The following is a 113,304-nucleotide window of genomic DNA, read 5'->3' as shown; positions in this document are numbered from 1 at the left end:
CGGTCTTGCCGCCGATCTGCATGCGGCAGGAGTTTTGTAAATGACCCGTCCCCCCCGACGTCGTAGTGCCAGTCGTCAAGCCGGTCCGCCTTCGCCTCCGGCTCCCGAAACGGCCGCGAAGGCCGCACCGGTAGAGGCACCAGCTGCGCCGGCGGCAGAAGCGGCCCCCGCCGCAGCCGCCCCGCCCAAGAAGGCCGCAGCAACCAAATCCGCAGCGACGAAGTCTGCAGCGACCAAGTCCGCTGCCACCAAATCTGCTGCACCCAAGAAGTCGACCGAAGACAGGTCGCCGCGCAAGTCTTCCGGCGGCAACCGTCCGGCAGCGTCGAAGGCGGGCAACGGGCGCGGAAACAAGCGCCCCGAGAACCGTCCGGCCGTCGATCCCACGGGTCGACTCGGAACACCCCCGAAGGCGCCGGCATCAGGTCTGCGCATCGTCGCTCTCGGCGGCATCGGTGAAATCGGTCGCAACATGACGGTGTTCGAGCACCGCGGCAAGCTGCTGATCGTCGACTGCGGTGTGCTGTTTCCCGAGGACCAGCAGCCTGGCGTCGACCTGATCCTCCCGGACTTCCGCTACATCGAAGACCGTATGGACGACGTCGAAGCCGTCATCTTGACTCACGGACACGAGGACCACATCGGTGCTCTGCCGTTCTTGCTGCGCCTGCGCGCGGACATTCCGGTCATCGGCGCGAAGTTCACTCTCGCCCTCGTTGCCGCCAAGTGCCGCGAGCATCGCCTGCGACCGAACCTCGTCGAGGTCGTCGAAGGAAACACCACCACCCACGGCCCGTTCGACTGCGAGTACTTCGCCGTCAACCACTCGATTCCCGACGCGCTCGCGATCGCGATTCGCACCGACGCCGGCGTCGTACTGCACACCGGTGACATCAAGCTCGATCAGCTGCCTCTCGACGGCCGCCTGACCGACCTCGCCGGTTTCTCCCGCCTGGGCGATGAGGGTGTCGACCTGTTCCTCGTGGACTCGACCAACGCCGAGGTCCCGGGATTCGTCACGCCCGAGCGTGAAATCGGGGGAGTGCTCGACAACGTCATCGGCAAGGCGAAGCAGCGCGTCATCGTGGCTTCGTTCGCCAGCCACGTGCACCGCATCCAGCAAGTCGTCGACGTTGCCGCACGGTACAACCGCCGCATCGTCTTCGTCGGCCGCTCGATGGTCCGCAACATGCAGATTGCACAGGATCTCGGCTACCTCACGGTGCCCGACGGCCTGGTCGTCGACATCGACACCGCCGCGACACTTCCCGACGATCGTCTGGTTCTGATCTCCACGGGTTCGCAGGGCGAGCCGTTGGCAGCGCTCTCGCGGATGGCACGAGGCGAACACCGCCAGATCAACATTCGCGCCAACGACCTGGTCGTTCTCGCGTCCTCGCTGATCCCGGGCAACGAGAACTCCGTTTTCGCCGTGGTCAACGGTTTGGCCAAGCGCGGTGCCACCGTCGTGACGCAGCAGAGCGCCAAGGTTCACGTCTCGGGCCACGCGTCCGCCGGTGAGTTGCTCTACCTCTACAATGCGGTTCGGCCCACCAATGCCATGCCTGTTCACGGTGAATGGCGCCACCTGCGTGCCAACGCCGCACTTGCCAAGGCCACCGGCGTTCCGGAAGAGCGCATCGTATTGGCCGAGGACGGCGTCGTGGTCGACATGGTCGACGGACTCGCCGAGATCGTCGGACGGGTACCGGTCGGACACGTCTACGTCGACGGTCTGTCCGTCGGTGACGTCGGTGAGCCGACGCTTTCCGATCGCCTGGTGCTCGGTGAGGGCGGCTTCATCGCCATCACCATCGTCATCAACGAGTCGACGGGTCGCGCGGTCAGCACTCCCGAGGTGTCCGGTCGCGGTTTCTCCGACGATCCGACAGCCCTCAAGGCCGCCGCGGATCTCGTGGAATCTGACCTGGCACGGTTGGCGAGCGAAGGCGTCATCGACGCTCATCGCATCGCACAGTCCGTGCGCCGCGTCGTCGGACGTTGGGTCGCGGACAAGTACCGCCGCCGTCCGATGATCATTCCGACGGTCATCGCGGTTCCGTAGATTCGGCAGCAGTAGATTCGGCACAGCAGGTCGCTTGCGCTCGAACCCGGTCCGGTTCGAGTACTTTGGCGAAGGTGACCTTCGCTCATGACGAACGACTCGCCCTGGTGGACAGCATGGTCGAATTCGGCCCCGATGCTCCGACGCTGTGTGGGGAGTGGACCAATCGTGACCTGGCAGCACATCTGATCGTCCGGGAGCGGCGTCTCGACGCCGCTCCCGGAATCATGTTCAGCCCTCTGGCCGGTCACACCGAGAGCGTGCGAAAGGCCGCAGCGGCGCGTCCGTGGGAGGACATCCTCGACGACGTTCGCAGCGGGCCGCCTCGGTGGTCGCCGATGTACTGGCTCGACGCGCAGGTCAACACCACGGAAATGTTCGTCCACCACGAAGATGTACGACGCGCACACCTGAACTGGGCGCCGCGACCGCTGTCGGAGGGTCGGCAGGCTCAACTGTGGAAGTACGCGCGGCAAATCGGCAAGATGGGCTACCGCAAAGCCGCTGTCGAGGTGATTTTCGAACTTCCGTCCGGGGAGAGCGCGGTCGTCCACAAATCCGGCTCTCGCAGTGTTGTCCTGCAGGGTGAACCTGCCGAGTTGCTGCTTCATGCTTTCGGTCGCAACGAAGTGCAGATCGAAGCAAAAGGCGAACTCGGCGACGTTCAATCGGTGATGGCGCTCGATCGCAGTTTCTGATGGCCTTCTTCTACCGGAGTAGAACTCGACAGACGGGTTGTGAAGATCACGTTTCGCACTCGCGACCTGTGTTGCTGGTGTTGCGGATGGTCCAGATGGGGTCGCACAGACTAGCCTGAACTCCATGGCAGGTAAGTCGAGCGCCCGGGGATCCAGTACAAGCACGTCCACGTCCAGGGCATCGACCAGGTCGTCAGCGTCTGCGCCGAGCGCGCGGGCGACAGCAAAACCCCGCACATCGCGCACCACGCGGACCGTCTCGACTCCTCGAAATGTCACGACGTCGGCCAAAGCCGGTGGCCGCCCCGCTTCGGGGAAAGGCTCCAAGCCGGCGCCGAAAAAGTCGTCCGGTACGTCTTCGGCTTCGCGCCGACCCGTATCGAAAACGTCTCAGCGGGCCAGCCCGTTGGCGGCGGTCGGCAAGGGGATCGGCGCCGGGTGGTCCCTGGCTGCCCGCGGTGTCGGCGCCACCACGCGCACGGTCAGCAAGGTCGGCGAGATCGAAGCCGGCCATCGCCGCGACGGAATAGCGCTCGGCCTGATCGCATTCAGCGTCGTCATCGCCGGCGGAGTCTGGTTCAAGGCCGGAGGTCCGATCGGCGGTGGCATCGACACTCTCGTGCGGGCGATCTTCGGCGCGGCTTCGGCTGTGCTCCCCATCGTCGGCGTCGGCCTCGCGATCCTGTTGATGCGTACAGAACCCAAACCTGAGATCCGACCTCGACTGATCATGGGATCGCTGCTGGTCGGTCTTCCTGCACTCGGCCTGTGGCACATCATCTCCGGATCGCCGACAGACGCAGCCGGCCGCTCCAACGGCGCAGGCTTTGTCGGATACGTCGTGGGAGGCCCGCTGACCAACGGCCTCACCGTCTGGCTGTCGGCGCCGCTGTTGGTCATCGCCGCCGGATTCGGAATCCTGCTTCTGACCGGAACGACTCTGCGTGAGGTTCCGAGCAAGTTCCAGTCCTTCTTCGGTGCCTCGTATCGCTCGGACGAATACGGCGACTACGGATCCGAATTCGACGAGGACGGCGAGCACCACTACGGCGAATCTGCTTACGATCCTTCGCTGTTCGACGCTGACGGCTACCCGGTCGACACCTACGCCGAGCCGCCGCTCAAGCCCGCCAAGCGGACCAGCCGGCGCGCGCCGATCGACAACTACCCGACGGACGAGTTCGAATCCGGAGACAAGAAGACCGAAGTGCTCGGTCTGTGGAACGCCGACGAAACCGCAGAGCCTGACGAGCCCGTCGTGGCTGCGGCAGCGCCCGTCGTGGAGACGCCGGCGCCGCGCCCCAAGGTGCCGGCACGTTCGGTCCCCATCGCCAAGCCCGTGCCGAAACCCGAACCGGAGCCGGAGGAGAAGGAACACTTCGTCACCGATCGGGTCACCGACGGCGACTACAACCTCCCACCGACGACGTTGCTGATCGAGGGCGATCCGCCCAAGCTCCGCAGTTCTGCGAACGACGCGATGATCGAAGCGATCAGCGAGGTCCTCGAACAGTTCAAGATCGACGCCGCCGTTACCGGATTCACCCGCGGACCGACAGTGACGCGCTACGAGGTCGAACTCGGACCCGGCGTGAAGGTCGAGAAGATCACTGCGCTCGCCCGCAACATCGCCTACGCGGTGGCAACCGACAACGTCCGCCTCCTCGCCCCCATCCCGGGTAAGTCCGCGGTGGGTATCGAGGTACCGAACTCCGACCGTGAAATGGTTCGCCTCGCCGACGTGCTGAACGCGCCGAGCACCCGACGCGATCACCATCCACTGGTGATCGGTCTGGGTAAGGACATCGAAGGTGACTTCGTCAGTGCGAACCTCGCGAAGATGCCCCACTTGCTGGTGGCAGGTTCGACCGGCTCGGGTAAGTCGAGCTTCGTGAACTCGATGCTCGTGTCACTGCTGACCCGGGCGACGCCGGAAGAAGTTCGGATGATCCTCATCGACCCGAAGATGGTCGAGCTCACGCCGTACGAAGGCATCCCGCACCTGATCACGCCGATCATCACGCAGCCCAAGAAGGCGGCGGCCGCGCTGGCCTGGTTGGTCGAGGAGATGGAACAGCGCTACCAGGACATGCAGGCCAACCGCGTGCGTCACATCGACGACTTCAACTCAAAGGTCAAGTCCGGGGAAATCACCGCGCCGCTGGGCAGCGAGCGCGTCTACCGCCCGTACCCGTACATCCTGGCGATCGTGGACGAGTTGGCGGACCTCATGATGACCGCTCCGCGCGACGTCGAAGAAGCAATCGTCCGCATCACCCAGAAAGCCCGTGCGGCCGGTATCCACTTGGTGTTGGCAACGCAGCGCCCGTCCGTCGACGTCGTCACCGGCCTGATCAAGACCAACGTGCCTTCGCGTCTGGCGTTCGCGACGTCCTCGCTCACGGACTCGCGAGTCATCCTCGATCAGCCCGGCGCCGAGAAGCTCATCGGTATGGGTGACGGGTTGTTCCTGCCCATGGGCGCCGGCAAGCCGACCCGTATGCAGGGCGCGTTCATCACCGACGAGGAAATCTCAGCGGTTGTCGACTTCGCGAAGAACCAGGCCGAGCCCGAGTACACCGAAGGTGTCACCGCACAGAAGGCCGGGGAGAAGAAGGACGTCGACCCCGACATCGGCGACGACATGGACGTCCTCTTGCAGGCCGTGGAATTGGTCATCACGAGTCAATTCGGTTCGACGTCGATGTTGCAGCGCAAGCTGCGCGTCGGGTTCGCCAAGGCCGGCCGACTCATGGATCTCATGGAAAATCGTGGCGTCGTCGGCCCCAGCGAGGGCTCGAAGGCACGCGAGGTTTTGATGAAGCCTGAGGAACTCGACGGTCTGCTGTGGTCGATTCGCGGTGGCGACCCGGACGAGGCACCCGCAGACGAGTAGCGACACCTCGGCGGACAAGCCGTCGACAGACGACCGGAGGAACCCGTGCATGTGACGCCGTTGGCTTGGGGAATCACGATCGTGGTGATCCTCGGCCTGTTCGTCTTCGACTTCTTCGCCCACGTCCGCACGCCACATGCGCCCACGTTTCGGGAGTCGGCATTCTGGTCGACGGTCTACATTTCGATAGCCATCGTCTTCGGCCTGGTCGTGATGTGGATCTGGGGTACGACGTACGGCGGTGAGTACTTCGCCGGCTACGTCACGGAAAAGGCGCTCTCGGTAGACAATCTGTTCGTCTTCGTGATCATCATGTCGACGTTCGCCGTCCCGCGAGAGTTCCAGCAGAAAGTCCTGCTGATCGGCATCGTCCTCGCGCTGGTGATGCGCGGAATCTTCATCGGAGTCGGCGCGGCCGCCATCAATGCGTACAGCTGGGTGTTCTACCTTTTCGGTGCATTTCTGATCTACACCGCGTACACCCTGATCCGCGATCACGGCCACGAGAAGGAAGCGGAGGAGAAGCGCGACAGTCGCATCATCTCGCTCGTGAAGCGGGTGCTGCCCACCACCGAGGAATACGACGGCGACAAACTGATCACCCGGATCGACGGCAAGCGCGTCGTGACGCCGTTGTTGTTGGCGCTCATCGCAATCGGGTTTGCCGACGTGCTCTTCGCGCTCGATTCGATTCCGGCGATCTACGGTCTGACGCAGGAACCGTACCTGGTGTTCACCGCCAACGCTTTCGCGCTGATGGGCCTACGGCAGCTGTACTTCCTGATCGGCGGGTTGCTCGAACGACTGGTCTACCTCTCGTACGGGCTCTCGATAATTCTGGCGTTCATCGGCGTGAAACTGGTCCTGCACGCGTTGCACGAGAACACGCTCTCGTTCGTCAACGGCGGTGAACACGTCTCGGTGCCGGAAATCTCGACGGCACTCTCACTCGGAGTGATCATCGGAGTGCTGGCGGTGACAACGGTCGCGAGCCTGTTGAAGACTCGCGACCGGGCCGGGGAGTAAAGCCGGGGCCTGTGTCCGTCAGGCGCTGAACTGGCCCAGAACCGGCACCCACTCGGTGATCCGGACGTTTTCGATCAGGTCGGCGATCGCGAACGGATCGTGGGTGAAGAGAAGCGAAACGGTATCGGTGTCAGCGGCGTCGACGATGATCAGCGCGCCGTTTCCATCTGCAAACGGACCTGAAGACAACACGATCGAGCGGGAAACCAGATCGGCGAGCCACGCGCGGTGATCGCTGCGGAGTTCGTCGCGCTGAGGATTCTTCTCGGGCGCATAGGTGTATTCGACGAGGAACAACGACATCGTGAACCGCTTTCGGGACGGGGATCGAGACAGGGTTGTGTGAAGAGTCTGAACGGTTCAGAGAGTCAGGAGCATGCGAGTATTGCCGAGTGTGTTGGGTTTCACATAGCTCAGATCGAGGAACTCGGCGACGCCGGCGTCGTAGGAACGACACATTTCGGCATAGACCTCAGCGGTGACGGGAGTGCCGTCGATCTCCGCGAATCCGTGACGGTGGAAGAACTCGGTCTCGAACGTCAAAACGAACAGTCGTTCCAACTCCAATTCCTTGGCGACCTCGATGAGTTTGTCGACGACGTGGAAACCCGCACCCTGCCCCTTGGCCGTCGGATCGACTGCGACGGTGCGGATCTCACCCAGGTCTGCCCACAGCACATGCAGTGCGCCGCAAGCGATTACCTGGTCACCCCGCTCAGCGACCCAGAACTCCTGGACAGCCTCGTACAGCGTCACGAGATTCTTCTCGAGCAGGATCTTGCCGGCGTAGATGTCGATCAGGCGCTTGATTTCGGGGATGTCCGACGTTCGCGCGCGACGCACGATCAACTGGCTCTCGGTATAGGTCGGCGCGGTCGAAGTCATGTGGTGCACATTAGTCAATGGCCCTACCGATATTCTAAGTCGCGTGCCTGTCCGCCCCACGCAATTCCCGCGCCGCTCGGCTGTATCCCGGGTTCGGCTCACCGCCCGTGCGGTGATCCGATGAGTACCCCGCGCGATCAGACCGACGCCCATCGCGCCGCCGTCGGTCCGTCCGACGGCACACCTGTCGCGGACAACCCGGTTCCGTTGCTGAACATCGCGAACATTCTCACGATGGTGCGAATGGTTCTCGTTCCGGTGTTTCTCGTTGTTCTGTTCGTCGACGGCGGACACTCGACGTGGTGGCGTCTCGGAGCGATGGGCGTGTTCATCGTCGCCGCGATCACGGATCGGATCGACGGCCAATTGGCTCGGAAGTACGGTCTGGTCACCGATTTCGGGAAACTCATGGACCCGATCGCGGACAAAGCCTTGATCGGAGCCGCGCTCATCGGGCTCTCGGTTCTCGGCGATCTGTCGTGGTGGGTGACCGGAGTGATCATCGCCCGAGAACTCGGAATCACGCTGTTGCGGTTCGCGGTCCTGCGGCACGCGGTCATCCCGGCAGGCAAGGGTGGCAAGCTCAAGACACTCGTACAGGCCGTCGCGATCGGTTTCTACCTCTGCCCGCTGCCGAGCAGTTGGGACATCGTCAGCGGACTGCTGATGGCTGCTGCCGTCGTACTGACGGTGGCGACGGGAATCGAATACATCGTGCAGGCGATCAGGCTTCGCGCCGGAGTTCGCGCAGTCGAGTCATGACCGACCCGCTGCTCGGACTCGGAGTGGTCGAACTCGTCGACGCCCTCGCCGCCGCGAGGCAGACTGTCGCCGCCGCTGAATCTTTGACGGCCGGATTGTTCACGGCTGCGATCGCGTCGGTGCCAGGGTCGAGCGCGGTGCTGCGTGGGGGCCTGGTCGTGTATGCGACCGACCTGAAAGCAACGCTGGCGGGCGTGGATCCTGAGCGCCTGGCGTCGGACGGCCCCGTGTCCGAGAGCACCGCCGTGGCCTTGGCGCTCGGCGCCCGGACGAGGTGCAGTGCCGACTGGGGTATCGGACTGACCGGAGTTGCCGGTCCGAGCGAGCAGGACGGACACCCGGTCGGAACGGTGTTTCTCGGGATCGCCGGCCCGGACGGAACCGAATGCGTACCGCTCGCGCTCGGCGGCGAACGGTGGGAGATTCGGACAACGGCAGTCGCGACTGCCGTGTCGCGGTTGCGTGATCGTGTCGTAGAGCGTGCGGCACGATAGGCTCGGGAACCAATCGGATGTGTTCGGACGTTGACGATTGTGAAGACGTACGACCATGCACGATGAGGTCACGGATGAAGGAGGAGCGAGATGGCGCTGCTATTGCGTGAGGCAATCGGTGACAGTCTCCGGCGTACGCGCGTTTCGCAGAGCCGCACGCTACGTGAGGTGTCGAACAGCGCGCGTGTGAGCTTGGGCTATCTGTCCGAAGTGGAACGTGGACGTAAGGAAGCATCGAGCGAACTGTTGGCAGCGATCTGTGATGCGCTCGCAGTCCCGCTGTCCGACGTGCTGGTCGATGTGAGCGAGACCTTGGCCACCAAGAAGAGCTCTCCGGTAGCTGGTCGACAGGTCACCGAACCTGCCGTGTCGGCATCCGGCACTGTCTCGGCTTCCGGTTCGCCGACTATCGCACGCGATACCCGCGTCGTGATTCCGGCACCGAACGCTCGAAGGTTGGCGGCGGCGTAGCCACTACCGGCCGTAACCGATAGATTTTGTACGTAACCGCCGGTTTCCAGCAGGTGGGGTCAGAGCAGATAGGGCGCAGCCCTTGTTTCGGTGCGCGACGGTCGCGCTCCGGGTCGCGTTCGGCGCGGCGCATCAGATGGAGGCAGGATCAAACCAATGGCTAATCCTTTCGTCAAGGGCTGGAAGTACCTGATGGCGCTCTTCAATTCGAAGATCGATGAGAAGGCAGATCCAAAGGTTCAGATTCAGCAGGCGATCGAGGACGCACAGCGCCAGCATCAGGCGTTGTCCCAGCAGGCTGCGTCGGTGATCGGTAATCAGCGTCAACTCGAGATGAAGCTCAGCCGTCAGCTCGACGAGGTCGAGAAGCTCAACGCCAACGCGCGCCAAGCCGTCAATCTTGCCGATCAGGCTGCTGCTGCCGGCGACAACGACAAGGCGATCCAGTACACCAACGCCGCCGAGGCTTTTGCGGCTCAGTTGGTGACGGCCGAGCAGGGCGTCGAGGATCTGAAGGCACTGCACGACCAGTCCTTGCAGGCAGCCGCTCAGGCCAAGAAGGCCGTCGAGCAGAACGCGATGACCCTGCAGGCAAAGGTTGCCGAGCGTACCAAGCTGCTCAGCCAGCTCGAGCAGGCCAAGATGCAGGAGCGCGTGAGCGAGTCGCTTCGTTCCATGGACAGCACGCTGTCGGCTCCCGGCAACACACCCAGCCTCGATGCTGTGCGCGACAAGATCGAGCGCCGCTACGCTGACGCACTCGGCTCGGCCGAGCTCGCCCAGAACTCCGTCCAGGGCCGCATGATGGAGGTCCAGCAGGCCTCGGTTCAGATGGCGGGGCACAGCCGCCTCGAGCAGATTCGTGCGTCCATGAAGGGCGAGGCACTGCCTTCCGGCGGTGCAGCAGCCACTCCCGCGACTCCGTCCGTCGAGAAGCAGCCCCCGGCTGCCGGTCAGACCGGGCAGTAGCCGAATCCTCGATGTCGGCAGTGATGCTCTGATGTTTTCTTCGCGAGACGGTCGATCTGGGCGTGAGCCCCGGTCGGCCGTTCCCGTTTCCGTATCCGGCGCTTTCGGAGCGTTGGGACGCACTGCGGACACATTGCGTGAGGTCGGTCTGTCTGCGGCGGATGCTGCTCGGCGGTGGCAGGATCCGCGCGCCAAGTTCGAGCGCAAGCGTGCCCGTGCGCGTCGGCGCGCGCAGCGTTGGGGTTTCATGTCCGGCGGATCAGTGGTCGGCACGGCAGGCCTCGCGGTTGCGTCGGCCCCCGAGTGGTCGGTGGTCGTGGCAGGCGGGGGAGCGGCACTGTTCGCGGTTCCCGCCGTCATCGCGGTCGGTCGTTACCGTTCGATGAGCTCCGGTCCACCGCCGTCGGCGCCGATTCGCCGACGATTGCCACCGTCGTCGTCTCGCGCCTTCATTCCGATGTCGCGCCTCATCGGTGCCGAGACGTCGCTGTTCGAGATTCTGAGTGTTCTCAGACGCGCCGACACCATCGACCCCGGTGAGCTGGACGAAATCACCGCTACCGCCGATTCGGCACTCAGAGCGATGTTTGCGGTGTCTTCGGATGTCGTCGCGATGGAACGCGCCGTGGCTGCTACACCCAAAGTGACTGAGCCTCTGGATCCCACAATCGACAGCGCAGTTCGTGAGTTGCAGTCGGGGCTGGATCAGTACGAGGATCTGGTGACCTCGGCCGCCGCTCTGTCTGCGCCTCACAGTCCTTCGGCGCTCGTGGGATTCAACCGAGAGCTCTCGGCGCTGCACGCGGCCGCCGAGCGACTTTCGGCGCTTGCCGACGCCATCGGCGAGGTGGACGACATCACCCGCAAGTACAACTGACAGCCCTGGTCTGATCGGCGCTCAGTCGTCGGCGCCGCGGGCTGCCAATGCTTCACCCATCGCATCTGCGGTCATCAGGGTGCCGACGATGACCGGCACTGCGAAGGAACGCAGCGAGAAGCCGAGCCCTCGTGCCTTGCGTGCTTCGGATACCTGTGTGATGACCTCGAACATCAGCGGAATGCACCGGATCGTCATTGCCAGGAGCAAGGCGATCCGGTCGGGATTGACGCCGAAGCGTCGCAAGGGTGTCAGGAATCTGGTGATCGCGTCGAGCATCTCCGAGATCCGCGTGGTCAGACCCATGATCGCCGCGAAGGCGATCGAGATGATCAGGACGCCGCACACGACGGCCGCTCGTTGCCACCCCGCGACCACCAGCTGGAACGCGCCGATGAACAGCAACATCCACAGTGCGGGTCGCAGCTGCCGGATCGCCGTCATCGGCGGGATGCGCGCAATGACGTACAGGGCGACGACGACGATCGCGGGAGCTGCCAGTTGCCACGGCTCACGTACGAAGATCGAGACGGCGAGGATCGCCACGACCAATCCGAGGAGCTTGATCCCCGTCGGCATCCGATGCAGGAGTGACGAGCCCGGGCGATAGACGCCGAGTGTGGTCACGAGACCAACGACCGGTAATGGCCGATCGAGTCGGCGGGGGAGCCGTCGGCGACGACACGGCCTTGGTCGACAACCAACACCCGTTCGAAGGATTCGAGGATATCGAGTTGGTGGGTCACGACGATCAGCTGCTGATCGAGTGACTCGAACACCGAGCTGATGAGTCGCGAGTTGCGAAGATCGAGGAGCGTGGTGGGCTCGTCAGCGACGAGTATGTTCGGCTCTGTCACCATGATGGCCGCGAGCGCGAGTAGCTGCTTCTGCCCACCGGAAAGCTGGTGGGTGGGATGGTCGGCGTGCCCGGCGAGACCGTAGCGCTGCAGGACCGAGCTGACCTTCGCGGCGCGCTCGGTTTTACCCAAACCGCTACGGCGGAGCGAGAATTCGATGTCCTCGGCCACCGTCGGCATCACGATCTGATGGTTGGGATCGGTGAAGACGAACCCGACCTGCTTGCGTACGTCGCGGCCCTTCTTCGCGGTATCCAGGCCGTTCACCTGGACGCGCCCTTCGGTTGGAACGACCAGGCCGTTGATCATGCGAGCGAGGGTCGACTTGCCGCTTCCGTTCGCACCCACGATCCCGATTCGCTGCTCGCTCAGTCGCAGATTTATCTGCTGCAGGACTGTTCGTTCACCGAAGCTGTGGCCGACGTTCTCGAAGACGATCTCACTCATCGGAGATTAATTCGCCACCACGGTCTTGGTGGACGAGATCACCGAATCACGCAGGAGCGCCGGATATGCGCGATGGACCTGGGACGCGACGAGCGCGGTGACCACGGCCTTTGCTGCGTCGAGAGGAATGAAGGCAGCGTTGGCCGACCAGGCGGCCACGAAGCTCATGTGTCCGCGGACCATCATTCCGACGATGCCGAAGGCGTAGAGGATGACAACCCCGCCGAGAAGATTGATGCCGATGCCCGCGATGATCCGGTACTTGGGCAGCATCTTGGCAGTCAGCCACCCGATGACGAATGCCGTCGGGATCCAACCGATGAGGAATCCGGCTGTCGGGCTCGAAAGAGACACGAGTGCGGTGCGACCGCCGGCAAGGACCGGTAGCCCCACCAGTCCCAGGGCGATGACCGTCAGGACGGCGAGAACACCCTTGCGCGGTCCGAGCAGAGCGCCGGCCATCATGACGCCCATGGACTGAAGTGTGATCGGTACGCCGGAAATGCCGATGTTGATCGACCCGGGTAGGCCCAGCGCGATGATGAGTGCGGCGAAGACGGCTACATGCGCGAGATCGCGAGCGGGGAAACGGGTCGTAGACACTGCGGACGTGCTCCTTCGGCGTACGGGATGGAACTTCGCGAGTTTACGCCAGTCGCACGCTGCAGTGGGTTGGACACCTGACCTGCGTGAGGGGCGGTCTCGGGGTGAACCCTGATCTTTACCTGAACTTGCCGCTGAGCTGCTGCTTTGTCGCGCCAGACCTGTCAGGCTAGTTCTACGGACGACGCAGCACCTGTCCGATTCGACTGATTATTCAATGGCCCATTGGAGGCAAGCATGTTTTGGAAGATCGTTTTGGCCGTCGTACTGGTGTGGGTTGCACTCGCGGTGGTCGGCGCCCTGATCAAAGGGCTTTTCTGGGTTCTGGTGGTCGGCGCGGTCGGCTTCGGAATCTACTTCCTGGTGAAGGCGATGTCGGGAAGTGACGACAATTCGCCCGCTTCGCGGTTCTGACAGGCAAGATCGGCCCTATGGAAAACTTCCCCGAGGACTGGCAGCGCGCGATTGTCATCGTTGCGCATCCCGACGACATCGAATACGGCGCAGCCGCAGCGGTGGCGCAGTGGACGGATCGCGGCAAGGACGTCCGATACGTGCTGGCCACGCGAGGTGAGGCCGGAATCGCTGGTCTGTCGCCCGAGGAGTCCGGCCCGGTCCGTGAGGAAGAAGAGCGCCGCTCGGCCGCGATCGTCGGTGTCACTGAGGTGGAGTTCCTCGGACTACCCGACGGCCGTCTCGTGGAAGGCCTGGAGTTGCGCTCGACTCTTGCCGCTGCAATTCGTCGCCACCGTCCGGAGTTGGTGGTCACGATGAACTTCTCGCACACCTGGGGGCCCGGCTACCTCAACAGTGCGGATCACCGCGCGCTCGGGATCAGCGTCCTGGATGCAACTGCCGACGCAGCAAACGAATGGATCTTTCCGTCATTGACGGCTGAGGGGTTGGCGCCGTGGTCCGGCGTTCGGTGGGTCGCGGTGAACACGATGACTCCCACACACTGCATCGACGTGACGTCGACGGTCGATCGCGCCGTGGATTCGCTCGCGGAACACGCACGCTATCTGGCGGCATTGAGTTCCGTGCCGATCCGGGAACAGGCCCGCGCACAGATAGATATGGTCAGCGGACCGAAGCCTGGGTTTGATGCCGAGCGCGCAGTTGGTTTCGAGTTGTACTATTTCTGATGAGCTTTGAGCGAGAAAAGTCGCAAGTCCCGACGGGATTGCCGGTGACTTGTCCGGTATCGTGTTACACACGATGGTAATCCGTAACGCAGATGACCCAATTGCCCCTCGCAAGGCCGACGGTCAGCGCATCCCCAGCCGCGAGATCGACGACGTGATTCTCGACGCCGCAAGATCGTGTGTCCTCGATTTCGGAATGCAGCGAACCACACTTGCCGAGATCTCGCGTCGAGCCGGCGTCAGCCGACCGACGGTCTACCGGCGATGGCCGGACACGCGAGCTGTCGTCGCGGACCTGCTCACCCGGGAGATCCGATCGGTGCTGCCCGAGGTGACCTTCAACGGGTCTGCCGGCACGTTGCTCGTGGAGGCGATCGGTGACGTCGTCGGTCAGATCCGCGACCATCCGCTCTTCGTGAAAATTCGGCAAGCCGATCAAGAATTGCTGACGACCTACATCGTGGACCGGCTCGGCGCGAGCCAGAAGTCGATTCTCGAGCTGATCACCTCCGTCGTCGCGGCCGGCCAACAGGACGGTTCGATTCGTGAGGGAAGCGTCACCGAGATCGCGGCGATGGTTCTACTGATGGCACAGTCCGTTGTCATCTCCGCACCGACTCTCGAGGCTGAGCTTTCTTCCGACGCGTCTGTCGAACAACTTCGATATGCGGTCGCTGCGTACCTGGCACCTGTCAAGAATTCGGGAGAATAGCTGTGAGCCCCCTAGGTTCAGCAAGCGGTGATTCAGCGCTCAATGCACAGCGGCGTACTCGTGAGCTCGAGCAGTTGGCGAACGGCGATTCGGTCGACGTCCTGGTTATCGGTGGCGGAATCACGGGCGTCGGTGTTGCTCTCGATGCCGTGACTCGTGGGCTGAGTGTTGCGCTGGTCGAAAAGCACGACCTCGCGTTCGGCACCAGCCGTTGGAGTTCGAAACTGGCGCACGGCGGCCTTCGGTACCTTGCTTCCGGCAATGTCGGCATCGCCCGTGAAAGTGCGGTCGAGCGCGGAATTCTCATGACGCGCACCGCGCCGCACCTGGTTCGCGCCATGCCTCAACTCGTACCGCTGTTGCCGGAGACGTCGTTCTTCGGAAAGGCCCTGGTGCGTACCGGTTTCCTGGCCGGTGACGCTCTGCGCATGTCGGCGCGAACCCCGGCGTCGGTACTACCCAGATCACGGACGGTCAGTGCTGCTCGCGCTCGCGAATTGGCCCCTGCGGTCAAGCAAGAGAATCTACGCGGCGCCTTGACTGCGTTCGACGGGCAGCTCATCGACGACGCCCGTCTTGTCGTCGGCATCGCGCGAACCGCGGCGTCCCACGGCGCGCGAATCCTGACCAGGGTCGGTGCGTACGACGTATCCGGAACATCGGCCACCTTGCGCGACGAGTTGACCGGGTCCGAGTTCTTGATGCGTGCCCGCGTCGTGATCAATGCGACCGGGGTATGGGCTGATCAGGTCGACTCCAGCATCACTCTTCGCCCCAGCCGCGGAACGCACCTGGTGCTCGACGCGGCGCGATTGGGGAACCCCACTGCAGCACTGACGGTGCCGATTCCCGGCGAGACCAACCGTTTCGTCTTCGCCCTGCCCGCGCAGCTCGGCCGGATCTACCTCGGGTTGACCGACGAAGCAGCGCCGGGACCGGTGCCCGACGTACCGACGGCGTCCGAGGACGAGATCGACTTCCTGCTCGACACCGTGAACACGGCGTTGGAAGTTCCGCTGACCCGTGGGGACGTCTTGGGGACCTTCGCGGGTCTGCGTCCGCTGCTGGACACCGGTGAAGGCTCGACTGCCGACCTCTCCCGCAATCACGCTGTTGTTCGTTCGGCTTCGGGCTTGGTCACGGTGGTGGGCGGCAAGCTCACGACGTACCGCAAGATGGCCGAAGACGCCGTCGACGCTGCGATCGAGGCCGGCTCGCTGAATGCCGGTGCGTGTCGGACACGCTCGTTGCCGCTGGTAGGTGCTGCATTGGCAGCGGATTTGAAAAAGATCAAGGCTCCCGCCTCCCTAGTGGCGCGATACGGCACCGAAGCGGAGTTCGTTGCCTCCGCGAGCAGTGATCGTCTTCGGCCGGTTGCGGACTTGGAGATATGCGGCGCCGAGTTCGATTTCGCCGTATCGCACGAAGGTGCCCTCGATGTCGACGACGTCCTTGATCGCAGGACCAGAATCGGATTGGTGGCTTCGGATCGCGAACGCGCACTGGGTGCGGCGGAACAGGCGTTTCACTCGGTGTGACACTCTGATCCGGTGCGTGTAGCCGTCGTTGCCGGGCCGGACCCGGGTCATGCTTTTCCCGCAATAGCGTTGTCGCTGGCGTTGATCCAGGCCGGCGACGACCCCATCCTCTACACCGGGACCCGGTGGGTGGAGGCAGCGCGAGCAGCGGGCGTGGAAGCGGAGCCTCTCAAGGGCTTGGCTCCGCGACCGGGAGACGACGATCTCGACGCAGGCGCTCGGATTCATTCGCGCGCCGCCTATATTTCCACCGAACTGCTTCCCGACCTGAAATCCGTCTCCCCGGATCTTGTCGTCTCCGACATCCTTACTGCCGGAAGTGGATTGGCCGCGGAACGGCTCGGCATCCCGTGGGTGGAGCTCTCGCCTCACCCGTTGTACTCACCCTCGCGCGGTCTGCCGCCGATCGGCAGTGGGCTCGCGCCCGGAGTCGGAATTCGCGGTCGACTCCGCGACACCCTGATGCGCGCAGCGACGGGACGTTCGATCAAGCAAGGGTTGGCCCAGCGCTCGCAAGCCCGTGTCGGTGTCGGACTGCCCGCTCTCGATCCCGGCCCTCATGCGCGGCTGATCGCAACGCTTCCGGCACTGGAAGTGCCTCGCCCCGACTGGCCGGAGCACGCACACGTCGTCGGACCGCTTCTCTGGGAGCCGACCGAGGTCATTCTGGATCCACCGCCAGGTGACGAACCGCTGGTCATGGTGGCGCCGTCCACGGCACACACCGGCGCAGTGGGAATGTTCGAGGGCACGGTCGAAGGACTCAACGGCGCCGGTGTCAGGCTGATCGCATCGATACTCGAGGGAGCAGAAGGCGAACAACCTGATTGGGTTCGTGCAGGTCTCGGACGCCAGGACGCGATGCTGCGTGACGCGGCGGTATTGGTGTGCGGCGGCGGGCATGGCATGTTGGCGAAGGCCTTGCTGGCCGGCGTGCCGACGGTCGTCGTTCCCGGGGGCGGGGACCAGTGGGAGTTGGCCAATCGCGCTGCGCGGGCAGGGACGTCGGTGATCGTGCGGCCTGCGGATGCGCAGTCGATTCGCGATGCAGTACTACAGGTTCTTTCCGATGAGCGATTCACGGAAGCGGCGAGGGCGGCTGCCGCTACTGCGTCGCAGGTCGTCGATCCGGTCGTGGTGTGCCGACAGGTAGTCAACGGTGGTGTGTCGGCGTGAGCCGACTGTGCCTGAGTGCAGATACATCACCCTGTGGACTACGGTGGCGGCTGTGCGGTTGACCGAATTTCATGAAATGGTGCGCGAAGAGTTCGGGCAGGTACGAGGTGACTCGATGCTGATCGACCATGTACTCCAGAGTCTCGACGGAATGACTGCCGCGGAGGCCGTCGAAGCAGGTTGGGAGCCTCGCGAAGTGTGGCGTGCGCTCTGTGTGGAGTTCGACGTACCGCCCGCCCGCCGCTGAATTTTCGGCGTGTCGAACGTCTCCCATCTTCTGTTCGAACACGTGTTCGTCTATGCTGGAGCTGTTCGGTGGTGACGCTCCTTTCGTAACTGCGAACTTTCGGTTATCGACAAATGCAGTGATCGACAAGCGCGAAAGCAAGATCGAAAAGTCTGTCGGTGGCCGGATCTACTCTGATCGCAACACACCAACAGGGTCGGCTCAGGCAGGCGCTGAAGAGACGGAGTCTGCTCAGGCAGGCACTGAAGACTGAAACAAGGATGGGGATCACGATGGCACCACAGGCACCTGATCGGGACAAGGCACTCGACCTCGCGTTGGCGCAGATCGACAAGAACTTCGGCAAGGGTTCGGTGATGCGCCTGGGTGAGGGTGTCCGCCAGCCCATCGCCGTCATTCCCACCGGTTCCATCGCGCTCGACGTCGCGCTGGGCATCGGCGGACTGCCGCGTGGCCGCGTCATCGAGATCTACGGCCCGGAATCCTCGGGTAAGACCACCGTGGCACTGCACGCAGTTGCCAACGCTCAGGCCAACGGCGGCATCGCGGCCTTCATCGACGCGGAGCACGCGCTTGATCCTGACTATGCAGCCAAGTTGGGTGTCGACACCGACGCGCTTCTGGTCTCGCAGCCCGATACGGGTGAGCAGGCTCTCGAGATCACCGACATGCTGATTCGTTCGGGCGCCCTCGACATCGTCGTGATCGACTCCGTGGCCGCTCTTGTTCCTCGCGCCGAGATCGAAGGCGAGATGGGTGACAGTCACGTCGGCCTGCAGGCTCGACTGATGAGCCAGGCGCTGCGCAAGATCACCGGTGCCATGAACAACTCGGGCACCACCGTCATCTTCATCAACCAGCTTCGCGAGAAGATCGGCGTGATGTTCGGTTCTCCCGAAACCACCACCGGTGGTAAGGCACTGAAGTTCTACGCTTCGGTTCGCCTCGACATCCGTCGCATCGAGACTCTCAAGGACGGTACCGACGCAGTCGGTAACCGCACTCGCGTCAAGGTCGTCAAGAACAAGGTCGCTCCGCCGTTCAAGCAGGCCGAGTTCGACATTCTCTACGGTCAGGGCATCAGCAAGGAAGGCTCGCTCATCGATATGGGTGTCGAGCACGGGTTCATCCGCAAGTCCGGCTCCTGGTACACCTACGAAGGTGACCAGTTGGGTCAGGGCAAGGAAAATGCTCGTAAGTTCTTGCTGGAGAACACCGATATCCGCGACGAGATCGAGAAGAAGATCAAGGAAAAGCTAGGTATCGGTGCTGACGTCACTGCAACCGACGAAGCTCCCGCCGACTTCTGAGTTCAGTCATGAGCTTCGACGACGGTGACAACGGCGAGAATGCTCGTGAAGAGTACGGCGCGCCTCGGCGTCGATCCCGTCAACGATCCGAGAAGCCGTCGCAACGCACAGAAGGTGGGACGGAGGCGCAGGCCAAAGATGCTTGCCTACGCCTCCTGACCGACCGGGCGCGCAGCCGTTCCGAACTGGAAACAAAGCTGAGCGGGCGTGGTTTCGAACCCGAGATCATCACGAGCGTTCTCGATCGGCTCCAGGAAATCGGCTTGATCGACGACGCAGACTTCGCGAACCAGTGGGTTCATTCGCGGCACACGTACTCGGGCAAGGGAAAGCGCGCCCTGGCAGTCGAACTGCGGCTCAAAGGTATCGACCAGGATGTGGCTTCCGAAGCGCTCTCACAGATCGATCCGGAAGACGAGCGCGAGCGAGCAGCGGAGCTGGTTCGGCGGAAGCTGAAGAACAAGCCCGTCGACGATCGTGACAAGGTCACGCGCCGACTGGTCTCGATGCTTGCTCGCAAGGGATATTCAGCGGGGATGTCGTACGAGGTGGTCAAGGCCGAGATGGCTGCCGCAGAGTCGTAGGCAACCAATGCCGTAGGCAATCAATACCAGGAGCGGGGTGTGTCACCGAATTCGGTGACACACCCCGCTCCTCGTGTCAGTGGAACAGCTGGTCGATCAGCTCACGGCTTGGTCAGGTCCATGCCCGGAACCGAAACGGCTGGGTCGGCTGACGGCGCCGCGATGGGGCCCTTGCCCTTTCGCTTTCCCGAACGCAGGCGCTTCTCCACCTTGGTTGCCAGGAAGGTCAGAGCCGAGTTGAGAGCGATCATGATCGCTGCGACCACGATGAGCGCCGGCAAGAAGTTTCCGTAGAAGGTGCCGAGCTGTTGGGCCTGACGCACCAACTCGACATACCCGATCAGGTAACCGAGGGCGGAGTCCTTCAGCGCCACGACCATCTGCGAGATCAGTGCCGGGAGCATGGCGGTAACCGCTTGGGGGAGCAGGATTGTCACCATGATCTGCGTCTTGCGCATGCCTAGTGCCTTGGCGGCCTCACTTTGCCCTCGTGGGAGTGAGTTGATTCCGGCGCGGACGATCTCGGCGATCACGGAACCGTTGTACAGGGTCAAGCCCACCACCACTGCGGCGAGTGCGAGGTACTTCGACTTGAAGACTTCGTATTCGGCAAACACCTGATACGAGAAGATCATCAGAATCAGCACCGGTACCGCGCGGAACAATTCGACGATGACGCCGCAGATCTTCCGAATGATGTTGTGCTCGGAGAGCCGGCCGATACCCAGGGCAGAACCGAGGATGAGCGCGAAGACGATGGACATCGCAGCCGCGATCAACGTCCCTCGGATACCGGGTATCAGATACGTTGTCCACGAGGTGGATTCGAGGAACGGATCCCACTTCGCTGCTGTCAGCTGGCCCTTTTCGTCGAGCGCGCGGTAGACGACGTACCCGATTGCCACCATGAGTGCGGCGACGACAAGGGACGCGAATCGGTAGAGATTTCGCGCTCTCGGACCGGGCGCGTCGTAGAGAACTGTTGCGCGGTTGCTCATCGTGAAACCTCGAATCGCTTGCTCAGCTTGCCGAAGATCAAGCCCATGGGAAGTGTCAGGATCACGAAACCGACAGCGAAGATTCCACCGACGACGAAGATCGCGGCTTCGTTCTCGATCATCTTCTTCATCAGCGCTGACGCTTCGGAAACGCCGATCACCGCGGCGATGGTCGAGTTCTTGGTCAGTGCGATCAGCACGCTACCCAGCGGTGCTGTGACCGCGCGAAATGCCTGAGGCAGGACGATCAGCCGAAGATTTTGTGCAAACGACAGACCGAGTGATCGGCCCGCTTCGGCCTGGCCGACCGGAACGGTATTGATTCCCGATCGAAGTGACTCACACACGAACGCGGCGGTGTAGACACTGAGGCCGAGTACGGCGAGTCGGAAGTTGTTGTCCACCAAAAAAGTCGGCGAATCCGACTTGGCGAGGTTGACTCCGAGCGTCTGCGAAAGACCGAACAGACAGAACAGCAGAATCAGTGTCAGGGGGGTATTGCGGAACACGGTCACGTACGCGGCGCCCAGGAATCGGGCGACCGGGACCGGTGACACGCGCATGGCCGCGATCAGCACACCGATGATGACGGCGCCGATCGCGGAGAAGAATGTCAGCTGGATCGTGGTCCAGAAGGCTTCCAGAAGCTGGTCGCCGTACTTGCTCAGAAGGTTCACTTGCCGTCTCCCCAGATCACGGGATCTCCGTTGGTGGCGTCACGCGCTGCGGCTCCCGAAGTGGGAGCCGCAGCGAGATTGACGGTGAAAAAAGCAGGTCAGTAACGATCAACGGTGGGCGGTGCCGGGATGGGGTAACCCGAAGCGCCAACGGTGTTGTTGAAGGCTTCTTCCCACGCGCCGGTGGAGATCATCTTCTCGATGGCGTCGTTGATCTTGCCGCGGGTCTCGGAATCGTCCTTGGCCAGACCAACGCCGTAGTTTTCCGTCGTAAACGGCTCTCCGACGACCTTCAACTGGCCGGGGTACTGTGCCGCAAAACCAGCGAGGATGATGTCGTCGGTGGTGACTGCGTCGACAGCGCCGTTACGCAGCGCCTCGACACAGGCGGAGTAGGTGTCGAACTCCTGGAGTTGGACGTCAGGTACGGAGTCCTTGACCTTCTGAGCCGGAGTGGAGCCAGTCACCGAGCACAGCTTCTTGCCGCCGCTGAGGGAATCGCGACCGGTGATGTCGGTGTTGTCGGAGCGAACGAGCAGCGACTGGCCCGCGATGAAGTATGGACCGGCAAAGCCGACCTTCTCCTTGCGCGTGTCGGTGATCGAGTAGGTGGCGACGATGTAGTCGACCTCGCCGTTCTGGATCAACGTCTCGCGTTGGGCAGAAGGTGATTCCTTGAAAGTGATGCCTTCGGGCTTCACGCCGAGTTCGTTGGCGATGTACCGGGCTACCTCGACGTCGAAACCGGAGAAGGTGCCGTCCGGATTGCGCTGACCGAGGCCGGGCTGATCGAACTTGATGCCGACGGTGAGCGTTCCGTCGGCAGCACTCTGCGATGCGCTCTTTTCTTCTCCTCCGCCACAGGCGGTGGCAGCGAACGCGATAGCCATGATTCCGATTCCGAAACGGACGGAACGATTGATCTTCATGAAGATCCTCTCGGTTGTCGACATGCAAACGGTGCAGTCGAGATGAAAAGTGCAGTCGAGCGAGTTGTCTTGTGGACGAGAGCAGGACTGTGTCGGAGGGGGAACTGTGTCGGAGGGGGACTGTGATCAGTGAGTGAGGATCTTGCCGAGGAAGTCCTTGGCCCGATCCGACTTGGGATGAGTGAAGAACTCTTCGGGTGTTGTGTCTTCGACGACCTGACCGTCAGCCATGAACAGCACACGATCGCCGGCCTTGCGCGCGAAGCCCATCTCGTGCGTGACCACGAGCATGGTCATGCCTTCCTTGGCGAGGGAGGTCATGACGTCGAGGACCTCGTTGACCATCTCGGGGTCGAGAGCGGAGGTGGGCTCGTCGAAAAGCATCACCTTGGGCTGCATCGCAAGAGCGCGAGCGATCGCGACACGCTGTTGCTGGCCACCGGAGAGCTGTGCCGGGTACTTGTCAGCCTGATTGGCGATACCGACGCGCTCGAGCAACGCCTGCGCCGTCTTCTTCGCGTCGTCCTTCTTCGCCTTGCGGACCTTCATCGGTGCGAGCATGACGTTCTCGAGGATCGTCTTGTGTGCGAACAGGTTGAAGGACTGAAAGACCATCCCGACGTCGGCACGAAGTGCAGCAAGTGCTTTGCCCTCCTCGGGGAGCGTCTTGCCGTCGACGGCGATGGTGCCCGAGTCGATGGGTTCGAGGCGATTGATGGTGCGGCACAGAGTCGACTTACCGGAGCCCGACGGACCCAGGACGATCACCACTTGGCCCTTGGGTACCTCGAGATTGACCTCTTGCAGGACGTGAAGTTCCCCGAAGTGTTTGTTCACCGAGGTCATCGAAATCATGGATGTGGAATCGCCGGAGGTGGTCGGCGTCGTCGCATCGTCGGCTTGGGTCATAAACGAGAACCTTAGGCGTAGTTTGCGTCGACGCCCGTGATTTCGCCATGGTTCTTGCCATATGTAATGGAAATTTTACTGTGACGACGTTTATGTCGCGTTTCGGCTGTTTATCAGGGCGTTATTACACGTCGTAGTGGACGTGAGCTAGGCTGAAGCGTGTCACTGATCGACGAAATGTCCCCTGCACTTCCGGAGCCGACTGCAGTTCCGGAGCCGACTGCGAAGTCTGTTCGCACCTACGAGGTGCGGACGTACGGCTGTCAGATGAACGTCCACGATTCCGAGCGACTGTCCGGTCTGCTCGAGGACGCCGGGTACTCGAAGGCGGAGACCGGAACCGATCCTGACCTTGTCGTCTTCAATACGTGTGCGGTTCGTGAGAACGCGGACAACAAGTTGTACGGCAACCTCAGCCAGCTCGCCCCGAACAAGGAGGCGAACCCCGACATGCAGATCGCAGTCGGTGGGTGCCTGGCTCAGAAGGATCGTGACACCGTCGTCAAGAAGGCACCGTTCGTCGATGTCGTCTTCGGCACCCACAACATCGGCTCGCTGCCCGCACTGCTCGATCGTGCGCGTCACAACCAGCGTGCCGAAGTCGAAATCCTCGACGCACTGGAGGCCTTTCCGTCGACACTGCCAGCCAAACGCGAATCCGCCTACGCGGGATGGGTTTCCATCTCGGTGGGTTGTAACAACACGTGCACGTTCTGCATCGTTCCGGCCCTGCGTGGCAAGGAAGTGGATCGACGTCCCGGCGACATTCTGGCCGAGGTGCAGGCACTCGTCGACGAGGGTGTCTCGGAAGTGACCCTGCTCGGGCAGAACGTCAACGCCTACGGCGTGTCGTTCGCCGATCCGGAACAACCGCGCGATCGCGGAGCCTTCGCCTCCCTCTTGAAGGCATGTGGACACATCGACGGCCTCGAACGGGTCAGGTTCACATCGCCGCACCCGGCAGAGTTCACCGATGACGTCATCGAAGCTATGGCAACCACTCCCAACGTCTGCCCGCAACTGCACATGCCGCTGCAGTCCGGCTCGGACAAGGTTCTCAAGGCGATGAAGCGCTCGTACCGCAAGTCGAAGTACCTCGGGATCATCGAGAAGGTGCGCGCCGCAATGCCGCACGCCGCCATCACCACGGACATCATCGTCGGGTTCCCGGGGGAGACGGAAGAAGATTTCGAGGAGACGCTGGACGTCGTGCGCAAGGCGCGATTCTCCAATGCCTACACCTTCCAGTACTCCAAGCGCCCGGGTACGCCGGCGGCCGAGATGGCCGATCAACTTCCCAAAGAGGTTGTCCAGGAACGCTACATGCGATTGCTCGCGGTTCAGGAAGAAGTGAACATCGAGGAAAATCGCAAACTCGTCGGCACCGAGGTAGAACTGCTGGTGGCAGCGGGGGAGGGCCGCAAGAACGCAGCAACTCACCGTCTCAGTGGTCGCGCGCGAGACGGCCGCCTGGTGCATTTCCGACCCGAAGGAAACCTCGACGGCACAATCCGACCCGGCGACGTGGTGACGGTCGTCGTCACCCACGGAGCCCCCCATCACCTCGTGGCCGATGACGGCGTGCTCACACACCGTCGGACCCGCGCCGGTGATTCGTTCGAAAAGGGCATCACACCCAAGACCCCGCCCATCGGCGTAGGTCTCGGACTACCGAAGATCGGTGCCCCAGCCCCACAACCCGTCCAGATGGGATGCAACGCATGACCTCGCAACACGAGAACAAGACACCTCAGCCGGGCGACGACGCCTTCGAGGGCTACCGCAAGGACCTCGACGACGCGGAGCGCAAGGTCGCGGGAGAAATCGATCCGGGTGCGCGCGCCATGGTTGTCGCGGTTGCGGTGCTCGTGCTGGTCGGCACCCTTGCACTGCCCCATGCGGGAGTTGCGAACGGCTGGGATGTGCTCGCGTACAACCGGGACGCGGAAAGTGAACGGATTGCACTGTTCTCACGCTTGTTCGTGTGGTTCGTTGTCATCTTCGGCATCGGATTCTCGATGCTCGCACTCGTGACGCGGCGCTGGAGTCTGGCGTGGGTCGCGCTGGCCGGTAGTGCCGTGGCGAGTGCGCTGGGAATGATGGCCGTCTGGTCACGTCAGACCATTCCCGCCGGATTCAACGTGGCAGGACCGTCGATCGGGCTGGTCATCGGATGGTTTGCCGTCGTGTTCTTGACGTTCCATTGGCTCAAGGTGGTCTGGACGCGAACCAACATTCAGCTCGCCGCCGAGGAGCAACGCCGGATCGCTGCGGCTGAAGCCGAGAAGCATCAGGAATGGAACGTCGGCTGACGCAGCAGACTGACTGTCCAACGCGCACTACAACGCCGGCTGACTCCTTTCGGAGTCAGCCGGCGTTGTAGTCGTACTCGTTTGTCGTCTGCTACTCGCTGACAGCGCTCTCGGCTGCTTCGGCCCACTCACGCCACTGCTTTGCCTGAGCGAGAGCCTTCTCCGCGTCCTTCGTCTTGCCGGCAGCCTGAGCCTTGGCGGCCTGCTCCTCGAACTGGCTCACCCGCTCCTTGAACTGCGCGACGCGGGCCAGCGCTTCCGGATCGGTGCGACGCCACTCGGCGTCGACTGCGTCGCGCACCTTGGTTTCGATGGCCCGGAGCTTCGCTTCGAGTTCCTGCATTCGTTCGCGCGGCACCTTGCCGATCGCGTCCCACTTCTCCTGCAGGTCTCGCAGCGCTGCACGAGCGTTCTCGAGTCCGTGTGCCGGATCGATGTTCGCGTTCGCAGCGAGCAGCTCTTCCTTCGCGACTGCGTTCTGCTCGAATTCGGCGTCGCGCTCGGATGCGGCAGCGTTGCGGGCGGCGAAGAACACGTCCTGAGCGCCCTTGAATCGCTTCCACAGGTTGTCGTCGGCTTCGCGCGGCGCACGGCCGGCGGCTTTCCACTCGCTGAGTAGATCGCGGAATTCTCCAGCTGTCTGTCCCCATTCGGTGGAGGTCGACAGCTTCTCGGCGCGCTCGACCAGTTCTTCCTTCGTCGAACGGGCGCTCGCACGATCGCGATCGAGTTCCGCGAAGTGGGCTCCACGTCGTCGGTTGAAAGACTCACGAGCCTTCGAGTACCGCTTCCACAGTGCGTCGTCGACCTTGCGGTCGATTCCGCGAATCGTCTTCCACTCGTCGAGAATCTCGCGCAGTCGATCACCCGCGGTCTTCCACTGGGTCGACTCCGAACCGATCTGTTCGGCCTCGACTGCGAGCGCCTCCTTGCGGGCGGTGCTCGCCGCGCGAGACTGTTCCTTCTCTTCCTTCGCGTGCGCCGCGGCCTCGTCGGATCCGGCGATGATCACGTCGAGTCGGCGGGCCAAAGCGTCGAGGTCACCGATCACGGCGGCGGTCGAGAGGGATTCGGACAGAGCGATGGCGGCAGCCTTGGTCTTCTTTGCGTCTCCGGCGCCCGACGTCAGTCGCGCCTCGAGCAGCGAGACCTCGGTCGCGAGATCGTCGTAGCGACGACCGAAATGGGCGAGGCCCTCGGTGGCGTCGCCGGCCTGCCACGAACCGATCTGACGTTCACCGTCAGCGGTCTTCACCCAGGCGGTGCCGTCTTCCTCGACGCGGCCGAATTTGCTCGGATCGCTGGTTGGTGCAGCGGTGACGGCATGCGAGGCCGCCGGACCGGGGCGAGGTGCTCCGGGGCGGGGCGCACCGGGGCGTGGTCCACCAGGTTTGGGTGCTCCGGGTTTGGGAGCAGCCGGGCTCGGGCTGGCCGAACTGCTGTCGGCGCCGGTGGTGGGTTCACTGTTCTCGGTCATCGGTCCTCGTCTCTGCCGCGCGTCACGGCTGCCTGATCGCATTCCTGGTTCCATTGAACCCGGTACTCACGTTCTCCGACTATTGAATCAGGTAAGAGGGTGTGAGGTCGCCACCTCGGGGTCGACTAGCGTGGCAACTGTGTTGACTTCCGCTGTTCTCGTCCCCTCGGCGCCGTTGCTCGTGCCGGAATTGTCCGGTGATTCGGCCGAGTCCGCCCAGGTGCGCGCTGCGGCATCGGCCGCCGTGCGCCGGCTGTCTCACGAGGCAGTTCAATGGGTAGGCGTCGGTGTCGACTCCGAGAAAGCAGCTGACGAACTCTGGCGAACTGGCGTCGGACGTGGACAGATCGGGACTTTCGCCGGATTCGGCGCCGATGTCCGGACGTCTCTGGACGCAGATGCGGCAGGCGAACCGGTGCCATCACTCGAACTCTGCGCCCTCGTGGCCGGCTGGCTGCGTGCCCAGACGGACGTGGAGTCCACCGTCGACATGCACGTTGTCAGCCCGGAGGCGTCTGCGAGTGAGTGCCGTGAATTCGGGTATCAACTCCGCAAGCAACTCGACAGCGACGATCGACCGCAGGGACTTCTGATCGTGGCCGACGGTGCATCCACATTGACGGCAAAGGCGCCGGGAAGCTTCGACGAGCGTGCGGCGGGTGTGCAATCGATCATCGACGATGCCCTGGCTGCCGGTGACCCGGAGGCACTTCTTGCTCTCGATCCGCAGCTTTGCCGCAGTGTCGGAGTTCAGGGGCGTGCGGCATGGCAGGTCCTGTCTGGTGTCTTCACGGACTCGCCCGGGTCAGCTCGTCCTCGTTCGACGGTCGATTACAGCGGTGCGCCGTTCGGTGTCGGCTACCACGTCGGGACGTGGCGGCCGTGAACGTCCCTGAAGAACTTCGCCCGATTGCAGTTGTCGGTCCGACGGCGTCGGGAAAGTCCGATCTCGCATTGGCGTTGGCCGAGGAGTTCGGCGGCGAGATCATCAACATCGACGCGATGCAGCTCTATCGCGGTATGGATATCGGGACGGCGAAACTGACGCTCGCCGAGCGCCGCGGGATTCTCCATCACCTGCTCGACGTTCTCGACGTGACAGAGACCGCCACCGTCGCGCGTTATCAAAGCGACGCGATCGCGGTCGCCGAGAACCTGATCGCGGCAGGCAAGGTTCCGGTGATCGTCGGCGGCTCCATGATGTACGTCCAGTCTTTGCTCGACGAATGGTCTTTTCCGGCAACGGATCCCGACGTTCGTGCAAAGTGGGAAGCGGTGTTGGCCGAGGGTGGGGTCGATGCGGTGCACGCGGCGCTCGTTGCTGCCGATCCAGTCGCGGCGGCGTCGATACTGCCGACGGACGGTCGGCGGATGGTTCGGGCGCTCGAAGTCGTCGAACTGACAGGTCAGCCCTTCGCGGCCTCGGCGCCTCAGATCGGTGACCCTCGTTGGGGGACCCGCATTCTCGGCGTGGATCGTGACACCGAAGAACTCGACGCCCGGATTCGCTTGCGAACGGAGCTGATGTTCTCAGGCGGACTTGTCGACGAGGTTTCCGCACTTGTCGACCAAGGATTGCGTGAGGGCGTCACAGCGCCGCGAGCGATCGGCTACGCGCAGGTGCTCGCATATTTCGACGGCGAATACGATCTGGCCGAAGCGCTCGAACGGACGTTCATCGGGACGCGGCGCTACGTTCGCCGCCAACGATCGTGGTTCCGTCGTGACACCCGCGTGCAGTGGCTCGACGGTGCCGATCCGGAGCTGGCCAACTCCGCCTTCGCGGCCCTCGCAGATCGCGGTCTGTAACACGGTCGAGCCAATCAGCTATCTTACAGTTAGCTGTTCGCGATCGGGCCGTTTCGCGATAGACGGAGTGAAGGGCAACGAACATGGCGCAGACCGGGACACACGCGCGTCCAAGACGTCGACGCGCGGGCGGGTTGCCGCTGGTTCTTCTGCTCGTCACATTTCTTGCTGTCGGCGGGGTGTTGATCTACTTTGCGGTGAGTGCGGCCGGGAAACCCATCAGCGCGCCTGTTCCCGAAGCGCCGTTCGACGTAGGAGCCCCAACCGATCCGGGGGCAACGTGGGCGCCCGCACCCACAGATCTGCCGCCGAACACCTTGGCGATTCCCGACCTGGATGTGCGTGCCGACATCGTGACCAGTGGGTTCGGTGCGAACCGCGGAATGATCCTTCCTCATCCTGACAAGGTCTCGCACTTCACCAACGGTGTGCAGTTCGGATCTTCGGAGGGTACGAATCTTGTTGCCGGTCACGTCGACGACGGTGATCGCACACACGGCGCTTTGTGGGCGCTGCACCAGATCGAACCGGGAACACCGATCTACGTGAGCGACGGGGCCGGAACGATGTTCACCTATCACGCAGCGAGCCTGAAACTGTACGAAAAGGTGGCTTTGCCTGCGGAGTTCTTCTCCGAAACTGGTGCGCCCAGGCTGGTCCTCGTGACCTGCGGGGGCGAGACGGTGCCCGACCCCTCGTTGCCGTCCGGATTCACGTATGAACAGAACGTGGTGGTCACCGCGTTACCCGCGTAGGTCGGTCGGTACGTCCGGATAGGATGGCGACCATGGATTTCAGTAAGGGCCACGGCACGCAGAACGACTTCGTCGTTCTCCCTGACCTCGACGTTCGGATCGATCTCGAACCGGCGCGGGTTTCCGCGTTGTGTGATCGTCAGCGTGGTCTCGGCGCCGACGGCATCCTTCGTGTCGCGCGGGCGGGTGCACTCACGGACGCGGGCGTGCTCACCGCGCTTCCGGACGGCGTCGCTGCCGAAGACTGGTTCATGGATTACCGCAACGGCGACGGATCGACCGCGGAGATGTGCGGAAACGGCGTTCGCGTGTTTGCGCACTATCTCAAGGCCTCCGGCCTGGAGAGCAGGGACGAGTTCGTGGTCGGCAGCCGCGCGGGAGCGCGTCCGGTCGTGGTGCACAGCTACGACGCCACACGCGGCGACGTGACCGTGGCGATGGGCCCGATCAAGGACCTCGGCACCAGTTCGGCAACAATCGACGGCCGCGTCTTCTCCGGCGCCGGCATCGACGTCGGCAATCCGCATCTGGCGTGTGTCGACGAGCATGTGACGGCCGAGGTTTTGAGTGCACTCGATTTAACTGTCTCTCCGGGCTTCGACCCCGGGTTCTTCCCGCACGGGGTCAACATCGAGATCGTGACACCGATCCACGACGGTGGGGTCCACATGCGCGTTCACGAGCGCGGTGTGGGTGAGACTCGTTCCTGCGGAACCGGAACGGTCGCGGCTGCGGCTGCGGCGCTGAAGTACGACGGCCGCGAGGAGGGTTCGGTCCTGGTGCGCGTCCTCGGCGGCGAAGTGCAGGTCACCGTCGAAAGCGGCGAAGGGTCCTTGCGAGGGCCCTCGGTTCTGGTGGCGAGCGGAACGATCAGCGACGCCTGGTGGCAATCGCTTGTGTGATAACGCCCGCGTGAAATACGCCTGCAGGAAATACGGATGCATCGTGTCAGGGTTTCGTGGGACCATGGATCTTGTATGACGAACACACAGGAAAACGAAGAGTCCACCGCTCGCGAGCAGTCCGAGTACGCGCAGGCCCAATACACGGCAGCGTCCGCATCGGACAACCCGTCGACCGGTGAGATGCAACTCGCAGATCGCGGCGCCCTACGCCGCGTGGCCGGTCTGTCGACCGAGCTCGAGGACGTCACCGAAGTCGAGTACCGCCAGCTTCGACTCGAAAGAGTTGTCCTGGTCGGCGTCTGGACGCAGGGAACAGCCGAGCAGGCTCAGGCGAGCATGACCGAGTTGGCCGCACTTGCCGAGACGGCCGGTTCCGAGGTCCTCGAAGGACTGGTCCAGCGGCGCGACAAACCCGACGCCGCCACGTACATCGGTTCCGGCAAGGCGCAGGAACTGCGCGAAGTCGTGTTGGCGACCGGTGCCGACACCGTCGTCTGCGACGGTGAACTGACGCCGGCCCAGCTCACCGCGCTGGAGAAGATCGTCAAGGTCAAGGTCATCGACCGAACGGCTTTGATTCTCGACATCTTCGCCCAACACGCCACTTCCCGTGAGGGCAAGGCGCAGGTCGCTTTTGCTCAGATGGAGTACATGCTCCCGCGTCTGCGTGGTTGGGGCGAGTCGATGTCTCGTCAGGCCGGTGGCCGCGCCGGAAGCAACGGCGGCGTGGGTCTACGTGGTCCGGGTGAAACCAAGATCGAGACGGACCGTCGCCGTATCCGTGAGCGCATGGCAAAACTGCGCCGCGAGATCAAGGGCATGAAGGCCGCTCGCGACACCAAGCGCACACGTCGACTGCAGAGCGACATCCCGTCGATCGCCATCGTCGGATACACGAATGCGGGCAAGTCGAGTCTGCTCAACTCGCTCACCGGATCCGGTGTGCTCGTGGAGAACGCGTTGTTCGCCACGTTGGACCCGACAACCCGACGCGCTGCGCTCGACGACGGCCGTGAGTACGTACTGACCGATACGGTCGGTTTCGTGCGGCACCTTCCGACTCAGCTGGTCGAGGCATTTCGCTCGACCCTCGAGGAAGTGACCGACGCGGATCTGCTGCTACACGTCGTCGACGGCTCGGATCCGTTGCCGACCGAGCAGATCAAGGCTGTGCGGGAAGTTGTGACCGACGTTCTGCGCGAGACGGATTCGAAGGCTCCGCCGGAGTTGATCGTGGTCAACAAGATCGACGCGGCAGATCCGGTTACCTTGACGCAACTGCGTGGTCTGCTGCCGGGCGCTGTGTTCGTCTCGGCGCGGACCGGCGAGGGAATCGCCGAACTGCGAGCACATCTCAGCGAGGTTCTGGTTCGGCCGGAGGTCGAGGTCGACGTGCTGGTGCCGTATACGCGCGGTGATCTGATGGCTCGAATCCACTCGGACGGAACGATCTTGGAATCGACTCACGAAGAGGCGGGGACGCGGGTGCACGCACGCGTGCCGCAGATGTTGGCCTCGGCTTTGGTGGAGTACGCACCTAGTGCGTAGTTTCGGCGCAGTGGTCTCGGCGCTTGCTGTGACCACTGCGACTGTGCTGCTTCCCGGAGCGCTTGCACAGGCGTCGTCGTTCGAACCGAGCGAGTTCGCCCCGCTCTGTACACCTACTGATCCTACGCTCCAGGAGTTGTCGGGGATGGTCGTCGTCGACGATCGGATCTACGCGATGGGCGACGGCGGCAGTGACGACTACGTGTTCGAGATGGATCTGAACTGTGTTGTCCAGAAACAGATTCCGGTCCCGATCGATCCCTACGACGTCGAAGATCTTGCGGTCAGTGGTCGGACGCTCGTTCTGTCGGACACCGGAGACAACCTCCGGACCCGCGAAACGGTGGCGTTCATCACGATGGACCTCGATTCAGGCGACGGTGCGTTGCACCGCCTTACGTACCCGGACGGTGCGCACGACACCGAGTCGATTCTGCTCGACCCCGACGGCCATGTCTTTGTCGTGACCAAGGAATTGTTCGGCGAAAGCAGTGTCTACACACCGGTCGGGGATCAGAAACTGAGTGACTTGGCGCAGCCCGGCCCGACGCCGCTCGAGCGCGTCGGAGCCGTGTCCCTCGGACCGGAGAAGCCCGTGTCGGTGATGTTCACCGGGGGAGCTGTGTCGTCGGACGGTTCGGCGATCGCACTTCGGAGTTACTCCGACCTGTACCTGTACGAAGTCGTGGACGGCGGAATCGGCGCGACGCTCACCGGTACCGAACCCCTGCGGATCGCGCTCCCGACGGAGCCTCAGGGTGAGGCGGTGGCATTCAACAATGCGGGCGATGTTCTGATCGGTTCGGAATCTGCCGGTGGAGCGTTGCCGCCGGTGTACGTGATGCGCGCGCTCGTGGACGCGACGGAAGCGACGGCTGACTCGTCTGCCGGTTCGGTCGGTGTCGGGGTCGATCCGTGGACATTCGTGTGGGCTGGACTGGTCGCGGCAGGATGTGCGATCGGGGCCGTGGCGTTCGTGAGATTACGACGACGCCGCTGATTCCCGAAAGTTCCACGAATTCGCAGACCGCCGGTAGATGTGGATACTGGAACGAATGCACGGGCATCAACTCCTGACGCGGCTCTCGCGTATGTCACTCGAGCACGGACACATCACCGCCGCGCTGCTCGTGGGTTCCGTCATCGTCGGCGTAGGTGCGCTGCTTCTGCTTCGGTGGTTGCCGCGTGGGGCCGCGTTAGCCGCGCTGGGTCTGTCAGTGGGCGGGTCGGCCATCGCTGCGATGTTGGTGTGGCTCAGCTTTCGGCCGTTGCCCGCGCAGCTACCGGCGTCGAGTTTTGTGTGGATAGCGCTGGCGATGTTCGGAGTCGTCGGCGCCGCACTTGTTCTCCTTCGGCGCCCTGGGCTTGCGCGTGGTCTTTCGGTGACGGCATTCGCCGGGCTGGCCGCGATCGTCGCGGTAGGTCAGGTCAACGCTGCGACCGGCACGTATCCCACACTCGGCTCACTGGTCGGGCACTGGCCGGTCGGCTCGGTCGAGAATGTTGCCTTCGATTCACTCCCCGGGGCCGAACCTCGGGTGCAGCGGGGACTGCCCACCGAAACTCATTGGCAGGTTCCGGTGCGGATGCCAAGCAACGGTGTCGTGACGGAGGCGGCGATTCCGGGAAACATCTCGGGATTCGACGCGAGGCCTGCGACGCTGTATCTCCCGCCGGCCTACCTTGCCGATCCGCGTGCCGAGTTGCCCGTCCTGGTGTTGGTGGCGGGTGAGCCCGGAAGCCCCAGCGACTGGCTCGACAGTGGCCGGCTCGCGACCACCGTCGACGCCTATGCGTCGAGGCATTCCGGGCTTGCTCCCGTGGTGGTGGTCCCCGACGCGTTGGGGGACTACGACGCCAACCCCGGCTGCATGGATTCTGCGCTCGGCAACGTCGCGACGTATCTGGACCAGGACGTCCCGAACTGGATCGAATCGAACCTTCAAGTGAATCCGGACGCAGCTCAATGGGCTATCGGCGGGTTTTCTTACGGTGGAACCTGCGCGATCGAGATGGCCGTGAACTTCCCGGACCGATACCCCTCGTTCCTGGACTTCTCCGGCCAGGACGAACCGTCGACCGGTGATCACGAGGACACCGTGGCGGCCATGTTCGACGGTGACGAAGACGCTTTCGACGCAGTCAATGCCCGAGACCTGATGGCGCAGAATCGGTATCCGCAGTTGTCGGGTGTATTTGTCGCGGGTGAAGACGACGACATCTACCGTCCCCAGCAGGAGATCATGTACGAGGCTGCGCGGGCCGCCGACATGAACGTGGAGTACTACACCCTCCCCGGTGGACACTCGGGTGATGTGTGGGGCACTGCTCTGGAACTCGAAATGGACTGGTTGGGCCGGACACTCGCACTGACTCCGTGAGAGTGTCCGGCCCACTACACAGCACCGGCGGAAATCGGGTCAAGCGTCGAGATCAGCGGCCACCAGTTCGGCGACCTTGGCGAGCGCGTCGGCGTCGTCGGATTCGATCGTGACTTCGGTGTCCTTGGCGGCTCCGAGCGTCATGATCATCAGTGCCGAACCTGCATCCACGGGTTCGCCGTCGGCGACGGCGAGGGTGACCGTGGCGCCGGAGGCTCCGACTGCTTCGGCGATGAGGGCGGCGGGACGGGCGTGCAGGCCGACTGCGGAACCGACGGCAACTGTCTTGCTGGGCATGGGATCTCCTCGTTGTAGAGCTGTCGTTGCGGACGTTTTGGGGTGTTCGGGCGGATCTGGTGACTACGGTGGTGACTGCAGTGTTGCCTGCTGTCGATCATGCCGCAGCGGGCACGATTTCGGGGTCGAGTTCGGCATCGGAGGGCCCCTTGCGGAAGAACTCCTTGGCTCCGACGACAGCGAGCGCAGCTACCACGGTTCCCGCGGCGAGTGAGACGAGGAACCAGCCGATGCCGCCGACTGCGAAGAAGACGAAGATCCCGCCGTGCGGAGCGCTGAGAGTGACGTCGAAAGCCATGATCAGTGCGCCGGTGACGGCGCCGCCCGCCATCATCGAGGGGATCACGCGAAGTGGGTCGGCAGCGGCGAACGGAATCGCGCCCTCGGAGATGAATGCTGAACCGAGCAACCAGGCAGCCTTACCGTTCTCACGTTCGGCTTCGCTGAAGAGCTTGGGACGCAACACTGTCGAGGCAAGTGCCATGGCGAGCGGCGGAACCATACCGGCGGCCATGACTGCCGCCATGATGCGCAAGGTGGCGGGGTCGTTGACATTGAGTCCGGCGACGGCGAAGGCGTAAGCCGCCTTGTTGACCGGTCCGCCGAGGTCGAAGCACATCATCAGGCCGAGAATGATGCCGAGGAAGATGGCCGAGCTGCCGGACAATCCGTTGAGCCAGTCGGTCAGACCGGAGGTGATCGCAGCGAGCGGACGACCGAGGACGATGAACATCAGCGCTCCGACGACCAGCGTCGCGAACAGCGGGATGATCACCACTGGCATGAGGCCTCGAAGCCACTGCGGGACGGCGATCCGGCCGATGTAGAGCGCGACGACACCGGCGATGAGACCACCGACCAGGCCGCCGATGAAACCGGCACCGACGAACACGGCGACCGCGCCGGCCGTGAAGCCGGGAGCGATGCCAGGCCGGTCGGCGATGGCAAAGGCGATGTAGCCGGCCAACGCGGGGACCAGGAAGCTGAATGCCAACGAACCGATCTGGAACAGAACTGCGCCGAGATAGGTGGCCAGACCACCGTCGGGAAGGTTGGTGATCGAGTTGTTGAGAACGATGTCCTTGGCAGGGCCGGAGATCTCGTATCCACCGAGCAGGAAGCCGAGTGCGATCAGCAGACCGCCGGCCGCGACGAACGGGATCATATAGCTGACACCGGTCAGGAGGACCTGACGGAGGTGGGTGCCGAACCCTACGGAACCGGCATCGGAATCCGCAGCCGCGGCGGCAGTGCCGTCCACGGTGGCGGCGGCGGGATTCTCGGAGGCGCGCAATGCTTCTGCAAGCATCTTGTCCGGCTCGTTGATCGCCCGTTTCACACCGGAAGCGACGACGGGTTTGCCGGCGAATCGTTCGCGGCCCTTCACCCCGACGTCGGTGGCGAAGATGACAGCGGCGGCTCCGGCGATGACCGACGGGTCCAGCGGGGTGCTTCCGCTCGAGCCCTGCGTTTCGACGTGAACCTTGACGCCGGCGCGTTCACCCGCGGCGACGAGTGAGTCCGCCGCCATGTAGGTGTGAGCGATTCCGGTCGGGCAGGCGGTGACCGCGACGATGTGACGCTCCGCGGTCGCTGGTGCCGGGGTCTCGTCGGTGGCGTGTTTCCCGGCGGAAACAGGTGGCGGGGGCGTCACTGCTGCGGTCTTCGGGGCGGAATCCTTCTGTGCGGAATCCTTCGGTGTGGGGTCCTTCGGTGCGGGATTGAGGACCTCGTCGACCAAGCGCACGATCTCGTCCGGCGTCGATGCTTCACGAAGTGACGTGACGAACGCGGGCCGAACGAGTGCTCGGGCCAAGGAGGAGAGCAGCTTCATGTGCTCGGCTCCGGCGCCTTCAGGTGCCGCGATCAGGAAGACCAGATCGGCGGGGCCGTCGGGTGCGCCGAAATCGACCTTCGGATCGAGTCGAGCAAACCCCAGGGACGCGGCCGAGACGGCCTCGGCGCGGCAGTGAGGAATTGCGATTCCGCCGGGCAAGCCGGTCGCGGACTGAGCTTCGCGAGCGAGTGCTGCATCGACCAGTCCCGCGGCGTCGCTCGCCCGACCCGCAGCAGTCAATCGCGCTGCGAGAGAACGAATGACATCTTCCTTGGTCGAGCCCAGGTCGGTGTCGAGTGAGATCAGTTCGGGACTGATGATCTCCGGGCCGGAACTGCCGGCTGCGGTGGTATCGGACATGTCAGGTTCCTTAGGGCGTCAGGCGAGTTCGGTGGGGACGGGGATGGGAGAGGCGGCATCTGCTGCAGATACCGAAACCGCTGCCAGATCGATCTGTTCGGGTGTGGGAAGGGTTGTGCCGGGAAGGGAGGCAGCGGCGCTTCCGTAGGCGACCGCGTGACGTAGCCGCTCGGATTCCGAGCCGCCGCCCGCTTCGGCGAGGATGTAGCCGGCCAGCGACGAATCGCCTGCGCCGACGGTACTGACTGCGACAATCGGGGGAGCGGTGGCGATCCACGCGCCGTCGGCCGTGACGAGGACGGCACCGGCTGCACCGAGCGTGGCGAGCACACTGCCGACGCCGCGGTCGACCAATCGCTGTGCTGCCGTGATTGCAGGCCTGGGATCACCGTTCTCTGCAGCACGTTCGAGGACGTGGCCGTCGACGCCGGTCAGTTGCGCGAGTTCCTCGCCGTTGGGTTTGAGCAGGTCAGGTGCCGAGCCGGGGAAGCCTTCGGCGAGCGCCGTCAGTGGAGCGTCCGAGGTGTCGACCGCTACCTTGCACGGGTGATCGCGCAGCGCAGCGACAAGTTCGCCGTACCAACCGAGCGGAACGCCGGGGGGCAGCGATCCGGACAGTGCGAACCACAGCGCGGTATCGGCGCGAGCGATCAACTCCTGAGCCAAAGCGTCGAGCGTCGAACCGGACAGTGTTGCGCCGGGCTCGTTGATCTTCGTCGTAGTCCCGTCTGGTTCCGCGATGGTGATGTTGGTGCGCGCCAGACCCGTTGTGGCGACGCCGATGTGGGGAATCTCGCCGGCCGCGAGCGCCGAGAGTAATGGGTCGCCGCCGTTCCCCGGTAGGACCGCGAGGACGTCGAGGTCGGCTGCGGCGAGAACACGTGCGACGTTGACCCCCTTGCCGCCTGGGTCACTGCGAGTGGAGTGCGCGCGTAGGACGGAGCCTCGTTCGAGCCGTTGCTCGAGTTGCACGGTCCGATCGATACTCGGGTTGGCTGTCAGTGTGACGATCATGCGATCACCACCTCGATTCCGTGGTCGTGGAACTCGGATGTGTCTGTGGGACTGATGTCTTCGTCGGTGATGAGGACGTCGATGCTGTCGAGTGGGGCGAAGCTGATCAAGTGCTCGCGGCCTACTTTGGTGGAATCGGCCACCACGACAACATGATTGGCGGCTTTGACCATCGCTCGTTTGACCGCGGCCTCCTCGCTGTCCGGCGTGGAGAGTCCATGCCCGACGCTGATCGCGTTGGTTCCGATGAAGGCGACGTCGACCCGCAACGTGCTCAGCAGTCGTAGGGCGTCCTCGCCGACCGCGGCTTGCGTCACCCCGCGTACTCGTCCGCCGAGCAGGATCAGGGAAATCGAGTTCATCGACGCCAGTCGGGCGCCGATCGGGACGGAATTGGTGACGGCTGTGAAGTCGTTCTCGGTCGGTAGTTCGGGGATCATGCGGCCCGTGGTCGTGCCCGCGTCGAAGATCACGCTGCCGCCGGTGGGGGGAAGGTAGGTGACCGCACAGCGGGCGATCCGGTCCTTCTGTTGCGCGCGGGTCTGATCGCGTTCCGCCATGCCGGGTTCGGTCACGTGGAGGGATCCGGTCGGAACGGCGCCGCCGTGCACGCGCCTTATCTGTCCGATCCGTTCGAGGAAGGCCAGATCGCGACGCACGGTCTCGGTGGTTACACCGAAGGTCTCCGACAGAGCCGCCACGGACATGCGTCCGCGCTGCGACACCATGGTGCCGATCGCTTGTTGGCGTTCTTCCGCGTACACGTTCACTCCGATTCCGAAATGTGATCCGACGGTGCGGTGTGGATCACAACGAATGTTGCTTTATGTTGTTTTACGCCCGAGTGTGTTGACATGTCAAGAGTTGAGAGTAATCTTCGTCACAACGAAGGTGTGGGCTTTACGCGCTCGAGGTGCTCCGGTGTGACACCGGGCCCATCGCTCAAGGAGGACAGATGACCGAACAGCTCAATCGCATCACCGTGCACGGCACTCCCGTCGTGCCCGGAATTGCCTACGGCCCGGCTATCTGGCCGTCCAGCCGACCAGAACTTGTCACCGATGCGCCGGCCCTCGACGAGGCGGATCGAGAGGCCGCCGCCGATGCCTTCGCCGCAGCGGCGAAGGCTGTCGAGAACCGCCTTCTCGGACGGGCAGCCGAAGCCACGGGCGCAGCCGCAGAGGTCTTGCAGGCCAACGCGGCCATGGCAGCCGATCGAGGCTGGATCGGAGCGGCCAAGAAGTCGATCGCGGGCGGAGTTCCTCCGGTCCAGGCGGCGATCGCGGCGACGGAGCAATTCGTGGTGTTGTTCACCAAGGTCGGCGGTTTGATGGCGGAGCGCGTCACCGACCTCGAGGACATCCGCGATCGCGTGATCGCAGAACTCTCCGGATTGCCCGAACCCGGAGTTCCGATGCCCGAGACGCCGTCGGTGCTGTGCGCGGACGATCTTGCTCCCGCCGACACCGCCGGCCTCGATGCAACCAAGATCATCGGACTCGTGACCATCTACGGCGGCCCGACCAGCCACACGGCAATCATCGCGCGGCAGTTGGGCATCCCGTGCATCGTGGCCGCGAAGGAATTGGAATCCGTACCGGCAGGAACACCGATTCTGATCGACGGAACCACCGGCGACGTGATCGCGGAGCCGGATCCCGAGCAGGCGCGCGAACTGGTCGACCAATCCCGAATCGATCGCGAACGCGTCAGCACGTGGACCGGACCCGGCCGGACGTCGGACGGCCGGCCGGTGGACGTCCTCGCCAATGTCCAAGACGGCGCCGGCGCTCGGGCGGCGGCGTTGACCGCAGCGGGAGGTATCGGGCTCTTCCGGACCGAACTCTGTTTCCTCGGCCGTGAGACCGAACCGACCGTTGACGAGCAGGCGGCAATCTACGCCGAGGTTCTCGAGGCCTTCGCGGGCAAGAAGGTCATTATTCGCACGTTGGACGCGGGTTCGGACAAGCCACTCAAATTCGCCAACCACCAAGAGGAAGCGAATCCGGCACTCGGCGTTCGTGGGGTCCGAATCGCCTGGCAGGACATGGGTATTCTCGACCGCCAGCTCGACGCGATCGCCGCAGCCGCGGCGTCGACGAACTCTTCGCCGTGGGTCATGGCGCCGATGATCGCCACCCCGGCTGAAGCACAACGCTTTGCCGACGCGGTGCGGGCGCGCGATCTTGTTCCCGGTGTGATGGTGGAGATCCCGGCGGCGGCGCTGCTGGCCGACCAGATCCTCGAACACGTCGAGTTCCTCTCGATCGGTACCAACGACCTCGCTCAGTACACGATGGCCGCTGATCGAATGTCTTCCGAACTCGCCGACCTGACCGACCCGTGGCAGCCCGCCGTGCTCGCCCTGGTGGCACGTACGGCCCAGGCCGGTCAGGCGGCAGGCAAGCGCGTCGGGGTCTGCGGTGAGGCGGCTGCCGATCCGCTGTTGGCATGCGTACTTGCCGGTCTCGGTGTTTCGTCACTGTCGTGTGCTGCGGCGTCGGTTGCCGGGGTGGGAGCGAAGGTCGGGTCCGTCACCATGGCGCAATGTGAGGCGGCTGCGGCGGCGGTGCTGGCGACCGGTGATCCGGTGGCGGCACGCAAAGCGGCGGCTGACGCAATCAGCTGAAGCGGTTTCGTCGGTCTCGGTCGGCGAGCGAGTGCCTGACCTCTAGTATTTCGACCTGTGATCGAACGAGAAACAATGACCGGGGCCGGCGGAATCGGCTGGACTGTCCATGGCGACGGCAAGCGGATCGCCGACGGCGCCGTCGTGGCGCCGGATGAACGACTGAGTTGGCCGCGCACCATCGGGATCGGGATGCAGCACGTCATCGCGATGTTCGGAGCGACACTGCTCGTTCCGACCATCACGGGCTTCCCCGTCACCACGACGCTGTTGTTCTCGGGTATCGGCACCGCGCTGTTCCTGCTCATCACCCGGGGCCGGATCCCCAGCTACCTCGGTTCGTCCTTCGCGTTCATCGCCCCTCTGGCAGCGTCGGCAGGATCGGGCCCGGCCGCGCAGCTCGGTGCCGTCATGGCTGTCGGCATCGTGTTGATGTTGATCGGCGTCGCCGTACGTCTGATCGGCGGTCGGGTCATCGACGCGGTCATGCCGCCGGTGGTGACGGGTGCCGTCGTCGCGCTGATCGGTCTCAACCTCGCTCCGACTGCGGCCGGTTCCTTCGAGTCGCAGCCGTTGATCGCCACGGTGACGCTCTTTGCGATCCTGCTCGTCACGGTCGTGGGGCCCGGTCTGCTCGGCCGGTTGGGCATTCTGGTCGGCGTAGTGATCGGTTGGGTCTTCGCCGCGGTCGTCGGCGGACTCGACAGTGAACGAGTGTCGGCTCTGCGTGAAGCGGACTGGTTCGGGCTGCCGAGTCTGCACGGACCGTCGTTCGACTGGTCGGTGATCGTGCTCGCGCTGCCCGTGGTGATCGTTCTGGTCGCCGAAAACGTCGGACACGTCAAGGCGGTGTCCGCCATGACAGGTAAGTCGCTCGACGACCTGGCCGGCAACGCACTCTTTGCAGACGGCCTCGCCACTACCTTGGCAGGTGCCGGTGGTGGTTCCGGAACCACCACGTATGCCGAGAACATCGGCGTCATGGCAGCGACGCGCGTGTATTCGACCGCTGCGTACTGGGTAGCCGCCGCCACCGCCGTGATCCTGGCATTCTCGCCCAAGTTCGGTGCGCTGGTCTTCACGGTTCCGAACGGGGTCATCGGCGGCGCGACGATGGTTCTCTACGGCCTCATCGGCATTCTCGGTGTGCGTATCTGGATGGACGCGAAGGTCGACTTCACCGATCCGGTCAACCTGACGGTCGCTGCGGCTGCGCTGGTCGCCGGCATCGGAAACTTGACGTTGACCATTGGTTCGGTCGAGCTGGGCGGCATCGCCTGGGGGTCGATCGGCATCCTTGTCGCGTACCCGATCATGCGGTATCTCGCCAAATTCCGTACTTCGAGTAACAGATAACCGCTACAGTCACGAATCGTGATCGTTCGGGTCATCGACGGGTATCGCAACAGGTTCTACCGTCGGAGGCAGTGACGTGGGCCCGCTAACTTCGGCGTGCCCGGTCTCAGCGTAAACATCCCGACCGGGTACATCATCCCCACCGGGTACATCACTGAAGTGCCGTATATCGAATTGCAAGGAGTCGGCGTGGAGCGCACCCTGTTCGAACCGGAACATGAACTCTTCCGGGAGTCGTACCAGAAGTTCTTGGCACAGCACGTTGCACCGAACCACGAGAAGTGGGAAGAACAGAACATCGTCGATCGTGACGTCTGGGTCGAGGCCGGAAAGCAGGGCTTCCTGGGAACCGCGGTACCCGAGGAATTCGGCGGCGGCGGCGTCAAGGATTTCCGCTACAACGCGATCATCACCGAGGAAACCACCAAGGGTGGCTTCAGTGGTATCGGCTTCACACTGCACAACGACGTGGTGGCGCCATACCTCCTCGACCTGAGCAATGACGAGCAGAAGCAGCGTTGGCTGCCCGGATTCGCGTCGGGCGAGCTGATTTCCGCGATCGCGATGACCGAACCGGGTACCGGTAGCGACCTGCAGGGCATCAAGACCAAAGCGGTTCGCGACGGGGACCACTGGGTTCTCAACGGCTCGAAGACCTTCATCACCAACGGCATCAACGCCGACATCATCATCGTCGTCGCCTGTACCGACCCGGACAAGGGAGCGCAGGGCTTCAGCCTGCTCGTCGTCGAGCGGGACATGCCGGGCTTCGAGCGTGGACGCAACCTCGACAAGATCGGCATGAAGGCTCAGGACACTGCCGAACTCAGCTTCACCGACGTCCGCGTGCCCGCCGCCAACTTGCTGGGCGAAGAGGGAATGGGCTTCTTCTACTTGATGAAGAACCTTCCCCAGGAACGACTCTCGATCGCAGTTGTTGCCGCTGCCGCAATGGAATCGGTTCTCGAGAGCACGATCCAGTACTGCCGCGACCGCAAGGCATTCGGCAAGTCGATCGGCAGCTTCCAGAACACCCGATTCGTGCTGGCCGAACTGGCAACGGAGACCACCGCGGTACGCATCCTGGTGGACAAGTTCATCGAGCAACTCAATGCCGAGAAGCTGACCGTGCAGGAAGCTGCGATGGCGAAGTGGTGGACCACCGAAGCTCAGGTCAAGCTGATCGACCGCTGTCTCCAGCTGCACGGAGGCTACGGCTACATGAAGGAATACCCGGTTGCCAAGGCGTACATGGACTCTCGTGTGCAGACCATCTACGGTGGCACGACCGAGATCATGAAGGAGATCATCGGGCGTTCGCTGAATCTCTGATTCCGATCATGCGTCGCTGATCTTCACCAAAAACTCTGGGCCCCGACAAATGTCGGGGCCCAGAGTTTTTCGATCGGGGGTGCGAGCGAACTCAGATCTTCCGCATGACGGTGACAACCTTGCCCAGGATGACAGCGTTGTTGCCGGGAATCGGTTCGAAGAGTTCATTGTGCGGCATCAGCCACACCTCCTTCTTCGTGCGCTTGAACGTCTTGACGGTGGCTTCACCGTCGATCATGGCGGCCACGATGTCACCGTTCTCCGCCACGTTCTGCTGGCGGACGACAACCCAGTCGCCATCGCAGATCGCTGCATCGATCATCGACTCGCCGACAACCTTGAGCATGAAAAGCGAACCCTGGCCGACGAGCTCACGGGGGAGTGGGAACACGTCCTCCACGGCTTCCTCGGCGAGGATCGGTCCGCCGGCGGCGATGCGGCCCAGGATGGGGACGAACGCCGGCTCGGGTAGTGGGTCGGCGCTGTTGTACTCGCCGGAATGCTTCGACACCGACGCAATGGCGGTATCGGCAGCAACCTCGTCGAGACCCCGAACATCGACGGCGCGAGGCCGATTGGGATCGCGCCGAAGGAAGCCCTTGCGCTCCAACGTCCGCAGCTGATGTGCGACCGACGAGGTGGAGGTGAGCCCCACTGCATCACCGATCTCGCGAATGCTGGGCGGGTAACCGCGCTCGGTCACGGAATCGCGGATCACTTCGAGAACGCGCCGCTGGCGCTCGGTGAGGGTCTCGCTCGACGGAGACGGAACTGCAGAAGCTCCTGCCTCCGCGGCACTGCTGGAGCGATCGTCCTTCATGGCCTGTTGCCTCCGTGTCTAGAGAAAGTGCGTGTCTGAAGAAAGGGCGTGTCTGAAGAAATGGCATGTCTGTAAAAGCGTCTGGCGTAAATCGTGTGGTGCGTATCGCGCGGAAACTTGTCGGTGCCCCCTGCCAACATTCGAGCTGTCGACAAACACGGAGGCTTTCGCAATTCCCGCTGTGTGGTCTGACACGAATCTAGCCGGATTTGCTCGCGTTTTCAAACATCTGTTCGATTCGTGTCGTTCGAAGTAGAGACATTGTCGGCCAAGCGTGGTAGAAATTCGAACATGCGTTCCATCGAACGCATGATCGAACACATCGATCGGTGTCGACCAGCGGAGGTCACGATGGGTAACGCAGCAGTTAAGGGCAACAGGGTTTTCGACGATGGGATCGGTTTCGACGGCACGTCGGCGTTGAAGTATCACCCGTCGTTCTACGGGCCCGATGCTGATGACGCGGCTTTCGAAAGGCGCGGCACCGCCGAAATGCGGGGTGTGCCCAGGCATGTCGAAGACGAACCGCGGGTGGCCGTTGTTCGTCGTTTCCCCGTCACAGGCGGAACGTCAGGTTCGCGTTCGTTGCGTGAATCTCCTCGCCGATGGGACAGCGAGCAAGATTCGTCACGCCCGTACGGAGGCAGTTTCGCGCACCGAAACAGGGTCGGTGTCTCGCGGGTCGAACACGAAGTGCAGGCCGAGGACGTCAGTTGGAAGACGATGTTCCTGGGCGCCGTGTTCACTGCGATGGCCGTTTTGGCGCTGGTCGGGATCGGCGCTTTGTCCAGTGGTGATGTTGCTGCGACAAACGGAGCGACCGATGTGGTTCGCGTCGCTGCGGGTGAATCCCTCAGTGATATTGCTGCCAAGGTTGCGCCTGGCCAGGCTGTCGGCTCCGTGATCGAGCAGATCATGGATCTCAACGCGATGTCGAGTTCCGGACTGGCCGTGGGGCAGACGCTGATCGTGCCGGCCTCGGGTCGCTGACCCATACCCGTAGCAGGCGGGAGCGTACCGAGCGTGAGAGCAGTCCGTTCGCAGCGAGTAAGCTGTCCAGTTGACAGTCCCACCACCTCGGGTGGTCGCGTTGAGTACGTGGATCTGCTCTGTAAATCGTCGGAGGATTTGCAGTCGGTAGCGAATCTGAGTTGCGGCCATTTCGGCGACAACGAAGGAACCCCGATGCATTGCCCGTTCTGCCGGCACCCTGATTCCCGAGTGGTCGATTCGCGCGAGGCCGACGAGGGCCAGGCGATCAGGCGGCGCCGTTCGTGCCCCGAGTGTGGACGTCGATTCACCACGGTCGAGACGGCGGTTCTTTCGGTCGTGAAGCGTAGCGGCGTGACGGAGCCGTTCAGTCGGGAAAAGGTTGTCAAAGGTGTGCGGCGCGCATGCCAGGGTCGCCAAGTGGACAACGATTCGCTGAATTTGCTGGCGCAGCAGGTGGAAGACGCCGTGCGTGCTTCGGGTTCTGCCGAAATCCCCAGCAACGAGGTAGGCCTCGCGATTCTCGATCCGCTTCGAAATCTCGACGAGGTTGCGTACCTACGGTTCGCATCGGTGTACAAATCCTTCAGCTCTGCCGCGGATTTCGAACGTGAGATCACGGACATGCGCGAGCATGCCGAGACCTGTGCCGCCGACAAGGCTCCCGGTGCCGAGGCCGTTTCCGTCGATTGAGGTCTTCGCCTTAGGTAACGCTGAGAGCACAAAGCGGTATTAGATAACGCTGAGAACACAAAGCGAACAAACGAACAAATCGGGCATGTTATTCGCTTAATGTCTACCGGGTACGTTCGTCCGCATCTCGGATCTTTACGGAGGCGTTATGAACTTAGTTGCAGTCCTCGGAGTCGTGAACAGCCTGGTGACCCTCGGGTTCGCCAATACTGTTGCCACCTTTGGTGGTTTCCTCACCAACGTCAACATTCAGACAATCTACTGATCGCGCAATCTCACCGATCACGCTGAGCATCATCGCTTGATCGCTTCGATAGCTTTCAGGACTCGCTTTTCGGAAATCGGTGTGGGTGTACCGAGGGACTGCGCAAACAGGCTCACGCGCAGTTCCTCGATCATCCAGCTGATCGCGTCGACATCTCGAGCAGTGCGACGCTCTTCGGGCAACGAACCCAACAACCGGTCGTACGCTGCGTACACCCGGTCGAGGACATCCATCGCCTGCTGATCTCGTTGTGCGCTTGCAGGGAGAGCTTCGAGTCGGAATTTTGCTGCGGCAAGATATCGCGGCAAATCGCGTAGGCGTGCTGAGCCCAATTCCGCGACGAATCCCGGAAACAGCAGTGAGGTCAACTGTTCTCGGACGTCGTCGGCTGCCTCGCCGCGGGAGCGGTCGAGGACGACGCTCAGTTGGTGTGCTTGTTCGAGGATCGGGACAATCATGCGCAGGATCGCGGAGACGCGTCCGGCCAGTTCGGAGCGTGCGATCTTCACCAGGGCTTCGAACGCCTCAGGTGTGCGGACCGGGCCACCGTGGGCCGCAATCACTTCGTTGGCAGCTGCCACTCGGCAATCGTCGACGAGGGCCTCCAATCCGCCGTCTGGATTCTGGCCGAGCGCCAGACGCTGAGTGTTCGACAAGCCGGCGGTCACTGCCTTGAGTTGGGTGGGAACGGCCGCCAGAAGGAGCGCTCGCGTTCCCTCCCTCATCGCCTGCGCCTGCGCAGCCGGCGTACTCAGGACACGGACGGCTACTCCGCCGTTTTCCGGCACCAGCGCTGGGTAGCCCGTCACCTGCTGTCCACCGATGGAACGGGTGATGGTCGGCTCCAATGCGCCGAGTGTCTCGGACGTCCAGACGGCAGCGGCTGCTCGTTCGGTTCCGGTGGCCGCCTTGGCCACTTCCTTCTGCACGCGCGGTGCGAGCGTGCGTCGTAGCTGCGCCAGATCCTTGCCCTTCGCGAGGACCTTGCCTGATTCGTCCTCGACGACAAACGTCATCTTGAGGTGATCGGGCAGCGCGGCCGGATCGAAGTCCTTGGCGCCGATCTGAATTCCGCCCAAATGCGAGAGTTCGCGGGCCATTGCGGTCATCAACGGCTCGGATCGAGGTTTGACTGCTGCCAACGCTGCGGCGGCGTAGTCGGGTGCCGGCACGACGGCGCGTCGAATGTTCTTGGGCAGCGTCTTGATCAGAGCAGTAACCAGATCGACGCGCATACCGGGGACCAACCAGTCGAAGCCGACCGGCTGAAGCTGCGCAAGTAGGCCGACCGGGATGTGTGCACTGACGCCGTCGTCGTCCTTGCCCGGCTCGAATTGGTAAGTCAGCGGGAACTGCATGTCGCCCTGGCGCCAGGCGTCCGGGTACTCCCCACCCAGTACGGCAGCCGCGTCGGAGTTGACCACGGTTTCCGGGGTGAAGGTCAGCAGACTCGGATTCTTGCGCCGCTCGGACTTCCACCACTGGTCGAAATGCTTGGCGGATACGGCTTCCTGGCCGATGCGTTCGTCGTAGAACTCGTAGAGCGTCTCGTCGTCGACGAGGATGTCGCGGCGGCGCGCACGGTTCTCGAGCTCCTCGACGTTGTCGAGGAGTGCGCGGTTCTCGTGGAAGAACTTGTGGTTCGTCTGCCACTCGCCCTGCACGAGCGCATGGCGGATGAAGAGCTCGCGTGAGGCCTCGGGATCGATTCGCGAATACGTCACTGCGCGGCCGGTCACCAGCGGAACGCCGTAGAGAGTGACCCGCTCGTATGCCATCGCGGAGCCGCGCTTGGAGGACCAGTGCGGTTCGGAATAGGTGCGTTTCACCAGGTGCGGGGCGAGCTTTTCGGCCCATTCCGGTTCGATACGCGCGGACATGCGCGCCCACAGCCTCGACGTTTCCACGAGTTCGGCGGCCATGACCCAGCGTGGTGGCTTCTTGAACAATCCGGATCCGGGGAAGATCGCGAAGTGGCTGCCCCTGGCGCCGAGATAGTCCCGCTTCTCACCTTCGCGCAACCCGATGTGCGAGAGCAATCCGGCGAGCAGTGACTGATGGATTGCGTTCTCGCTTGCGGGGGTGTCGCCCACGGTCCAGCCCAGACCGCGGGTGATCTGCCGGAGCTGCCCGTGCAGATCCTGCCATTCGCGGATACGGAGCCAGTGCAGGAACTCGTTCCGGCACATCTTGCGAAACTGGTTGGAGGACAGATCGTTACGCTGTTCACGTAAGTAGTCCCACAGTTTCAGGTAGGCCAGGAAGTCGGAGTTCTCGACGTTGAAGCGGGCGTGCTTTTCGTCGGCGGCCTGCTGGAACTCGGCGGGCCGCTCGCGAACGTCCTGGATGGACAACGCCGCGACGATGACAAGGGTTTCGTGAAGGCACCCGTTGTTCTTGGCTTCCACCAGCATTCGTGCCATTCGCGGATCTACCGGAATCTGGGCCAATTCGCGGCCGACCGGCGTCAGTTCGGGGTGGCTGGCCTCGGAACCTCGCGCGATGGCGCCGAGTTCTTCGAGGAGTCCGATTCCGTCCTTGACGGCGCGCTGGTCCGGCGGCTCGACGAAGGGGAAGGCAGCGATGTCGCCCAGACCGAGGGCCGTCATCTGCAAGATGACCGATGCGAGATTGGTCCGCAGGATCTCCGGCTCGGTGAACGCCGGCCGTGACTCGAAGTCCTCCTCGGAGTACAGACGGATGCAGATTCCTTCGGCGACGCGGCCGCAACGTCCGGAACGCTGACGAGCTGACGCCTGCGAAATGGGCTCGATCGGCAATCGTTGAACCTTGGTGCGCACCGAATATCGAGAGATGCGCGCGGTTCCCGGATCGACGACGTAGCGAATGCCGGGCACGGTCAGTGAGGTCTCTGCCACGTTGGTGGCAAGGACGACGCGTCGGCCGGTGTGCGGCGAGAACACCTTGTGTTGCTCGGCAGCAGACAACCGCGCGTACAGCGGGACGATTTCGGTGTTGCGAAGACGCCGGTCACGCAAAGCATCTGCGGTGTCGCGAATTTCGCGTTCGCCGGAGAGGAAGACCAAGATGTCGCCTTCGCCCTCCGAACTCAGTTCGTCGACAGCCTCACAGACCGCGTCGACGGGATCGCGGTCGAAGGTGATGTCGCCGGATTCGACGGTCAGTGGCCGGTAACGCATCTCGACGGGGAAGGTTCGCCCGGAGACCTCGACGATCGGCGCAAGCTTACCGTCGACGGCGAAGTGCTTGGCGAAGCGTTCGGGATCGATGGTCGCCGACGTGATGATGACTTTGAGATCGGGTCGGCGGGGGAGCAGCTGAGCCAGGTAACCGAGGATGAAGTCGATGTTGAGGCTGCGTTCGTGCGCTTCGTCGATGATCAGCGTGTCGTAGCGTCGGAGCATGCGGTCGCGCTGAATCTCGGCGAGGAGAATGCCGTCGGTCATGAGCTTGACATAGGTGCGGTCCGACACCTGGTCGGTGAATCGCACCGTGTATCCGACGGCGTCGCCCAGTTCGGTGTCGAGTTCTTCGGCGATACGTTCGGCCACGGTGCGTGCGGCCAACCGGCGAGGCTGCGTGTGTCCGATCAAGCCGCGGACGCCGCGTCCGAGTTCGAGACAGATCTTGGGGATCTGAGTTGTCTTACCGGAGCCGGTCTCGCCGGCGACGATGACAACTTGATTCTCCGAGATCGCGGTGGCTATATCGTCTTTGCGCTGACTGACGGGCAGTGCTTCGGGGTACGAGATCGCGGGGACGTTCGCGGCGCGGTTCGTCAATCGAGTGCGTGCGGCATTTATTTCTTCGGCCAGCGCCACCAGAGCGTCGGGTGTGCGGGCACGGTCGAGTTTGCGACGGAGTCGACTCTCGTCGCGGAGTGAGACCTGCGCCAGTGCGCTCTTCAGGTCACTCCGCTTGGGGGAGAGCGGGGCCGGTGGTGTTGTAGACATGCTGATGACAGCCTATCGAACGCATTGACAACTACCGCTCGCAGATCGTGCTGATGTGCAAATATCGACCAGTGACGACAAATACCGCAAATGAGTCATCGGTGCCTGTCTTGTCGACGCCGATCGCCGTGCGAGTCCTGAGACTGTTGTTCGCGGTGTTCGGACTCGCCGCGTTGCTGTGGATCCCGATCCGCGACGCGGCTGATCTGTCTCTGTCGAACTATCTGAGCTACTTCACCATCGAGAGCAACATTCTTGCGGTGATGGTGTTGCTGGTCGGTGCAATTCGAGATCCACAATCGCAGGCGTGGCAGTCGATCCGAGGGGCGGTGACGCTGTACATGGTGATCACCGGGATCATCTACGCCGTGCTCCTGGCCGATATCGACGTCAATTTGAACGATGCCTGGATCAACTCGGCACTGCATCGGATTCTTCCCCTGGTCATGCTTCTCGACTGGGTGTTCTTCGCTTCGAGGCACAGGATCTCCGAAGCCCGCTCACTGCAGTGGCTGCTGTTTCCGGTGATCTACGCGGTGTACACGTTGATTCGAGGGCCGATCGTCGACTGGTATCCGTATCCGTTCATGGATCCTCGCCACCAGGGCTATCTGGCCCTGTTCATCGGATTCGTCGTACTGGGCATCGCGATGGCCCTGATGGCGTTGGCAGTCAATGCCGTCGGACGGTTGGGCGCCGGGCTACGGGGCCGGAACGCCTCGCAGTCCTAGCCCGTTTCCGGTGGAGATCACCTGATCGAGTCGGTCGATGTTCGGGTGCTTCCCGGGGTTCGCTCGCGCGTCCTCGGTGTGTTCGGCGAAGATCGTCAATCCTGCCGAGGCGGCTTCGGGTGTCAGCGCGCCGTAGACCGCAGCGAGATGGTTGTACACCTTGACCGAGCCGGACTTTCCGGGCTTGTTCTCCACGGTGTCGATGACGTTTCCGTCGGCGTCGAGTACCTCGATGGCGGCCAGATGATCGATGGCGGGCAGTGCTGCAAGATTGTCGGCAAAAGTCATGGTCGACAGATTACGTGTGCGCCCGTGAAAGCCGGTGCCGGGCGAGCGCCGTCGTGCGCGGATTTCCGGTGTCGATATAGTCGCAGCACATCGTTTGCACACCAGCATCGTTTGTATTCGAAGGGGACAATGATGGCTTCGGCATTGTGGCACGGGTTCGCGGACATGGGCGCTGTGGAGAAGAACGGCGCGTTTGTCGTCTCACGCGGTGAGGGCGCGTACATCTGGGATTCCGAGGGCACGCGGTATCTTGATGCGACGGCGGGCCTGTGGTTCACCAATGTCGGGCACGGGCGCACCGAGATCGCGGATGCGGTGGCGGCTCAGTTGTCGAAGATCGCTCATTTCTCCAACTTCGGTGATTTTGTTCCCGAGACCACGCAGGTGTTGGCGGAGCGTCTGGCGGCCATCGCGCCGGTTGCCGGGAGCAAGATCTTCTTCACTTCGGGTGGTTCGGATTCGGTGGACACTGCGGCGAAGCTGGCTCGCCGGTACTGGCACGAGGTGGGGCAGCCGGAGAAGGCGATCATCGTCGGTCGTCAGAAGGCGTATCACGGAATGCATGTTGCGGGAACGGCTTTGGCTGGTATTCCGGTGAACCGTGAGGGTTACGGCGAGCTGATGGCGGATGCGGCGACCGTCGGCTGGGACGATGCGAAGAGCCTGCTCGAGTTGATCGAGAAGATCGGTGCGAACAAGATCGCTGCGTTCTTCGCGGAGCCGATCATCGGTGCGGGTGGGGTGTATCTGCCGCCGGAGGGGTATCTGGCCGAGGTGCGTGACATCTGCCGTGAGCACGACATCCTCTTTGTCGTCGACGAGGTCGTGACCGGTTTCGGCCGGATCGGTGGTGAGTGGTTCGCGTCCACCCGTTTCGATTTGCAGCCTGACATGATGACCACGGCAAAGGGTTTGACGTCGGGTTACGTGCCGATGGGTGCGGTGTTCATCGCGCCGCGGGTGGCGGAGCCGTTCTATGCCGGTTCGTGGTGGCGCCATGGGTACACGTACGGCGGGCATGCCGGTGCTGCTGCGGCGGCGATGGCGAACCTCGACATTCTCGAGCGTGAGAATCTGCTCGCGGAGTCGAAGCGTTTGGAGGCGTCGTTGCATACGCATCTGCAGCCGTTGGCGGAGCATCCGCGGGTGGCGGAGGTTCGTAGTGGGCTCGGCGCGGTCGCGGCTGTGCAGTTGGCTGATCCGGCGGAGGCATTGCCGTTCGTGAAGACGCTTCGTGAGCATGGTATTTCGGGTCGCGCTGCGGGGCAGGGTGCGATGCAGATTTCGCCGACGTTTGTGATGACCGACGATCAGGTCGCGGAGATGGCAGCGGGGATCCTCGCAGCCCTCGGCTGATGTCAGCTGCGGCGCCGAAAGAGTTTCTCGATTCGGCGCCGCACTGCGTTGGGCGCAGGTTCCAGTTCCAGAACCTCTTGCTCCGACTGCTTGGCGTATGCCTGGGTGTAGCGCTCGTGTAGCACCGAGCGAATCTCGTCCGGAGAGTAGGCCCGACGCTGGCGTTCGCCGCGCGCAACGAGGACCCCGGTTGCGGCAATGCCCATGGCACCGGCGAGGCCGACCAGTTTCCATACGTGCGAGGCGCGCAGAGGAGTCGTGAGTTTCATCCCTCTACGCTAGAGGCATGGACCGACGATTGCTTTCGCAGGTGAGTCTCGACGAGGCCGCCGCCGCGACCCGCACGGGTGACATCTGGATCTTCCGCGGAGAGTCGACGGCCGATCGAGCCATCCAGACGCTGACCAACAGCCCGGTCAATCACGTGGGAATGTCGGTGGTGATCGACGACCTCCCGCCGCTGATGTGGCATGCGGAACTCGGTCATTCGCTGCAGGACATGTGGACCGGACGCTTCCAGCGTGGTGTCCAACTGCACGATCTGAGATCGGCGGTTCAGGTGTGGGGCGCCAAGTACGGGCAGCGCGGATGGTTGCGCCAGCTCGACCACGAGATCAGCCGTGAGCAGGAAGACGCTCTGCTGAAGACGATCGCGCGACTGGACGGCACGCCGTTCCCGTCCACGGCCAAGCTCGCCTCACGCTGGTTCGGAGGCCGGATCCCGAAGCTGCGCAAGAAGTCCGACGTCTCTGCGGTGGCCGTCGAAAGCGCTTACTGCGCCGAAGTTGTTGCCAAAACCTATGAGGCGATGGGTCTGCTTGTCGGTAATCGTCGTATCAACTGGTTCGATCCGGGCAAGTTCTGGAGCGGCGATCAACTGCCGCTTGCACCCGGAGTTGCCCTCGGCGACGAGATCTCGGTGTCGCTCAGCGCAGGCGATCTCGAAGCCGGACGTAATCCGGCCGGGTACTCACAAGGTTCGTGACGGCTCGGCAACCACACGTCCGCCGACTTCGAGCCACCCTTCCGGGGAGAACGTGGTGTGCAGTACCGATCCGCGTCCCTGGGTGATGAGGAGCGATTTCCTCAGTCGGTCCGTGATGCGCAACGCTGCCGATCCGGTTGCCTCGTCCTCGGCGATTCCCATCACGGGTGCGAACATACGTGCGCGGATCGCAGCTTCGAGCTTGTCCTGCCAGGCCCACAGATACGAATGATCCGCCTCGTAGTCGGACGGATCGGCGCCGATGACCTCGTCGACCGTGTCCATCGGGTAGATCGCGAATTCCGGTGCCCATTCGGCACGGGCGCGTACCCACGTGAGAGCGCCGGATTGGCGGACGTCGACCCTGCCGGCTGGAACGTCGAGGGCGCTCACGCGACGGCCCTGCTCGCTCAGCCACCACGTCGCCCCAACGGTGGGGTGCCCGGCGAAGGGGAGTTCTGCTGCCGGAGTGAAGATCTGAGCCCGGGCACGCGAGGCGCCGTCTTCCGGGACGTCGATGAAGATGGTCTCGCTGTAGTCGAGTTCCTTCGTAACGGCTTGTCGATCCGATTCTGCAACCGTGGATGCGTCGACGATTCCCAGCGGATTGCCGTGCTTGCCGTTTTCGTCCGCGAAGACCCGGACCACACTCACCTCGATACCCATCGGTCCACCCTAGCGCGCGAAAAGCCCTCCCCACCGTCATGGTGGGGAGGGCTCGTCGAACTGCAGTCAGGTACGAGGATCAGACCTGTGCGGCAGAGAGGATTTCGTTGGCTTCGACGGCCTGTGCGACGCCCGCGACGATGGAACCGGCGCGGATTGCTTCGAAGATGACCTCGCGGTCGACACCTTCCTGGCGGAGGGTGTTCTCGTGAGCTTCGAGGCAGTGGTTGCAGCCGTTGATCGCGGACACTGCAAGCGACCACAATTCGAAGTCGGCCTTGTCGACGCCCGGGTTGCCGATGATGTTCATCCGCAGGCCGGCACGAAGATCGTCGTACTTACCGTCGAGGTAGCCCTTGGTGCGGTAGAAGACGTTGTTCATGCCCATGATCGACGCTGCGCCGAGAGCGGCGTTGTACGCCTCTGCCGACAGGTTGTCGGCAGCCTCGGATGCAATCTCCTTGAGCGTGGACGCAGACTTGGTGGCTGCGGCCGTTGCGAGGAGTGTTCCCCACAACTGCTGCTCGTTCAGGACCGTCGTGCGCGCAATGGAACTCAGGTTGAGCTTGAGGTCCTTCGCGTACTCGGGAAGCGAGTTCTTGAGGTTCTCGACGCTCATACTCAGACGCTCGCAGTCAGGAGCTCGCCGGCGTTGATGGTCGGGTCGCCCTTCTTCCAGTTGCATGCGCACAGCTCGTCGCTCTGGAGAGCGTCGAGGACGCGGAGAACCTCGTCGACGTTACGGCCGACGGAACCGGCTGTGACGGAGACGAACTGGATCTCGTTGTTGGGGTCGACGATGAACGTCGCGCGGTCTGCAACGCCGTCAGCGTTGAGGACGCCGGTGGCCTCGGCAAGCTCGCGCTTGAGGTCCGAGAGCATCGGGAAGGGGAGGGTCTTGAGCTCCTCGTGCTGTGCGCGCCACTGGAAGTGCACGAACTCGTTGTCGACGGAAGCGCCGAGGACCTGAGCGTCACGGTCTGCGAACTCTTCGTTGAGCTTGCCGAATGCAGCAATCTCGGTGGGGCACACGAAGGTGAAGTCCTTGGGCCAGAAGAAGACGATGCGCCACTTGCCTGCGTAGTCGTCACTGGTGACGGTGGTGAAGTAGTCATCGGGCTGCTGGGCATCGACCTTGGACAGGTCGCCGCCGATGACAGCCGTGAGGTTGTAAGCGGGGAACTGGTCGCCGATTGTGAGCAGAGCCATGTGTCTCATTCTCCTACGTGTCTCGTGAACAGGAATTTCTTCGCAAACGATCTGGCTGTTCGGATTGTGACGGCCGAACGTGCTGGATCGAGAGGGTTTGTCACCGTCAGCGGGTCGGACGGTTTCGACTGAAATGTCGAGGTTGTGACCGGCGCTTTTTGGTATGAGTCCATTCTGCATCAAACCGTTCAAAAGGTAAAGGTGATGGGTGGCACTACACTGATAGGCATGTCTGATCAGACTTATCAACCTTCCTTGTCACAGCTGCGTGCCTTTGTGTCGGTGGCGGAGTATCGGCACTTCGGTACTGCCGCAGCACGTTCCGGTGTGAGCCAACCCACACTGTCGCAGGCGCTGGCGGCTCTCGAGGCGGGGTTGGGAGTCAAACTGATCGAGCGCAGTACCCGACGCGTGCTCGTGACCGCGGACGGCCAGCGCCTACTCGGTCAGGCCAAGCAGATTCTCGAAGCTGCCGATGGATTTGTCGCGAGCGCCGCCGGCTCCGGCGACTCTCTGACCGGTCCGCTACGCATCGGGCTGATCCCCACCGTTGCGCCCTACATCCTTCCGGGGTTGCTGCCCGAGCTACGCGAGAAGTTGCCGTCGTTGGCGCCGCAAATAGTCGAGGATCAAACGGCGCGCTTGCTTGATGCACTGCGATCGGGAGCGCTCGATGTCGCTGTGTTGGCGTTACCCGCCGGAACACCCGGCCTGGTGGAAGTTCCTGTGTACGAAGAGGATTTTGTGATGGTCGTGCCGAACGATCATTCCTTGGCCGGACGCGTCGATCTCACGGCGGACGTGCTCGACGCGCTGCCGTTGCTCTTGCTCGACGACGGCCACTGCCTGCGTGATCAGACGTTGGATCTGTGCCGTTCCGTGGACGCTCATCCTCTTGCCGGTGACACGCGGGCGACCTCCCTCGCAACGGTCGTGCAGTGTGTGGCCGGGGGACTCGGGGTGACTTTGGTCCCGGAATCTGCTGTTACAGTGGAGGTTCGACGCGGGGATTTGTCGACGGCGCGCTTCGCGTCGCCGGCTCCAGGTCGCACGATCGGCGTCGTGTTCCGCTCTTCGAGTGGTCGAGCGGAAGGATTCCGCCAGCTGGCTGAGCTGGTGAAATCTGTTGCGCCGGGTCAGAAGTGCCTCGATCGCACCGCGAGTGTCGCCGGGGCAGATTCTGTTTGATCCAGTCGGATCGATATTTTCCAGGTTGGGCTCCGGAGACGCCGCAGGATCAATACAGCCTCGACCGGAACCAGTGATCGAGGCTGATCATGTCTATCTGGTGCATGTCGAGACCCAGCTGGGCAGCTGCGTTCACTGCGTCGGCGCGGGGGATAGAGTTCTGAGGCAGAGTCCAGTTGGTCTCCCGCGCATGGTGCTCGAGAACGTCGATGACTGTACGTGGGGCAGGTTCGTTGACGTGAAGTGTTGAGCCGTAGCGAAATTGCTGTTCTGTCGACAGTGCGTGGATAGATCGCGCGAGTAGGTCTACGTCGACTACTGACAGGACCGCATTACCGTCGTCGATGATCGAGTCGAGTCGAGAGACAATTCGCGTCAGAGTCGGCAGAAACCATCTGTCACCGGTTCCGTACACGAGGTGGGGCCGGATGACCAGGCCTCCGGCGTCGCGCACGAACTTCTCGGCGAGAGCGCGCGTGCGACTGGCAGGTGAGTGTGGTTCGAGAGGTGTGCCGTCGACCGGCAAGTCTCGAAAGGGGCCTGGCCCGTACACGGCCGCGGTGCTGACGTAGAGCAACCGTTCGACGCCGACGGCGGCGGCGACCGACGCAACGTTCCGTATGCCGTGTTGGTTGACGTGAACGCACTGTTGTTCGTCGTCGCCCACGTACGACACGCAACAGATGACGGTAGACGCCTGACTCATCGCACCTCGTAGAGAAGCGCTGTCGTTGATGTCGCCGATCGCGGCGGCAATACCGTGGCGGCTGAGTTGTTCGGCTGCGTTCTCCGTGCGAACGAAACCGATTGCAGCGTTCCCGTCCCGGGAAATTAGCTGGTTCATCACCGCCGAGCCGATGAAACCAGTGGCCCCGAGTACCAAAGTCGTCACGGTGTGTCCGTGTCGAGAGCGTTGCTGCCGGGCCTTTCGACGTATCGTTGAGATACATTCCGTTGGCAACGAGAGCTGGGTTGATCATGCAGGAGCGTGCGGTCCTCACGCGCCAGGCCGTAATTTTGGGTGCTGCGAAGAGCTTCGAGAAGTTCGGGTACTCCGCCAGTCTGGGCACGATCTTGCAGCATGGGGGTGTGTCCAAGGGCGCGATGTATTTTCATTTCGCGTCGAAGGAGGAGCTTGCGCACGCGGTCATCGCTGCCCAGCACGGTATGGCGATGGAGGGTACCCGGCGGGTTGCTGCGCATTCCGACATCGCGGTCGAAACCTTGGTGCTCGTCTCGCAGGAGATGGCTCGGCAGCTTGTGACCGAGCCCATCGCGCGAGGTGGCATGCGTTTGACGATGGAGATCGGCAGTATTCAGGGTCCCATCGAACAGCCGTACCTCGACTGGATCGAGGCTATCAAGCAGGTGGCAACCCAAGCGGCCGAAGCCGGCGATATCGTCCCGGGCACCGACATCGACGCGTTGGCTCGGTTTGTCGTGGGATCGTTCACGGGAGTGCAGATTCTCTCGGAAATGCTGACGGGCCGAACCGACCTGTACGAGCGGTTGAGTCAGATGTGGAACTTGGTGTTGCCAACTATCGTCCGCGAGGACAAGTTGGCGCATGTCATGCAACTGGCGTCGCTTGCACCGAGAGAGTGGGAAGCTCCGAGCGTGTGACGTGGACGACGCGACGAAAAGAACGTGTTCACCCTCTCTCATCATTGGTTCGCAACTGTAAGTTTAAGTTCCGCGGTGGTTTCCCGTTCTTGAGTGAACCGAACGCGGTGCACATGGCCTGAGGTGTCGAGGGGGGTCGTTGACACCTCGCACGGCGTTTCCCATTCGGTGAACCTTGGAAAGACCGCCGAGAGTGAGGCGATACTTGTTGCTGGGTTGCCGATGCGGTATCGCACGGCTTGTCGAGCGGCCTCGAAAAGAATCATTCCTGGGATGTGGTCGACGGGGTGGTCGAAAAGGGAGTGGTTGCGCGGATCTGGAGCGCAGAACATCGTGTGCCGAGCAGGATCAGTGCTGATGAGCACATCTCCATCGGTTAAGCGTCCGACTCGGTCCGATCCGACCACCGCGGTTCCGGTGGGAAGGATGCGTTGGCTTTGGCGGTGATCTTCGCGTCCCCGCCGAATTCGGCGGTATCCCTCGGGGCTGACTCCTCGCGCGACAGCGTTGCACTTGGCGACGTGCCGAGCGCCTTCTCGGAGGATTCCGGATACATCGACGCCCGAGACCGCTCCGTCGCGGTGGGTGAGGTTGTCCACTGTCATCGAGAAACTCAACGGCTCCGCTACTGGTTGCACGTCGAGTGCATCCAACATCTCGAAGCGGAATGTTTCCATGAGGAACTTGTAGTGCAGTGGAATGTCGTATCGGGTGTGGCAGAGAAGCACCACTGCCTGTCGAAATGCTTCTGCCACCCCGAGCGGATCGTGTTGCTCGCTCGATGCGTCGAATATCCGGTGCGAGACCGGGAGTTGAACAGCAACCTGGTACCCCGAGTTCGATTCGGGGCGGTAGTCCGTCAAGAAAACCTCGGCAACAGCATGTCTGTGGACGAGATGGCGCGGCACTGTGCGTGTGTATTCCATTGATTGAATGCACCTTTCGATGTTCACTCGAGGCTTCGGTGTCGTGGTGGACCTAATGTTCGACGTTCGGGGACGTCGTCGAATCGTCAAAATTGACGATCTTTGCGAAGGTCGAACTCGATCGGGGTGAGCGTCCGTCTCAATGAGCGCCCGTCTCGATGAGTGGCTGGGGCACTTCCTGCTAGAAGCGTCCGATCCGAAGTTCCAGTGGTGGTCTGCGTGCGTCGTGACCGGAGCGGTGGAGCATCCCGCAGGCCTCTATCTGGGAGTGCGCCCCCAGCTTCTGCAAGATGCTTCGGATGTGGGCGCGAACCGTGGTCGGGGCAATGTGGGCGGTTCGGGCAATCGAGTCGACATTCGAACCGCCGTGGAGGAGTCCCACGATTTCGAACTCGCGATCGGTGAGACTGCCGATTCGTGCGGTTTCTTCGGTGCGCAACCGGATGCGTTGTACGAGAGCGGACTTGTCGTGTGCAGTCTGAGTGGAATTGGTGTCGAGAGCGGCCTGCAGCTCATCGAGCAGCGATGCGAACGGTAGTTGAGAGTTGAGCGCGGTGTGGGCGCCCGCCGCGAGCCCCCGAACCATGGAGTGGCCGCCACGGAGATCACCGACCAGGATCGATCCCTCGAGTGCGGCGAGCTCCTTCACCTGCCAATCGACGCCCCCGAATGGTAGGAGAACAAGCGCTCTACCGTGATCGCTGGTGTGGTGCTCTAGCAGACTCATGTCTGCGGTGTGTGGCCCGTAATCAGCCCTGGCGCTGATCCCGGCAGCGATTGCTTCGGCGAACCCTCGATCGCTATGAGTGGTGTACACGGTGACTGTGTTGGTGTGCGTCATAGCGACTACACCACCGGTGGAAGTACAGTCCGCTCCGCTCTCGTCACGGCGCAACCAAAACTGTTGGTTTCAGCGTGGTTTCGTCGGCGGGCTACCCCTGCGCGACGCCGGTAACAGCGATATCGGATGTGCCCGTCCGCCCAGAGAAACTTGCGCGTTCGACGGAGTGCCGGCCTGGGCCTTGGGCGGATTTCACGAGTCGTTGCACCACAGGGCTTCTGAGTCGCGGCGAATTGATTCCGCGGCGTCCCGGAAGTTGGAATCGAGGAGTTGTTACTTTGCGGCGATCACTGCTCCGGGATTGAGTATTCCCAGCGGGTCGAGGGCATCCTTGACCTTGCGATTGAGGGCCATGACGTCTTCACCCAACTGGGACGGCAGCCAGTCGCGCTTGAGCCGGCCGACCCCGTGTTCGCCGGTGATCGTGCCACCGAGGGCAATGGCGAGATCCATCACCCGTCCGAAAGCGATCTGTGCGCGTTCGGTCATATCCGGGTCAGCGGGGTCGAACACGATGAGCGGGTGTGTGTTTCCGTCCCCGGCATGCGCGACCGTGCAGATCAGGACGTCGAGGTCGTCGGCGATGGCTTCGACGCCGGTCACCAACTGGGGGAGTGCGCGCATGGGAACGCCCACATCTTCGAGAAGCAGACTCCCCATCGCGAGCACTGCGGGGAACACAGCTCGCCGAGCCGCCGCAAACGCGTCACCTTCGGCTTGGTCGTCGGTCGCGAATACCTCGGTGGCTCCGTTGTTTTCGCATGCCTGAACGATGGTCTCGATTTCCAGCACGCCTGCCGCACCAGGTGCGTCGGACTGCGCGAGCAGCAATGCGTGAGCCTTGCGGTTCAGACCCATGCGTACCGAATCCTCGACGGCATTGATGCTGGCATGATCCATGAACTCGAGCATCGCCGGACGCATGTTGCTGGTGATCGCCAAGACCGCGTCGGCAGCTTCCTGCACGGAGTCGAACGAGGCCACGACGGTCGATGCGGGCGGCTGTGCCGGAATCAGACGCAACGTGATTTCCGTGATGATGCCGAGAGTGCCCTCACTGCCCACGAACAGTTTGGTGAGTGAGAGTCCGGCAACGTCTTTGAGAAGTGGGCCACCGAGGCTGACCGCTGTCCCGTCTGCCAGGACGACCCGAAGTCCGAGAACGTAGTCGGTGGTAACTCCGTACTTGACGCAGCAGAGCCCACCGGCGTTGGTAGCTGCATTGCCCCCGATGGAACAGATTTCGAAGGATGACGGGTCGGGTGGGTACCAGAGTCCGTGCTCGGCGGCGGCTCTCTTGACCTCGGCGTTCATCAAGCCGGGCTGAGTAACCGCCACCCGGGCGACCGGGTCGATCGTGATCTTTCGCATTCGCTCGGTGCTGACCACGATGCAACCGTCGACGGCGCTGGATCCACCGGACAGGCCCGAGCCTGCGCCTCTGGGAACCACCGGAACGCGGTGGGCGGTTGCCCATCGCATCACGGTTTGGATGTCTTCGGTGCACGTTGCGCGAACCACGGCAGCGGGGTGGCCCGCGGCCGGGTCGGCGGCCCAGTCCTGGCGGTAGCCCGCGGTCACGTCCGGATCCAGCAGGACGGCTCCCTCGGGGAGCGCTGCTACAAGTTCGTCCATGGCGTGGGAATTTTCAACCGTCATCACTCCATCATGCGTCCCGCAGCGCCGCTGAGGTCCTGACTTGGTCAGATTTGGGCGCGGCTCTGTTGCCCTGGCCCCTACCGGGCCGCACCTTCTGGCCAGCCGGGGTAGTTGGGGAGGACGAGGGGTGGGGTGAAGTCGGTGCTCATCCGGAGTCGATTCCCGTCGTGACGCGATTTGAACCAGTCAGAGCAAGTCTCCTGTTGCACACGGTCGCTGGTGGAGCTGGTGAATTTGTCGACGATCCAGCCGCCGAAGACGTCCCCTTCCGGTGCATTCCGGGTCCCTTCGAATCGAGGGTAGGGGGTAGCCGTAGAAGCGGTGTTGTGCATCCAGATCTCGTAACTACTGCTCGGGAGTCGCGACGAATCCGGTTTGCGGCCGTCGTAATCGGTATCGTAGGCGTCGGAGCAGGCGTAAGCGACGACGGTCGAATCGCCAGGGTATCCGGCGGGAATTGTTTGAATACTCAAGATCCGGTTGATGCTGGTGCCTCGGTAGACGCGTGGTGGTGTGTCTGCGGGTTCTCCGTAGCGGCGATCGCTCGAGACCGTTCCGCGAGTGTTCGCAGTGATTCTCGAGAACCCGTGGTAGGCGTCGCTGCGATCGCCACTACTGTCAACGATGTAGTCGGATTCTATGAATGCTCGGATTATGGTGGCCTCTTCGCTGAAGAGGTCGATGCCGGGGTCTGCGAGCCATTGGTTGTGATAGTCGGTCATGTAGCTCGGTAGTACATAGACGTTTGACGCGGCGGGCGTGGTTGTGGCGCTGATGTTTTCGGTTGAGTTGGGTGCCGCGCAACCCGCGATACATGATCCCATGCTGAATGCCAGTGCAAGAGCGGTTGCGGCGCGGTGGTTTCGCCTTGTAAACGCAGGAAATCTATCCGACATCGTCGAGTCCGTCTCTCATGTTGGTCATGAACGTATCGCGATTGAATCCCCGAAATGTCAAATAGTCCTGCAGCGTACTGTCGAATTTGCCGTTTAGACCCAGGGTCTCCAGATCGACTGGTCTGAGGGATTCGCTCGGATCGCCATTGACTCGAAAACCGTTCAGTTGCTCGAAGTCTTCTCTTCCGTAGGCGTTGTCGAGTGCCTGAACCAATCGGTAATCGAGAAGGGTCGTCGAAGCCGAACTCTGGTCTGTGAAGTTGAGTTGTGCCGGAGGAACTTCGACCGGGGAGCCCAGGACGTGATCTTTGAGTTCGACTCCCAGCATGCTGAATGCAACGCTGGTGGGTGGTCCGAAGCCTGGGATCATGGCGGCACCGCCGGAAATCAGCCAACCGAGTTCGTCGTATGTTTTCCCACGTCTGCTGATGATGTCCTGTTGCGCCGCCGCAGCGTCACCGGTTCGGTTGAGGGCTTCTTCCTCGAGAGCACCATCCATCAGTGCCTGGACGCGTCCCGCATATATTGCATATTGCGAAGAACCCGCGGCGATGTCTCCGCTCATACTGGTTTCGACGAAGGTCCCTTGGAGTTGGCCCGCGGCTCCGAGCATGTTCGCATTGAAACGTGCGGCTGCGTGGGGGTCGCTGTCGATGATCGCGATCACCGATTTTGCATTGGCGAATCTGTCGTCGTAGGCATCGAGATTTTCGAAACCGAGGGTACCGGTTTGATCGGGTTCCAATCCGACGAGATTCCCGATGTACGGGGTCACCGCGGAACCGATGGATTGCGTCAACGCGGGATTCACTTCTCCGACGGATCTGTTGTCCAGGCCGGCGATGTCGAGGTAGGCACCTTTGTTGTCGGCGAGATTGTGGGCGAGTGCAAGGGCAGAGGCGCCGGCCCGTTCGGCAACAGCTGGGTTGGAGTTGGTGGCGTCGGACCCGATCCAATCGGTGAGGCCGCTGACGGCTCGTCCGTCTTCGTTCCATTCGCGGGTGAACAGATTCACCACGTCGTCCTGATGAGCGGGGGTGGTGAGGAAGTCGGCGTTCGAAGGTATGTCCCGAGTGGCAACGTCGAGGGCTTTGGTGAGGCTGGAGTCGAGCTCATCGTTGCTGACGGGCCGGCCGTCGTCGTCGAAGACCAATCGCATCGGGGCGCTCGATGAAGTTTGCGATTGGAGAGAGGCGAGATCTGCGCTGCGATCGAGCAGTGCAGAACTCAAAGCGCTGCCGGATTGTGTCGCCGGGTCTGCATTTCGAAGTATGTCCGTGAAGGCATTCGAATCGTCGAAATGGTTGACGTTCACGGTGGTGGAGTACCCGCCGGGTTGGAGTTGCGAGCTGTACGCGGGGTCGCTGAAGATTTTGCGGACGTCTGGCGGAAGGTTGTCGAGGCTGCCCCCGTTGCCGATGTTGCCGTTGCCGTCGGTGACGTTGGGATTGGAGACGATGAACATGCCCGAGGCGAGAGCGCTGGTGATTCGCGCGTCGGCGGGGACATTCGCATCGGGGAAGTTGACCGTGCGGAATCCTTCGGCTCCTGCACCGATATTCTTCAGCTCGTCGAGGTCGGTATCGGCGTAGAACTCACGTAGGTAGGCGAGTTGTTCCGGGTCGACGACCACGGGCCCGCCGGCAGCAAGTTGCGCTTGTTGTTCCGGAGTGAAGGTCGTCGCGGCGATCAACCGTTGCTTGGCCGCCTCGCTCTCGGGTGTTGCGCCTGGGGACTGCGCGAGAATGTCGGAGTCGTGGGCTCCCTGACCATCGAACCGAACGTGATGTGAAGGAGTGGTCGACGCTGCATCGGGGATCCCGAAATCGGCCTTGCGGTCGATGAGCGAGGTGCCTGCGGCGGTGATCTCCGTGAGGATTCTGGCGGCGCTCGCGTCGGTCTCGTCGACGTCCGTGAGTGCCGTGCCGATGCGCCACGAGTGATATTCGAGGCGGGCTTCTACCTTGCGCGGATCCGTGCTCGCCAGAGTTGCGGGCGTCGCGGTGACGGAATCGTCGTCAGAGACGGTGAAACCGTCGGCGCTCGCGTCGTCGACGCGGCTGACCAGTGTTTCGCGGGCGTACCGGAGGTTTGCCGATTGCGCTGCGACACAGCGCCCGGCGTCTCCGACTATCGCGACGGCGTCTTGCCCGAAGGCATGCTGCTGCGTTGCCGAATCCCACGCTGCGGTCGCCGCGCTGCCGCTCCAATTGCTGGTTGCGGTGTCCATGATTCGGTGCGCGATGTCGACGTTGCTGTCGAATACGTCATGCCCGCGGCCCAGGGAGCCGGCATAGTTGTCGAGGGCGTCCAGATTCCAGGATCGGATCTGCGAGATCGACAGTGTCATCGCACGTCTCCCGAATCCTCGATCCGTGCGCCGTTGGCGATGTCGACCCGGGCGAACTCTCGTGCGGAGTTTTCCAGTTTCGTGCGGGTAGCAGTGATCCCCGCTCCGATTGCGCGGCCGAGTTCGTCGACGGTGACGACGTTGTCGGCTATGGCTGCAGCGAACGCCGACCCGGCGGCTCCGGCCGATGCGGCGGTAGCGGCCTCCGAAGCCGAGAATCCACCGAGTTCCTCGGCAGGTGCCGTCAGCCCCTCCGCAGCACTTGCCAATTCGGCTGGATCAGCTGAAAAAGTATCCACACCCATGAACGAATCCCCCCGAATTCATCTGCGAGTTCACAGTGAATCGAGGATAGAGCATGCCAGATGACCCGACCTCGAGGGGTGCGTCATCGTCCTCGCGGTCGAGGGGGTTCTGTGAAAGCCCTAACGGCCCTTCTGCTTTCCGGAGAACCGGCCACCCGAACTCTTGGTCCCGCCGGTCTTGCCGCTACCAGATTTGCCACCGGCCTTGGCTTTGCCGGAACCGGCGTTGCGGCCGGAAATGTTCTTTGCGGTGCCGGCGCCCTTTGCTTTCTGACCGTTCTTCGCAGCTTCTGCGCGACGCTCGCGGGCCGCGATCTTTGCTTTGACAGAGCCCTTGATCTTTTCGGCCGGCTCACCGTTCCGGCCGCGGGAACTCTGTGCCGTGCGCCCACGCACGATGCCGATCAGTTCCTCCACCAGATCTGTGGTCTTGGACTCCAACCATGCCAAAGCCACAGGAGCTTCGGGTGCACCGTCCACCGGACGGAATGTCAGGTCCTTGCGATGGTGGAACCGCGCCAGCGAATGGGGAACAACGACAACGCCGACGCCCGCGGCTACCAACTCGATGGCATCGGCGATACTCGCGGGTCTTTCGGCGGCGGCCCTGCCTGGACGTGTCGGCCAGTCGAGTCTGTCGTCGAGCGGATCGAGCACTATTTCGTCTGCCAAGTCGTCGACGGAGATTTGTTCGACAGCGGTGAATACGTGATCTTTCGGTACCACCACCACTGGGGTTTCCGCGTACAGGGAGATCGCGCTGATACCGGTCCGGTCGATCGGCAAGCGAACCAAACCTGCATCTGCTTCACCTGCGCGAAGCGCCGCTTCGAGTTCGAGAACGGGGAACTGAACAAGCTCCAGACGCACCTCGGGGAGTCGCTCGTGCCACACCCGGACCCACTTGGTGGGCGTCACCCCCGGGGCGTACGCGAGTCGAAATATTGCCTGACTATCCGCGTCTGTCACCAGGCAAGGCTACCGCCTTGGTAAAAGCACCCGTATCGGCTGGTTACTCTTGTTGCATGACGTCGAACAAAACTCCCCAGACGATGAAGCCGACGACGGCTGCCAAGAAGCTGGGTGTGTACCTGGAAGCAACACCTGCGCAGTTCCAGGAAGGCGACGTGACTCGTGACGAGCTGACCGCTCTGCAGACCGATCCGCCGGAGTGGCTGCTGGAGCTGCGACGCACCGGACCGCACCCGCGCCCGGTCATCGCCGCCAAGCTGGGCATTTCGATCGCCGGCCTCGCTCGCGGTGGCGTCGAAGAAGCACTCACCACGGATCAGATCGCCGCTCTCCTCGAAGAGAAGCCCGAGTGGCTCGAGAAGGAACGCGCTGTTCAGGCCGACGTGCGGGCCGAGAACGTTCGGATCAAGGAAAAGCACGCAGCCCGTCGCAACCAGCCGCGAAAAGCAAAGAGGGGCTAACGCCCCTGTGCGCCTTTTCGGTAGCGCCGACTACCGAAAAGGCGCACAGGCGCTAGCCTTCTACGACGCTGAGCTCGTCGAACACAATTTCGCCCGCAGCATCCGATTCCGGGATGTCGACAACGGCAAACAGCGCCCAGCCGTGATCACCCTCCGGATCCTCGAGCACCTGCCGCACCCGCCAGAACTCGCCTTCTTCAGTGACCTGGAAGAGCGCGGGCCCGCGCGCTGACGGCCCGGTTCCGATCGTTGCGTACTCCTCGAAGTACGGAAGTAGTTGCTCTTCCCACTCGGCGGCGTCGATACCGTCCTCGAGGTTTTCCAGCTCGTTCCACTGCCGACGCGACGCGAGGTCGATGCGTCGGAACATCGCATTGCGCACCATGACGCGGAATGCGCGAGCATTCGCCGAGATCGGCCGCGGGATGTCGGCTCCGAACGCGACCTGGACGTCGTCCGCCTCGGCCCCGGGATCGGTCAGTGACTCCCACTCGTCGAGTAGGCTCGAGTCGACCTGACGGATCAGCTCGCCCAACCACTCGATGATGTCTTCGAGTTCCTCGGTGCGAGCTTCCGTCGGGACCGTCTGCCGAAGCGCGCGGTAAGCGTCGGCGAGGTAGCGCAGGACCAGGCCTTCGGAACGGGTGAGCCCGTAGTGGCTGATCAATTCCGCGAACGTCATTGCTCGCTCGACCATGTCGCGAACCACCGACTTGGGGGAGAGCGCGAATTCCGTGATCCACGGATGGCCACCGCGGTACATCTCGAAAGCCGGGAACAGCAAGTCCGACAAGGGTTTCGGCCAGGTCACCACTTCGAGGAGTTCCATCCGCTCCTCGTATTCGATGCCGTCGGCCTTCATCTGTGCCACCGCTTCGCCGCGGGCAAAGTGTTGCTGCGCCATCAGAACCTGACGCGGATCGTCGAGCGTCGACTCGATGATCGAGACGACATCGAGTGCGTAACTGTCGGATTCGACGTCGAGAAGCTCGAATGCCGCCAAAGCGAATGGTGAGAGCGGCTGGTTGAGCGCGAAGTCGTGCTGCAAGTCCATGGTCAACCGAGCCATCCGGCCGTACTCGTCGGGTTCGTCGAGGCGTTCCACGATGCCGGCGCTGAGCAATCCGCGATACAGCGAGATCGCTTTGAGGATGTGCTTGCGTTGCGCCGGACGCGATTCGTGGTTGTCCTCCAACAGATGTCGCATCGCCTCGAAGCAGTTGCCCGGTCGGGCAATGACATTGAGCAACATCGAGTTGCTGACCGAGAATCGCGAAACCAACGGCTCGGGCGATGCGGCGACCAATCGGTCGAACGTCGCCTCGCTCCAGGACACAAACCCCTCGGGAGCCTTCTTGCGTTGAATCTTCTTGATCTTCTTCGGATCGTCGCCGGCCTTGGCGACGGCTCGCAGATTCTCCACCTCGTGTTCGGGTGCCTGGACGACGACGGTGCCCATGGTGTCGTAGCCCGCACGACCCGCACGGCCGGCGATCTGATGGAATTCGCGGGCTTTCAGATGGCGGGTGCGGACGCCGTCGTATTTGGCCAGACCGGTGAGCAGGACCGTGCGGATCGGGACGTTGATGCCGACGCCGAGGGTGTCGGTACCGCAGATGACCTTGAGAAGTCCGTCCTGCGCGAGGACTTCGATGAGCCGTCGATACTTGGGCAACATGCCGGCATGGTGAACGCCGATGCCGTGCCGGACCAGGCGGGAGAGTGTCTTTCCGAAACCGGTGGTGAAGCGGAAACCGCCCAGCGCCTCGGCGATCGCTTCCTTCTCTTCCTTTGAACAGAAGTTGACGCTCGTCAGTGCCTGGGCGCGTTCGAGCGCGGCGGCCTGCGTGAAATGCACGATGTAGACGGGGGACTGGTTGGTGGTGACCAGATCTTCGATGGTTTCGCCGACCGGTGTGGTCGCGTACGAGAACATCAGCGGCACGGGGCGTTCCGTACCGGAGACGACCGTGGTGGGCTTGCCGGTACGGCGCGTCAGATCCTCGGAGAAGAAGTCGACCTCGCCGAGAGTTGCCGACATCAACAGGAACTGCGCGTGCGGCAACTCGATGAGCGGAACCTGCCACGCCCAACCGCGATCGGGTTCGGAGTAGAAGTGGAACTCGTCCATCACGACCTGGCCGATATCGGAGTTCGGGCCCTCGCGCAGTGCAAGATTCGCGACGATCTCGGCCGTCGCACAAATGATCGGCGCCGACGAGTTCACGGCAGCGTCGCCGGTCATCATGCCGACGTTCTCGGCACCGAAGACCTCACAGAGCGCAAAGAACTTCTCACTCACCAGCGCCTTGATCGGCGCTGTGTAATACGTACGCTTGCCGAGCGACATCGCGTAGAAATGCGCGCCGATCGCCACCATCGACTTGCCGGACCCGGTCGGCGTCGCAAGGATCACGTTTGCACCCGAGACCAACTCCATGACGGCCTCTTCCTGGGCAGGATAGAGCGTCAAACCTCGTTCGAGGGTCCACGAGGAGAAAGCGTCGAAAACGGAATCAGGATCCGCGTTGTCGGGGAGAAGTTCCGTCAGCAGCACTCGTACAGGCTAGCCGCAACCGCGGATCACGTTGCGCTTCGCTCGTCCGAGCCCATGGCGTCGAGCACTGCCATGCGGGTGGACGACGTTCCGGTGATGGTGTTCTCGCCGACGCCGGAGATCAGCATGTGACGCCAGCGGGCCTCGTCGAAAACGAGCGGCGCTGTGCTGGAAAGGAAATCTTCGACGATCTGCAGGAAACGCATCGGATCGTCGCGGAACGGGAAGTGTCCCGAGCCGCGGAAGATTTCGAGACGTGAGTTCGGCATCGCCGCGTGCGCGAGGTGAGCGTGGGAGACGGGAATGACGGAGTCGTCGTCGCCCCAGATCAGTTGAACCGGCAGATTCTCGGTCAGGTAACAGCGGTCGAGCATCGTGACGACCTGGCCGCGCCAGTCCACGACTGCCCGCAGAGTACGAAGATAGGCCTCGTAGGCAGTGGGGTCGGGGAGATCAGCGAGCACTCGAATCAGGTCCGGAGTGTCGTGCAGCATGGTGCCTGGGCGCAGATTCGAACCGTGGACGACACCGGCAAGGTTTCCGGCCATCCGGACGAGCGGCATAGCACCGGGAATCCGAAGCAGTTTGACGACCTCGTTGACCACCGGAACGGACATGAGCCGCAGCAGCGGGTGAACATCCTTGGTGACACCACCGGCCGAGACCAGCACGAGGCGATCGACCATGTGCGGAAACTGGTAGGAGAACTGCATCGCTACGCCGCCACCGAGCGAATGCCCGATGACGGTGACGTGCTCGATACCGAGCGTCGACAGAAGATCACGCATGCCGTTGGCGTACGCGGCTACCGAATAGTCGGCGCGCGGCTTGTCGGAGCGGCCGTGACCCAACAGGTCAGGCGCGATGACGGTGTACTTCTTGGCGAGGTGGGGAATGATCTCGGTCCACGTCGACGAGTTGTCGCCGATTCCGTGCAGGAGCAGTACTGCCGGGCCCTCTCCGGCTATCCGAAATGCGCGTCGGTAGCCGTGAATGGTCCGGAACATCATCCGCGGTTCCTCGTCGGGGACCGGTCGGAGCTGACGGTTCCGTGGTCTGCTCATGTCGCCTCCTGGCTCAGCGTGAGACCACGTTGACTGTCTGCTCCAGTTGTTGAGCCGTCAACGAAAATCTCACAGAGTTCGAGGCTATCCGACGGATGTGTCCTGAACAACAGCCCAGGTAACGGAGGGGTTGCGGAATGCGCACAATGTCGAATTATGCGCTCCACCCGTCACGTTTTGGTCAGTTGTCGCCCCGATCGGCGTCTCCAGCTGAGCCGAAATCGTCGTTTCCGGCCTGTTCGGCCAGGAACTTTTCGAACTCTGCGCCGATCTCGTCGCCGCTGGGCAGGTCGGCTTCGCCGGCCAGAAGTGACGACTGTTGTTCCTGAGCGGCGACAAAAGTGTCGTATTGCCGCTCCAAAGCGTGGACTACAGTCTGAACTTCTTCGTTCCCGGCTATGTGCTCGTTAACCTGTTCCCGAACGCGTGCTGCGGCCTCACCCAAAGCCGCCAGGGGAAGTTCCAGATCCGAAACCTCGGAAACGTTTTCGAGCAAAGTCTCTGCTGCGCCCGGGTAGTCGGTCTGCGCGAGGTAGTGGGGCACGTGAACCGAGAAGCCCATCGCCTCGTGGCCGTGCTGAGACATGCGAAGCTCGAGCAGGGACGACGCACTACCGGGAACCTGCAGTTCACCGGACCAGCGCTGATGGTCCTGGATGAGGTCCTTGTTGGTCGAATGTGCTGTCACGCCCAGCGGCCGGGTGTGGGGAATCGCCATCGGAATGGCATTGAGGCCGATGGTTCGACGTACGCCGAGCTGTTCGGACAGCAAGCGAACGGCCGTGGTGAAGCGCTCCCACTTGAGATCCGGTTCCATGCCGGCGAGCAGCAGAAACGGCGTGCCGGTCGTATCGCGCAATGCGTACAGATTGAGGGCCGGTGCGTCGTAGTCGGTGAAATGATCGGCCTTGAAAGTCATCGTCGGTCGACGCGAGCGGTAGTCGATCAGCTCGTCGACAGCAAACGACGCGACAAGTTCGGTTTCCAGGCTTTCCCGCAGATGAGTTGTTGCCAGTTTCACGGCATGGCCTGCGTCGGAGTAACCCTCGAGTCCGTGAATCAGGATCGGTCCCTGGCCGTCGGCAGCCGCCAGTTGGGGCGCCGGGAATTCCAGCTCGTACATCCTCGACTGTTCGTCCATCGCAGTCCCCTTCGCTCTTCGGTCTTGATCTCAAGTGTCCACTATCGGCGCACGCTCGACAGCATCGGAGTCAGGTGCCCGACAGCACTGGATCAGACGTTCATCGGTAAGAACACCGAGTCGGTGACCGATCATTCCCGATCGGGCGAGACGGGCGTTCGCCGAGAGCGAAGCTGAGCGGTATCTTTCGACACTTGGCCTGGGCCTTCGGCAGATGTCCGGCGCGCGGCTTCGGGCATGGCAGAGTGGAACACAAGGTCGGCGCGGCCGATTTGTCCGAAATGGACCGGTCAATTGTCCGGATCGGTCGAGGTCGAGTGCGGAGGCTTACATGCGAGTGTGTCCACGATCGTCCAGGCGAGTGGCAGCATGTTCGTTTGCAGCCGTGGCCGCCGCCGCACTGCTCGCGGGCTGCTCCGGATCGGTTCAAGGCGCACCCGTCCCGGACTCCGCGCCCGCAACAGTCGGTGCGACCGACAGCGGCTCCGAGGGGCCGAGTACGACGGCCGCGCCCAAGACATCGGCCCCCAAATCTTCTACTCCGAAAACAGCGGCATCGTTGTCGGAATTGCTTCTCACTCCGGCCGAATTTCCCACACCGTTCGATGCCGTCGTGCTGCCGCCGCAGGCTGTTCCGATGGCAGCGCCGGATCTTGTCGGCGTCCCGCGCGGTGCCACCGTCGATCCATCCGAATGTGAGCCACCGGAACAGGACTACGGCCCGAACGGGACCGTGATGGCGGTCGGGACCGACAACGCGACGAGGGCGACCATTTCGGTCGAACTCACGAAGGTCGACGCACCACTGGGCGAGTTGGAAGCGCAAACTCGGCAGTGCCCGTCCATGACCGTTACAGCGAACGGTGTCACCACAACTGTGACTACGGAAATTCTTCCGCCCTCGCCGATCGATGCCGACAAGACGATGTCACTTCGCCGCACAGTCGTTTCCCCCAAGGCCGCAGCCGGCGATCAGACGATGCTGACCTTGATCGCGCAGGTCGGCGACGTACGGGTGGCGACAACACTGATGACGTTCGGTTCTGCGACACCGTCGACGGCACCGTTGGATCAAGCGTTCACGGCAGCGGTACAGAAGGTCAAAGCAGGTAAGTGATTTCGCAGCACACAGGTCCGACAAGGAGCGGAACTGTTCGGTGCGGCGCGGTACTCGGTCCCCAACAAAAGCGGTAATCCACAGATAACTTCGAGGCAGCTGTTTTCCCTGGTCGAGCAGAGCGCCGGGTCGGGGTGATCAGCGACGGTCTGTGCATGACAACATCACCTCTTCCGGGAGAATTCGAATTCTCCGACGACGATCTTGCCGCCCTTCTCGGATGTGTCGAACGCGTCTCCGATCCAGGGGAATTGATCGCGGCAATACCCGCACTCCTGGGATTTCATCCGTCCAACTCTGTTGTTGCGCTGTCGCTGATGGGCAACTCCGCGTCGACGCTCGGCCCGGTGATGCGACACGACTACTTTCCCAGCGCCGGGGGGAAGCCTGCGCGGCAGATGAGTGCGGCGCTGCGGCAGTTCGCCGCCGTGTGTGACGGGGAGGGTGCGCGTGCAGTCGTCCTCGTGGTGATCACCGATCGTTCGACCGGTGAAACTCTTCTCGACGAAACCATCGAGCTGGCCGAGGTATTCGAAGACATACTCGCCGGAACCTGTGTCGAGCTGGCCGACGTATTATGCACGGCCGCAATAGAATCCGGTCGACCATGGGCGAGCGTCATGCGTTCGATTCACCGTGGCACCGTGCCTGACCCGGCATCCTCGCCGGTCGCGGCGGCACAGGTGTTGGGAGGGAGGGTCATTCGCAGTTCGCGTGAGGAACTGGTCCACTGGGTACACGGTGCCGGCCGCAATCACGAGACGATTGCGCGACTGATCACGAGCGGAAGAGAATCGAGTGCGTATGGCGGGGGATCAGGCGGTGATGCCGCAGTCCAGCGCCGGGTCGACCTGGTGTTGGAACATGTCCGCCGTGCGGAGGCAGGCTCTTACCCGGACCCGCAGGAATGCGCAGATCTGATGGTGGCTTTGACGGATGTTCACGTGCGTGACGTGGTGTTGGGTCTGGCGATCACGTCAGTTGCGGCAGCCGCCGAGCAATTGTGGCTCGTACTCACTCATGAAGTACCTTCTCCCGAACGATCCTGGCCGGCAACACTTCTCGGATTCTTCGCATACGTGCGCGGAGACGGTCCACTGGCAGGTGTTGCACTGTCGGCCGCACTTTCGGCCGATTCGGAACACACCTTGGCCGGATTGCTGGATTTATCCCTTCAATCCGGCGTGCGCCCCGACGGGATCCGAGACCTCGCGGCCGTCGGATTGTCCATCGGGGAATCGCTCGGAATCGGCGACTTACCGCCGGCACTGCCGAGTGGAGGCTAGCGAGCTGCGTGCGAGCGGTCGCCCAGATCCTGGAGGAACTGCCATGCATCGGCGACGATGACATCGAGATCGGTACGCGTGGGCGTCCAACCCAACTCGGCAATCGCCTTGTCGCTCGACGCGATCAGTACGGCCGGATCACCCAGGCGTCGTGACGCGTCTTCGACGTTGATCGGCAGGCCGGTGACCCGCGCACAGGCAGCGATCACCTCGCGCACGCTGAAGCCCGCACCACTTCCGAGGTTGTAGATGCGGTGCTCGCCGGGAATCGAGGATTCGAGAGCCAGGAGATGCGCTTCGGCGAGGTCCAGCACGTGGATGTAGTCGCGTACTGCGGTTCCGTCCGGCGTGGGCCAGTCGGTTCCGAAGACCGAGATCTTGTCTCGCTGCTCGAGCGCGACCTGCAGGACGAGCGGAATCAGGTGGGTTTCGATCACCCGGTTCTCGCCGGCGGACTTGTATGCGCCCGCGACGTTGAAGTAGCGCAAGCTGGTCGCGCCGAGGCCGTGAGCGATCGAGTACGAGGTGATCGCATGATCGATCGCGAGCTTTGTCGCGCCGTACGGATTGGTAGGGCGGGTCGGAGCGGTCTCCACGATCGGGGACTGCTCCGGTTCGCCGTACGTTGCGGCGGTGGAGGAGAACACGAGGCGGGGAGTACCGGAGATACGGATCGCCTCGAGCAACTCGATGGTCGTGACGACGTTTCCGCGCCAGTACTTTTCGGGGTGCAGCACCGATTCGCCGACCAGCGACTGCGCCGCGAAGTGAAGCACGCCGTCGAAAACCGGTGAACCCGCACTACCGAGGACCTCGGTGGCAAGTGCCCCCACGTCCCCTTCGATGAACTCGGCACCGGCAGGCACCGCGTCGGCATTTCCGGTGGAGAGGTCGTCGATGACGACAACCTCGTGTCCACGCTCGAGCAACACAGTGCTGCACACACTGCCGACGTAACCGGCGCCGCCGGTGACCAGGAGTTTCATCTACTACTTTCCTCAGACCTGCTTGACCTGAACGGCGTGAGCCATTTCCTCGGACAGGTCGAATCCGCTGTGACCCGGCACGATGATGGTCACCGAGCCCGGACGGGTTTCGACCGTCACCCTGGCGTCGGGAACGACGCCGGCGTCACGCAGCTGCGCGATCACCTCGGGATCGGACTGCACGTGCTCGGCGAGTCGCCGAACGACCACAGCTGTCTGTGCGCCGTGCGGAATGTCGGTCAGGCGCACCAACGTTTCGGTGGTGGCAACCGGGCCGTCGAGTCCCAACTGGTCCAACCCCGGAATCGGGTTGCCGTAGGGCGACGTCGTGGGGTTGTTCAGAACGACGACGAGCCGACGCTCGACCTCCTCGCTCATCACGTGCTCCCAACGGCATGCCTCGGCATGTACGTCTTCCCATTTGAGACCGATGACGTCCACCAGCAGGCGCTCTGCCAACCGGTGCTTACGCATGACAGAGATCGCGAGATCGCGACCCTTGTCGGTGAGTTCCAGATGTCGATCGCCGGCGACCATCAGCAAGCCGTCGCGCTCCATACGCGCAACTGTCTGGCTGACGGTGGGTCCGCTCTGTTCGAGCCGTTCGGCGATCCGCGCCCGGAGTGGGACTACGCCCTCTTCTTCCAAGTCGTAGATCGTCCGGAGATACATCTCCGTGGTGTCGACTAGATCCTTCACACTCAACCCCTTCGTCAGTTGATCATTCTACCGTTCAGTTCGTGGTTCCGGTGCCGCCTCCACTGCGGCGAGTCCAGCGCATGCTCGAAATGGATTCGTGTCACTCGATCTCGGTCTCCATAGCGGGCCACGAGTGTGGTGTGCGGCACGAAACGAGAAGGAAGTAGCGTGATCCCATGACCGCGTCGATCAGATCTGACGGGGACCCCGCGGCGTCTCGAGCGAATCGAGTCGTGGTGTGGAGTCCGGAGTACCTGAGCTATCGGTGGAGCGCCGATCACCCGATGAATCCCACCCGTCTGGATCTCACGATGGCGCTCTCGCGAAGCCTCGGACTTCTCGAGGGCATCGAGTTTCTCGAACCGAGCGCCGCGTCCGATGCCGACCTCCTCCGAATCCACACACCGGCATATCTTGCAGCGGTCAAAGACGCGGGTAACTCTGCGAACAACGGTGTGAGCGGCCAGGATGTTCCCCACGGGTTGGGTACCGAGGACAACCCCGTGTTCCCGCACATGCACGAAGCGAGTGCGATCCTTGCCGGCGGATCGTTGGCCGCAGCGCAGGAAATCGCTTCGGGACGTACGCGCCGCGCGGTCAGCATCGGCGGCGGCATGCACCATGCGATGGCCGATTGGGCTTCGGGATTCTGCGTCTACAACGATGCGGCTGTGGCGATTTCGTGGCTGCTCGACAACGGTTACGACCGCATCGCCTACATCGACGTCGACGCTCACCACGGCGACGGTGTGCAACATGCGTTCCTCTGGGACCCCCGAGTACTCACGGTCTCGCTGCACCAGCATCCGGCAACGTTGTGGCCCAACACCGGGTGGTCGAGCGAAGTCGGCGACGGCGCGGCCGAAGGTACAGCGGTGAACATCCCGGTGCTGCCCGGGACCGTCGACGCGTTGTGGCTGCGCGCTTTTCACGCCGTCGTCCCGGGTGCCATTGCAGCCTTCCGCCCGCAGATCATCATCAGCCAGTGCGGGGTGGATTCGCATCGCGAGGACCCGCTCGCGGACCTCGCCCTCACCGTCGACGGTCAGCGTGCCGCGTTCCTGGCGATGCGCGACCTCGCCGACCGCTACTCCGAGGGACGGTGGCTGGCGGTCGGCGGCGGGGGATACGGACTGGTTCGCGTCGTGCCGAGAGCCTGGACCCACCTGATCGCGGCCGCGCTCGATCGCGAGATCGACGTCGACACAGCTGTCCCCGAAGACTGGAAGGACTCGACGAAACTTCGTGCGCCGAGCGTCGACCTCCCGCCGACCATGGGTGACGGCGGCGATGTCGCTTACACGCCGTGGGACGGCCCGGGTGGTACACCGGAGACAGGTGTCGCCTCGGTAGACCGTGCGCTCACCCGCGTCGACTCGGCGATCATCGCGACGCGCCGCGCTTCGTTCCCGCTACTCGGACTCGACCCGGAGGATCCCCGTGACTGAACAGTCCGATACCGATGCAGCCGGAGCCGGAACGAGCGGTGAGGCTCCCGCGACCGATCCCGCCCACACCTATCCGCATTCGTGGGTAGTCGACGTCCTCGCCTCCGACGGAGGTGCTGTGGCGCTGCGACCCATCGTTCCCGAGGATGCGGACAAGCTCGTCGAATTCCACGGCAAACTCTCCGAGCGCACGCGATACCTGCGGTACTTCGGCCCGTACCCCACGATGTCGGCGCGCGACGTCAAGAATTTCACGACCGTCGACCACCACAATCGCGTCGCGTTCGTGATGATGCTCGGCGACGAGATCATCGCGGTGGGACGATACGAGCGACTCCTCGACGTAGGGGACGGCAAGTCTGCCGAGGTCGCCTTTGTCGTCGCCGACGCACACCAGGGGCGCGGCCTCGGACCGATCCTGCTCGAATACCTGGCAGCAGCAGCGGCCGAGAACGGTCTGACGATGTTCGTCGCCGAAGTCCTCTCCGAGAACCGCAACATGGTGACGGTCTTCCGTGAGGCGGGGTACCAGGTGAGTCGCTCGTTCGACGGCGGCGTGCTGCGACTCGAATTTGCGATCGACCCGACGGAAGCGCTTGTTTCGGTACGTAATTCGCGGGAGCGGGCAGCCGAAGCGCGCAGCATGGGTAACGTACTCAGCCCACGATCGGTGGCCGTGATCGGCGCATCGGCGGACCCTGCCAAGGTGGGTAACGCGGTGTTGACCAACCTGCTGCGCGGCGGATTCACCGGACCTGTTTACCCCGTCAATGCCGAGCATCGGTCGGTGCACGGGGTGCGGGCGTACCCGACGGTTCGCGACATCCCCGACGACGTCGACCTGGCTGTCGTGGCGGTTCCTGCGGAATCGATCAATTCGGTACTCGACGACTGCCTCGACAAGGGCGTCAAAGCGCTGGTGGTCGTCTCGTCCGGCTTCAGTGAGAGTGGTCCGGACGGGCGCTCGTCCGAACGCAAACTGGTCCACGCGGCCCGCGCCCACGGAATGCGGCTCATCGGCCCGAATGCGCTGGGCGTCGCGAACAACGACCCGGCGATTTCGTTGAATGCGACGCTGGCGCCGGTTTTGCCGGTGGCAGGCAACGTGGGCTTCTTCTGTCAGTCCGGCGCGCTCGGCATCGCCATTCTCGACGAAGCCGCGCGCAGCCGAATCGGATTGTCCGCCTTCGTTTCCGCCGGTAACCGTGCGGATGTCTCGGGCAACGACCTTCTGCAGTACTGGGATTCCGACCAGTCCACCGAAGTGGTACTTCTCTACCTGGAGAGCTTCGGCAACCCCCGAAAGTTCTCCCGCATCGCCCGTCGAGTTGCGCGGAAGAAGCCGATCGTCGCGGTCAAGAGTGGTCGGCACGCGGTTCCGCCAGTGCTTGCGGCCACCGGAGTCGAGATCGACGATTCGATCGTCCGCGCCCTCTTCGAACAGGCCGGCGTCATCCAGGTCGGCTCCATCTCACAGTTGTTCGACTGTGCGCTGCTCTTCGGATATCAGCCGTTGCCGGCCGGTCCACGGCTTGCCGTCATCGGCAACTCGACCGCGCTCGGTGTCCTTGCTGCGGACGCCGCCCGCAGTGAAGGTTTGCAAGTCAGCGACCCCGTCGACCTCGGCGCACAGGCGAGCCCGGAACTGTTCGCCACGGCCGTGCGCGACGCGTTGGCGTCGTTCGACGTCGATGCCGTCATCGCCGTCTTCGTTCCCCCCGTTGCCATACCGGTCGAGCCGTTCGCGAAAGCACTCAAAGACGCGGTGGCCGGCTCGGACAAGCCGATTCTCACGACGTTTCTTGCAGCGGAGGGTGTGCCGGACGTCCTGGCGGTCCGTGACGAAGTCGGTAACCCGACCCGCGGTTCGGTGCCGTCCTACCCGGGGCCGGAGCGTGCCGCACTGGCGTTGGCGAGGGCTTGGCGTTACGCGGAGTGGCGCAGCAAGCCTGCGTCGAAGGTCGTCCGCCCCGTGGGAATCGACTCCGAACGAGCCCAGAAGATGGTGGCCGATTGGCTCGAAAACTCGCCTGGGCGTTGGCTTTCGGACGTGGAAGCGGCGGCTCTCCTCGAGTGCTACGGCGTCGCCGTCGTCGAATTCCGTTCGGTCCTGAGCGAAGACGAAGCTGTAGAGGCAGCGGATGCGGTCGGCTATCCGGTCGCGGTCAAGGCAACCGGCGAAATGTGGCGTCACCGACCGGATCTGGGCGGCGTCAGGCTGGATCTGAGTGGACCGGAATCTGTGCGCCTCGCATACCGCGACCTTGCGGCCGCGTCCGGTGAACCGCTGCTGCACGTGCAGAAAATGGCGACCAAGGGCATCGGATGTGTGGTCGGTGTCCAGGACGACCCGTCGTTCGGCTCGCTGATCTCGTTCGGGCTCGCCGGTGTGATCTCGGACCTCCTCGGCGACCGTGCCTATCGCGTGCTGCCACTCACCGAGGACGCGGCAACCGAATTGATCGACGCACCCAAGGCGGCACCGCTTCTGTCCGGATATCGCAACGCCGTTCCGGTCAACAAGGGTGCGTTGGTGGATCTGGTTCAGCGCATCTCGGCGCTGGCCGACGACCTTCCCGAAGTCCGCGAACTGGCCTGCGAGCCGGTACTCGCTTCGGCCACGGGAGCAGAGATCACCGATTCACGCGTCCGAATCGGACCTGAACCGAGCGCAATCGACCTTGGGCCCAGGCGGTTGCGGTAGATACAGCGGTTGGGGTGGATACAGCGAACAACACCGGCCACCGCACATTTCCCGAGGGGGAGGGAAATAGCGGTGGCCGGTGCTCTGTGCGGTGCGTCAGCGCGAGTGGTGTGGCGCGCCGACGCACGTGCTGTGTTCGATCAGCTGGCGTATGACCGCAGTTTCTCGGCGCGATCACCGACACGGAGCTTGCCCATGACCTCACGCTCGATCTGACGAACCCGCTCGCGCGAGAGACCGAAGAGCTTGCCGATCTGATCGAGGGTGCGGGGCTGGCCGTCGTCGAGACCGTAGCGAAGTCGGATGACCTGCTGTTCACGCTCGTCGAGAGTCCCGAGCACGCTGCGCACATCGCTGTGCAGCAGACCGGCGATGACGGCGTTCTCAGCCGAGGTCGCCTCGGAATCTTCGATGAAATCGCCCAAGGGCGCTTCTTCGTCGTTGCCGACCGGCATGTCCAGGCTTACCGGGTCGCGGCTGTGGTCGAGCAGATCGGCGATCTTGTGCGCCGGGATACCCGACTCTTCGGCCAACTCGTCGTCCGTCGCTTCGCGCCCGAGCTGCTGGTGCAGTTCGCGCTTGATGCGGGCGAGCTTGTTGACCTGCTCCACGAGGTGCACTGGGAGCCGGATGGTGCGGCTCTGATCAGCCATTCCGCGGGTGATCGCCTGACGGATCCACCAGGTGGCGTACGTCGAGAACTTGAAGCCCTTGGCGTAGTCGAACTTCTCCATGGCACGGATGAGTCCGAGGTTGCCTTCTTGAATGAGATCGAGGAGCGGCATACCGCGACCGGTGTAGCGCTTGGCCAGCGAGACGACGAGTCGCAGGTTCGCTTCCAGGAGGTGGCTACGCGCCGACTGTCCCTCGCGAACGATCGTTGCGAGATCCCTCTTCTTGGCGACTGTCAGGCGCTTTCCCGTGGCAAGAACGTGGCTGGCGTACAGCCCCGCTTCGATTCGCTTCGCCAGTTCGACCTCGTCTGCGGCTGTCAGCAGTGCGGTACGACCGATCCCGTTCAGGTAGACACGGACCAGGTCTGCGGCCGGGCTCTGGGCGTCCAGATCTGCGGCGCTCGGACGAATGCGAGTAGTGGTGCTGGGGCTTGTCATGACTTGCCTCCCTATCGGCGGTCTCTCACACAGTTCAACGTGTGAGAGTTCCGGGAAAGTTCCCGCGCCGATTTCCGCTAAATCGCCGTGACCTGCAGTTATTTCCCAGTCGTCCTGAGAAGTTGCTGAGAACACAAAAATCTGCAACTCGCCGGGAACTCAATTCGTGACGGGAAGCACCAACCCGTGACGGACCAGCGAGACCAGCAGTGTGACGACGGCCTCACGTAGTTGGTCAGGGTCTTCGCCGTTCGCAGCGGCGAGAAGTTCCACCAGTTCGTCGACCACCAATCCGTCCGCTCTGAGCCCGGCGAGCAGCGCAGCACCGAGCTCGTCGATCTCGTGCTGCCAGTGCGGTCCGTTGCCACGGTGCACACGCGTGACCACTTGCTGCCATCCCTCGTCACCGGGGAGGTAGACGCGTTCGAGAGCCGTGTCCGGATCGAGGACGAAGCGTTCCTCGAGGACGTCGTGTTCACGCAACCAGGCAAGACGATCGAAGTACGCCGACGACTCGGCCCCGAGTGGGTCCGAGAATCCGTGCATGAGGTCCTCGGCCATCAGATCGGTGGGGAAGTCGGTACGCCGGAGGAAGACGAACCCGAATCCGACGCCTTCGACGTCCGCTTCTTCGAGGTGGTCAAGCCAGGCGTTCGCCCTGGACGCCGTTTCCGGGTCCCGTGGATCCTGCCCGCCGTCCTTGAGCCACGTGCCGACGTACAGAGCTGGGTCCGCCACGTCGCGCTGGACCACCCAGGCATCGACGCCATGCGCCGGCAGCCACGACGCGATCCGCGAACGCCAGTCCTGCCCTTCGATGTGCACCCACGACGCCAACAGTGCTGCCGTGCCGCCGGGGTTCAGGTAGTCGATCGAGCGGGAGATCATCAATTCGCTCGCACCGTCGAGATCGAGGCCGGAATCGCGGTACGTGTGATGCACGCGTGCCTCGCCGACGACAAACGGGGGATTGGCGACCACCTGGTCGAAGGTTCGACCCTCGACAGGTTCGAACCAGGACCCTTGAAGCAGTTCGACGTCGAGTCCGTTGAGCACCATGGTCGCGGCCGTCAGATCGACCGCGCGTTGATTGATGTCGGTTGCCGTCACCGAATCGGCATACGTGTTCGCGTGCAGGGCTTGGATGCCGCATCCCGTGCCGAGGTCGAGCACGCTGCCGACCCTCGCGGTAGGCGTCGCCTGCAACAAGGACAGCGATGCATGGCCGACACCGAGCACGTGATCGGCTGTGGCCTTCTTCGGGCGGATTCCGCCGTCGAGATCCGAGATCACCCAACGATCACCGTCGCCGACGTCGATGGGGCGAAGATCGACCGCGGCCCGCACCAGCGGGTTCTCACTGTCGAAGTTCTCACCTTCGAGCAGACCGGCGTCGACGCACTGCGCCATTGTCAACGGAGCCAGCGCTGCAGCGACATCGGCGGCCGGGCAGTCATCGGCGAGAAGGAACAGTCTGATGAGAACGCCCAGATCCCCGTGTTCGAGGCTGGCGCGGCGGACAGGGACCGGCTCACTACGGCCGAGAGCGGCGTGAACTTCGGGCCCCAGCGCGTCGAGCATGGTTCCGGTGTCGAATCGATTGCGAAGCAGAGCCTCACGCAGCGCAGGGGTGATGGACAGGAGCGTTTCGCTTCTCACCCGGTCATTCTCGCAGGCGGAACTTGTCAGCCTTCGATGGTGTGGTGCGTCGCGGATTCGATCTCGCCTGCGGTCTTCTTTCGCCCGTCGTATCGACTCGGCTCGTCCTTGGTGCGCGGTGGTCGGTCGTTGGCGATCAGGACGGCGATCCAGGGAAGCGGAATGGATGCACCGATGATGAGCATCGAGATCCAGGCGTTGGCCCAGATGCCGTACGCGATCGCCGCGAGGATCAACGCCGGGAACCGGAAGGACATGATGATCATGTACTTGCGCACTCGGGCTTTGTGCTGTTCTTCGACGGACTTCTGCGCTTCGGTGATCAGTACGGGATTGTCGGGAGTCCCGGCCTCGTCGGACCTGCCGAACGCGCCATTTCGTGCCATGACTCCACTGTTCCACTCTCGGCCGACAATTGCACACGACCCGTAGGTCGCACCGCTGTGACGGAGACGGCATTATTGGAGGGGTGAGCACTCAAACCAAGGAACGTCCCGACGTCTCCACCGACGAAACGACCGACGACGACACCCCGAAGTTCTTCCACTACGTGAAGAAGAACAAGATCGCCGAGAGCGCCGTCATGGGCACCCATGTCGTCGCACTGTGCGGCGAGGTGTTTCCCGTGACGAAGTCCGCCAAGCCCGGATCACCGGTGTGCCCGGACTGCAAGAAGATTTACGAAGGACTCCGTAAGGGCGACTGACCTCGGGTCACGCGAGCGGCGGTACTTCCAGAGCTCGGTGGATCGACAGCCTCGACGCAGTCGGACGCCGGGCTCTTCGCGTCTGTGTCCGGCTTGCCGACAGGATCTTGGTCGTTGCAGGAGTTCCGGCGCGACTCCGTTTGGTTGCTCGCCGTTTGTCTGCTGCGCGGCCGTCCGTACGAGGGAACCGCGGCTGGATCCGCTTTGTCGCCCGAGATGCGGATCGGGCTGGTGGCCAGGTGCCAGGTCAGGTTGGTGACCGGGCCCGTGGCGTCGTCGGTGTTCTGAGAAGCGAGCCATTCTCGCATCTGCTCCATCCGGGTGGCACGAGCCGGCCAGAATTCCTGCACCGTCGCGTTGAACTCGGCGCCGAGCACGACGGCAAAACCGAGGAAGAAGGTGAAGAGCAGAAATGCGATCGGCGTTGCCAGCGCGCCGTACGTGTAGCCGGTGCTGGTGACAAATCCCAGGTACCAGCGTAATCCGGTGCTGGCGGCCATGAAGAACACACCGGCGACCAGAGCGCCGGCGAGGAGTCGATGCCACGGCAGCGACTTCGGCAGAGCGACCTTGTAGAGCGTCGTGAGGCCGATGATCACCAGTAGGCCGACCGCGGGGTAGTAGAAGGTGTCGACCAGATTCGATCCGACTTCGTACCAGGAGGCGGGCAGTGCTCGCCCGACGAGCGTCGGTCCGAGAGCCACCAACGGCAGGATGAACACCGCCATCACCAGGAACATCACGTAGAGCAGCAGGGCGAAGATGCGCTGCCAGATGGGATTGCGTGCGTCTTGCTGACCGTGTGCTTCCACGACCGAGTCGACAAACGTACTGATCGCCGACGATCCCGCCCACAGGGAGAGCAGGAAGCCGACCGAGATGATTTCCGGCCGTCCGCGCTGCAAAACGTCCGTGACGGTCGGACGGATGATCTGGTCGACGACGCTTTCGCTGAAGATCGTTCCGCTGAACGTGACGATCTTGGATTCGATGATCTCGACGGTGTTGGGTCCGAACCATCCACCGATGTAGCCGATCATCCCGAGAAGGCCGAGCAGCAGGGGAGCGAGTGACAGCGTTTGCCAGAACGCGGCCGTAGCCGCCTTTCCGAAGATGGAATCGTCCCAGGCCTTGCTCAGCGTGCGACCGATCAACTGCCCGGTGCGGCGTAGCGGATGCCATCTGCGGTGGTGCAGATCACTTCCGCTCGACTTCTCGCCTCGCGCTTCACTCATGATGTCTCCAGCATCCCTGACGACACACCCGGTTGCCCAACCATGGCGCCGACGTGTCGCACATTTCTGAGACAATTCGCGTGCAGGTCGGCAGGATGCGAGGGCAGTGAAAGCTCGCCGGCCGGAGTGAGAACGGCCATGAGTACGCGCTTCGAGTGCGGCTTTCGTCGGTGGCGGCGGCTAGGCTCGTCGCCGGACATTGATGAAAATTCGAGGAGCGCGAGACAACAGTGCGATTCCAGTGGAGGCGCGGCCTATGACGTCTGAGACCGTGGCAGCCGAACTCGGCAATTCGACCGAACCCGCCGGAGCCCAATCCGCGGGAACCCAGCCTGGCGCCCCTACCGGTTCCCTTCGTGCATGGCAGCGCCGTGCACTGACCAAATACCTTTCCAGCAGTCCCCGTGACTTCCTGGCGGTCGCAACGCCAGGAGCAGGCAAGACGACCTTCGCTCTGCGAGTAGCTTCGGAATTGCTCCGCGACCGGACGGTCGACCAGATCACCGTCGTTGCTCCGACCGAGCACCTCAAGCACCAGTGGGCCGAGTCCGCTCAGCGCTCCGGCCTGGCATTGGACTCGCGGTTCTCCAACTCTACCGGCCAGACCTCGAGTGACTATCACGGAGTCGTGCTGACCTACGCCCAGGTTGCTTCGCACCCGTCGAAGCACCGTGTGCGCACAGAAGGCCGCAAGACGCTGGTCATCCTCGACGAGATCCACCACGGCGGCGACGCGAAAAGCTGGGGCGACGCCATTCGTGAGGCTTTCGGCGACGCGACCAGGCGGCTCGCGCTGACCGGAACGCCGTTCCGCAGTGACGACAGCGCCATTCCTTTCGTCGAGTACGAGCCGGACAAGGAAGGTCTGCTCCGCTCGAAAGCCGATCACTCTTACGGATATTCGGATGCGCTCAAGGACGGCGTGGTGCGACCCGTCGTGTTTCTCGCCTACTCGGGCGAAGCGCGGTGGCGCAACAACGCGGGTGAGGAATTCACCGCCAGGCTCGGCGAGCCGCTGAGCGCCGAGCAGACGACTCGGGCCTGGCGGACGGCCTTGGACCCTGCCGGGGACTGGATTCCTGCCGTGCTGCACGCAGCAGACACCCGTTTGGCGCAGCTGCGCAGTACCGGTATGCCCGATGCGGGTGGACTTGTCATCGCGACCGACCAGACAGTGGCCCGTGAGTATGCGAAGGCGCTCGCCGCGATCACCGGCGAACAGCCGGCCGTCGTGCTGTCCGACGACCCCACCGCTTCCAAGCGAATCGCCGAATTCGGTGCAAGCGACCAGAAATGGATGGTCGCGGTCCGGATGGTGTCCGAGGGCGTCGACGTTCCCCGTCTGGCTGTCGGTGTGTACGCGACCAGCGCGTCGACCCCGCTGTACTTCGCTCAGGCGATCGGGCGCTTCGTGCGTTCGCGTCGCAAGGGCGAGACTGCCAGCGTCTTCCTGCCTTCGGTACCGGTGCTCCTCGACCTTGCCGCACAGCTCGAGGCTCAGCGTGACCACGTCCTCGGGAAGCCTCATCGTGAGAAGGACGGCCTCGAAGACGACCTGCTCGCCGATGCGAACAAGCAGAAGGACGAACTGGGCGAGGAGGAGAAGGCGTTCACGTCCCTGGGTGCCGACGCCGAGCTCGACCAGGTGATCTACGACGGATCATCCTTCGGCACCGCGACATTCGCCGGAAGTGACGAGGAAGCCGACTATCTCGGACTCCCCGGCCTACTCGACGCCGATCAGATGCGGGCGCTGCTGCGTCAACGTCAGCAGACGCAGGTCGAGGCCAACTCGGCCAAGGCCGCCGCCCCGCAACCCACTGCGGCAGTGGTATCCGATCGAGCGGCGACGGCAGATCAACTCGGTGCGCTCCGCAAGGAGTTGAACGGGTTGGTAGCGATGAACGTTCACCGCACCGGTAAGCCCCACGGCATCATTCACGCGGAACTGCGCCGGGTGTGCGGCGGCCCGCCGACGGCCATCGCGACCGTCGATCAGCTGACCGAGCGCATCGCGATCCTACGCAGCTGGTAGCAGCTGATACCGGCCCCGGAACGGCAGAACGGGCGATCACAGTGATTGTGATCGCCCGTTCTGGCGTTCATGGCGCGCCTCGTGAAGAGGCCACCCCCGGCTGACAGGTCAGAGTGCGGGTTCGCTTTCGGAGACGACGGCATTCATCTCGCGAAGTCGATCCGCGTGTTCGGTTGCGTGGTGTCCGCAGAAGAGAAGCTCGCCGCCGGTGGGAAGCACGGCGCGTACGCGTGCTCCGGCACCGCACCGGTCGCACCGGTCGGCAGCGGTCAACTGTGGGCTGGTCAGTGTTCCGGGCATGACTCCTCCGTACTGGCTTTGCGGCATTCGGGCCGCGTGCCTGGGGCCTGGTCCGCCGCGTCGGAATGGCGCGGTAGATCCACTCTTACAGACGTTTGGGGTTTACGGGTTGTTCCCGAACCCGTTTCTTAGTGTTGTGTCTCACTGGAAATGCGCTGGGCAGGCATTCTTCGGTGAAGATTGTTCGCTGACAGCTGATTCGAATCGTCGACGTCAGCCCGATATTCTGGGCTGATGAACCCGGGACGCGAACCACGTATCGACGAGAGCGTCGAGTTGCTCCACATGTGCACGCGCGAGGAATGGGCGCGGGCACAACAGCTCGGTGAACGCATCCCCGACGGATTCGAGGCCGAGGGATTTGTTCACATGTCGACTCCGGCGCAGGTTCATCTCCCGGCGAATCGGATCTTCGCCGGCCGTAACGACATTGTTCTTCTCGCGATCGATCCGGCCTTGCTCGGTGGTCAGGTGAAGTACGAACCCGGTGTTCCCTCGGACCCGGAATCGATGCGTTTCCCGCATCTGTACGCCCCGATTCCGGTCGCTGCCGTCACCGCTGTCGTCGAGTATTTTCCGGACGAGAACGGCGTATTTCCGCCGGTTCGGTAGGTCGCCGGTACGCCCACCGCGAACGGCGCCAAGCGGATTACGGCCCTCACGCGATGCAGGTCGCCGATCGGCGCTACCGTTGGTATATGAACGTAGAAGTCACCCCACTACCGGGGATCGGGACGCGCAAGGATTTTGTTCTGTCTTCCGGTCGTCGCGTGGGTGTCGTCACCCATCGGGACGGTCATACCGATCTCATCGTGTCCAAGGCAGACGACCCTGACGCGTGTGCTGCCTCGTTGCCTCTGACCACCGAGGAAGCGGCAGCGCTCAGCAATCTCCTGGGTGCCCCACAGCTCGTTGCCCAGCTCGAAGAAGAGCACCGCGACCTTCCGGGAATTCGAACCAAACAGCTCTACATCAAGGACGGCTCGCGCTACGACGGTCAGACCCTCGGTGACACCGGCATGCGCACGCGTACCGGCGTCTCCATCGTCGCTGTCATGCGCGCAGGCCAGGTGAGCCCGTCCCCGAACCCCGACTTCACCTTCACCGGGGGAGATCTACTCGTAGCAGTCGGAACACCGGACGGTTTGGCCGCAGCGGCAAAAATCTTGGCCAACGGCTGACTGGCGCGTGGACACAACCACCCTTGCACTGATCGAACTCGGCGCGGTCTTCTTCGCGCTCGGACTGCTCGGACGGCTGGCTGCTCGCGTCGGGATGTCGCCGATCCCGTTCTACCTGATCGGCGGCCTGTGCTTCGGGCAGGGCGGTTTCATCCAGCTCGGGGACATCGGCGAGTTCTCTCATCTGGCCAGTGAGATCGGGATCGTCCTGCTCTTGTTGCTGTTGGGGCTCGAATACACCGCGGCCGAACTCGTGACCGGTCTCAAACGCTCGCGAGTAGCGGGCATCGTCGACATCGTTCTCAACGCAACTCCCGGCGCGGTCGTCGGCTTGATTCTCGGCTGGGGCATTGTGGGGGCGACGGTCATGGCCGGCGTCACCTACATCTCGTCTTCGGGCATCATCGCCAAGGTGCTCAGCGACCTGGGGCGCCTCGGTAACCGCGAAACGCCGGTCGTCCTGTCGATTCTGGTGTTCGAAGATCTGGCAATGGCGCTGTACTTGCCGATTCTGACCGCAATGCTCGCCGGCGTCAGCTTCCTGGGTGGACTCGAAGCGGTCGGCATCTCGTTGTTGGTCATCACCGTGGTTCTGGTTGTGGCACTGCGGTACGGACGGTACGTTTCGGCGCTCCTCGACAGCCCGGACAGTGAGACGCTGCTGCTCAAACTGCTCGGTGCCGCGCTGTTGGTTGCCGGTATCAGCTCGGCGATGCAGGTGTCGGCCGCTGTGGGTGCGTTCCTCCTCGGAATCGCGATCTCCGGTTCGACCGCACACAACGCCAGTCGCGTGCTCGAGCCACTGCGGGATCTGTTCGCCGCGATGTTCTTCGTGGTCTTCGGTCTCAACACCGATCCCAGTTCCATTCCGCCGGTTCTCGGGTGGGCCGCGATCCTTGCCGTCGTCACCGCGATCACGAAGCTGATCACCGGGGCATGGGCAGCCAGACGTCAGGGTGTCGCGCGAATGGGCCAGGCGCGCGCCGGTGCTGCTCTGATCGCCCGCGGTGAGTTTTCCATCATCATCGCCGGGCTCGCAGTGTCCGCCGGGGCTGTCGACGCCGAATTGGCGGCATTGGCAACGGCTTACGTACTCCTGATGGCAGTGATCGGTCCGGTGGCGGCAAGAGTTATCGAACCGGTTGCCTCGTTGTACATCAAGGTTCGTACGAAGTCCTGATTGCGGTCCTATCCTGTCCGGATGTCGAACAGAATCTCCCGCCCGGCCGCGACACTCCTGTGTGCGGCGATCCTCGCGTGTGCTCCGGTCCCGGCGCTCGCCGGTGGAATTTCCGCACTCGAACAGGCCGGACCCGCAGCTGCGCAGGCTACCGCGGACCGATCACTGCACCTCGAGGGAGCGTCGAACGCGCGGGACATCGGCGGCTACGTCACCGAGGACGGGCACACGGTTCGGTGGGGGAAAGTGTTTCGCTCGAACGCCCTCGACAAGCTGACACCGTCGGATCTGTCGTCGTTGAGCGAACGCGGAGTGGAATCGGTGGACGACTTCCGCACCGTCGTCGAACGTACGCTCTCGCAGGACCGCATTCCGGAGGGGGCACGAAGCAACTGGTTCGACGTCATCGGAACCAATCCGGCCAACCTCCCGGCTCTGGTGGACATGCCCACGATGTACGCGTTGATGGTGACCGATCCGGGGGCGACCCGCGCATTCCACGACGCTCTCGCGAACGTCGCGAACACCGACGGTGCAGTCCTCTACCACTGCTCGGCGGGCAAGGACCGGACCGGCTGGATGACCGCGGTACTCCTGACACTCCTCGGTGTGAGCCGCACGGACGTGAACGCCGACTACATGCTCAGCAACCAGTACCTCACCGGACCTCGAACGGGGAGCGCGTTCATCGACGGCGTCGAACAGTCTTGGCTGGACACGTCTTTCGCCACGGTGGATCGGGTGTACGGCAACTTCGACAACTACGTCCGGGACGGCTTGCACTTGAGTGAGGGCGATATCGCACAACTCAGGGGCACACTCCTGGCCTGAGGCGGGGCGCGCAAAAGAGCCGTTCTCCGGAAACCCGGAGAACGGCTCTTTTCTCTTGACCGGTGTGACTAGTCGAGGTAGTCGCGCAGAACCTGCGAACGCGACGGGTGGCGCAGCTTCGACATCGTCTTCGATTCGATCTGGCGGATACGCTCACGCGTGACGCCGTAGACCTGTCCGATTTCGTCTAAAGTCCTCGGCTGACCGTCGGTGAGGCCGAAGCGCAGGCGAACCACGCCTGCTTCACGCTCGGACAGTGTCTCGAGGACCGACTGCAGCTGATCCTGCAGCAAGGTGAACGAGACGGCGTCGACTGCGACAACAGCTTCGGAGTCTTCGATGAAGTCACCGAGCTGGCTGTCGCCCTCGTCGCCGATGGTCTGGTCGAGCGAGATGGGCTCACGCGCGTACTGCTGGATTTCCAGCACCTTCTCCGGCGTGATGTCCATTTCCTTGGCGAGTTCCTCGGGCGTGGGCTCGCGGCCCAGGTCCTGGAGCAGCTCACGCTGGATACGGCCGAGCTTGTTGATGACCTCGACCATGTGCACCGGGATACGGATGGTGCGGGCCTGGTCGGCCATGGCGCGGGTAATGGCCTGACGGATCCACCACGTGGCGTAGGTCGAGAACTTGTAGCCCTTGGTGTAGTCGAACTTCTCGACTGCACGGATCAGGCCCAAATTGCCTTCCTGGATGAGGTCGAGGAAGGCCATGCCGCGGCCCGTGTATCGCTTTGCGAGCGAGACGACGAGTCGGAGGTTGGCTTCGAGGAGGTGGTTCTTGGCGCGGTTTCCGTCGCGGCAGATCCAGCTCATGTCGCGTCGCTGAGCCGCAGGCAGCTTCTCACCCTTGTCGGCGAGATCCTGCATGATCTGGACGGCGTAGAGGCCGGCCTCGATGCGCTTGGCCAGTTCGACTTCCTCTTCGGCGTTGAGGAGTGCGACCTTGCCGATCTGCTTGAGGTAGGCGCGAACCGAGTCGGCGGACGCCGTCAGTTCGGCGTCCTTGCGTGCCTGACGGAGGGCCTCGGACTCTTCTTCGTCCCAGACGAAGTCGCCGGAAGCCTTGTCCTTCTCGGACGGTTCCGCAGCGGTTTCTTCGTCTTCGCCGACTGCTACGACCTCGACGACATCGGACTCGACCTCAGCGAGGTCGCCGTCCGTGATGTCGATGTCTTCCAACTCGACATCGCCGTCTTCGGCGTCAGGATCGCCGGCCTTCTTGGGGCTGGCCTTCTTTGCTGCTGCCTTCTTGGCGGGAGCTTTCTTGGCCGGAGCCTTCTTTGCTGCTGCCTTCTTGGCGGGGGCCTTTTTCGCCGGAGCCTTCTTGGCTGCCGGAGCGGTGACGGTGGCCGCCTCCACGGCTGGAGATTGTGGCTCTGACTCTGATGGAGAATCAGCAGTCTGACGTGTATCGGTGGCTGCCACGTACGCCCTTTCGTGACGGTGTCGTGCGGCGTCACGCCAGAGTGGTGATCCGGCGGAGAGGTCAATGGTTGTTGGCCGGCGCGCAGCCGGACTTCACCATTGTAACGACTCTCAGGAAACTCTTACGTCACGGCGGGCCGTAACAGGTAGATTTTCACCTTTTCACGTGCGGGTTTTCTCATCCGGCGACGGGCGCCGGCCTGGTCAGTCCGACCGACGCGAGCGCAGCTCCGGCAATTCCCGCAGTGTTGAGAAGGGTGGCAGGGACGACCTTCGTGCGGTTGGTCAGATGCGGAATCCACTTCTCGTGCTTGCGGCTGATTCCGCCGCCGGCGATGAAGAGGTCGGGCCAGAGCAGGTTCTCGAAGGTGGTCAGAACTCGCGAGACCTCGACGGCCCACTCCTTGTAGCTCCAGTCCTTTTTTTCCTTCACCGACGACGCCGCTCGGTGCTCGGCTTCCTTGCCGTCGACTTCGAGGTGACCGAACTCCGTGTTGGGCAACAGAACTCCGTTGTGCAGCACGGCCGATCCGATTCCGGTGCCGAAGGTCAACAAGATCACGACGCCGGAGGTGTCCTTGCCCGCTCCGAACGAGTCCTCGGCGATTCCGGCAGCGTCGGCGTCGTTGAGGACGGTTACGTCGCGCCCTCCCAGTGCCTTGCCGAAGAGCGCTGCCGCGTCTGTGTCGATCCACGACTTGTCGATGTTCGCAGCGCTGCGCGCGACGCCGCCGGTCACAACCGCGGGCAAGGTGATGCCGACCGGACCGGTCCACTTGGCCTGCTCGACGATTTCGGCGACAGTGCCCGCGATCGCGTCGGGCGTCGAAGGCTGCGGGGTCAGGATCTTGATGCGGTCACCGATCATTTCCCCGGTGCTCAGGTCGATCGTGCCGCCCTTGACGCCGCTGCCGCCGACGTCGATCCCGAAACCTGTGGTTGTCATCGTCCTGCGCTCCTGAGTGTCGAATTCGAGGTCACGATCTACCGCTGCAAACACTAACCCGAACGGGTACCCGGGCGCGTGCTCTCGAACCTGTCCGACTCGAGGCGTTCGAGTGGTGCCCCTCGGTGCAGATGTGTTGCGATGGTCCGGTGCGCCCTTCAGAAAGAACGTTGCCCGACTTTTCCGCCGATTCGCTGGACCCCGCACAATTGCGGGCAGTTGCCGTAGCCGTCGCCGAACGCGCGGCCGAACACGTCCGCTTGCGTCGGCCCGAGGTATTCGGCCTGGTGGGTTCCGGTGCCGCCGAAGGTGGTTCGGTTGCTGCGAAGAGCACGCCCACCGATCCCGTCACGGTGGTCGATACCGAAACCGAACAGGTGATTCGCGACCTTTTGGCGCAATTGCGGCCTGCAGATTCGATCTTGGGTGAGGAAGGTGGGGGAGACACCGACGATGCCGCGGGAGTTCGATGGGTTGTCGACCCCATCGACGGCACCGTCAATTTTCTCTACGGAATCCCCGCGTTCGCCATCTCGGTGGCCGTACAGATCGACGGGGTCTCGGTAGCCGGGGCTGTCGTCGACGTGTCGCTCGAAACCACGTACGCCGCGCATCTGGGCGGCGGTGCAACCATGACCACGGCCGACGGCGTCGTCAGCGACCTGCAGGCCAATGCGGTGACCGAACTGTCAATGGCGCTGTTGGCCACCGGCTTCGGATACGGAGCGGATCGCCGGAAGGTGCAGGGCACGTTGATCGGGCAGATCTTGCCGCAGGTCCGCGACATCCGACGTATCGGTTCGGCTGCGTTGGATCTGTGCATGGTTGCCACCGGCCGGGTGGACGCTCACTTCGAACACGGACTGAGTCCGTGGGACTGGGCAGCGGGCTCCCTGATCGCTTCCGAAGCGGGCGCCGTGATCAACGTCCCGTCGCCCAATTCCACTTCGGCTGACGGCGAGGTCGTCTACGCCGTCGCTCCGGCGATCGCGGATCAGTTCGCGCAGATGCTCAGCGTGAGTGGCGCGGATCAGCCGATTCCGAGCTGAGGTCGAACCAGGATTTGTCAGCAGCGCGCGGTGCGGGCTGCTTTGAGCAGTGCGATGTCCATCGGGGCGACTTCGGCGTTCGCGGGCTGCTCGGCCAGAGCGTGCAGGATCGCGGTGGCGTCGGTGTTGGGCGTCAGGGCGCCCTTGTTGTAGGTGCCCAGAGCCAAGTCGACGGTGTCGTCGCCGCGGCCGTCCTGGACCAGTTCGGCACAGGGGGCGACCAGCCACACGGAACTGGCGGCGGCGAGGCCGTTCGCTCCGAAGCGGATCTGACCCTGGCACTCCATGTTCTGGTCGACGTAGACAGGGTCGTTTCCGACCTGGACGTCCGGCGCGCTGGCGAAGCCGAACTCGCTCAGTTGCGCTGCCACCTGGGCGGCCTGCCCGTGCTCACCGTTGGCGTTGAATACGCGAACCTTGGTGGCGGCCAGGGGAGCGGGATCGACGTCGAGCAGCTTCGACCGGTCCACGACGGTTCCCAGCGGTAGCGGCGCCGCTGCCGAAGGATCGGAGGAAGGCTGCGGAAGATTGCACGCCACGGTGTCACTGACTTCGGCCTCGGCGCTCAGGATTCGGACCCACAAGACACTGCCGATCAATGCGAGTACCGCGAACACGGCGATCACCGGCCACGCGCGCCGACGGCGGAACGGACGTCCCTGGTCGTCGGTAGAGCTGCCTTCGGTGATCAGAGAAACCACGGTATCCCTCGACTTTCTTGACGAAACTTGTACTTCGCCATCGGGCCGAGCGGTGCCGGCATGACGTTCGGTGCCTACCTTAGAGGGCCTGTGTGACGAGACAGCCGAAGCGAGGCTCGACGCGTCGAGCCCTTGTCGATTGCGAAACGGCAGTTGGCCGATTACCGGCCTGTTTCTACCCGGATTCGGCCCGAAAACATCGCCGAAAGGTCACAGCTTGCTCTTGCCTTGGTGACAATTCGTAGTCATTTTTCGGAAATTTCCGATTCGGTTACTACTTTCGTGCTCGCGTCGGCTACTGTCTGGCGGCCCAGGTCGTTCAACTGGGCATCGGCAGGACGCCGAAATGACAACCAAATGAGGCGCAGATCACGTTCTCGGAAGGAACTTCCGGGCACTAATTCCAGTCCTGCAGCGTTATGCAGCGACAGGGAATGATCTGGATGCCACGGCGGTTTCCATGCGCATCAAGGATCTACCGGATTCTCGGCGCACACGGGACCGGGATACACGAAGAGGATGGGGTAGACGAGATGGCAACTGACTACGACGCACCGAGGCGTACAGAGTCCGACGAGGTTTCGGAGGACTCGCTCGAAGAGCTGAAGGCGCGACGCAACGAAGCGCAGTCAGCCGTCGTCGACATCGACGAGACGGACACGGCGGAGTCCTTCGAGCTGCCGGGTGCCGACCTTTCCGGCGAGGAACTCTCGGTTCGAGTGGTTCCGAAGCAGGCAGACGAGTTCACATGTTCGAGCTGCTTCCTGGTCCATCACCGCAGCCGCCTGGCCAGTGATGCCAACGGACAGCTCGTATGCATGGACTGCGCTGCCTGATCTCCCTTCCCGGTGGTCGACCCGTCATCTCGAGGGTCGACCAAGGGTCGGGGAGTACTGCTTTGCTGTGACCGCGCTGGTCAGCGATCCAGCGCAGCCAGCAGATCAGCGGGACGACGTGTGCTCACCAACCAGTACGGTGTGGGATCCTCCGGATCGTCGAGCACGATCAACACCATTGTCTTGACCCATGGGCGATGTTGGACGAACGCCGACGGATCGAGTTGGCGCCCCATCGCCGCGCTCTTCGCGGATGCCGGCACTGCTGCCGCCCGTGAAATCAGTTCGACCGGCAGGTGGGCTCTACCCACGTGCAGTTCTTTCACCCCTGCTGTCTCCACCACCTCGACGCGCATCCGGCTGAGCCAGAACGCGGCCCAGATCGGGATGGGGAGCAGTACGACGTACGCCAGGTACGAGAGAAGCCCTGGGCGGCCCATGTGGACCTCGGCCGCGAGAAGTCCGGCTACGGCCAGTCCGGCGATCCACCACCAGATCGGCACCCACAGGCGCTCGGAGTACAGCGTCGTGGACGGGGGCGTTGTGGTGGCGACGTCAGGTCGAGATGTTTCGGGCACCTGTCAAGGATAGTCCGTCGCTACGAGTAGTCTTGGCCCACGTGAGCGACCATCTCTCCATCGCCTTGAAGCGACTGGATCCAGACCTGCCCGTTCCACAGCGTGCGCATCCCGGAGATGCGGGTGTGGATCTGTGCTCCACCAGCGACGTCACCATCGAACCCGGCCACCGAACACTGGTCGGAACGGGGATCGCGATCGCTTTGCCGGTGGGCACCGTCGGGTTGATCCATCCGCGTTCCGGACTCGCCGCCAAATCGGGACTGTCGATCGTGAATGCGCCCGGAACCGTGGACGCGGGATACCGGGGCGAACTCAAGGTCTGCTTGATCAATCTCGATCCGGCCACAGCCATCGACATCCGCCGCGGTGACCGAATCGCTCAGCTCGTGGTTCAACGAGTCGAACTTCCGGTTTTCGAGGAAGTCGAATCGCTGGACGACACGACCAGAGGAACCGGAGGCTACGGTTCCAGCGGCGGGCACGCGATACTCGATACCGATGCGCCTGGCGCGGTAGTCGGAGAGGGAGTCTGAATCATGTTCGGACGCAAGAAGAAGACAGACGTCGACGAGGAAACCACCAGCTTCTTCGGTGACGAGAACGACGAGTCGGTGGAGATCGACGAGGCCGAAGACGATCTCGAAGTCACCGGCGACGAGTTCGGTGACGAATCGGAAGGCCCTTACGACATCTCGGAGATCGATTCCGACGATCCGACGGCAGGCCGTGACGGTCAGCGTCTTGATCTCGGTTCCGTTCTGGTGCCGATGCCGACCGGCGGGCAGTTGCAGGTCGAGATGGCGCCCAACGGTTCGCCGCAGGCCGTGCACCTGGTCACCGAGCACGGCCGCATCACGGTTGCTGCCTACGCCGCCCCGAAATCGCCCGGTCAGTGGCGTGAGGTCGTTGCCGAGCTCGCGCAGTCGCTTCGCGACGACAATTCCGCGGTGAGCGTCGAGAACGGCCCGTGGGGCCGTGAACTGGCTGCGGTGACTGCCAACATGGACCTGCGGTTCATCGGCGTCGACGGTCCCCGGTGGATGGTGCGCTGCGTGGTCGCGGGTCCGAGTGGATCCACCGCCGCGAACGCCCCTCTGGTGGCAATCGCACGGGACATCTTGCGTGACACCGTCGTCAACCGAGGATCAGAGCCGCATCCGGTGCGGACACCGCTGCCCGTCGTGCTCCCGCAGGTACTTGCCGAGCAGTTGGCGGCCGCGCACGAGCAGCAGTTGGCGGCAGCGCAGCAGCAACAGGTCGCCGCCCAACAGCAGCAGTCAGCTCCTCCTGCTCCGCCGGCACCTCCGGCGCGGCCGACCCCGCCGCCGCGTAGCGGCGAATCCGGTTCTGCCATGCAGCAATTGGGTCAGTAACAGAGTTTTTCAGGTTTCTGTCAAGCGCTCGCGGTGGTATCGGAATCGATCGCCGCGAGCGCTTTGATGCAGGTGGACCCGAGAACGGCGGGGTCGCGCCCGATCATGTCGAGCGTCGTCGTGGCGACTGCGCCGCGGGGGAGTGCATCCGCCCAGGCCTGCGCCACCGACGCGGGATGAACCGGGTCGTCCACTGCCGAAGCGATGCCGACCGGAACGCCCACCGCCCGTAACGCGCTCTCGCTGAGCGAGTGGTACGACGCCGCCTCGTCGAGCGCGGCCGGGAGATCGGGCCACTGCGAGCGCCAGGAGCGCTCGAGTTCGGCTCCGAGCCACGCCGGACTCGACGCGAGCATCGCTGCGATCACCGCCTCCAGACCTTCGGAGCGCAGTTGCCCTGCGGTGAACCTCGCGCTCGCCGCTGCGGGTGCGTCGTCCGCCGACCCGATCCAGGCCGGAAGCGCTGCCAACACACTCACTGTTCGATCGGGGTTGGCGGCGGCCCACTGGAGCGCCACGGCTGCCCCGATCGAGACCCCTCCGACAATGATTCGGCCGTGCGTGTCCGCGGCTCTGTCCATCGCGTCCAGATAGCCGTCCACGACACGCCGAGGGTCCGGTTCAATTGCGACGATGCGCACACCCAGAGCCGCTAGCGGCGCCCGGAATGCGCGGTCTGCGAAGTGGGCGTCAGAGCCTGTACCTGGGAGAACGACGGCCACGGTCGCCGATTCTGAGATCTGCATCTTTTGATCTTGCCCGGTGCCCCCGAGGCGCGGACTGACCGGTGTGGTTACACGCTCGTAATGGGTCTACAGTGGCGATCACACAGCCCTTCACGTGACGCGAAACCCTTGCGTCACACATGTTCGCAGGAGCGCGCAATGGCACCCGCCGCCGCAGGATATTTTCGTCGACTGACCCAGCGTCTGACCGAGGACGTCGACCAGTTGGACGCCCAGGAAATGGCCGAGTCCAACAAGGCTTCCGGAGGTCAGAAGGCCTGCGATTGTCGTCGCGGTGAAGAGGTCACGATGGTGGGCCGACTCCGTAGCGTCGACGCGTGTCCCAAGTCCGGAAATGCAAGCATCGAGGCCGAATTCTTCGACGGCACCGAGGTGATCAATCTCGTCTGGATCGGGCGTCGCCGGATCCCGGGAATCGAGACCGGTAAGACCCTGCTGATCCGCGGTCGTGTGGGCGAGCGGGACGGTCGCAAGGCGATCTTCAACCCTTACTACGAACTGCGCGGCGAATAGGCGCGTTTCCCGCATTTACCGTGCAACTCGGTGACTGTGGCACCCTCGACAGGTGACTGAAACAGAACAGCGATCGGTAATCGACCAACTCGGCGGGCTGAGTGGTCTGATCTATTCGTCTTTACCGATTCTGATTTTTGTCCCGGTCAACAGCATCTGGAACCTCACCGCGGCAATCTGGGCCGCGTTGGGCGTCGCAGTCGCGATCGCGGCCTGGCGACTCTTCCGCAAGGATTCCCTCCAACCCGCCATTTCCGGGTTTCTCGGAGTCGGAGTATCCGCGTTCATTGCCTATCGCACCGGCGACGCCAAAGGATATTTCCTCTTCGGTATCTACACGAGCCTCGCTTACGGCGCTGTCTTCCTGATTTCCATCCTCGTCCGCTGGCCTCTCGTCGGTATCATCTGGGGCTACCTCAACGGGCACGGCAATCTTTGGCGCAAGCACCGCTCTGCCGTCCGCCTCTACGACATCGCGACGGCTGCATGGGCTCTGGTCTTCGGTGCGCGCTATCTCGTTCAGTCACAGCTCTACGACACCGACCACACCGGATGGCTCGCAGTCGCCCGCATCGGCATGGGGTGGCCGCTGACGGGTCTGGTCCTGCTGGTGACCATCTGGGCCGTGCGCAGGGCCGATCGGATCGTCGAGCCTGAACCGGTTGTGGGGCCTGAAAGCAGCGAGCCCACCGCAACGGACACGGGGTCCGAAGAGGTGGGCTCGGTGAATCTGACGAAGCCGCGCGAAGACCGCGATCTCAGCTGATCAGGTCCTGGTACTCAGGGTGCTTGTCGAGGAACTTCACGACGTACGGGCACACCGGGTGAACCTTGAGGCCGCGTGCTCGTAGGTCGTCCAGAGCCTGGCGAACGAGAACCCCGGCCAGCCCGAAACCTTCGAAGGCAGGGTAGATCTCGGTGTGGTTGAACGAGACGACGTCACCGGAGGTGGTGTAGTCCTCGATCCCGGCAAGGTCGCCGTCGGCATGGATCTCGTAGCGGCTCTGGCCTGGATTGTCGGTGACTACGGTGTTTTCGGGTGCCTGTGCCATGAGTTTCCCTTTCGTGTCAGTTTGCTCGTGTCAGTTTTCTAGACGGAGTGCTACGCGCAACTGATCCTCGGCGTCGACGGCCGCGACGAACAGGAGTTCGTCACCACCTTCGATGGGATCGTCCATCTGCGGAACGATCACACGACCCCCACGCAAGATGGTGACCAACGCGCAGTCTCGCGGTAGTTCGAGCTTCTTGACGGCTTTTCCGGCAAGAGGTGTGTTGTCGGGCAACGTGATTTCGACGAGGTTGGCCTGTCCCTGCCGCAGTGTCATCAGTTTGACCAGGTCACCGACGGAGACGGCCTCTTCGACGAGCGAAGCGAGCATCCGCGGTGTCGAGACGGCGACGTCGACGCCCCACGACTCGTCGAAGAGCCATTCGTTGCGGGGATCGTTGACGCGGGCGACAACTCGGCGAACTCCGAATTCGGTTTTCGCGAGCAGACTGAGGACCAGGTTTGCCTTGTCGTCTCCGGTCGCGGCAATCACGACCTCGTACGACTCCATCGACGCGTCCTCGAGTCGGCTGAGTTCGCAGGCGTCCGCGTGTACCCACTTCGCCTCGGGTACCGACTCCGGTTCGATGTGATCGAGTTTGCGTTCGATCAGCATGACGTCATGTGAGCTTCGAATCAGCTCTCGCGCAATGGAGCGGCCTACGGCGCCGGCTCCGGCGATGGCGACCTTCATCGAGAACTTCCAATCACGGTGTAGTGCAACACAGTCGCAGGTTTGTTGTGAGGGACGGCGTTCGGATCAGTCATCTGCAGCCTTCCTCAGTCGTCGCTCGGCGGCGGGTTGCCGGCCAGTGCGATCGCCTCGGCGACGGTTCCCGACACGGCGGCGATGTAGACCTGATCGTCGGCCTGGATGACGGTCTTGCGGTCGGGGAGGATGCCGGTCCCGAAGCGGATGATGAAGGCGACTCTCGAACTGGTCGCGCCCTCGAGGAGTGCGATCGGCTTGCCCGCCCAATCCTCGTGCAGGGCAAGTTCGGTGATGGCAACAGTGCCCGAAGGATCGCGCCACTTCGCTGTCTGACTTTCCTTGGTCAGCGTGTGCAGGAAACGATCGGTCGACCACGGCACGGTGGCGACGGTGGGAATGCCGAGCCGCTCGTAGACGGCGGCACGCTTGGCATCGTAAATACGTGCGACGACGCGTTCGACGCCGAAAGTCTCGCGTGCGACGCGTGCTGCGATGATGTTGGAATTGTCTCCCGAGGACACCGCGGCAAAGGCGTCGGCGCGCTCGATGCCGGCCCGGACCAGCACGTCACGGTCGAACCCCATTCCCAGAACCTTGGTTCCCGGGAAGTCGAGATCGAGACGCAGAAACGCACTCTGATCGCGGTCGATGACGGCGACCTCGTGTCCGATCCTGGTCAGAGACGCGGCGAGGGACGAACCCACCCGACCGCACCCCATGATGACGACATACACGCCCTACTCCGTTCATGGACCCTCGTGGCGCGATTGCACGCCGAATCGAACGGTACAGCCCCTCACGGGAAGAGCAAGTACAACGGTCGCCTGCGTGCCGGTTGTCACGACAAAAGGTGAAGTTGGGGCGCTGATGACTCCGAATCGGGTGCGACGGCTTACGCTTTGCACGTGTCTAAGCTCTCGACCGCTACCAAGCGGCTCCTGCTCGGTCGGCCGTTCCGAAGCGACAAACTCGGGCACACGCTGCTACCCAAGCGAATTGCACTACCGGTCTTCGCGTCCGACGCGATGTCGTCCGTCGCGTATGCCCCCGAAGAAATCTTCCTGGTCCTCTCTGTCGCCGGAATTTCCGCGTACGCGTACACGCCCTGGATCGGTTTGTCCGTGGCCATCGTCATGGCTGTGGTGGTGGCGAGTTACCGCCAGAACGTGCACGCTTACCCGTCCGGTGGCGGCGACTACGAGGTAGCAACGGTCAACTTGGGCCCGACCGCCGGTCTGACCGTCGGTAGCGCGCTGATGGTCGACTACGTGCTGACCGTCGCGGTGTCGATTTCGTCGGCGGCGTCGAACATCGGCTCGGCTCTGCCGTTCGTCGCGCAGCACAAGGTGTTGTTCGCGGTCGCGGCGATCGTGTTGCTGACGGCGGTCAACCTTCGCGGTATCCGTGAATCCGGCACCGCGTTCGCAATTCCGACGTACGCATTCATCGTCGGTATGTTCCTGATGCTCGGGTGGGGATTCTTCCGGATCTACGTCCTCGGTGAGGATGTGCACGCGGAATCGTCGTCGTTCACGCTGAACGCCGAGGATTCGCATCTGTACGGAATCGCCTTCGCGTTCCTGATCGCCCGCGCATTTTCCTCGGGCTGTGCGGCACTGACCGGCGTCGAGGCCATCAGCAACGGCGTACCGGCGTTCCAGAAGCCGAAGTCGCGCAACGCTGCCACTACCTTGCTGCTGCTCGGATCGATCGCCATCGTCTTGCTGATGGGCATCATCATCCTGGCTCAGAAGATCGGCATCGTCTACGCGCACAATCCCCAGGAACAGCTGGTCGGAGCGCCGGAGGGGTACCACCAGAAGACACTGATCGCGCAGATCGCCGAGGCCGTGTTCAGTGGTTTCCCGATCGGATTCTTTTTCATGGCGATCGTCACGGCACTGATCCTGGTTCTGGCCGCGAACACCGCCTTCAACGGATTCCCGGTACTCGGGTCGATCCTGGCGCAGGACCGGTACCTACCGCGTCAGCTGCACACGCGCGGCGACCGACTGGCTTTCAGCAACGGAATCCTCTTCCTGTCCGGTGCTGCCATCGCCTTCGTGGTGGTGTTCGGCGCCGAGGTCACCAAGCTCATCCAGCTGTACATCGTCGGCGTCTTCGTCTCGTTCGTGCTCAGTCAGACGGGCATGATCAAGCACTGGACTCGGCATTTGAAGTCCGAGACCGACAAGGCACAGCGGGCCCGCATGCAGCGCTCGCGAGTGATCAATTCGATCGGTCTGGCCATGACCGCCACCGTCTTGATCATCGTTCTGATCACCAAGTTCGCCGCCGGCGCGTGGATCGCCATCGTCGCGATGGTCGCGATCTTCATCGTGATGAAGATGATCCGCAAGCACTACGACAGCGTGGCGGCCGAGCTCGAAGAGCAGGAGTGGGACGGCGTGCTGCCCAGTCGCACGCACTCGATCGTGCTCGTCTCGAAGCTGCACATGCCGACCATGCGGGCTCTCGCCTACGCGCGAGCCACGCGACCGGACACTCTTGAAGCCATCACGGTCAACGTGGACGAGCCCGACACGCGTGCACTCGTGCGTGAGTGGGAGAAGAGCGACGTGACGGTTCCGCTCAAGGTGATCGAGTCGCCGTACCGCGAAATCACCAAGCCGGTTCTCGACTACGTCAAGCGTGTACGACGCGACGCTCCGCGTGACGTCGTCACCGTGTTCATCCCCGAGTACGTCGTCGGACACTGGTGGGAGCAGATCCTGCACAACCAAAGCGCACTTCGCCTCAAGAGTCGCCTGCTCTTCCAGCCAGGGGTGATGGTGACGAGCGTTCCGTGGCAGTTGAGTTCGTCGGCAAAGGCGAAGCCGCTCGACATCGAGAAGGCCGCAGGTGCGATACGTCGTGGGTACGACACCGGCGAGAAATGACCAGCGGCGAAAAATGATCGGCAACATCGAAATGGCAGGCGTAGTTCGTTGAGTGAGAATTGGACCGGGCAGAGCTTCGAGGTCGATCTGGGCAACCCCGGCCACGGCGGGTTCGTCGTCGCCCGGCACGAGGGGCGCGTCGTCTTCGTCCGTCACGGTTTGCCGGGGGAGCGGGTGCTCGTCCGGGTGACCGAGGACAAAGGTGGGTCCTTCTGCCGCGCCGACACGATCTCCGTTCTCGACGCATCTCCGCATCGCATCGATCCGACGTGCCCTATCTCCGGGCCGGGCGGGGCAGGTTGCTGCGACTACTCGCATGCGGACCTGAGCGTCCAACGTGAGATGAAGACCTCGGTCGTGCGGGAACAGCTTCTACGACTCGCTCGCGTCGAATCGGACGTCGAGGTGGAGGAGCTGCCCGGAACCGGAGACGGAACGGGCTGGCGCACGCGAGTTCGGCTGGCAGTGGACGGGCACGGCGTCGCGGGATATCACGCCTACCGCAGCAACCAGATTGTGACCGATCTGCGGTGCACCCAGATCGATCAGAGCGCATACGACGGCCTGGGCGGCCTGCAATGGCAGCCTGGCAGTGAGCTGCAAGTCGTTCTCGACGCTGCCGGTGAGCGGCACGTCGTGGAAATCGCCGCACCCGCGGTGTCCAAGACGGGTCGACGGACCCCGGGCCGTCGGGGCGCGATGGCACGCCGAGCGGCAAGCGGCGGTCCACGAAAGACCCGCGTCGCCATCGGATCGGAGACGGTGATCGAGCGCGTCGGCAATCGCGAATGGGCGTTGTCCGCGACCGGTTTCTGGCAGGCTCATCGCGGCGCTGCGGCCGCGTACTCACAGGTGGTCGGTGACTGGGCCGGAGCCGCTGCCGACGACACGGCCTGGGATCTCTACGGCGGCGTCGGCGTCTTCGCAGCTGTGCTCGCCGACCTTGTCGGTCCGTCCGGGGTCGTGGAGTCCGTGGAATCGTCGGCGCGCGCAGTTGCTGACGGGCGGGCAGCGCTCTCGGATCTCGGTCAGGTCCGCTTCCACAGTGCCCGGGTCGAGAACGTTCTCGCGGATCTGGAGCGTTCGCCTGCCGTCATCGTGCTGGATCCGCCACGGGCGGGGGCGGGCCGTCCAGTCGTGGAAGCGCTCGCCGCAACGGGCGCCCAACGGATCGTCCACATCGGGTGCGACCCGGCGTCTTTCGGTCGCGATATCGGTCTCTACCTGGAGCAGGGCTTCGCAGTCGGTGGACTTCGGGCGTTCGACGCCTTCCCGCAGACTCACCACATGGAGTGCATCGCCCTGCTCGAACGCTGACGCGTCCCTAAATCTTTCCCTGAACCGGTGTGACGCTTCTCGCGTTCCCAACAGTTGCTTGCAGTACGCAACTAATCGTATAGTTTCGTTCTGCAAGTAGTTTTCCGTTTTCAAGTCACGGCTCATCGGGCCACTCGAATTCAGGGGTAGGCAATGTCGGTACAGCCGGAGACGGCCCAGGCGCTCGTCGACACGATCTTCATGTTCGGCAGATCGCTGCGAGCCGCGGTCACCACCGGCGCAGACAGTCTGCTGCCGCCCGCGCTGGTCAGCGTGTTGTTCATGCTGGCAGTGCGGGGGGAGTGCCGACAAAACGAATTGGCCGTCGATCTATGTGTCAGTCAGTCGTCGCTGAGCCGGCAAATGTCGGATCTGGTCGACGCGGGGTATGTCGAGAGAAATCCCGATCCGGCTGACAAACGGGCGTTCCGCATCCGAGTATCGGAAGAGGGGCACGAAGTTTTACGGAAAACCACGCAACGGCGTGCGGCGCGTTTGCGCAACATGCTCGAAGACTGGAGCCAGGAAGAGGCCATGGCCGCAGTGACATCGCTGCAACGTCTCAACGAGACGTTCGGCGCAACGAATCGCCAGGCCTCACCGGCAGTTCCGCACACGGGCGTAGAAAGTATTGGGAGATAAGGCACATGGCAGCAACAGTAGGAGAAACCCGGGCAAGTACCGGAGGTGACGGATCGGCTCGCGAAGCGGGCGCGATGACTCACCGCGAAATTCTCGAAGCACTCACCGGACTCATCGCAGCGCTGTTCACCGCGTTGCTCAGCAGCACCATCGTTTCGACCGCGCTTCCCACCATCATCGGTGAACTGCACGGAACGCAGACGCAGTACGCCTGGATCATCACCACGGCACTGCTCGCCACTGCGGCGTCGACGCCGATCTGGGGCAAGCTGGCCGACCTTTACAACAAGAAGGTCCTGGTCCAGACCGCGATCGTCATCTTCGTGATCGGCTCGGTCATTGCCGGCGCGGCACACAACGTTCCGTTGCTGCTCGGTGCTCGCGTCATCCAGGGCATCGGTATGGGCGGTCTGACCGCTCTCGTCGTAGCCATCATCGGCACGATCATCCCGCCGCGTGATCGCGGTCGTTACTCCGGATACATGGGTGCGGCCATGGCCGTCTCGATGTCCGGCGGACCGATCCTCGGTGGCGTCCTCGTGGACACTGCCGGCTGGCGCTGGTGCTTCTACGTGTGCGTTCCGTTGGCAGTCATCGCACTGTTCCTGCTTCAGCGCACTCTGCACGTCGAGACCGTGAAGAAGGACAACGTCTCCATCGACTGGATGGGCGCCACCCTGCTCACCGCCGGTGTCAGCGTCCTGCTGATCTGGGTTTCGTTTGCCGGCCAGGACGACTACTACGCCTGGTTCTCGAAAGAGTCGGCCTACTTCGTCATCGGTGGTCTGGCCCTGCTCGGCCTGACGATGTTCGTCGAATCCAAGGTCAAGGACCCCATTCTGCCGATCAAGATCATCACCGAGCGCACCACTGCTCTCGCGATCATCGCCTCGATCGCCGTTGGTGTCGGCCTCTTCGGTGCAACGACCTTCCTGACGCAGTACTTCCAGACCGCCCGTGGATTCGATCCCACCGAAGCCGGATTGCTCACCATCCCGATGGTGGCAGGCATGCTCGTCGCGTCCGTCGGCTCGGGACAGCTGATCACCAAGTTCGGTCAGTGGAAGCCCTTCATCGTCGCCGGCGCTGTTCTCCTGCTGGTCGGTTTCGGTCTGCTGTCGACGATCGACCACGCCACCAGCCTCTGGACCATCGGAGTCTTCATCGCCATCGTCGGTCTGGGTACCGGTATGTTGATGCAGAACATCGTTCTTGCGGTGCAGAACACGGTCAGTGTCGAGAACATCGGCGCGGCCAGCAGTATCGTGGCGTTCTTCCGCACCTTCGGCGGCGCGATCGGTGTTTCGGTGCTCGGATCGATTCTCGCGACCCGGGTCAAGACACTGACAGTCGATTCGGTCTCCACCTTGCCGCCCGAGCAGCAGGCGGTAGCCGGAAAGAGCCTGCAGGACGGACTCGACCTGAGCAACATGCCTGACTTCGTCTCGCAGATCGTCCGGTTCGCTTACGGCGACGCAACAGGACGGATCTTCCTGGTCGCAGCTGTCGTCGCGGTGGTCACGCTCGTATCGGTCATCTTCATCCCGAACCGTCCCCTGCGTACCACGATCGACATCGCGACTCCCGATGCAGAGCAGAAGTTCGAGGAAGAGCGCGAAGAGAAGAACGAGGAGAAGAACCTCACTCGCTGATCCTCACGCCCGGCTGATCTATCTTCAGGCCCCGTCTTCTGAAAGTTCGCTCACGCCATAGCCCATCGAACGCGGACCGAGATCGATTCCTCGATCTCTCCGCGTTCGACGGGTATCGGGGCCGAATCCGCTTTCATTGCCGCGACACGTCCGCGCGTCGGCACGACCTGGTCGAAGTCCTCGAGCACCTCGAGGACTTCGACCAGATCTTTGTCTGCCAGGTCTGCGAACTGCCTCGCCTTCGATTCGGCTGCCGTCCATGCCAACTCGCGTGCCTTTGTCGCCAGATCGCTGCGGTCGTCGAGATCGAACTCCAGTCCGTCGAGTCGGATGGCATCGCCGCCCACGGATTCACACGCTGCGATGACGGCTGAGGGCGAGTTGGCCGCGTCCGGCTCCAGCTCGCGCAGTACGACTCGAAAAGTTGTCGATGCGGTGAAACCTGTTGTCTCCTGCCGACCTCCGTCGCTCCAATGGATTTGTGGATGCACGCTCAGTCCGGCGGTGGTGAGGTCCGCTCCGTGTACACCGCGCGCGTGCAGGGTTTCGGTCAGAGCAGTGGACAGGCGGGCGACGGCATCGAATGCGTCGGAAACGGCTGTCTGCGTCACCGATACTCCGATCGTCAACCGAACGATGTCGGGAACAGCTGTTGCAGTGGCGGTTCCGGTCACCGTGACAGTGGACGACTCCGAGGTGAGGGCGGTGGTCGGCATGTGTACGTCCTATCCGATTCGTCCGGCGGAGATGACACTCCGCAACATCAGGTCCAATTGCTCGTAGGCTCCCGCTGCAAGTCGTTCGAGAAGCGCAAGTTTCAACTCGGGCGCCTGCGCGGTCAGTTCTGCATATCGCTCCGGGGTCAGGACGGCCACGGTGACCGTCGAATCGGCGCGAATGTCGTTGAGGAACGGGGTGTCGAGGAACATCGTCATCTCGCCGAACGTCATTCCGGCGGAAAGCGTAGTGATGCGATGCTCGACCCCGTGTGCGTCGGTGAACATGGTGCTGACCTGGCCACTGAGAATCAGATAGAACCCCGAGGCCGCTTCACCTCGGCGGGCGATCTTCTCGCCGCGGGCATACGTTCGCGTCTCCAATTCCGCCGAGAATCCCTCGATCTGTGCCGCGGAGAGAGCATCGAGAACGGGATGATCCTCGATCGAGATCGTCGACGCCTGTCGATCTGCCTCACAGTGCACCGCAAGCAACGTGTCCTCGCACCACTGCATCGCGGAATCGAGGTCTGCAAAAACTCGACCACTTCTTCTGGCGGGGTCGACGCTCGAACTTCGTTGTCCCAGTAGTCCTTGCGGATCGACGACCGCCACTGCGCAGGCTTGTTCGGCCAGTTGCACTTGAAGTGCAGTGATCATGCGGACCGCGACGTCACTGGCGTCGTCGACGCGGCGCACGTCGATGACGACAACTTCGAGGCCCTCGTCCACCGAGCCGATTTCGCGCACCGCCGATTCGGCGCCGGTGAAGAGGAGATCCCCGTGCAGTTCGTAGACCCGACTGCGTTTGCCGACGTCGTCGAGCACAGCTTGTTCGGTTGGGGTGCGTCGCACTCGCGACGGCGCTTCGATGACGCTGTACCTGGCCCGGATCGAGGAGCGTGACGCCCGCGTCACGTGGAGGAAGTGCAGTTCGAGTTCCTTCGACAGCGCCCGGGCAGCAGCAACTCCACGAACGCTGTTTCCGTGAACGTCGAGTCTGGGGGAGTACACCGCGATGCCGATCTGGCCGGGCAGAACGGCCAGGACCCCGCCGCCGACGCCGCTCTTGGCCGGCAATCCGACTTCTACCAGCCACTTGCCGGCGCCGTCGTACATCCCGCAGGTGGCCATGACGCTGAGGACCTGCTCGACGCCCGCGGGAGCCAGCGCACGCTCGCGCGTGACGGGATTCAGGCCGTTGTTCGCGAGCGTCGCGGCCATCAGACTCAGATCACGGCAGGTCACGTCGATCGAGCATTGACGGAAGTACAGGTCGACGGCCTCGTCGGGATTGCCGGTGATGACGTCGAAGGATCGCAGCATGTGGCCGATCGCGCGGTTGCGGTGACCGGTACGGGCTTCCGACGTGTAGACCGACTCGTTGAAGCTCAGCTCCCGGCCCGCATATCGCGAGTACGCCGAGCGAATCCGCTCGAAGCGGACCTCGGCATTGACGCCGGCGACCAGGGATGCAGCCGTGATCGCGCCGGCATTGATCATAGGGTTTCGCGGACGTTCGGTGAGCGGGTCGAGGCTGATTTCGTTGAACGGCTCGCCGGACGGTTCCACATCGATTTTCGCGGCAACCGCCTCACTTCCCCGATCGGCGAGAGCCAACGCATAGGTGAAGGGTTTCGAGATCGACTGAATGGTGAACGGGACTCGTGAGTCACCGATCTCGTATACGTAACCGTCGACTGTCGCGATGCAGATCCCGAACGAATCGGGAGCGACCGCCGCGAGTTCGGGGATGTAGTCGGCCAACTCGCCGTCGTCGAGTGATCGGACTTCGTCGAATACTCGCGCTATCAGGTCGTCGACCACAGTTCCCATACGTCGACCTTAAGCTGACACGGCGGTCGTTTTGTGGAACAAGAGTCGCCGAGTCGATTGGGGACGATCCCATTTGTCTGTGATTGCGATCACGAGCGATCCGCGGGATTTCGCTGTTACTCGAAGTCACACCGGAATCGGGCCGAGTCCGCGTGTCGGTTCGCCGGAACGCTCCGTAGACTGGCAGCACTGTCGCGAAGACAGCCGCGGCGCGCACCGGTGCAGCTGTGAAGCACGGAGGGAGCGATCTCGTTGGGTGTTCTTGCCCGCATTCAGGGTCCTGACGATCTACGTCAGTTGAGCCACGCCGAGATGACGGAGTTGGCCGACGAGATTCGTGAGTTCCTCGTGCTGAAGGTCGCTGCGTCTGGTGGTCACCTCGGGCCCAACTTGGGCGTCGTGGAGTTGACCCTCGCACTGCACCGAATTTTCGACTCGCCGCAGGACGCGATCATCTTCGACACGGGCCATCAGGCCTATGTACACAAGATCCTCACCGGTCGTCAGGATCAGTTCGACACTCTGCGTAAGCAGGGCGGACTGTCCGGGTATCCGTGCCGCGCCGAGAGCGAACACGACTGGGTCGAGTCCTCTCATGCTTCCGCCGCGTTGTCCTACGCCGACGGCCTCGCGAAGGCCTTCGCGCTGACGGGTCAGAATCGCCACGTTGTTGCCGTTGTCGGCGACGGCGCCCTGACCGGCGGAATGTGTTGGGAAGCGCTCAACAACATCGCAGCCGGCAAAGATCGTTCGGTGGTGATCGTGGTCAACGACAACGGTCGCTCGTACGCACCGACCATCGGCGGCCTTGCCGATCATCTCTCGGCGCTGCGCACCGCACCGAGTTACGAGCGCGCCCTCGACAGCGGCCGACGCATGGTCAAGAGACTGCCCTGGGTCGGGCGCACTGCTTACTCCGTCCTGCATGGGATGAAGGCCGGTCTCAAGGACGCGGTCAGTCCTCAGGTGATGTTCACCGATCTCGGTATCAAGTACCTCGGACCGGTCGACGGTCACGACGAAGCTGCCATGGAATCGGCGTTGCGCCGGGCGAAGGCCTACGGCGGACCAGTCATCGTTCACGCCGTCACCCGCAAGGGCAACGGTTACGCACACGCCGAGAACGACGTGGCCGATCAGATGCATGCAACCGGCGTCATCGATCCCGTCACCGGTCGCGGCACCAAGTCGTCAGCGCCGGACTGGACGTCGGTCTTCTCGGCCGCACTGATCGAGCAGGCTTCGCGTCGTGAGGACATCGTCGCCATCACCGCGGCCATGGCCGGCCCCACCGGGCTCGCGGCATTCGGTGAGAAGTTTCCCGACCGCATGTTCGACGTCGGTATCGCCGAGCAGCACGCGATGACCTCGGCCGCCGGCCTTGCATTGGGCGGACTGCACCCCGTGGTCGCGATCTACTCGACCTTCCTCAACCGAGCGTTCGACCAGTTGTTGATGGATGTCGCACTGCTCAAGCAACCGGTGACAATCGTGCTCGACCGCGCCGGTGTCACCGGAGTGGACGGCGCCAGCCACAACGGCGTCTGGGACCTTTCGCTGCTCGGAATCATCCCCGGGATTCGTGTCGCGGCACCGCGTGACGCCGACACACTGCGTGAAGAACTGGACGAGGCACTCCTCGTCGACGACGGACCAACTGTCGTACGCTTCCCGAAGGGCGCTGTACCCGAAGCGATTCCGGCCGTGAAGCGACTCGACGGAATGGTCGACGTTCTCAAGGTCAGCGAGGGCGAGCGCGGAGACGTGCTGCTCGTCGCGGTGGGTCCGTTTGCCTCCTTGGCGCTCGAGATCGCCGATCGACTCGACAAGCAGGGCATCTCGGTTGCCGTCGTTGATCCGCGTTGGGTTCTGCCGGTAGCAGATTCGCTGGTGAAGATGGCGGACAAGTACGCGCTCGTTGTCACCATCGAGGACGGCGGCCTACACGGCGGTATCGGTTCGACGGTCTCCGCTGCGATGCGCGCCGCCGGAGTTCACACCTCGTGCCGCGACATGGGCGTTCCCCAGCAGTTCCTCGATCATGCCAGTCGCGAGGCCATCCACAAGGAGCTTGGCCTGACGGCTCAGGACCTCTCCCGCAAGATCACCGGCTGGGTGGCAGGAATGGGTAGCGTCGGAGTCCACGTCCAGGAGGACGCGTCTTCGGCCTCGGCTCAGGGTGAAGTCGCACAAGGCTGACAGGTCGTCTACCGACAAATCTCGAAAAGCGGTGGCCCTCGGATCAATCCGAGGGCCACCGCTTTTCGGTGTGAAGGTGCGAAACCGGGAGAGCGCTATTGCACGGATTCGAGTGTGCTGCCTCGCGTTTCCTTCACGAACCTCAGGACGACGAACAGCGACAGTAGCGCCATGACTGCGTATCCGGCGTAGGTGTACGACAGATTCCAATCGGCGAGTGCCGGGAACGTCCAGGACACCAGGAAGTTCGCGACCCAGTTGGTGGCGGTGGCGATTCCGACTGCAGCGGCGCGTACCCGGTTCGGGAACATTTCGGAGATCAGTACCCACACCACGGGACCCCAGGACAAAGCGAAGAAGAAGACGAACGCGTTGGCTCCGATGAGTGCGATCGTGGCGTTGGCGCCGGAAAGCGTCGCTACGGATTCACCGATCTCGTTCTTCGTCACTGTTGCCGAATGGAAACAGAATGCTGCGGTGCCCAGCGAGATGGCCATACCGACAGAGCCGACAAGGAGCAGTGGCTTCCGCCCGACGCGATCGATGACGGCGATGGCGACAAACGTACCGACGATGTTGACCAAGGCGCTCACGACGCTGATGAGCAGCGAGCGATCGGCTCCGAAACCAACTGCCTGCCACAGGGTGCTCGAGTAGTAGAAGATCACGTTGATGCCGACCAGCTGCTGCAGTGCTGCGAGCGCGATGCCGACCCAGACCAGATGGGATACGCCGAGCCGCTTCGAGAAGAGTTGACGCACCGTGGTTTTGGCTTGTTTCTCCGTCAGTGATTCGCGGATCTCGTTCATGCGCACGGTGACTGCGTCGTGATCTCCGCCTTCGAGATCGGAGATGATCTTGCGCGCACGATCGTCCTTGCCCTGCGCCACCAGGAATCGTGGAGACTCCGGAATCGTGGTTGTCATGATCAGGTACAGGACTGCGGGAACGGCCTCGAGCATCAGCATCCACTGCCAGGCTTCGAGACCCGCGATCTGATTGCGATCGCCACCGGCCGCGGCTTGGAGTGCGTAGTTGACCAACTGCGATACAGCGATTCCGAGAACGATCGCCAACTGGTACATCGAACCGAGGCGGCCGCGTATCGCGGCGGGGGAGATCTCCGCGATGTACGCCGGGGCGATGACGGACGCGAAGCCCACTGCCAGGCCGCCGACCACTCGCCAGAAGGTGAGGTCGTAGACGCTGAACGGAATTGCGGAACCGACGGCGCCGATGATGAACAGCACCGCGGCTATCTGCATGACGCGGATGCGGCCGAGGCGATCTGCGAGTGTGCCTGCGATCCAGGCGCCGAGTGCTGCGCCGAGCAGGGTCAGTGAGACCGTGAGCCCGGTGCCCGAAGCACCGATGTCGTACTTGTCTCGGATCGCACCGACTGCCCCGTTGATGACGGCGGTGTCGTATCCGAACAGAAAACCACCGAGCGCGGCGGCGCCGGCGAAGAGCACTGCATGTCCGACGTCGGCGCGAGTAGCGCCGGATCCACCGCCGGCGGCGGTTCCGCTGAATGCCATTCCTGCCCCCTCAAAAGGCCCTACGGTCGACACCCCGATGCGTCGATCCATCCGCGAGCACTCTGCACGCTACGCCCACCGGGGCAGATTTGGCGGGGACTCACGCGCCGTTATCCAGCTGAGTCCATTCCGAGGTCGAATCAACCGGTCGCAGAGATGAAGTATTGATTGCAGTGACCATGCAGACAATAAGATCAATGCAGGTGAAGGCGGTTTACCTGCCCGCGAGACGCTCGGCTTTTGTCGCGATGTCCTCGAGATCCTTGGCCATGAATTTCCGGGTCACCCGCGCGCCCAATCGACCGAATACCGCTGTGAAGATCTTCGAGATGCGTGAGGGGGATTCGGATTCACCGGAGAAAAACATCTCGAGGATCGTGCCTGTGGCGTCAGGCTTCAGGGTGAACCCACTCGTGTAGTTCATGCCGTGGGAGTTGGCTTTGACGACCGTGCGGGTGGGAGCCTCGACCTCGGTGACCCACATGTCCTCGGTTGCTTCCTTGCCCATCATCTTCCGAGTTTCACGCCACTTGGTGCCGACGGCGTATCCCTCTCCGGCGAGACGCTCGATCCGGATCACGCCGGAGAGGGTGTCGGCAGCATTGTCGAGGTCCGTGAGGACCTGCCACACGGTGTCGACCGATGCTTTGACGTGTCTGGTCACGGAGATCGAAAGTTCAGCCATGCAGGTGAGCATAAAGACCGTGACCGACACTGCATCTTATCTAGGCGGTCGCGCGCTTTGCGGCTTCGCTCAACGTCGGTGTGATCCGGCCGAGGACCCACGGCGTGCTGAGGACGTTGACGTTGCTCAGTCCGCCGATGACGCGAGTGTCGCTGAGGAAGGCGGTAGATCCGCGCTTGACCGCGTCGAGCCCGCCG

At 63.0% G+C, this 113,304-nt stretch carries 111 protein-coding genes (2 of these 111 running past the window's edge); 59 read left to right on the top strand and 52 right to left on the bottom strand.

All coding sequences use genetic code 11. From position 1 onward, the window contains the following. The 5 genes from dapA to ACFWEM_RS10995 all read left to right on the top strand — a co-directional run. On the top strand, positions 1–40 hold the 3' end of the coding sequence (dapA, locus tag ACFWEM_RS11015; protein WP_003942142.1) for a 4-hydroxy-tetrahydrodipicolinate synthase. 866 nt of this gene lie to the left of the window's left edge; 40 of the gene's 906 nt are visible here — the last part of the coding sequence; its start codon lies off the left edge, out of view; the stop codon is at positions 38–40. Next, positions 41–2,065, top strand: a complete 2,025-nt coding sequence (locus ACFWEM_RS11010) for a ribonuclease J (protein ID WP_378449809.1) — start codon at positions 41–43, stop codon at positions 2,063–2,065. A gap of 74 nt (positions 2,066–2,139) precedes the next feature. After that, complete coding sequence (locus ACFWEM_RS11005) at positions 2,140–2,763, top strand: TIGR03085 family metal-binding protein (protein WP_283303926.1); 624 nt, start codon at positions 2,140–2,142, stop codon at positions 2,761–2,763. 124 nt (positions 2,764–2,887) lie between these two features. Next, positions 2,888–5,659, top strand: a complete 2,772-nt coding sequence (locus tag ACFWEM_RS11000) for a DNA translocase FtsK (RefSeq protein WP_378533474.1) — start codon at positions 2,888–2,890, stop codon at positions 5,657–5,659. A gap of 45 nt (positions 5,660–5,704) precedes the next feature. Then, positions 5,705–6,685: a TerC family protein gene (locus ACFWEM_RS10995; RefSeq protein ID WP_019748181.1), complete on the top strand. Its 981-nt coding sequence runs from the start codon at positions 5,705–5,707 to the stop codon at positions 6,683–6,685. An 18-nt stretch (positions 6,686–6,703) separates the two neighbouring features. On the opposite strand, the gene ACFWEM_RS10990 is transcribed toward ACFWEM_RS10995, so the two are convergent. Together ACFWEM_RS10990 and ACFWEM_RS10985 are read right to left on the bottom strand one after the other, a co-directional pair. Then, on the bottom strand, positions 6,704–6,988 hold the full coding sequence (locus ACFWEM_RS10990) for a YciI family protein (protein ID WP_230817127.1): 285 nt from the start codon (positions 6,986–6,988) through the stop codon (positions 6,704–6,706). 57 nt (positions 6,989–7,045) lie between these two features. Beyond that, the gene (locus tag ACFWEM_RS10985; protein WP_019748183.1) at positions 7,046–7,570 is read right to left on the bottom strand and encodes an amino-acid N-acetyltransferase; all 525 of its coding nucleotides are present in this window, start codon (positions 7,568–7,570) and stop codon (positions 7,046–7,048) included. 120 nt (positions 7,571–7,690) lie between these two features. Between ACFWEM_RS10985 and pgsA the strand changes: the two genes are divergently transcribed. The 5 genes from pgsA (at position 7,691) to ACFWEM_RS10960 (ending at position 11,143) form a co-directional block, all read left to right on the top strand. Next, positions 7,691–8,332, top strand: coding sequence for a CDP-diacylglycerol--glycerol-3-phosphate 3-phosphatidyltransferase (pgsA, locus tag ACFWEM_RS10980; RefSeq protein WP_003942125.1), 642 nt, complete (start codon positions 7,691–7,693; stop codon positions 8,330–8,332). Beyond that, positions 8,329–8,826 (top strand): CinA family protein, encoded by a 498-nt coding sequence (locus ACFWEM_RS10975; RefSeq protein WP_378533472.1) that lies wholly within the window; start codon positions 8,329–8,331, stop codon positions 8,824–8,826. The genes pgsA and ACFWEM_RS10975 overlap by 4 nt, the downstream gene beginning before the upstream one ends. 90 nt (positions 8,827–8,916) lie before the next feature. Next, positions 8,917–9,297, top strand: a complete 381-nt coding sequence (locus tag ACFWEM_RS10970) for a helix-turn-helix domain-containing protein (RefSeq protein WP_230817130.1) — start codon at positions 8,917–8,919, stop codon at positions 9,295–9,297. 156 nt (positions 9,298–9,453) lie between these two features. Next, a complete protein-coding gene (pspA, locus tag ACFWEM_RS10965) occupies positions 9,454–10,266 on the top strand; it encodes a phage shock protein PspA (protein WP_003942098.1) in 813 nt (270 codons plus the stop codon). A 31-nt stretch (positions 10,267–10,297) separates the two neighbouring features. After that, positions 10,298–11,143: a hypothetical protein gene (locus ACFWEM_RS10960; RefSeq protein ID WP_378533470.1), complete on the top strand. Its 846-nt coding sequence runs from the start codon at positions 10,298–10,300 to the stop codon at positions 11,141–11,143. Positions 11,144–11,164: 21 nt separating this feature from the next. On the opposite strand, the gene ACFWEM_RS10955 is transcribed toward ACFWEM_RS10960, so the two are convergent. Genes ACFWEM_RS10955 through ACFWEM_RS10945 form a run of 3 tightly spaced genes read right to left on the bottom strand, consistent with a single transcriptional unit; the run spans position 11,165 to position 13,050 of the window. Continuing rightward, entirely contained in the window at positions 11,165–11,770 is a 606-nt protein-coding gene (locus ACFWEM_RS10955) for an energy-coupling factor transporter transmembrane component T family protein (protein WP_378533468.1), read from the bottom strand. Beyond that, positions 11,767–12,447: an energy-coupling factor ABC transporter ATP-binding protein gene (locus ACFWEM_RS10950; RefSeq protein ID WP_378533466.1), complete on the bottom strand. Its 681-nt coding sequence runs from the start codon at positions 12,445–12,447 to the stop codon at positions 11,767–11,769. The genes ACFWEM_RS10955 and ACFWEM_RS10950 overlap by 4 nt, the downstream gene beginning before the upstream one ends. A 6-nt stretch (positions 12,448–12,453) precedes the next feature. Next, on the bottom strand, positions 12,454–13,050 hold the full coding sequence (locus tag ACFWEM_RS10945) for a biotin transporter BioY (protein ID WP_378533464.1): 597 nt from the start codon (positions 13,048–13,050) through the stop codon (positions 12,454–12,456). 237 nt (positions 13,051–13,287) lie between these two features. Between ACFWEM_RS10945 and ACFWEM_RS10940 the strand changes: the two genes are divergently transcribed. From ACFWEM_RS10940 to recX, 8 genes are all read left to right on the top strand, one after another. Next, on the top strand, positions 13,288–13,464 hold the full coding sequence (locus tag ACFWEM_RS10940) for a hypothetical protein (RefSeq protein WP_003942133.1): 177 nt from the start codon (positions 13,288–13,290) through the stop codon (positions 13,462–13,464). 17 nt (positions 13,465–13,481) lie between these two features. After that, positions 13,482–14,195, top strand: coding sequence for a PIG-L deacetylase family protein (locus ACFWEM_RS10935; RefSeq protein WP_378533462.1), 714 nt, complete (start codon positions 13,482–13,484; stop codon positions 14,193–14,195). A gap of 73 nt (positions 14,196–14,268) precedes the next feature. Further along, positions 14,269–14,907 carry a TetR/AcrR family transcriptional regulator gene (locus ACFWEM_RS10930; protein ID WP_378533460.1) on the top strand — a complete coding sequence of 213 codons (639 nt, stop codon included), beginning with the start codon at positions 14,269–14,271 and terminating at the stop codon, positions 14,905–14,907. 2 nt (positions 14,908–14,909) lie between these two features. Continuing rightward, on the top strand, positions 14,910–16,445 hold the full coding sequence (locus tag ACFWEM_RS10925) for a glycerol-3-phosphate dehydrogenase/oxidase (RefSeq protein ID WP_378533458.1): 1,536 nt from the start codon (positions 14,910–14,912) through the stop codon (positions 16,443–16,445). Positions 16,446–16,457: 12 nt separating this feature from the next. After that, positions 16,458–17,621, top strand: a complete 1,164-nt coding sequence (locus ACFWEM_RS10920) for a glycosyltransferase (RefSeq protein ID WP_378533456.1) — start codon at positions 16,458–16,460, stop codon at positions 17,619–17,621. Positions 17,622–17,673: 52 nt separating this feature from the next. Continuing rightward, complete coding sequence (locus tag ACFWEM_RS10915) at positions 17,674–17,868, top strand: DUF3046 domain-containing protein (protein WP_003942185.1); 195 nt, start codon at positions 17,674–17,676, stop codon at positions 17,866–17,868. Positions 17,869–18,140: 272 nt separating this feature from the next. Further along, complete coding sequence (recA, locus tag ACFWEM_RS10910; protein ID WP_007735170.1) at positions 18,141–19,178, top strand: recombinase RecA; 1,038 nt, start codon at positions 18,141–18,143, stop codon at positions 19,176–19,178. An 8-nt stretch (positions 19,179–19,186) separates the two neighbouring features. Beyond that, positions 19,187–19,762 carry a recombination regulator RecX gene (recX, locus tag ACFWEM_RS10905; protein WP_378533454.1) on the top strand — a complete coding sequence of 192 codons (576 nt, stop codon included), beginning with the start codon at positions 19,187–19,189 and terminating at the stop codon, positions 19,760–19,762. A gap of 101 nt (positions 19,763–19,863) precedes the next feature. Here the strand turns inward: recX and ACFWEM_RS10900 are convergent, their stop codons facing one another. The 4 genes from ACFWEM_RS10900 to gluA form a co-directional block, all read right to left on the bottom strand. Next, entirely contained in the window at positions 19,864–20,760 is an 897-nt protein-coding gene (locus tag ACFWEM_RS10900; protein ID WP_054188531.1) for an amino acid ABC transporter permease, read from the bottom strand. Continuing rightward, the gene (locus ACFWEM_RS10895) at positions 20,757–21,437 is read right to left on the bottom strand and encodes an amino acid ABC transporter permease (RefSeq protein ID WP_003942105.1); all 681 of its coding nucleotides are present in this window, start codon (positions 21,435–21,437) and stop codon (positions 20,757–20,759) included. The genes ACFWEM_RS10900 and ACFWEM_RS10895 overlap by 4 nt, the downstream gene beginning before the upstream one ends. A 98-nt stretch (positions 21,438–21,535) precedes the next feature. After that, positions 21,536–22,366, bottom strand: coding sequence for a glutamate ABC transporter substrate-binding protein (locus ACFWEM_RS10890; RefSeq protein WP_378533452.1), 831 nt, complete (start codon positions 22,364–22,366; stop codon positions 21,536–21,538). Positions 22,367–22,492: 126 nt separating this feature from the next. After that, positions 22,493–23,221, bottom strand: coding sequence for a glutamate ABC transporter ATP-binding protein GluA (gluA, locus tag ACFWEM_RS10885; RefSeq protein ID WP_283303996.1), 729 nt, complete (start codon positions 23,219–23,221; stop codon positions 22,493–22,495). Positions 23,222–23,452: 231 nt separating this feature from the next. Between gluA and miaB the strand changes: the two genes are divergently transcribed. After that, on the top strand, positions 23,453–25,000 hold the full coding sequence (miaB, locus tag ACFWEM_RS10880) for a tRNA (N6-isopentenyl adenosine(37)-C2)-methylthiotransferase MiaB (RefSeq protein WP_063316727.1): 1,548 nt from the start codon (positions 23,453–23,455) through the stop codon (positions 24,998–25,000). After that, the gene (locus tag ACFWEM_RS10875; protein WP_378533450.1) at positions 24,997–25,587 is read left to right on the top strand and encodes a hypothetical protein; all 591 of its coding nucleotides are present in this window, start codon (positions 24,997–24,999) and stop codon (positions 25,585–25,587) included. The genes miaB and ACFWEM_RS10875 overlap by 4 nt, the downstream gene beginning before the upstream one ends. 91 nt (positions 25,588–25,678) lie before the next feature. Here ACFWEM_RS10875 and ACFWEM_RS10870 read toward each other — a convergent pair whose 3' ends face one another. Then, positions 25,679–27,064 carry a DUF349 domain-containing protein gene (locus tag ACFWEM_RS10870; protein ID WP_378533448.1) on the bottom strand — a complete coding sequence of 462 codons (1,386 nt, stop codon included), beginning with the start codon at positions 27,062–27,064 and terminating at the stop codon, positions 25,679–25,681. A 139-nt stretch (positions 27,065–27,203) separates the two neighbouring features. Here ACFWEM_RS10870 and ACFWEM_RS10865 point away from each other — a divergent pair, with 139 nt between their 5' ends. The 7 genes from ACFWEM_RS10865 (at position 27,204) to ACFWEM_RS10835 (ending at position 34,462) form a co-directional block, all read left to right on the top strand. Beyond that, entirely contained in the window at positions 27,204–27,950 is a 747-nt protein-coding gene (locus tag ACFWEM_RS10865) for a class III extradiol dioxygenase subunit B-like domain-containing protein (protein ID WP_378533446.1), read from the top strand. After that, positions 27,938–28,873 (top strand): tRNA (adenosine(37)-N6)-dimethylallyltransferase MiaA, encoded by a 936-nt coding sequence (gene miaA, locus ACFWEM_RS10860; protein ID WP_378533445.1) that lies wholly within the window; start codon positions 27,938–27,940, stop codon positions 28,871–28,873. The genes ACFWEM_RS10865 and miaA overlap by 13 nt, the downstream gene beginning before the upstream one ends. 83 nt (positions 28,874–28,956) lie before the next feature. Further along, complete coding sequence (locus ACFWEM_RS10855) at positions 28,957–29,628, top strand: class F sortase (protein WP_378533443.1); 672 nt, start codon at positions 28,957–28,959, stop codon at positions 29,626–29,628. A 32-nt stretch (positions 29,629–29,660) separates the two neighbouring features. Continuing rightward, complete coding sequence (gene dapF / locus ACFWEM_RS10850; protein ID WP_378533440.1) at positions 29,661–30,530, top strand: diaminopimelate epimerase; 870 nt, start codon at positions 29,661–29,663, stop codon at positions 30,528–30,530. Positions 30,531–30,605: 75 nt separating this feature from the next. After that, on the top strand, positions 30,606–32,081 hold the full coding sequence (gene hflX, locus ACFWEM_RS10845) for a GTPase HflX (protein WP_378533438.1): 1,476 nt from the start codon (positions 30,606–30,608) through the stop codon (positions 32,079–32,081). Then, on the top strand, positions 32,074–33,081 hold the full coding sequence (locus ACFWEM_RS10840; RefSeq protein WP_378533436.1) for a hypothetical protein: 1,008 nt from the start codon (positions 32,074–32,076) through the stop codon (positions 33,079–33,081). Before hflX ends, ACFWEM_RS10840 begins: the two co-directional genes overlap by 8 nt. Before the next feature lie 55 nt (positions 33,082–33,136). Further along, positions 33,137–34,462, top strand: coding sequence for an alpha/beta hydrolase-fold protein (locus ACFWEM_RS10835; RefSeq protein WP_378533433.1), 1,326 nt, complete (start codon positions 33,137–33,139; stop codon positions 34,460–34,462). A gap of 39 nt (positions 34,463–34,501) precedes the next feature. On the opposite strand, the gene ACFWEM_RS10830 is transcribed toward ACFWEM_RS10835, so the two are convergent. From ACFWEM_RS10830 to ACFWEM_RS10815, 4 genes are all read right to left on the bottom strand, one after another. Beyond that, a complete protein-coding gene (locus ACFWEM_RS10830; RefSeq protein WP_003942144.1) occupies positions 34,502–34,759 on the bottom strand; it encodes an HPr family phosphocarrier protein in 258 nt (85 codons plus the stop codon). A gap of 97 nt (positions 34,760–34,856) precedes the next feature. Then, on the bottom strand, positions 34,857–36,956 hold the full coding sequence (locus ACFWEM_RS10825) for a fructose-specific PTS transporter subunit EIIC (protein WP_378533431.1): 2,100 nt from the start codon (positions 36,954–36,956) through the stop codon (positions 34,857–34,859). 18 nt (positions 36,957–36,974) lie between these two features. After that, positions 36,975–37,970 carry a 1-phosphofructokinase family hexose kinase gene (locus ACFWEM_RS10820; protein ID WP_378533429.1) on the bottom strand — a complete coding sequence of 332 codons (996 nt, stop codon included), beginning with the start codon at positions 37,968–37,970 and terminating at the stop codon, positions 36,975–36,977. Next, the gene (locus tag ACFWEM_RS10815; RefSeq protein WP_317554800.1) at positions 37,967–38,734 is read right to left on the bottom strand and encodes a DeoR/GlpR family DNA-binding transcription regulator; all 768 of its coding nucleotides are present in this window, start codon (positions 38,732–38,734) and stop codon (positions 37,967–37,969) included. Before ACFWEM_RS10815 ends, ACFWEM_RS10820 begins: the two co-directional genes overlap by 4 nt. A gap of 191 nt (positions 38,735–38,925) precedes the next feature. Between ACFWEM_RS10815 and ACFWEM_RS10810 the strand changes: the two genes are divergently transcribed. From ACFWEM_RS10810 to ACFWEM_RS10800, 3 genes are all read left to right on the top strand, one after another. Then, a complete protein-coding gene (locus ACFWEM_RS10810) occupies positions 38,926–40,599 on the top strand; it encodes a putative PEP-binding protein (RefSeq protein ID WP_378533427.1) in 1,674 nt (557 codons plus the stop codon). A gap of 75 nt (positions 40,600–40,674) precedes the next feature. Further along, entirely contained in the window at positions 40,675–41,955 is a 1,281-nt protein-coding gene (locus ACFWEM_RS10805) for a uracil-xanthine permease family protein (RefSeq protein WP_378534529.1), read from the top strand. A gap of 189 nt (positions 41,956–42,144) precedes the next feature. Further along, on the top strand, positions 42,145–43,287 hold the full coding sequence (locus tag ACFWEM_RS10800) for an acyl-CoA dehydrogenase family protein (protein WP_378534527.1): 1,143 nt from the start codon (positions 42,145–42,147) through the stop codon (positions 43,285–43,287). 91 nt (positions 43,288–43,378) lie between these two features. Here ACFWEM_RS10800 and lexA read toward each other — a convergent pair whose 3' ends face one another. Further along, positions 43,379–44,107, bottom strand: coding sequence for a transcriptional repressor LexA (gene lexA / locus ACFWEM_RS10795; protein ID WP_230817157.1), 729 nt, complete (start codon positions 44,105–44,107; stop codon positions 43,379–43,381). 291 nt (positions 44,108–44,398) lie between these two features. Between lexA and ACFWEM_RS10790 the strand changes: the two genes are divergently transcribed. Beyond that, positions 44,399–45,097, top strand: a complete 699-nt coding sequence (locus tag ACFWEM_RS10790) for a LysM peptidoglycan-binding domain-containing protein (protein WP_378533425.1) — start codon at positions 44,399–44,401, stop codon at positions 45,095–45,097. A gap of 195 nt (positions 45,098–45,292) precedes the next feature. Further along, entirely contained in the window at positions 45,293–45,790 is a 498-nt protein-coding gene (gene nrdR, locus ACFWEM_RS10785) for a transcriptional regulator NrdR (protein WP_378533423.1), read from the top strand. A 294-nt stretch (positions 45,791–46,084) separates the two neighbouring features. Here the strand turns inward: nrdR and hrpA are convergent, their stop codons facing one another. Further along, entirely contained in the window at positions 46,085–49,990 is a 3,906-nt protein-coding gene (gene hrpA, locus ACFWEM_RS10780; protein WP_378533421.1) for an ATP-dependent RNA helicase HrpA, read from the bottom strand. 101 nt (positions 49,991–50,091) lie between these two features. Between hrpA and ACFWEM_RS10775 the strand changes: the two genes are divergently transcribed. Beyond that, positions 50,092–50,721 carry a Pr6Pr family membrane protein gene (locus ACFWEM_RS10775; RefSeq protein WP_378533419.1) on the top strand — a complete coding sequence of 210 codons (630 nt, stop codon included), beginning with the start codon at positions 50,092–50,094 and terminating at the stop codon, positions 50,719–50,721. Here ACFWEM_RS10775 and ACFWEM_RS10770 read toward each other — a convergent pair. After that, the gene (locus ACFWEM_RS10770; RefSeq protein ID WP_378533417.1) at positions 50,692–51,009 is read right to left on the bottom strand and encodes a DUF2322 family protein; all 318 of its coding nucleotides are present in this window, start codon (positions 51,007–51,009) and stop codon (positions 50,692–50,694) included. The genes ACFWEM_RS10775 and ACFWEM_RS10770 overlap by 30 nt on opposite strands. A 129-nt stretch (positions 51,010–51,138) precedes the next feature. On the opposite strand from ACFWEM_RS10770, the gene ACFWEM_RS10765 reads away from it, so the two are divergent. Further along, complete coding sequence (locus tag ACFWEM_RS10765; protein WP_378533415.1) at positions 51,139–52,365, top strand: aspartate aminotransferase family protein; 1,227 nt, start codon at positions 51,139–51,141, stop codon at positions 52,363–52,365. Between the two features lie 2 nt (positions 52,366–52,367). Here the strand turns inward: ACFWEM_RS10765 and ACFWEM_RS10760 are convergent, their stop codons facing one another. Further along, the gene (locus ACFWEM_RS10760; protein WP_378445797.1) at positions 52,368–52,634 is read right to left on the bottom strand and encodes a hypothetical protein; all 267 of its coding nucleotides are present in this window, start codon (positions 52,632–52,634) and stop codon (positions 52,368–52,370) included. A gap of 17 nt (positions 52,635–52,651) precedes the next feature. Between ACFWEM_RS10760 and ACFWEM_RS10755 the strand changes: the two genes are divergently transcribed. Next, positions 52,652–53,350, top strand: a complete 699-nt coding sequence (locus tag ACFWEM_RS10755) for a hypothetical protein (protein WP_378533413.1) — start codon at positions 52,652–52,654, stop codon at positions 53,348–53,350. Here the strand turns inward: ACFWEM_RS10755 and ACFWEM_RS10750 are convergent. From ACFWEM_RS10750 to ACFWEM_RS10740, 3 genes are all read right to left on the bottom strand, one after another. Further along, on the bottom strand, positions 53,336–54,016 hold the full coding sequence (locus ACFWEM_RS10750; RefSeq protein ID WP_378533411.1) for a PhzF family phenazine biosynthesis protein: 681 nt from the start codon (positions 54,014–54,016) through the stop codon (positions 53,336–53,338). The genes ACFWEM_RS10755 and ACFWEM_RS10750 overlap by 15 nt on opposite strands. Before the next feature lie 79 nt (positions 54,017–54,095). After that, a complete protein-coding gene (locus ACFWEM_RS10745) occupies positions 54,096–54,635 on the bottom strand; it encodes a carboxymuconolactone decarboxylase family protein (RefSeq protein WP_003942122.1) in 540 nt (179 codons plus the stop codon). A gap of 2 nt (positions 54,636–54,637) precedes the next feature. Then, positions 54,638–55,225 (bottom strand): peroxiredoxin, encoded by a 588-nt coding sequence (locus tag ACFWEM_RS10740; RefSeq protein ID WP_003942119.1) that lies wholly within the window; start codon positions 55,223–55,225, stop codon positions 54,638–54,640. A gap of 228 nt (positions 55,226–55,453) precedes the next feature. Here ACFWEM_RS10740 and ACFWEM_RS10735 point away from each other — a divergent pair, with 228 nt between their 5' ends. After that, the gene (locus tag ACFWEM_RS10735) at positions 55,454–56,413 is read left to right on the top strand and encodes a hydrogen peroxide-inducible genes activator (RefSeq protein ID WP_378533410.1); all 960 of its coding nucleotides are present in this window, start codon (positions 55,454–55,456) and stop codon (positions 56,411–56,413) included. 49 nt (positions 56,414–56,462) lie between these two features. Here ACFWEM_RS10735 and ACFWEM_RS10730 read toward each other — a convergent pair whose 3' ends face one another. After that, entirely contained in the window at positions 56,463–57,305 is an 843-nt protein-coding gene (locus ACFWEM_RS10730; protein ID WP_378533408.1) for an NAD-dependent epimerase/dehydratase family protein, read from the bottom strand. 86 nt (positions 57,306–57,391) lie between these two features. Between ACFWEM_RS10730 and ACFWEM_RS10725 the strand changes: the two genes are divergently transcribed. After that, positions 57,392–58,036 (top strand): ScbR family autoregulator-binding transcription factor, encoded by a 645-nt coding sequence (locus ACFWEM_RS10725; protein WP_378446112.1) that lies wholly within the window; start codon positions 57,392–57,394, stop codon positions 58,034–58,036. Positions 58,037–58,077: 41 nt separating this feature from the next. Here ACFWEM_RS10725 and ACFWEM_RS10720 read toward each other — a convergent pair whose 3' ends face one another. From ACFWEM_RS10720 to ACFWEM_RS10690, 7 genes are all read right to left on the bottom strand, one after another. Beyond that, positions 58,078–58,962 (bottom strand): ScbA/BarX family gamma-butyrolactone biosynthesis protein, encoded by an 885-nt coding sequence (locus ACFWEM_RS10720; RefSeq protein ID WP_378533405.1) that lies wholly within the window; start codon positions 58,960–58,962, stop codon positions 58,078–58,080. 181 nt (positions 58,963–59,143) lie between these two features. After that, positions 59,144–59,803 (bottom strand): response regulator transcription factor, encoded by a 660-nt coding sequence (locus tag ACFWEM_RS10715; protein ID WP_378533403.1) that lies wholly within the window; start codon positions 59,801–59,803, stop codon positions 59,144–59,146. Between the two features lie 273 nt (positions 59,804–60,076). After that, complete coding sequence (locus ACFWEM_RS10710; RefSeq protein ID WP_378533401.1) at positions 60,077–61,462, bottom strand: FAD-binding oxidoreductase; 1,386 nt, start codon at positions 61,460–61,462, stop codon at positions 60,077–60,079. Between the two features lie 77 nt (positions 61,463–61,539). Continuing rightward, positions 61,540–62,184, bottom strand: coding sequence for a hypothetical protein (locus ACFWEM_RS10705; RefSeq protein WP_378533399.1), 645 nt, complete (start codon positions 62,182–62,184; stop codon positions 61,540–61,542). A 163-nt stretch (positions 62,185–62,347) separates the two neighbouring features. After that, positions 62,348–64,708: a hypothetical protein gene (locus tag ACFWEM_RS10700; RefSeq protein ID WP_378533397.1), complete on the bottom strand. Its 2,361-nt coding sequence runs from the start codon at positions 64,706–64,708 to the stop codon at positions 62,348–62,350. After that, complete coding sequence (locus ACFWEM_RS10695) at positions 64,705–65,013, bottom strand: hypothetical protein (protein WP_378533395.1); 309 nt, start codon at positions 65,011–65,013, stop codon at positions 64,705–64,707. The genes ACFWEM_RS10700 and ACFWEM_RS10695 overlap by 4 nt, the downstream gene beginning before the upstream one ends. A 120-nt stretch (positions 65,014–65,133) precedes the next feature. Beyond that, positions 65,134–65,982, bottom strand: coding sequence for a LysR substrate-binding domain-containing protein (locus ACFWEM_RS10690; protein ID WP_378445808.1), 849 nt, complete (start codon positions 65,980–65,982; stop codon positions 65,134–65,136). Between the two features lie 56 nt (positions 65,983–66,038). Between ACFWEM_RS10690 and ACFWEM_RS10685 the strand changes: the two genes are divergently transcribed. Next, positions 66,039–66,446, top strand: coding sequence for a DUF5997 family protein (locus ACFWEM_RS10685; protein ID WP_317553060.1), 408 nt, complete (start codon positions 66,039–66,041; stop codon positions 66,444–66,446). Positions 66,447–66,498: 52 nt separating this feature from the next. On the opposite strand, the gene ACFWEM_RS10680 is transcribed toward ACFWEM_RS10685, so the two are convergent. The 3 genes from ACFWEM_RS10680 to ACFWEM_RS10670 form a co-directional block, all read right to left on the bottom strand. Next, positions 66,499–69,003, bottom strand: a complete 2,505-nt coding sequence (locus tag ACFWEM_RS10680; RefSeq protein ID WP_378533393.1) for a DEAD/DEAH box helicase — start codon at positions 69,001–69,003, stop codon at positions 66,499–66,501. A gap of 26 nt (positions 69,004–69,029) precedes the next feature. After that, positions 69,030–70,067 (bottom strand): alpha/beta fold hydrolase, encoded by a 1,038-nt coding sequence (locus ACFWEM_RS10675; protein WP_019748230.1) that lies wholly within the window; start codon positions 70,065–70,067, stop codon positions 69,030–69,032. Between the two features lie 181 nt (positions 70,068–70,248). Continuing rightward, entirely contained in the window at positions 70,249–71,208 is a 960-nt protein-coding gene (locus ACFWEM_RS10670) for a proteasome assembly chaperone family protein (protein ID WP_378533391.1), read from the bottom strand. Between the two features lie 361 nt (positions 71,209–71,569). On the opposite strand from ACFWEM_RS10670, the gene ACFWEM_RS10665 reads away from it, so the two are divergent. Both ACFWEM_RS10665 and ACFWEM_RS10660 read left to right on the top strand, forming a co-directional pair. Next, complete coding sequence (locus tag ACFWEM_RS10665; RefSeq protein WP_378533389.1) at positions 71,570–72,325, top strand: sensor domain-containing protein; 756 nt, start codon at positions 71,570–71,572, stop codon at positions 72,323–72,325. A 155-nt stretch (positions 72,326–72,480) separates the two neighbouring features. Continuing rightward, entirely contained in the window at positions 72,481–73,611 is a 1,131-nt protein-coding gene (locus ACFWEM_RS10660) for a DUF4192 domain-containing protein (RefSeq protein WP_378533387.1), read from the top strand. Here the strand turns inward: ACFWEM_RS10660 and galE are convergent. Beyond that, positions 73,608–74,597 (bottom strand): UDP-glucose 4-epimerase GalE, encoded by a 990-nt coding sequence (galE, locus tag ACFWEM_RS10655; protein ID WP_378533385.1) that lies wholly within the window; start codon positions 74,595–74,597, stop codon positions 73,608–73,610. The two genes, ACFWEM_RS10660 and galE, sit on opposite strands and share 4 nt — an antisense overlap. Positions 74,598–74,609: 12 nt before the next feature. Further along, the gene (locus ACFWEM_RS10650) at positions 74,610–75,296 is read right to left on the bottom strand and encodes a metal-dependent transcriptional regulator (protein WP_003942150.1); all 687 of its coding nucleotides are present in this window, start codon (positions 75,294–75,296) and stop codon (positions 74,610–74,612) included. Between the two features lie 176 nt (positions 75,297–75,472). On the opposite strand from ACFWEM_RS10650, the gene ACFWEM_RS10645 reads away from it, so the two are divergent. Continuing rightward, entirely contained in the window at positions 75,473–76,744 is a 1,272-nt protein-coding gene (locus ACFWEM_RS10645) for an acetoin utilization protein AcuC (protein ID WP_378533383.1), read from the top strand. Next, positions 76,737–79,448: a GNAT family N-acetyltransferase gene (locus ACFWEM_RS10640; protein ID WP_378533381.1), complete on the top strand. Its 2,712-nt coding sequence runs from the start codon at positions 76,737–76,739 to the stop codon at positions 79,446–79,448. Before ACFWEM_RS10645 ends, ACFWEM_RS10640 begins: the two co-directional genes overlap by 8 nt. 140 nt (positions 79,449–79,588) lie before the next feature. On the opposite strand, the gene ACFWEM_RS10635 is transcribed toward ACFWEM_RS10640, so the two are convergent. From ACFWEM_RS10635 to ACFWEM_RS10625, 3 genes are all read right to left on the bottom strand, one after another. Beyond that, entirely contained in the window at positions 79,589–80,560 is a 972-nt protein-coding gene (locus ACFWEM_RS10635; protein WP_003942639.1) for a sigma-70 family RNA polymerase sigma factor, read from the bottom strand. 159 nt (positions 80,561–80,719) lie between these two features. Next, complete coding sequence (locus ACFWEM_RS10630; RefSeq protein ID WP_378533379.1) at positions 80,720–82,219, bottom strand: methyltransferase; 1,500 nt, start codon at positions 82,217–82,219, stop codon at positions 80,720–80,722. Between the two features lie 26 nt (positions 82,220–82,245). Beyond that, positions 82,246–82,605 carry a DUF3099 domain-containing protein gene (locus ACFWEM_RS10625; RefSeq protein ID WP_019748237.1) on the bottom strand — a complete coding sequence of 120 codons (360 nt, stop codon included), beginning with the start codon at positions 82,603–82,605 and terminating at the stop codon, positions 82,246–82,248. 83 nt (positions 82,606–82,688) lie between these two features. Between ACFWEM_RS10625 and ACFWEM_RS10620 the strand changes: the two genes are divergently transcribed. Then, entirely contained in the window at positions 82,689–82,925 is a 237-nt protein-coding gene (locus ACFWEM_RS10620) for a DUF3039 domain-containing protein (RefSeq protein ID WP_003942602.1), read from the top strand. Here ACFWEM_RS10620 and ACFWEM_RS10615 read toward each other — a convergent pair. Continuing rightward, a complete protein-coding gene (locus ACFWEM_RS10615) occupies positions 82,898–84,160 on the bottom strand; it encodes a YihY/virulence factor BrkB family protein (RefSeq protein WP_378533377.1) in 1,263 nt (420 codons plus the stop codon). The genes ACFWEM_RS10620 and ACFWEM_RS10615 overlap by 28 nt on opposite strands. A gap of 256 nt (positions 84,161–84,416) precedes the next feature. Here ACFWEM_RS10615 and ACFWEM_RS10610 point away from each other — a divergent pair, with 256 nt between their 5' ends. Beyond that, positions 84,417–86,195, top strand: coding sequence for a DEAD/DEAH box helicase (locus ACFWEM_RS10610; protein ID WP_378533375.1), 1,779 nt, complete (start codon positions 84,417–84,419; stop codon positions 86,193–86,195). 108 nt (positions 86,196–86,303) lie between these two features. Here the strand turns inward: ACFWEM_RS10610 and ACFWEM_RS10605 are convergent, their stop codons facing one another. Further along, positions 86,304–86,495, bottom strand: a complete 192-nt coding sequence (locus ACFWEM_RS10605) for a hypothetical protein (protein WP_378533373.1) — start codon at positions 86,493–86,495, stop codon at positions 86,304–86,306. A gap of 234 nt (positions 86,496–86,729) precedes the next feature. On the opposite strand from ACFWEM_RS10605, the gene ACFWEM_RS10600 reads away from it, so the two are divergent. The 4 genes from ACFWEM_RS10600 to ACFWEM_RS10585 all read left to right on the top strand — a co-directional run bounded on the left by ACFWEM_RS10600 (position 86,730) and on the right by ACFWEM_RS10585 (position 89,687). Beyond that, positions 86,730–87,107, top strand: a complete 378-nt coding sequence (locus ACFWEM_RS10600) for a DUF952 domain-containing protein (RefSeq protein WP_378533371.1) — start codon at positions 86,730–86,732, stop codon at positions 87,105–87,107. Positions 87,108–87,193: 86 nt separating this feature from the next. Then, positions 87,194–87,676, top strand: a complete 483-nt coding sequence (locus ACFWEM_RS10595; protein WP_021344116.1) for a cation:proton antiporter regulatory subunit — start codon at positions 87,194–87,196, stop codon at positions 87,674–87,676. Between the two features lie 7 nt (positions 87,677–87,683). Further along, positions 87,684–88,856 (top strand): cation:proton antiporter, encoded by a 1,173-nt coding sequence (locus tag ACFWEM_RS10590; RefSeq protein WP_378445818.1) that lies wholly within the window; start codon positions 87,684–87,686, stop codon positions 88,854–88,856. Between the two features lie 21 nt (positions 88,857–88,877). Continuing rightward, the gene (locus ACFWEM_RS10585) at positions 88,878–89,687 is read left to right on the top strand and encodes a tyrosine-protein phosphatase (protein ID WP_378533368.1); all 810 of its coding nucleotides are present in this window, start codon (positions 88,878–88,880) and stop codon (positions 89,685–89,687) included. 68 nt (positions 89,688–89,755) lie between these two features. Here the strand turns inward: ACFWEM_RS10585 and ACFWEM_RS10580 are convergent, their stop codons facing one another. Further along, complete coding sequence (locus ACFWEM_RS10580; protein ID WP_370333980.1) at positions 89,756–91,180, bottom strand: RNA polymerase sigma factor; 1,425 nt, start codon at positions 91,178–91,180, stop codon at positions 89,756–89,758. A 112-nt stretch (positions 91,181–91,292) separates the two neighbouring features. Next, complete coding sequence (gene ppgK / locus ACFWEM_RS10575; protein WP_378533366.1) at positions 91,293–92,060, bottom strand: polyphosphate--glucose phosphotransferase; 768 nt, start codon at positions 92,058–92,060, stop codon at positions 91,293–91,295. Positions 92,061–92,230: 170 nt separating this feature from the next. On the opposite strand from ppgK, the gene ACFWEM_RS10570 reads away from it, so the two are divergent. Further along, the gene (locus ACFWEM_RS10570) at positions 92,231–93,109 is read left to right on the top strand and encodes an inositol monophosphatase family protein (RefSeq protein ID WP_378533364.1); all 879 of its coding nucleotides are present in this window, start codon (positions 92,231–92,233) and stop codon (positions 93,107–93,109) included. Positions 93,110–93,126: 17 nt separating this feature from the next. Here the strand turns inward: ACFWEM_RS10570 and cei are convergent, their stop codons facing one another. Next, entirely contained in the window at positions 93,127–93,810 is a 684-nt protein-coding gene (cei, locus tag ACFWEM_RS10565) for an envelope integrity protein Cei (RefSeq protein WP_378445822.1), read from the bottom strand. A gap of 533 nt (positions 93,811–94,343) precedes the next feature. Between cei and ACFWEM_RS10560 the strand changes: the two genes are divergently transcribed. Beyond that, complete coding sequence (locus tag ACFWEM_RS10560) at positions 94,344–94,646, top strand: DUF4193 domain-containing protein (RefSeq protein WP_003942593.1); 303 nt, start codon at positions 94,344–94,346, stop codon at positions 94,644–94,646. 80 nt (positions 94,647–94,726) lie between these two features. Here ACFWEM_RS10560 and ACFWEM_RS10555 read toward each other — a convergent pair whose 3' ends face one another. Next, positions 94,727–95,224, bottom strand: coding sequence for a DUF3093 domain-containing protein (locus ACFWEM_RS10555; protein WP_075833062.1), 498 nt, complete (start codon positions 95,222–95,224; stop codon positions 94,727–94,729). A gap of 41 nt (positions 95,225–95,265) precedes the next feature. Here ACFWEM_RS10555 and dut point away from each other — a divergent pair, with 41 nt between their 5' ends. Both dut and ACFWEM_RS10545 read left to right on the top strand, forming a co-directional pair. Beyond that, the gene (gene dut, locus ACFWEM_RS10550; RefSeq protein WP_003942635.1) at positions 95,266–95,760 is read left to right on the top strand and encodes a dUTP diphosphatase; all 495 of its coding nucleotides are present in this window, start codon (positions 95,266–95,268) and stop codon (positions 95,758–95,760) included. 3 nt (positions 95,761–95,763) lie between these two features. Then, entirely contained in the window at positions 95,764–96,600 is an 837-nt protein-coding gene (locus ACFWEM_RS10545) for a DUF3710 domain-containing protein (RefSeq protein WP_378533362.1), read from the top strand. Between the two features lie 20 nt (positions 96,601–96,620). Here the strand turns inward: ACFWEM_RS10545 and ACFWEM_RS10540 are convergent, their stop codons facing one another. Then, positions 96,621–97,346, bottom strand: a complete 726-nt coding sequence (locus tag ACFWEM_RS10540; protein WP_378533360.1) for an alpha/beta hydrolase — start codon at positions 97,344–97,346, stop codon at positions 96,621–96,623. Positions 97,347–97,484: 138 nt separating this feature from the next. Here ACFWEM_RS10540 and ACFWEM_RS10535 point away from each other — a divergent pair, with 138 nt between their 5' ends. Together ACFWEM_RS10535 and ACFWEM_RS10530 are read left to right on the top strand one after the other, a co-directional pair. Further along, positions 97,485–97,859, top strand: a complete 375-nt coding sequence (locus ACFWEM_RS10535) for an OB-fold nucleic acid binding domain-containing protein (protein WP_003942613.1) — start codon at positions 97,485–97,487, stop codon at positions 97,857–97,859. A 52-nt stretch (positions 97,860–97,911) separates the two neighbouring features. Next, positions 97,912–98,625, top strand: a complete 714-nt coding sequence (locus ACFWEM_RS10530; protein WP_378533358.1) for a DUF3159 domain-containing protein — start codon at positions 97,912–97,914, stop codon at positions 98,623–98,625. Here ACFWEM_RS10530 and ACFWEM_RS10525 read toward each other — a convergent pair. The 3 genes from ACFWEM_RS10525 to ACFWEM_RS10515 form a co-directional block, all read right to left on the bottom strand. After that, the gene (locus ACFWEM_RS10525) at positions 98,618–98,911 is read right to left on the bottom strand and encodes a GNAT family N-acetyltransferase (protein WP_378533356.1); all 294 of its coding nucleotides are present in this window, start codon (positions 98,909–98,911) and stop codon (positions 98,618–98,620) included. The two genes, ACFWEM_RS10530 and ACFWEM_RS10525, sit on opposite strands and share 8 nt — an antisense overlap. Positions 98,912–98,941: 30 nt before the next feature. Continuing rightward, positions 98,942–99,604: a TrkA family potassium uptake protein gene (locus ACFWEM_RS10520; protein ID WP_003942632.1), complete on the bottom strand. Its 663-nt coding sequence runs from the start codon at positions 99,602–99,604 to the stop codon at positions 98,942–98,944. Between the two features lie 86 nt (positions 99,605–99,690). Then, on the bottom strand, positions 99,691–100,356 hold the full coding sequence (locus ACFWEM_RS10515; RefSeq protein ID WP_283304515.1) for a TrkA family potassium uptake protein: 666 nt from the start codon (positions 100,354–100,356) through the stop codon (positions 99,691–99,693). A gap of 171 nt (positions 100,357–100,527) precedes the next feature. Here ACFWEM_RS10515 and ACFWEM_RS10510 point away from each other — a divergent pair, with 171 nt between their 5' ends. The 4 genes from ACFWEM_RS10510 to ACFWEM_RS10495 all read left to right on the top strand — a co-directional run bounded on the left by ACFWEM_RS10510 (position 100,528) and on the right by ACFWEM_RS10495 (position 106,133). Continuing rightward, positions 100,528–102,522, top strand: a complete 1,995-nt coding sequence (locus ACFWEM_RS10510) for an APC family permease (RefSeq protein WP_378533354.1) — start codon at positions 100,528–100,530, stop codon at positions 102,520–102,522. A gap of 48 nt (positions 102,523–102,570) precedes the next feature. Continuing rightward, a complete protein-coding gene (locus ACFWEM_RS10505; protein ID WP_378533352.1) occupies positions 102,571–103,839 on the top strand; it encodes a class I SAM-dependent RNA methyltransferase in 1,269 nt (422 codons plus the stop codon). Between the two features lie 153 nt (positions 103,840–103,992). Continuing rightward, positions 103,993–104,481, top strand: coding sequence for a MarR family winged helix-turn-helix transcriptional regulator (locus ACFWEM_RS10500; RefSeq protein WP_378533350.1), 489 nt, complete (start codon positions 103,993–103,995; stop codon positions 104,479–104,481). Positions 104,482–104,486: 5 nt separating this feature from the next. Continuing rightward, complete coding sequence (locus tag ACFWEM_RS10495; RefSeq protein WP_378533348.1) at positions 104,487–106,133, top strand: MDR family MFS transporter; 1,647 nt, start codon at positions 104,487–104,489, stop codon at positions 106,131–106,133. 50 nt (positions 106,134–106,183) lie between these two features. Here the strand turns inward: ACFWEM_RS10495 and ACFWEM_RS10490 are convergent, their stop codons facing one another. After that, complete coding sequence (locus ACFWEM_RS10490; protein ID WP_378533346.1) at positions 106,184–106,849, bottom strand: SIMPL domain-containing protein; 666 nt, start codon at positions 106,847–106,849, stop codon at positions 106,184–106,186. 9 nt (positions 106,850–106,858) lie between these two features. After that, entirely contained in the window at positions 106,859–108,685 is a 1,827-nt protein-coding gene (gene glsA / locus ACFWEM_RS10485; protein WP_378533344.1) for a glutaminase A, read from the bottom strand. A 252-nt stretch (positions 108,686–108,937) separates the two neighbouring features. Here glsA and dxs point away from each other — a divergent pair, with 252 nt between their 5' ends. Further along, positions 108,938–110,884, top strand: coding sequence for a 1-deoxy-D-xylulose-5-phosphate synthase (gene dxs / locus ACFWEM_RS10480; RefSeq protein ID WP_378533342.1), 1,947 nt, complete (start codon positions 108,938–108,940; stop codon positions 110,882–110,884). Positions 110,885–110,979: 95 nt separating this feature from the next. On the opposite strand, the gene ACFWEM_RS10475 is transcribed toward dxs, so the two are convergent. The 3 genes from ACFWEM_RS10475 to ACFWEM_RS10465 form a co-directional block, all read right to left on the bottom strand. Further along, on the bottom strand, positions 110,980–112,422 hold the full coding sequence (locus tag ACFWEM_RS10475; protein ID WP_378445834.1) for a sugar porter family MFS transporter: 1,443 nt from the start codon (positions 112,420–112,422) through the stop codon (positions 110,980–110,982). A gap of 214 nt (positions 112,423–112,636) precedes the next feature. After that, complete coding sequence (locus tag ACFWEM_RS10470) at positions 112,637–113,107, bottom strand: SRPBCC family protein (protein ID WP_378533340.1); 471 nt, start codon at positions 113,105–113,107, stop codon at positions 112,637–112,639. Between the two features lie 40 nt (positions 113,108–113,147). After that, positions 113,148–113,304, bottom strand: partial view of an iron-siderophore ABC transporter substrate-binding protein gene (locus ACFWEM_RS10465; RefSeq protein WP_378533338.1) — the end only. It continues 860 nt past the right edge of the window; the window shows 157 of its 1,017 coding nt (coding positions 861–1,017); the start codon falls outside the window, past its right edge; the stop codon is at positions 113,148–113,150.

The sequence above is a fragment of the Rhodococcus sp. NPDC060176 genome (assembly GCF_042728675.1).
In the GTDB taxonomy this organism is placed as follows: Bacteria; Actinomycetota; Actinomycetes; order Mycobacteriales; family Mycobacteriaceae; genus Rhodococcus_F.
This window is presented reverse-complemented; position numbering and strand designations above follow the sequence as displayed.

Excerpts from the sequence above, each read along its gene's own strand:
- ACFWEM_RS10830 (WP_003942144.1), bottom strand. The coding sequence starts at position 34,759 with ATGCCCAGCAAGACAGTTGCCGTCGGTTCCGCAGTCGGCCTGCACGCC.
- ACFWEM_RS10675 (WP_019748230.1), bottom strand. The coding sequence starts at position 70,067 with ATGAGCAGACCACGGAACCGTCAGCTCCGACCGGTCCCCGACGAGGAA.
- ACFWEM_RS11010 (WP_378449809.1), top strand. The coding sequence starts at position 41 with ATGACCCGTCCCCCCCGACGTCGTAGTGCCAGTCGTCAAGCCGGTCCG.
- ACFWEM_RS10745 (WP_003942122.1), bottom strand. The coding sequence starts at position 54,635 with ATGAGCGTCGAGAACCTCAAGAACTCGCTTCCCGAGTACGCGAAGGAC.
- glsA (WP_378533344.1), bottom strand. The coding sequence starts at position 108,685 with ATGGGAACTGTGGTCGACGACCTGATAGCGCGAGTATTCGACGAAGTC.
- ACFWEM_RS10940 (WP_003942133.1), top strand. The coding sequence starts at position 13,288 with ATGTTTTGGAAGATCGTTTTGGCCGTCGTACTGGTGTGGGTTGCACTC.
- ACFWEM_RS10710 (WP_378533401.1), bottom strand. The coding sequence starts at position 61,462 with ATGACGGTTGAAAATTCCCACGCCATGGACGAACTTGTAGCAGCGCTC.
- ACFWEM_RS10725 (WP_378446112.1), top strand. The coding sequence starts at position 57,392 with ATGCAGGAGCGTGCGGTCCTCACGCGCCAGGCCGTAATTTTGGGTGCT.
- recA (WP_007735170.1), top strand. The coding sequence starts at position 18,141 with ATGGCACCACAGGCACCTGATCGGGACAAGGCACTCGACCTCGCGTTG.
- ACFWEM_RS10525 (WP_378533356.1), bottom strand. The coding sequence starts at position 98,911 with ATGGCACAGGCACCCGAAAACACCGTAGTCACCGACAATCCAGGCCAG.
- ACFWEM_RS10625 (WP_019748237.1), bottom strand. The coding sequence starts at position 82,605 with ATGGCACGAAATGGCGCGTTCGGCAGGTCCGACGAGGCCGGGACTCCC.
- ACFWEM_RS10740 (WP_003942119.1), bottom strand. The coding sequence starts at position 55,225 with ATGGCTCTGCTCACAATCGGCGACCAGTTCCCCGCTTACAACCTCACG.
- ACFWEM_RS10605 (WP_378533373.1), bottom strand. The coding sequence starts at position 86,495 with ATGCCCGGAACACTGACCAGCCCACAGTTGACCGCTGCCGACCGGTGC.
- ACFWEM_RS10770 (WP_378533417.1), bottom strand. The coding sequence starts at position 51,009 with ATGACTTTTGCCGACAATCTTGCAGCACTGCCCGCCATCGATCATCTG.
- ACFWEM_RS10535 (WP_003942613.1), top strand. The coding sequence starts at position 97,485 with ATGGCACCCGCCGCCGCAGGATATTTTCGTCGACTGACCCAGCGTCTG.
- ACFWEM_RS10960 (WP_378533470.1), top strand. The coding sequence starts at position 10,298 with ATGTTTTCTTCGCGAGACGGTCGATCTGGGCGTGAGCCCCGGTCGGCC.
- ACFWEM_RS10950 (WP_378533466.1), bottom strand. The coding sequence starts at position 12,447 with ATGAGTGAGATCGTCTTCGAGAACGTCGGCCACAGCTTCGGTGAACGA.
- dapF (WP_378533440.1), top strand. The coding sequence starts at position 29,661 with ATGGATTTCAGTAAGGGCCACGGCACGCAGAACGACTTCGTCGTTCTC.
- ACFWEM_RS10635 (WP_003942639.1), bottom strand. The coding sequence starts at position 80,560 with ATGACAAGCCCCAGCACCACTACTCGCATTCGTCCGAGCGCCGCAGAT.
- ACFWEM_RS10520 (WP_003942632.1), bottom strand. The coding sequence starts at position 99,604 with ATGAAGGTCGCCATCGCCGGAGCCGGCGCCGTAGGCCGCTCCATTGCG.
- nrdR (WP_378533423.1), top strand. The coding sequence starts at position 45,293 with ATGCATTGCCCGTTCTGCCGGCACCCTGATTCCCGAGTGGTCGATTCG.
- ACFWEM_RS10825 (WP_378533431.1), bottom strand. The coding sequence starts at position 36,956 with ATGTCCGATACCACCGCAGCCGGCAGTTCCGGCCCGGAGATCATCAGT.
- ACFWEM_RS10585 (WP_378533368.1), top strand. The coding sequence starts at position 88,878 with ATGTCGAACAGAATCTCCCGCCCGGCCGCGACACTCCTGTGTGCGGCG.
- ACFWEM_RS10975 (WP_378533472.1), top strand. The coding sequence starts at position 8,329 with ATGACCGACCCGCTGCTCGGACTCGGAGTGGTCGAACTCGTCGACGCC.
- gluA (WP_283303996.1), bottom strand. The coding sequence starts at position 23,221 with ATGATTTCGATGACCTCGGTGAACAAACACTTCGGGGAACTTCACGTC.
- ACFWEM_RS10600 (WP_378533371.1), top strand. The coding sequence starts at position 86,730 with ATGAACCCGGGACGCGAACCACGTATCGACGAGAGCGTCGAGTTGCTC.
- pspA (WP_003942098.1), top strand. The coding sequence starts at position 9,454 with ATGGCTAATCCTTTCGTCAAGGGCTGGAAGTACCTGATGGCGCTCTTC.
- ACFWEM_RS10765 (WP_378533415.1), top strand. The coding sequence starts at position 51,139 with ATGATGGCTTCGGCATTGTGGCACGGGTTCGCGGACATGGGCGCTGTG.
- ACFWEM_RS10935 (WP_378533462.1), top strand. The coding sequence starts at position 13,482 with ATGGAAAACTTCCCCGAGGACTGGCAGCGCGCGATTGTCATCGTTGCG.
- ACFWEM_RS10500 (WP_378533350.1), top strand. The coding sequence starts at position 103,993 with ATGTCGGTACAGCCGGAGACGGCCCAGGCGCTCGTCGACACGATCTTC.
- ACFWEM_RS10890 (WP_378533452.1), bottom strand. The coding sequence starts at position 22,366 with ATGAAGATCAATCGTTCCGTCCGTTTCGGAATCGGAATCATGGCTATC.
- ACFWEM_RS10715 (WP_378533403.1), bottom strand. The coding sequence starts at position 59,803 with ATGACGCACACCAACACAGTCACCGTGTACACCACTCATAGCGATCGA.
- lexA (WP_230817157.1), bottom strand. The coding sequence starts at position 44,107 with ATGAAGGACGATCGCTCCAGCAGTGCCGCGGAGGCAGGAGCTTCTGCA.
- ACFWEM_RS10750 (WP_378533411.1), bottom strand. The coding sequence starts at position 54,016 with ATGGGTATCGAGGTGAGTGTGGTCCGGGTCTTCGCGGACGAAAACGGC.
- ACFWEM_RS10735 (WP_378533410.1), top strand. The coding sequence starts at position 55,454 with ATGTCTGATCAGACTTATCAACCTTCCTTGTCACAGCTGCGTGCCTTT.
- ACFWEM_RS10970 (WP_230817130.1), top strand. The coding sequence starts at position 8,917 with ATGGCGCTGCTATTGCGTGAGGCAATCGGTGACAGTCTCCGGCGTACG.
- ACFWEM_RS10470 (WP_378533340.1), bottom strand. The coding sequence starts at position 113,107 with ATGGCTGAACTTTCGATCTCCGTGACCAGACACGTCAAAGCATCGGTC.
- ACFWEM_RS10930 (WP_378533460.1), top strand. The coding sequence starts at position 14,269 with ATGGTAATCCGTAACGCAGATGACCCAATTGCCCCTCGCAAGGCCGAC.
- pgsA (WP_003942125.1), top strand. The coding sequence starts at position 7,691 with ATGAGTACCCCGCGCGATCAGACCGACGCCCATCGCGCCGCCGTCGGT.
- ACFWEM_RS10615 (WP_378533377.1), bottom strand. The coding sequence starts at position 84,160 with ATGAGTGAAGCGCGAGGCGAGAAGTCGAGCGGAAGTGATCTGCACCAC.
- ACFWEM_RS10475 (WP_378445834.1), bottom strand. The coding sequence starts at position 112,422 with ATGGCATTCAGCGGAACCGCCGCCGGCGGTGGATCCGGCGCTACTCGC.
- ACFWEM_RS10540 (WP_378533360.1), bottom strand. The coding sequence starts at position 97,346 with ATGCAGATCTCAGAATCGGCGACCGTGGCCGTCGTTCTCCCAGGTACA.
- ACFWEM_RS10545 (WP_378533362.1), top strand. The coding sequence starts at position 95,764 with ATGTTCGGACGCAAGAAGAAGACAGACGTCGACGAGGAAACCACCAGC.
- recX (WP_378533454.1), top strand. The coding sequence starts at position 19,187 with ATGAGCTTCGACGACGGTGACAACGGCGAGAATGCTCGTGAAGAGTAC.
- ACFWEM_RS10875 (WP_378533450.1), top strand. The coding sequence starts at position 24,997 with ATGACCTCGCAACACGAGAACAAGACACCTCAGCCGGGCGACGACGCC.
- ACFWEM_RS10670 (WP_378533391.1), bottom strand. The coding sequence starts at position 71,208 with ATGGACGAACAGTCGAGGATGTACGAGCTGGAATTCCCGGCGCCCCAA.
- ACFWEM_RS10810 (WP_378533427.1), top strand. The coding sequence starts at position 38,926 with ATGACCGAACAGCTCAATCGCATCACCGTGCACGGCACTCCCGTCGTG.
- ACFWEM_RS10805 (WP_378534529.1), top strand. The coding sequence starts at position 40,675 with ATGACCGGGGCCGGCGGAATCGGCTGGACTGTCCATGGCGACGGCAAG.
- ACFWEM_RS10700 (WP_378533397.1), bottom strand. The coding sequence starts at position 64,708 with ATGACACTGTCGATCTCGCAGATCCGATCCTGGAATCTGGACGCCCTC.
- ACFWEM_RS10755 (WP_378533413.1), top strand. The coding sequence starts at position 52,652 with ATGGACCGACGATTGCTTTCGCAGGTGAGTCTCGACGAGGCCGCCGCC.
- ACFWEM_RS10685 (WP_317553060.1), top strand. The coding sequence starts at position 66,039 with ATGACGTCGAACAAAACTCCCCAGACGATGAAGCCGACGACGGCTGCC.
- ACFWEM_RS10645 (WP_378533383.1), top strand. The coding sequence starts at position 75,473 with ATGACCGCGTCGATCAGATCTGACGGGGACCCCGCGGCGTCTCGAGCG.
- ACFWEM_RS10985 (WP_019748183.1), bottom strand. The coding sequence starts at position 7,570 with ATGACTTCGACCGCGCCGACCTATACCGAGAGCCAGTTGATCGTGCGT.
- ACFWEM_RS10870 (WP_378533448.1), bottom strand. The coding sequence starts at position 27,064 with ATGACCGAGAACAGTGAACCCACCACCGGCGCCGACAGCAGTTCGGCC.
- ACFWEM_RS10490 (WP_378533346.1), bottom strand. The coding sequence starts at position 106,849 with ATGCCGACCACCGCCCTCACCTCGGAGTCGTCCACTGTCACGGTGACC.
- ACFWEM_RS10900 (WP_054188531.1), bottom strand. The coding sequence starts at position 20,760 with ATGAGCAACCGCGCAACAGTTCTCTACGACGCGCCCGGTCCGAGAGCG.
- ACFWEM_RS10595 (WP_021344116.1), top strand. The coding sequence starts at position 87,194 with ATGAACGTAGAAGTCACCCCACTACCGGGGATCGGGACGCGCAAGGAT.
- ACFWEM_RS10695 (WP_378533395.1), bottom strand. The coding sequence starts at position 65,013 with ATGGGTGTGGATACTTTTTCAGCTGATCCAGCCGAATTGGCAAGTGCT.
- ACFWEM_RS10790 (WP_378533425.1), top strand. The coding sequence starts at position 44,399 with ATGCGTTCCATCGAACGCATGATCGAACACATCGATCGGTGTCGACCA.
- ACFWEM_RS10855 (WP_378533443.1), top strand. The coding sequence starts at position 28,957 with ATGGCGCAGACCGGGACACACGCGCGTCCAAGACGTCGACGCGCGGGC.
- ACFWEM_RS10560 (WP_003942593.1), top strand. The coding sequence starts at position 94,344 with ATGGCAACTGACTACGACGCACCGAGGCGTACAGAGTCCGACGAGGTT.
- hrpA (WP_378533421.1), bottom strand. The coding sequence starts at position 49,990 with ATGTCTACAACACCACCGGCCCCGCTCTCCCCCAAGCGGAGTGACCTG.
- ACFWEM_RS10720 (WP_378533405.1), bottom strand. The coding sequence starts at position 58,962 with ATGGAATACACACGCACAGTGCCGCGCCATCTCGTCCACAGACATGCT.
- miaB (WP_063316727.1), top strand. The coding sequence starts at position 23,453 with ATGTCCCCTGCACTTCCGGAGCCGACTGCAGTTCCGGAGCCGACTGCG.
- hflX (WP_378533438.1), top strand. The coding sequence starts at position 30,606 with ATGACGAACACACAGGAAAACGAAGAGTCCACCGCTCGCGAGCAGTCC.
- ACFWEM_RS10495 (WP_378533348.1), top strand. The coding sequence starts at position 104,487 with ATGGCAGCAACAGTAGGAGAAACCCGGGCAAGTACCGGAGGTGACGGA.
- ppgK (WP_378533366.1), bottom strand. The coding sequence starts at position 92,060 with ATGACAACCACAGGTTTCGGGATCGACGTCGGCGGCAGCGGCGTCAAG.
- ACFWEM_RS10760 (WP_378445797.1), bottom strand. The coding sequence starts at position 52,634 with ATGAAACTCACGACTCCTCTGCGCGCCTCGCACGTATGGAAACTGGTC.
- ACFWEM_RS11000 (WP_378533474.1), top strand. The coding sequence starts at position 2,888 with ATGGCAGGTAAGTCGAGCGCCCGGGGATCCAGTACAAGCACGTCCACG.
- ACFWEM_RS10990 (WP_230817127.1), bottom strand. The coding sequence starts at position 6,988 with ATGTCGTTGTTCCTCGTCGAATACACCTATGCGCCCGAGAAGAATCCT.
- ACFWEM_RS10610 (WP_378533375.1), top strand. The coding sequence starts at position 84,417 with ATGACGTCTGAGACCGTGGCAGCCGAACTCGGCAATTCGACCGAACCC.
- ACFWEM_RS10660 (WP_378533387.1), top strand. The coding sequence starts at position 72,481 with ATGACAACATCACCTCTTCCGGGAGAATTCGAATTCTCCGACGACGAT.
- ACFWEM_RS10835 (WP_378533433.1), top strand. The coding sequence starts at position 33,137 with ATGCACGGGCATCAACTCCTGACGCGGCTCTCGCGTATGTCACTCGAG.
- galE (WP_378533385.1), bottom strand. The coding sequence starts at position 74,597 with ATGAAACTCCTGGTCACCGGCGGCGCCGGTTACGTCGGCAGTGTGTGC.
- ACFWEM_RS10820 (WP_378533429.1), bottom strand. The coding sequence starts at position 37,970 with ATGATCGTCACACTGACAGCCAACCCGAGTATCGATCGGACCGTGCAA.
- ACFWEM_RS10705 (WP_378533399.1), bottom strand. The coding sequence starts at position 62,184 with ATGACCGACTATCACAACCAATGGCTCGCAGACCCCGGCATCGACCTC.